Genomic DNA, 112,181 nt, shown 5'->3' on the forward strand with positions numbered 1-112,181 from the left:
AGGGCGGCAGCGACCGCCTGGTGGACGCGGTGTTCGCGCTCGGCGACGAGAAGGCCGTCGTCCGCAAGACGGAGGAGTTCTTCGCGGCCGGCGCCGACCATGTCGCGCTCCAGGCCGTCACCGAGGACCCGCTCGCCGGACTGCCGCGGGCGGAGTGGCGCCGCCTGGCGGGCGCGCTGCTCGGCTGAGTCCCGGACCGGGCCGCCCTCGAAGGGGTGCGCCACCCGCCGGGTCCGGCCCGTGAGCCCCGGCCCCGTGGTCAGCGGGCGGCAGGGGCCCGCGTGGGGTGGTCCGGGTCGGCGGAGAAGGCCGTGTCCCCCACCACCGCGACGAGCGCGTCCTTCACCGTGAGCACGCTCGGCACCGTGTTCCCGGCCGGGGTGCCGAGACCGGGCAGCTTGTCCGTGGTCCAGCGGACGTCGCCGGTCTCGCGGTCCAGGGCGACCAGGCGGCCGTGGCGGCCTGCGAGGTAGAGCGCGTCGGGCCCCGCCGACCGGGCGGGGACCGACAGGTCCTCGACCTCGGTGTCGCGCTGCCAAAGGCGCGGTCCGTTGGCCGAGTAGGCGGTGACCGTGCCGTCGGGGCGCACGAAGTACACGATGCCGTTGAGGAGGGTGGGCGTACCGCGCGGGATGTCGGGGAGACGGACGCGGATGAGGGCGCCGCTGATCGGGTCGATCCGGATCAGGCCCTCGTACTCCTCGTCCCGCCCGCCCTCCGGCCCGGCGTCCAGGTGCTTGCGCAGCGCGAACAGGGGCTGTGCGCTGACGGCACCGAGCGGCACCGCCCGCTGCGAGAGGTGGGTCAGTTCCCGCGCGGTGCCGTCGGCCGGGTTCAGGTGCAGCAGGGCCGCCGGCCCCTTGGCGGGATGCTGGGCGTCGGTGCAGAGGGCGTAGGGGGCGCCGCCCGGCGCCAGGGGGCCGCACTCGGTGCCGACGGAGGACTTCCCCGCGGTGCGCCACCGCTGCTCGCCCGTCTTCGGGTCCAGGGCGACCAGGTCCGAGGAGTTGTGCGCCACCGCGAGCACGCCGCCGTTGAACAGGGCGGCGGGGTGGCTCGCGTCGATCTCGCGGCTCCAGACCCGCTTGCCGGTGGCGGCGTCGAGGGCGAGCAGTCTCCGGGGCGCGTGGACCGCGGTTCCGTGGGGCTGTTCGTAGGTGTACACGATGCCGCCGCGTACGCCGAGGGGGCGTTCGGCGGCCTCGGTGTTTCCTCCGTACCACCAGCCGACGCGGCCCGAGGCGGCGTCGACGCGGGCGACCGTGAAGCCGGTGCCCGCGCAGTACAGCGCGGTGCCGTCGGAGACGCAGCCGGCGTTCACGGCGTCCACGTCGTGGGAGGTGGGCTCGTGTGCCACGCGGCGGCTGAGCCCGGTCCGCCAGGGCTGGAAGCCGGTGGGCAGCACGGCGGGCCGGTGGCTCGCGGAGGCGAGGGGCGTCCGGTCGCCCTCCCCCGAACGGGACGACAGCGCGTACGCGGCCGTACCCGCCACGGCGATCACCAGGGCGGCGCCGAGCACGGCGAGACGGCGCACCCGGCGGCGCGGTCCACCAGGGCCGGCCGCGGACGGCGCCCCGCCCGGGGCGCCGGGGGGCTCGGGGGTGTCCGGCAGTGACCGGAACAGCTCGTGCAGTTCCGCGAGCGTGGGCCGGGAGGCCGGGTCCTTGGCCAGGCAGCGCTCGGCGAGGGTCCGCAGCGGCTCGGCCACCCCTTCGAGGTCGGGCTGCTCGTGCATGACCTGATAGCCCGTCGGGTACGGGCTGTCGGCGTCGAAGGGCCCCCTGCCCGTGGCCGCGTACACCAGCAGCGAGCCCAGCGAGAACACGTCCGAGGCGGCGGTCACCTCGCGGGGCGAGGCGAACTGCTCCGGAGACATGAACGGCGGGGCGCCGATGAGCCGTCCGGTCACGGTGAGGGCCCGGTCGTCGGCGGCGCGGGAGATGCCGAAGTCGATGACGCGCGGCCCGTCCTCGGCCATGAGCACGTTGCCGGGCTTGAGGTTCCGGTGCACCACACCGGCCCGGTGGATGTCCCGCAGTGCCTCGACGAGCCCCGTCGCCAGGTTCCGCAGCGCCCGCCCACCGAGGGGGCCGTCCTCGGACACGAGCTCGGCGAGGGTGGGTCCCGGCACGTACAGCGTGGCCATCCACGGCTGCGCGGCCTCGGGATCGGCGTCCACCACGGGCGCGGTGAAGGCCCCGCTCACCCGGCGGACGGCCGCGACCTCCTGCCGGAACCGGGCCCGGAACTCCTCGTCCTCCGCGTACGGGGCGTGCACGACCTTGACGGCGACGAGCCGCCCCGAGGCCGAGCGTCCCAGGTGCACGACACCCGTGCCGCCGCTGCCGAGCCGCTCGACGAGCTCATAGCCGCCGAGTGACTCGACGGACTCCGATTCCCCGGTGCTCGACGGCATCGCCGTTCGCCTCTCCCCTTGCGCTGTCGCCGCATGTGCCACAGGCGCACCACGCGTCTGTGCGGCGGCATCAGACTAGTGCCTGCCCGCGGGCGCCCGCGGCCGTGGCCGGTCCCCGCGCGCGGAACCCGGCCACCGCGTGCGCGGGCCCTCGGCAAGTGGTGTGCGTGAGGCGGGTGTTGCCTGCTCATAGGGTGGGCGCCATGGAACGCGTACTGGTGGTGGGGAGCACGGGCGCGGGCAAGTCGACGCTCGCCCGTGCGGTGGGCCGGCGTCTGGACGTGCCGTACCACGAGATGGACGCGCTGTACTACACCGGCCCCGGCTGGGCGGTGAACGGGAAACTGGTCGAAGAGGTGTCCGCGCTGACCGCGGGACCGCGCTGGATCATCGACTCGATCGGCTCCGCGGAGGTCCGCGACCTGCTCTGGGAGCGGGCCGACACGGTGCTGTGGCTCGACTACTCCCGGCGGGTCGTCATGCCGCGCGTGCTGCGCCGGTCCCTGCGCCGCACTCTCACCCGCGAGCCGGTCTTCGGCGGCAACCGGGAGACCCTGGCGGGCTGGTTCAGCCACGAGCACCCCGCCTGGTGGGCGTGGGCGCAGCACGCGGGCCGCCGGCAGGAGATCGAACGGCGCACCGGCGACCCGCGCTTCTCCCCCCTGCGCACGCACCGCTTCACCCGGCCCGCGAGGGCGGCGGAGTGGCTGCGCACGCTGTGACGCGCGGCCCGGTCCGCACACCCGGGCCGGACCGTAGGCCACCGGCCATGCGCAGACGGCTGGTGACGCGCGAGTCGCGAGGCGGGCGGGGCGTGGTGGCCGGGCCAAGGTGGGCGGGGCGCCTCAGCCGCGGCGGGGCCGGCCGCCGCGCTTGCCTCCGCCGGTCCGGCCGGTGCGAGCACCCCCGCCGGACTTCCCCCTTCCGCCGCCCGCCTTGGCACCGCCGGTCCTCGCCCCGCCCGCTTTCCCGGCGCCGCCGGACGTGGTCGCGCCCGCGGCGGGCTTGCCTCGTGCGGTCCGCTTCGCCCCGGCCCCGCGCTGCTCCTCCGCCTGCGCGCGGGGACGGCCCCGGGTGCTGTTGACGGTGCGGCCGCGGACGATGCCGATCAGGTCCTCGACGAGGTCGTGGGCGGACTCCTCGGGCCAGCACAGGGCTACCTCGGAGCGCGGGGCGTCGACGACCGTGCGGTAGGTGAGGTCCCGGCGGTGGTACAGCCGGGCCAGGGACTGCGGGACGACGAGGACGCCCACGTTGGCCGCCACCAGTTCGACGGCGTCCTCGGTGGTGGCGGGGCGCTCGAAGGCGGGCTCGCCCGGCGGCCGTTCCCAGCCGAGGACGTCGTCGAGCGGATGGAGGACGACCTCGTCGGCGAGGTCCTCCAGGGTCACCTCCTCGGCAGCCGTGACGAGGTGGTCCTTGGGGACGACCACGACCGTCGTCTCCGGGTAGAGGGGGATCGCGCTGAACACCTCGCGGTCCACCGGGAGCCGCACGAAGCCCGCTTCGGCGGCGCCCTCGCGCAGCAGGCCCGGGGCTTCGGCCGCGGGCACCTGGAGGAGGGTGAGCGGGGTGCCGGGCAGTCGCTCGGCCCAGATCCGCGCCCACTTCGCGGGGGTCACCCCCGGAACGTAGGCGAGGCGGAACGCGGGAGGTACTTCTTCCGAGCCTGTCACGCCCGCCAGGTTACCCACCGTGGTCGGGAGCCCGGTGGGGGGCCGATAGTCTGGAGGGCATGAAGTCGCACCAGTCCACCCAGACGATGAAGCCCGCCACCGCGGCGAAGAAGCTGGGTGTGTACCTCCCCGCCACCCCCGCGGAGTTCCAGGAGGGCCTCGTCACGCGCGCCGAGCTCGACGCGCTCCAGGCCGACCCGCCCGAGTGGCTGCGGACGCTGCGGACCGAGGGCCCGCACCCGCGCCCCGTGGTGGCCTCCAAGCTGGGCGTCTCCATCGCGGGTCTGGCGCGGGGCGGCGTCACGGAGGCCCTCACGACCGAGCGGATCGAGGCGCTGAAGGCCGAGCGGCCCGAGTGGCTGGAGAAGGAGCGGGCGACCCAGGCGGAGGTCCGCCGCGAGGCGGCCCGCCTCAAGGCCCGCGCCGAGGAGCGCGGGGAGCGCACGTCCGACTCCTGATCGCGGCGCCGGGCCGGTGAACGGCGCGCGTCCGTCACACCCCGGGTGGGCCCACACGGCTCCCGGGGCCGGGTCGCCCCGGCCCCGCCCGGCCCCCGGACCGTGCCGGCTAGGCGGACGCGGCCGGCCAGGCCGTGCCCAGCGGCTTCGTCCGCTGCCTGCTGAGCCGCGGTCCCCCGGCGCCCTCCCGCGCCACCGCCACGATGTGTTCCCGCAGCCCCTCGGCGTAGCGCCGCATGTTCTTGCGCGCGATGTCGGTGTCCGGGTAGCGCGCGGCGAACTGCAGGCCGTCGTGGAAACGGGAGATCCAGGCGCACACCTGGTCGCCGTAGGAGACGCGGATCAGGCCGTGGGCGCGCATCTCCCGCCAGCGCTCGGAGCCGGGGAAGCCGCGGGTGTCGACGAAGGAGACGATCGAGTACCGGTCCGGTGACGTGGGCCGGAAGTCGTCGCCCAGCAGCTGCAGGACGCGGGCCAATGGCATCCACGACAGGGCGCGATTCTTGCGCAGCTCGGCCCGGACCATCGCCAGCACGCTGTCGAAGTCCGGTGCCCGCGCGACCGGCACCTCGATCGGCGCGCCGCCCACGTACCAGCCGACCGAGTCCCGCCACTGCGACTTCGCCCGGGTGTGGAAGGGCACGACCGTGCGGTACACCGGACTCCCGCCGATCTCGTGGACGAGGAGGGCGGTGGCGGCGAGGAGGCCCACGAGGCTCCCGCCGTAGGGCCGGCAGTACGCCTCGAAACCGGCCGCGTCCGCGTCGTCGACGAGTATGTCGCGCATCAGCCGCTGCTCGGGCAGCGGTCCGCCGGGTTCGAGGCCGAGGTCGACGGGGAAGTTGGGCAGCCGGCCCTCGCACTGGGCGACGAACTCCCGCCAGCGGGAGACGATCGCGTGGGTGTCGTCGATGCGGTCGGCGTTGCTGCGTTCCAGGGCGCAGAAGTCGACGTAGCTGGAGACGGGCGGCTCCGGGACGGTGGTGCCCGCGCGGTCCGCCGCGTACAGCTCGTGGATCTCGGCGGGGATGCGGTAGATCGAGTACGCGTCGACGTTGCTGTGGTCGAACGCCAGGTAGAGGCTCGCGCCGTCCGGCCGGAGCACCGCCGCGTACAGGAAGTTGGGCCAGACGAGCGCGTCCGCCGCCGCGTCGAAACGGCTCTCCAGGTGCCGGGTGAGCACGGCGGCGTCGGGGAAGTCGCCGGTGTCCTCGCGGCGCAGGCGTACGGCGTCCGCCTCGAGGGTGAACCGCCGCATCTCGTCGCCGATCCAGCGGAAGCCGCTGCGCAGGGTCTCGTGGCGCTGGGTCCAGGCCCGCAGTGCCCGCTGCAACGCGTCGAGGTCGACCGGGCCGGGCAGGTCGAAGGCGGTGCCCGTCCAGGTCGGTACGAACAGGCCGTCCTCGCGCACCGCACGCGCCGTCCGTACGTGCGACTCCTGGACGTAGGCCGGCGGACGGGCGTCCTCCGGAAGGGCTGCGGCGGCTTCGACGGTCTCCGGGTGCAGCGCCCACTCCACGAGCCGTCCGGGACGGATCTCGCAATGCTGGATGTCGGTCATGCGCAAGGGGCTCTCCGTTCACGCCACAGGGTGGTCACCTCAGCCCAACGAGTGATTGACCCGCGCGGTTGCGGGCCCGGCCCCGCTAGCGTGAGCGCCCGCATCGGGGGCGGAGGAGCGCATGGGCGAGGCACGGAACCTGTCGCCGGAGGGGCCGGCGGGGGACGCGGGCGGCGTGTCGGGGGATGCCGCGGGGGACGGCGGCGCCGGGGAGGGGCCACCCGAGCGGGAGGATCCCGGCGAGGGGTTCGGGGCGGCACTGCGGCGGGCGCGGGGCGAGCGCGGGCTGTCGCTCGCGGCGCTGGCGCGGCTCGTGCACTACAGCAAGGGCTATCTCAGCAAGATCGAGAACGGGGGCAAGCCGCCCACCGCCGATCTCGCCCGACGCTGTGACGAGGCGCTGCGGGCGGGCGGGGCGCTGTCCCGGCTGGTCCCGGGGGTGCCGCGGGCGCGGGCCCCCGAACAGGTGTCTGACGTATGCCCCTACCGGGGCCTCGCCGCCTTCGGTCCCGAGGACGCCGACTGGTTCTTCGGGCGGGAGCGGGCCACCGCCGCCCTCGTCCAGCGGCTCGCCCGGCAGTCGGGCAGGGGCCCGCTCGCGGTGGTGGCGCCCTCGGGGGCGGGCAAGTCCTCCCTGCTGCGGGCCGGTCTGGTGCCGGCGCTCGCGCGTGAGGGCACGGCGGAGGCGCCCGCACCCCGCGTCCTGGTGTGCACCCCCACCGCGCACCCCCTCGCGCATCTGCGCGCCCTGCTGGGCACGGAGGAGCCGGAACCGGGCCCTCCCCTCCGCTCCGGCCCTCCCGTCCGCTCCGGCCCTCCCGTCCGCTCCGGCGCCGACGACGACTCCGCCGAGCGCGTCCGCCCCGGCGGCTCCGTCCGCTCCGTTCTGGTGGTGGACCAGTTCGAGGAACTCTTCACCCTGTGCCGCGACGAGGCCGAGCGCCGGGCCTACCTCCGCGAACTGACCGCGCTGTGCGCCGGCCCCGAGGCGCCGGCCCTGGTGGTGCTGGGGCTGCGGGCGGACTTCAGCGGACACTGCCTGGCCCGGCCCGAGCTGGCCGGGGTGTTCACCGGCGGGCTCTTCGTCCTGGGCCCGATGACCTCGGCCGAACTGCGTGCCGCCGTCACCCGTCCGGCGGAGCGCGCCGGACTGCTCCTGGAGCCGGGCCTGCTGGAGCTGCTGCTCCGGGACGCGGGCGCCGAGGACGGCGCCGAGGACGGGACGGCGACGGTCTCCGCCGGGTCGCTGCCGCTGCTCTCCCACGCCCTGCTGGCCACCTGGGATCAGCGCTCCGGCCGCACCCTCACGGTCGCCGGGTACACGGCGACCGGCGGGCTGCACGGCGCGGTGGCCCGTACCGCCGAGGAGGTCTTCACCGGCCTGGACCGGGCGGGACGGGAGGCGGCCCGCCGGGTGCTGCTGCGCCTGGTGCACGTCCGCGAGGGCGAGGCGGCCACCCGCAGGGCCCTCGCCCCGGACCGGCTGCTCGCCGGGATGAACGAGCGGTCCGCGGCGACGGCCGCGCTGGACGCCCTGGTCCGCGCCCGGCTGGTGACGGCCGGGGAGTCCGCGGTGCGGATCACCCACGAGGTGCTGCTGCGCGCCTGGCCCCGGCTGCGGGAGTGGATCGACGCCGACCGCGCCGGGCTGCTGCTGCGCCAGCAACTCGCGGACGCCGCCTCGGCCTGGGCGCACGCCGGGAGGGACCCGGAGCTGCTCTACCGGGGCAACCGGCTCGCGGCGGCCGCGGAGTGGGCGGACGCCCGGGGCGAGCACGATCCGCCGGGGCCGGTGGAGGAGGAGTTCCTGGCGGCGTGCCGCGGGGCGGAGCAGGGCAGGCGGCTGACCTCGCTGCGCCGGGCCCGCGTCCAGCGGCGGCTGCTGGCGACGCTCGCGGTGCTGCTGGCCCTCGCGGTGGGCGCGGGCGTGCTCGCCTTCCACCAGCGCGCGGCGGCGCTGCGGGAACGGCGGGTGGCGCAGTCGCAGGCGCTCGCGGTCCGCTCGCTCGCCATGGCGGCCGGGCGTCCGGAGGCCTCGATGCTGATGGCGGCCCGGGCATACCGGACCGCGCCGACGGTGCAGGCGCGCGGCGCCCTGCTCAGTACCCAGTCGGGGGCCTTCGCGGGGCGGCTGTCCGGGCACACCGGGGCGGTGAACGGGGTGGCGTTCTCCCCGGGCGGACGGCTCCTCGCGACCGCGGGCGCCGACTCGACCGTACGGCTCTGGGGCGGCCCGGGGCTGCGCTCCCCGGTGGCGACGCTCACCGGATACGGCGCTCCGCTGCTGTCCGTGGCCTTCGCGCCCGACGGCAGGACGCTGGCGGCGGCCGGCGGCGACGGCACGGTCCGGCTGTGGCGGCTGCCGGAGCGCCGGGCGGCGGGGGTGCTGTACGGGCACGCCGGAGCGGTGCGCTCCGTGGCCTTCTCCCCGGACGGCGGCACGCTGGTCTCGGGGGGCGCGGACGGGACGGTACGGCTGTGGGACGTGCGGGCGCGGAAGCAGCGGGCGGTGCTGCGGGGGCACCGGGACGCCGTGCACGCGGTGGCCTTCGGCCCCGAAGGGCGGCGGGTGGTGTCCGGTTCGGCCGACCGCACCGTACGGCTGTGGCGGGTGCGGGGCGGCCGGTCCACCGTGCTGCGCGGCCACGCCGACGCGGTGCTCGGGGTGGCGTTCGCGCCGGACGGGCGGAGCGTGGCCTCGGGCGGCGCCGACCGGACGGTGCGGATCTGGGACGTCGGCGGCCGGGCGGCCCAGGGCGAGAAGGAGACCGGCAGGGTGGGTTCCCGTGGGGAGACGGTGCTGCGGGGGCACAGCGACGACGTGAACGCGGTCGCCTACACCCGGGACGGCACCGCCGTGGTGAGCGTCAGCGGCGACGGCACGGCGAAGGTGTGGGACACCGCGGGCCACCGCGTCACCGAGACCCTCTCGGGCCACACCGACTACGTGCTCGCGGTGGCGGTCGGACCGGGGAACCGCCTGGCCACCGGCAGCTTCGACCGCTCGGCGGTGCTGTGGGACCCGGGGCGCGGGGCGTGGACCTCGCGGCCGTTCACCGAACTGTGGGCCTCGGCCTTCGCACCGGACGGCCGGCTGCTGGCGGCGGCGGGCGCGGACGGCACGGTGCGGCTGTGGCACCGGCGCGGCCACCGGCCCGCCGGGGTGCTGCGGGGGCACCGGGGCGCGGTGTTCACGGTGGCGTTCTCGCCCGACGGCCGGCTGCTCGCCTCCGCGGGGGCGGACCGCCGGGTACGGCTGTGGGACCCGGCCGGGCGCCGTCCGCTCGCCACCCTGCGCGGGCACGGCGGCTCGGTGTTCGGCGTGGCCTTCTCCCCCGACGGGCGCGTCCTGGCCTCGGCGAGCGCGGACCGGACGGTGCGGCTGTGGGACGTGCGCCGGCACCGTGAGCTGGGCACGCTCGCCGCGCACCAGGACTTCGTCAACGCGGTGGCGTTCAGCCCGGACGGGCGGACGCTCGCCTCCGGCAGCGACGATCTGACCGTACGGCTGTGGGACGTCGCCTCGCGGGCGCCGCTCGGTGTGCTGCGCGGGCACCACGGGGCCGTCCGGAGCGTGTCCTTCGCGCCGGGCGGGCGGCGCCTGGCGAGCAGCGGCAACGACGGCACGGTCCGGGTGTGGGACACCTCCTCCGGCCACTCCCTGGCGACCCTCACCGGACACACCGGTGCCGTGCGCGCGGTGGCCTTCTCCCCGGACGGGGACACCCTGGCCTCCGGCGGGATCGACGGCACGCTGCGGCTGTGGGACGCCGTCCGCCACCGGCCGGGTCCGGTACTCACGGGACGGGGCGGCGCCGTGTGGGGGGTGACCTTCGCCCCGGGCGGGACACGGCCGGTGAGCTGCGGCACCGACGGCACCGTCCGCCGCTGGTCCCTCGGCCCGGCGGCCCGCGCGGCGGCGATCCGGGCCCTCGTCGGCGCCCCGGCACCCGCGGGTTTCCCGGGGGTTTCCCGTTTCCCTTCGCGGTGGGCGACCCGGGATCCCTCGACAGCGGACCCCGCGGCACCCCAGTCTCGAGATGCCGCCGGACGGGTCGCCGCAGGTCCGTCACCGATACGCCACCGGTGACGAGTGACCCTGGCGGACCGGGCCCGGCCACGGAAGGCCGGCCGGCGCACGAAGAACAGTGCTGACACCCACGACGCTCACGTCCATCCGTGAGTGCGGGAAACGGGGAACGAGAATGACCACACGCGAGGTACTCGCGGCGGTGCGGGGGAAACTGCCACCCGCGTCGCCGCCACGCGGAGCGGCCGTCGTACTGGCGGCGCTGCTCGCTCTCGGGGGAGCCGCCCTGACGGCACCGGCGGCCGGGGCGGCCGCCGCGACTCCGGCGCGGGCGGCGGCCGGCTGTGCCGTGCTGTCCCCCGGCGCCTCCGCCGCCGCGCAGGCCGCCGTGCGGGCCGCCTGCGAGCAGATCGGCGTCTGGTACACGTGGGGCGGGGGCCACGGGGCGCAGCCCGGACCGACGTACGGCCAGGTCGACCCGAGCGACCCGGCCAGCGCCCACGACCCCGAGCGGCGGGGCTTCGACTGCTCGGGGCTGGTCCGGTACGCCTACGCCCGCGCCCTCGGCGGTGACCCGCTGAACGGCAACTCGTACCACCAGTTCCACTCGCCCCGGGTGACGCAGCGGTTCACCGCCGGGCAGGGCACGGCACCGCTGCTCCCGGGCGACCTGCTCGCCTGGGGCTCGGGCGGCTCGATCCACCACATCGCGCTCTACCTGGGCGCCGGGAAGATGGTCGAGGCCCGGCAGTCCGGCACCCGCGTCATGGTCAGCGACGTGCGGCTGGGCGGGGACTACGCCGGGGCCGTCCGCATCGGCACGGGGTCGGCGCCCTCGGGCACCTTCAGCACCTGGGGCACGGGGGTGTGGACCCACACCGAGCCGTCCACGACCAGTGCGCGGGTGCACCGGTTCGACGGTCCGACCCTCGTGCGCGTGGAGTGCCAGAAGCACGCCCAGACCGTGACGGCCGAGGGCTACACCAACGACGCCTGGTCCTATCTGCCCGAGTACCGGGCGTGGATCACCAACATCTACCTCAAGGGCCCCGCCTGGCTGGACGGCGTGCCCACCTGCCGCTGACGGGACCGGACCGGCACGGCCGCCGCCCGGCGGCCCGCCCCCGCCCGCCTCTCCGCTCCACCGTTCCACTCCCACCCTTGTCCGGCTCCACGGGAGCCACGTTCCAGGAGGAACCATGTCCGCTTACCGGAAGATCGCCCTGTCCCTCGCCGGCGCCGCCCTGTGCGGGGGCCTGACCGTCGCCGCGCCCGCCCAGGCCACCCCGGCCCGCCACACGGCTGCCGCCGCGCCCGCCGCGGCGGCAGCCGAGTGCGGGGTGCGCGCCGACGCCAGGCTGTGGTGCGGCAACCGGGTCGGTGCCAAGGGGTATGTGCACCGCTCGTACGGCAGTGGCGTGCGGGGCACGCTCACCACGGGCTTCAGCTGGTTCCAGTGCTGGGGGCGCGGTGACACCCACCTCGGCGGCAACAACGTCTGGTACTGGACGAAGCTGGACAACGGCCAGTGGGGCAACGTCCCGGCGGCCGACGTCCACACCCGGGTCGACCCGGCGCCCGGTCTGCGCGAGTGCTGAACCGGCCCGGGCCAGCCGATGACGTCGAGCAGGCCGTGCCGCACCCCGCTCCGCGCGGGGTGCGGCACGGCCGTTCCGGGTTCCCGGCCGGGATCAGCGGCGCAGGTACCGGGTCAGCCGCTCCAGCAGCTGGGCGGCCTCCTGCAGGCTCTGCGCGGTCCCCGAGAAGTCTCCGACGAGCAGTTCCTCCTCCTCGCCGGTGTCGCCCTCCGCCGTCGCCGCGATCCCCTCGGCGGGCGCGGGGACGCTCGTGCCGCGGTAGCCGACGGGTTCCGCGCCGGGGGCCTGCCGGTAGCCGATGAAGGCGAGGGTGTCGGACGCCGGGGCCGCCTCGCCGGCGTCGAAGAACCGTACGGCGCTCAGCTGGGTCAGGTGGTCGCCGCAGTTGTCGCCGATGTTCAGCCGGTAGTGCGAGAAGGCCCCGGTGGTGGCGAGGACGTACTCCTTGGTCTCGAACCGCCGCCGGAAGTGCTGGTCCTGGCGGATGTCCAGGGTCATCCAGGTCCGCCCGTCGTGGGAGCCCTCCAGGGTCCAGTCCGCCGGGTCGCGCTCGGTGAAGTCGTTGGCGGAGGTCAGGCTGTAGGCGGTGACCGTGAGGGGGCTGTCGAAGGTGAAGGTCACCTCCGGGTCCCTCTCCTGGGCGAGCCACTTGGTGCGCGCGGTGCGCAGCAGGTTGGGGGCGACCTCGCCGGCCGCCGTGAACTCGTCGCTGGCCTGCACCTCGCGCACGCGGTCGGTGATGTCGCGGCGCTCGCCGCCGGCCGGTCCCGCGCCGCGGGTGGTGTCGGTGACCAGGGAGAGGGAGGTGGCCGTGCCGCCGCGGCCGCTCCAGGTCACCCGCTCCAGCGGGGCGCCGTCGTCGAGCAGCAGGCCCAGCCGGCCGGCCGGGCGCCACACGCCGTCGTGCTCCTCCTCGGTGACGAAGTGCCGCACCCGGGCCGCGAGCGGTCCCTCCGGGCGGGGCCGCGTGCCGGTCAGCGCGCCGCGCACCTCGCCGAGGGACCCCTCGGGGCCGCGCACGTGACCGTGGAACCCGGACAGGTCGGTGCGGAACGCCACGGAGGACTCGGTGCCGTCGGTGCCGCGCCACGCGAGCCGGGCGGGAGGCTCCTGCCCGGCCGGGCCGGCGGGCGTCCCGCCCTGGTCGAGGTGGACGGTGAGGGTCGGGCCCGGCTGCCAGACGGGGGCGCCGAGCGGGCGGCGTTCGGTGGCGTAGGTCCGCACGGAGGGGCCTCCGTCCCGGGCGGCGCGGGCCCGCCGTGCGCGCTCGGCGGCCTCGACGGGGTCCAGCGCGAGGGTGCGCAGCCGCAGCACGGCCCCGTCCCCGTCGGCGTTGCGGAGCTGCAGCACGTTGACGCCGGGCAGCAGGGCCGTGCCGGGGACGTTCAGCACGTATTCCCGCGGGGCGTCGGGGGTGTCCGCCTCGGGCAGCCGGAACTCCTTGGCCACCGTCTCGCCGTTCAGCACGACGTCCATCGGCGCGGTGGTGCCGAGCGTCTCCAGCCGCAGGACCGCCTCGGCGGTGTTCAGCTGGTCCGGCACCACGAAGTCGACCTTGAGGTGGCCGCCCGCCGTCACCACGACGTACGTGGAGGCCACCGCGCAGCGGTGGTGGCGGACGACCGCGTTCGTCAGTGCTGCGGGACGGGAGCCGAAGTCGGCGAATACGGCGAAGGAGGGGTCCATCTGTGGTTCCTCACGCGTGTCGGGGGGCATCGTCCGGCCGTGTCGCCGCACGGTGCCCTCGGTGGTTCCAGTTGCCGGGACACTAGCGGCCGGGTCTGACAACGGGGGCCGCGCGCGGCCGAGTTGAGGACGCAGGAGAGGGACCGGAGGGTGGTCCGCGGGCCGGTGCGGGGCGGCTTCCGGGATGCGCCCCGCGCGCGGCGCGCGTTTACTGGCGGCACGGCCGGTCCCGGCCGCCGAGGGACCCGGCGGCGGACGGGGGTAACCGGAGGGTGGCGAGGTACTCGCAGTCCCGCGGTACCCCGGCGGCCGGCGCACCCGGTGCGTTCCGGCAGGAAGGAAGGCGTGGACGTGTTCACCGTCACCGACATCCGCGAATGGCGAGGGCGCGACGTCCTCGACGCATCCGACAAAAAGCTCGGCACGCTGGAGGCGATCTACGTGGACACCACCACGGACGAGCCGGCCTTCGCCACCGTGCGCGTGGGGATGCCCACCCGGCACCGGCTGGCCTTCGTCCCGCTCGACGGGGCGCAGGTCGGGCCCGAGTACCTGCGGGTGGCCTGGGACAAGAGGCAGATCAAGGGCGCGCCCAGCATCGACACCGACGGCGAGCTGCTCGCCACCGAGGAGCCCGCCGTGTTCGCCCACTACGAGTTCGCCTACCGGCCCGGGGCCACCGGGGAGCGTCGGCTGGCCCGGCGCTGACCACGCCCACCGACACGCACCAGAAAGGCACGGCCATGGCCGTCATCCTCCTCCTCGTTCTGATCGCCGTGGCCCTCGGTCTGATCGGCGCGCTCGCCAAGGGTCTGCTCTACCTGCTGGTCATCGGCATCGTCGTGTTCATCGTCGCCCTGTTCCTGAGCGGCCTGCGCGCCGGGCGCCGCTCGGGGCGCCGCATGCCCCGCTGAGGCACCACCACCTCACCGAAGCACCGGAACTCCACGGGGCTCCGGCAACCCGGGACGGCGAAGACTGCCCGGTCCCGGCAATGATCGCGAGTCGCCCGCCGGCGCATGATGCCCTCGTGACAGGACGCGCGGAGGGGGCGACGGGGATGACGGGGACACCGGCCGGGACGACGAGGGACACGGGCTCCGGCCGCGGGCGGGCGGTGGGGGTCGTGTGCGGCGTCCTGCTGCTCGCGCTGTCCACCGTGATGTTCGGGCTGGTCCCCGGCAGGCTCGCCGAGAAGGACGCCTACCGGTCGGCGCCGGTCTGCCCGGCCGGCACGCGACCCGGCGGTTCCTGCCGCCTCGCGGTCGAGGCGACCGTCCGGGACAGGCTGGAGGTGCACGAGAAGCGCTCCCCCGACTACGACCTCGTGGTGCTCGTCCGCGGTTCCGGCGCCCACCACCGCCTGCGCATGGCCGGGCACTCGCCGGTGTACGACGCGGTCCGCCCCGGTGACGAGGTGACGCTCACCTCCTGGCGCGGCGCGATCCGGTCCGTGCGCTTCGGCGAGGCCGTGCAGGACACCCGCCTCTCCCCCGTCGACGACTGGCGGATTCCCCTGGGCGTCGGCCTCGCGGTGCTCCCCCTCGGCCTGCTGGCCCTGTGGTCCGCGTGGGCGCTTCCCCGCCACCGCGCGGCGGTACGGCGGGACTGGCCGTGGTGGCCTGCCGGGATGTGGGTGGCCGGGACGATTCTGTCCGTGGTGGGGATTCTCGCCGGACTGGGCGGCGCGAACGTCCCGTACGCGCTGCTGATCACGGCGGTGGGTGTGCTTCCCTCGGCGGGTGTCGGCGCCCTGTTCGTGTGGGTGCTGCGCAGGCGGATGCGGCGGGCGGCCGACGTGCGGGACGTCGTCGCCGTCCGGCCCGCGCGCAGGCGGTGCGTACGGGCGAGTGTCCACGGGGACGTGCCCTACAGCGTGTTCGGCTTCGGGTACCTGGTGGTGGGCGACGGGCCTCCGGCCGCGACCCCCGACCCGGCCGGGCGCGCCGCGTTGCGTCCGCTGCCGTCCTCGCTCCGCGTCGTGGGCGTGCGGTCGCTGCGGCCCGACGATCCCGAGGGGTGGCCGGGGATCTACAAGTACGACGGAGTCGTCGTGGAGTGCCGGGACGGTGAGGTGCCGGTGCTCGTGGGCACTTCGCGGCGTGAGGCCTCCCTCGTCCTGGGCGCGCTGACCGCGGCGCCCACCGCCGCCTGAGGACGCCCGCCGCCGGCCGGGGCCGTGACCCCGGCCGGCGGCGGGATGTCACTCGCCCAGGGCCTGGTTGACGACCGACTGGGCCTCCTCCTGCACCTGCCGCAGGTGGTCGGGGCCGCGGAAGGACTCCGCGTAGACCTTGTAGACGTCCTCCGTGCCCGAGGGCCGGGCCGCGAACCAGGCGTTCTCGGTGACGACCTTGATGCCGCCGAGCGCGGCCCCGTTGCCGGGGGCCTCGGTGAGGATGTCGGTGACCGGTTCCCCGGCGAGGGTGTCGGCGCCGACCTGGGCCGGGGACAGCTTGCCCAGCCGTGCCTTCTGCTCCCGGGTGGCGGGGGCGTCGATGCGGGCGTAGGCGGGCTCGCCGAAGCGGGCGGTGAGGGCGGCGTGCTGCTCCGAGGGGGTGCGCCCGGTGACGGCGGTGATCTCGGAGGCGAGCAGGGCCAGGAGGATGCCGTCCTTGTCGGTGGTCCACACGGAGCCGTCCCGGCGCAGGAAGGAGGCCCCGGCGGACTCCTCGCCGCCGAAGCCGAGCGAGCCGCCGGCCAGTCCGTCCACGAACCACTTGAAGCCGACGGGGACCTCGACCAGCCGGCGGCCGAGGTCGGCGGCGACCCGGTCGATCATGCTGGAGGACACGAGGGTCTTGCCCACGCCCGCGTCGCCCGGCCAGTCGGGGCGGTGGGCGTAGAGGTAGGAGATCGCGGTGGCCAGGTAGTGGTTGGGGTTCATCAGTCCGGCGTCCGGGGTGACGATGCCGTGCCGGTCGGCGTCGGCGTCGTTGCCGGTGGCGAGGTCGAAGCGGTCGCGCGCGGCGATGAGGGAGGCCATGGCGTGCGGCGAGGAGCAGTCCATGCGGATCTTGCCGTCCCAGTCCAGCGTCATGAACCGCCAGGTGGGGTCGGCGAGCGGGTTGACCACGGTGAGGTCGATCCGGTGCTCCTCGGCGATGCGGCCCCAGTAGGCGACGGAGGCCCCGCCGAGCGGGTCGGCGCCGATGCGTACGCCGGCCGTGCGGATCGCGTCGAGGTCGAGGACGCTCGGCAGGTCGGCGACGTAGGCGGAGAGGAAGTCGTGGCGGCCGGTGCCGGGGGCGGCGAGCGCGCGCGTGTAGGGGATGCGCCGCACGTCCTTCAGTCCGCCCGCGATGATCTCGTTGGCGCGGTCCTGGATCCAGGAGGTGGCCTCCGAACCGGCCGGGCCGCCGCTGGGCGGGTTGTACTTGAAGCCGCCGTCGGCGGGCGGGTTGTGGCTGGGGGTGACGACGACGCCGTCGGCGAGGTGGGCGGTGCGGCCCCGGTTGTGGGTGAGGATGGCGTGCGAGACGGCGGGGGTGGGGGTGTAGCCGTCGGCACTGTCGACGAGGACGGTGACGTCGTTGGCCGCGAACACCTCCAGCGCGGTGACCCGGGCAGGCTCGGACAGGGCGTGGGTGTCGGCGCCGAGGAACAGCGGGCCGTCGGTGCCCTGTGCGGTGCGGTACTCGCAGATGGCCTGGCTGGTGGCGGCGATGTGGTCCTCGTTGAAGGCCGTGGCCAGGGAGGATCCACGGTGTCCGGACGTGCCGAAGGCGACGCGCTGTCCCGGTTCGGCCGGGTCGGGGTGCAGCGCGTAGTACGCGGTCACCAGCCGGGCGACGTCGATCAGGTCCTCGGGCTCGGCCGGCTCGCCGGCTCGTTCGTGCAGCATGCCCCACTCCTCCGCATCGGTCGTGCGTTCGCTCGCGCTCCCATCTTCCCCCGCCGGTGCGATGTGCACGTCTGCGATGTGCGCGTGTGTGACCGGCGGTGCGGGGCGGAGGTGGGGGCCGGCGTCGGCGGGCACGGCCCGCCGACGGCCGGGCAGGGGCCCTCGGGGAGTCCCTCAGAAGCGACCGCCGGTGAGCCGGGTGAGGGGCCCGTGGCTGTGCCGAGCCGCGCGGCGGCCCACCGCGTAGGAGGCGGCGCTGAGCGCGGTCAGTCCGGCACCGACTCCGGCGGCGACGGCCTTGCGCTGGGCGAGGACCGTCCAGGCCGTCCGTGCGGTGGCCGCGACCTGGCCGGTGGTGGCGACGACGGCCTGCCGGCCGGCCTCGACGCCCTTGACCGCGGTCTGGGCCACCTGCGCCGTCGCGGTGGCCGCGCGCTCGGTACCGTTGCGGGCCGCCGACGCGGCGTCACCCGCCTTGCCCGCGACGGCCTTCGCGGCCCCGGAGGCGGGTGCGGTGGCCTTGTCCGCGGCCCCCTGGGCCTTGGAACGGGTGGCCTCGGCGGTCTTGGACTTCGCCTGCGTGCTGTTGCTGGGTTTGGAGTTCGATTCAGTCATGCACTCCGCTTTGCCGCTGACTCCGACCGCAAACAGCCTCGTATTCTCGGGGGTTGACGACCGTGACGCGGCGGACTGGTGCTGTGCGGCGGCCGGTGGCCGCCTCAGCCGAGCGCCGGATCGGCGAGGGTCTCGGTGACCTGCGCGCGGACCGCCTCCCAGGCCGTGGGGGGAAGGGCGCCGAGGGGTGTGCGGCGCAGGGCGTCGAGAACCTCCGGCGCGCCGGCACCGTGGGACGCGCTCTCGGCGATCACCTCGTAGCCGTCCCGGACGGCGACGCGCAGCAGGTGTCCGCCCTCGGCGTCGGCGTGCACGGCGGTGGCGACCACGAAGGGCGGCGGGCCGCCCGCGTCGCCGGGCAGCTTGCGGTAGCCGCTGGTGAGCGGGGCGTGCCAGCGCAGGGAGAGCAACAGGTGGCGTTTGGCGACGAGTTCGGCGAGGTCGGTCTCGTAGGTCCCCTCGCCCCCGAGGACCCGGGCGCGGGCGTCCAGGACGAGGGCGGCGGGCAGCAGACAGCGCAGCGTGCTGCCGACGAGGTTGCCGCCGACCGTGGCCGCGCGGCGCACGGCACCGGTGCCGACCGAGCCGGCCGCGCGGCGCAGCACCTCGGGCACCCGGTCGTCGACCTGGTGGAGCAGGACGCCCGCGCCGAGTTCCTCGCGTCCGAGGACGGTGGCCTCGGGCACCTCGCGCAGTGACACGGCCTGTTCGGGGAAGCCCTCGCGCTGCCAGGTGGCCCAGACGAGGGTCGCGCCGCCGACGGGCACCGCCCCCTGGGCGAGGCATTCCCGGAGGGCGGACACGGTGGTGGGCAGAGACAACAGCACGGCAGCCGACCTGCTTTCCTGCGAAGGGGGTGACGCCCTGCGGCGGAGGGACGGGCGGCACCCGGGCCACGTGATCGCCGACATGGCGCATTCTGCCGAGGCCCGCGGGGGCGCGTACAGGTCTCATCCTTCGATTCCGTGCGCCCCTCGTGCCGGGCACGCTTCCTGCCGAGCCGCGTCCGGGCGGGTCGTGCGGGGTGCGGGTGGGTGCCCCCTCGATCGAGTGGACCATTCGTGCGGTTAGCATATGAGCGCCTGCTAGCTCGACTGAGAGATAGTTCTGTGACTGACAACGACGGTTCGTTCACCCACTGGAAGCACCGCGAGGAGATCGCGGAGTCGATGATCCCGATGATCGGGAAGCTGCACCGGGAGCGGGACGTCACCGTTCTCCTGCACAGCCGCTCCCTGGTGAACAAGTCGGTGGTGAGCATCCTCAAGACCCACCGGTTCGCCCGGCAGATCGCCGGCGCGGAGCTGTCGGTCACCGAGACGCTGCCCTTCCTCCAGGCGCTGACCACCCTCGACCTCGGCCCCTCCCAGATCGACCTGGGCATGCTCGCCGCGACCTACAAGGAGGACGACCGCGGCCTGTCCGTGAGGGAGTTCACCGCCGAGGCCGTCGCGGGCGCGACCGGCGCCGACAAGATCGAGCGACGCGAGCCGCGCGATGTCGTGCTCTACGGCTTCGGCCGCATCGGCCGCCTCGTCGCCCGGCTGCTCATCGAGAAGTCCGGCTCCGGCAACGGGCTGCGGCTGCGCGCGATCGTCGTGCGCGGCGGCGGCCGGGTGGGCGAGGACCTCGTCAAGCGGGCCTCGCTGCTGCGCCGCGACTCCGTGCACGGCCAGTTCCAGGGCACGATCACCGTCGACGAGGCCAACGGCACCATCACCGCCAACGGCAACACCATCAAGGTCATCCACGCCGACGACCCGTCCCAGGTGGACTACACGGCCCACGGCATCAAGGACGCCATCCTCATCGACAACACCGGCAAGTGGCGCGACCGCGAGGGGCTGTCGCAGCACCTGCGGCCCGGCATCGACAAGGTGGTGCTCACCGCGCCGGGCAAGGGCGACGTCCCCAACATCGTCCACGGCGTCAACCACGACACCATCAAGCCGGACGAGCGCGTCCTGTCCTGCGCCTCCTGCACCACCAACGCCATCGTGCCGCCGCTGAAGGCGATGGACGACGAGTTCGGGGTGGAGCGCGGACACGTGGAGACGGTCCACTCGTTCACCAACGACCAGAACCTGCTGGACAATTACCACAAGTCGGAGCGGCGCGGACGCTCGGCGCCGCTCAACATGGTGCTCACCGAGACGGGGGCGGCCTCCGCGGTCGCCAAGGCGCTGCCCGACCTCAAGGCGCGGATCACCGGCAGCTCGATCCGGGTGCCGGTGCCGGACGTCTCGATCGCCATCCTCAATCTCCAGCTCGCGCGGGAGACCAGCCGGGAGGAGGTCCTCGACCACCTGCGGGAGGTGTCGCTGACCTCGCCGCTGAAGCGGCAGATCGACTTCACCACCGCGCCGGACGCGGTCTCCAGCGACTTCGTCGGCTCCCGGCACGCCTCGATCGTGGACGCGGGCGCGACCAAGGTCGAGGGCGACAACGCGATCCTGTACCTCTGGTACGACAACGAGTTCGGGTACTCCTGCCAGGTCGTGCGGGTGGTGCAGTACGTGTCCGGCGTCGAGTACCCGACGTACCCGGCACCGGCCGCCTGACCGGAACCGGCCTCAGTCCGGCAGCTCCAGCCGGCGCACCTCCCCCGGCCGGACCCGGAATGCCCGGCCGGCGAGGTGGATGTCGAGAGGTGCCTCCTCCGAGGGCGGCACCTCGATCTCCACGCACCGGTGTTCCAGCCGCAGCCGTACGCCCCAGTGGCCGTCGTGGCGCACGGTGAAGCCGTAGGAGGACAGTCTCGGCAGCGGGACCGGGTCCAGCCACAGCGCGCCCTCGCGGGTCTCCAGGCCGGGCAGCCCGCGCTGGACGAGGTCGAGGGTGCCGGCCATGGCGCCGAGGTGGATGCCCTCGCCCGTGGTACCGCCCTGCACATCGGCCACGTCGCTGAGCAGCGCCTCCTGGACGTGGTCCCACGCCTCCGTGCGGCGGCAGCGGGCCAGGACCCAGCCGTGGACCAGCCCGCTGAGGGTGGAGCCGTGGCTGGTGCGGGCCAGGTAGTGGTCGACGGTGCGGCGCCAGAGGTCGTCGTCGAAGCGGTGGCCGAGCCGGGCGAAGAGGGCGACGAGTTCGTGCGGCGGGAGGAGGTGGCCGAGCATGAGGACGTCGGCCTGCTTGGAGGCCCTGTAGTGGTTGACGCTGTCCCCCTCGGCCTCCAGGATCCGGTCCAGCCGGCGGATGTCGCCGTAGCGGGCGCGGTAGGCCTCCCAGTCGAGTTCGTCCAGGTCGCCGTAGCCCTCGAACTGACTGATGACGCCCTCGTGGAAGGGGATGCGCAGGGTGCGGGAGACCTCCTCCCAGCGCCGCAGTTCCTCGTCCGTCAGCTCCAGGTCCTCGGTGAGTTCGCGGCGCCGGGGCTCGGGGAGGGAGCCGAGCAGGTCCAGGGTGCGGGTGAGCACCCAGGCGGCGGTGACGTTCGTGTAGGCGTTGTCGTCGAGGCCGGGCCGGTCGGCGCCGGGATAGGCGTCGTGGTACTCGTCGGGGCCCATGACGCCGAGGATGCGGTGACTGCGCAGGGCAGGGTCCCAGGTGGCCGAGTCCGCCCAGAAGCGGGCGATCTCGAGCAGCATCTCGGCGCCGGCGGTGTGCAGGAACTCGGTGTCGCCGCTCGCCTCGCAGTACTGCCACACGTTGTGCGCGATCGCCGACCCGACGTGCCGCTGGAGGTGGGAGTGGTCGGGCAGCCAGCGCCCGGAGCGGGGGTTGAGGTGCAGCCGCTGGGTCTCCTCCCGCCCGTCGCTGCCGCTCTGCCACGGGTACATGGCGCCGCGTCTGCCGAGGGCGCGGGCGGCCGCGCGGGCGGGTTCCAGACGCCGGTGGCGGTAGCCGAGCAGGGCCCGGGACACCTCGGGCAGGTGCAGGTTGAGGTACGGCAGCACGAACAGCTCGTCCCAGAAGACATGGCCGCGGTAGGCCTCGCCGTGCAGCCCTCGCGCGGGCACGCCGACGTCGAGGTCGGCGGTGTGCGGGGACAGGGTCTGCAGGACGTGGAAGAGGTGGAGCCGCAGGATCTGGCCGGGCTCCCCGGGGACCTCCAGACGCGCCCGGCGCCACAGCCGCTCCCAGGCGGCCCGGTGGTCCTCCCGCAGTTGCTCGAAGCCGGGCGCCGCACCGGCCCGTTCGACGGCGGCGTGCCGCGGGTCGCCGATGGCGGGGTCGCGGGAGGTGTGCAGGGCGACGGTCTTGTCGACGCGGGCCGTCCGGCCGGGTTCCAGCCGCAGGCGTGCGGTGTGCAGGGCGCGCGGGTGCGCGTGGCGGACGGTGACGGGGGCGTCCGCGGTGACCCGGGCGGCCATGCCGATGCGGACGTCGGAGCCGCGGGTGCGGCAGCGCAGCCAGGCGGTGCCGGGCGCGGTGGCGGCCGTGCCGGTGTGGATGTGGGTGAGGTGCCGGCCGTCGAGTTCGCGGTAGCGGGCGACCCCGGCGTTGGTGACACCTCCGTCGAGCGCCGCCTCGACCTCGAGGTCGAGGGCCGCCCCCTCGCAGGTGAACTCGGTGCGGAGCGCGGCGAGATGGGGGTCGGCCATGGAGACGAGCCGCTGCTGGCGCACGTCGAGGATCCGCTGCTCGTCGAGGGCGTAGCGGGTGTGCCGGGTCAGGGTGCCGCCGTCCAGGTGGAGGGTGAGGTGGTGCTCCAGGACGGTCGTGGTGTCGGGGGTGAGCCAGTCGCCGCCGGCGGGGCGGAACCGCAGCGGCAGCCAGTTCGGGAGGTTGACCATGTCCTCGTTCTCGACCTGGCGACCGGCGACCTCGGAGGTGAGGCGGTCGTAGCAGCCGGCCACGTAGGTGCCGGGGTAGTGGACGTCGTCCGCCGTGCACTCGGGCAGTGCGCCGCGGGTGGCGAAGCGGCCGTTGCCCAGGGTGCACAGTGCCTCCCGCAGACGTTCGGCGGCCGGGTCGTAGCCCTCGTACGCCCAGGTGCCGGGGGCGGAGGTGCCGGCGGCGAGGGGGGCGTGGTGCGGGACCGGGGCGAGGGTCGCCGCCGTCGGGTGCCGGGCGGTCACAGGGCGGCCGCGGGTGCGGCGGTGGGGCGGGGGTGCGCGCCGCCCGGCCGGGGGGAGGTCTCCGGCCGGGCGGAGTGCGGGTGGCGGTGAGTGGCGCAAGGCTTCATGCCCGTCCTCGGCTTCCTCTCGTGAGGCTCTCTCTCGTGCACCGGCCCGCTCCCCTCCCCCACGGGCCCTTCCCCTCCAGTCTGTGGGGCGGGCCGGGATCCCGCCCGCCGCGCGGCCCCGCGGCCGGGCGGTGGATCAGCGCGCGGCCGGCGGGACGAGCGTGTTGGCGCCGGTGCGGCCGGCCAGATGGTCCGCGACGTTCCCGGCCGTGGCCTCGGCGATCTGCCCGACGGCGTCCCGGGTGAAGTACGCCTGGTGGGAGGTGACCAGCACGTTGGAGAAGGTCATCAGGCGGGCGAGACGCTCGTCGGTCATGACCTCCAGGGACTTGTCGAGGAAGAACACCCCGGCCTCCTCCTCGTAGACGTCCAGGCCGACGCCGCTGAGCCGCCCCGCTCGCAGGGTCTCCAGCAGGGCGTCGGTGTCCACCAGGCCGCCGCGGCTGGAGTTGACCAGCAGGGCGTCGTCCTTCATGAGGGCCAGCGTGCGGGCGTCCACCAGGTGGTGGGTCTCCGGCAGCAGCGGTACGTGCAGGCTGACGAGGTCCGCCTCGGCGAACAGCCGGTCGCGATCGGCGTACTCCATGCCGAGGGCGAGGCACTCGGGGTTCTCGGCGACGTCCCAGCCGAGAAGCCGCATGCCGAAGCCGTGCGCGATGCGGGCGAAGGCGGCCCCGATCTTCCCGGTGCCGACCACCCCCGCGGTACGGCCGCGCAGGTCGCGGCCCATCAGCCCGTCGAGCCGGAAGTCGAACTCGCGGGTGCGGTGGGCGGCGCGGACGATGCGGCGGTCGACGGCGAGCGCCAGCGCCCAGGCGAACTCGGCGACGGAGTACGGCGAGTAGGCCGACACACGGGCGACGGTCAGACCGAGCTCCGCGGCGGTGTCCAGGTCGATGTTGTTGTAGCCGGTGGCACGCTGGGCGATCATCCGGGTGCCGCCCTCGGCGAGGGCGCGCAGGACCCCGGCGTCGAGGGTGTCGTTGACACTGCTGAGGACGACGTCGTGGCCGGTGGCGGTGGGGGCGGTGTCACGGTCGAGGAAGAGGCCGAGGCAGCGCATTGCGTGGCCGTCCCGGAGGAGGCCGGCGAAGGCGGCGCGCAGCAGGGGTTCCTCGTCCGCGAGGACGCCGTAGGCGACGATCTGCAAAGGGTTCACTCCTCTCACGCTACGGCTCCGGGGGCGCCCCGCACCTGGGCCGAACGGCCCGGGTGCCACCGCGGTGGACATGGCTCGGGGCCCACCGTGCGGTGGGCCCCGGGGCGGCCGTCGCGGTGCCGCTCAGACGCCACCGGTGCGCAGTGCCGGGAGCGGGGCCGGGGTCAGCGGCCGCGGTTCGTCGTCGGGTCCGGCGTGAACACGGGCACGTCGCGTCCGGCCGGCACGACCGGCTCGACCTCGCCGTCGCGCCGCTCGGCCCTCGCCAGCAGCCGGTGCCCGCTCGCGAGCACCGGGATGGCGAGGACGAAGGTGCCGGCCCCCAGGTAGAAGGGGACGCTCAGGTCGGTGGCGTCGGCGAGCTTCCCGGCGACGTAGGGCGCGAGCCCGCCGCCGATGAACCGCAGGAAGCCGTAGGCCGAGGAGGCCACCGGGCGCTCGACGGGCGAGACCAGCATGACGGCCTGGGTGGTGAGCGTGTTGTTGATGCCGATGAAGGCGCCGCTGAGGACGACCGCGACGATGACGACGGCCGGAGTGTCGACGCCCGCCGCGATGACCGCCATGACGATGCCGAGGCCGAGCAGGTTGGCGTAGAGGACGGGCGCGGTGCCGTAGCGGCCCTGCAGGCGCGGGGCGAAGAACACGCTGAACGCGGCGACCAGCAGTCCCCAGCCGGTGAAGACGAGCCCGAGCTGGTGGGCGCCCAGCTCCATCGGGTACGGGGCGTAGCCGAGCATGGTGAAGAAGCCCCAGTTGTAGAGCAGCGCCATGATGCCCATGGTGAGCAGGCCGCGGTGGCGCAGCGCCCTGAGCGGGGCGAGGGGCGAGGTGGGGCGCTCCGGTCTGGGCAGCGAGGGCACGAAGGCCACGGTGGCGACGAGGGCGACGGCCATGAGGACGGCGACACCGAAGAAGGGGCCGCGCCAGCTGATGGCGCCCAGTTCTCCGCCGAGCAGTGGTCCGACGGCGATGCCGAGGCCGAGCGCGGTCTCGTAGAGGATGATCGCGCCGCCGAAACCGCCGCTCGCGGAGGCCACGATGACGGCGAGGGAGGTGGCGATGAACAGGGCGTTGCCCAGTCCCCAGCCGGCCCGGAAGCCGACGATGCCGTTGATGGAGTCGGTGGTTCCGGCGAGGGCCGCGAAGACGACGATGACGGCGAGGCCGGTCACCAGGGTGCGTTTGGCACCGATGCGGCTGGAGACCCAGCCGACGATCAGCATGGCGACCGCGGTGACGATCAGATAGCTGCTGAACAGCAGGGAGACCTGGCTGGGTGTGGCGTGCAGGCTGTCGGCCAGGGCGGGCAGGATCGGGTCGACGAGACCGATGCCCATGAACGAGATCACGCAGGCGAACGCGACGGCCCAGACGGCCTTGGGCTGCCGGAAGGGACTGGCGGCCTTTCCGTGCGGTGCACTCATGTGCGGTTCTCTTCCGAACGAGGGCGGGCGGGACGGGCTGGGGTTGCGCGGCACGGGCCGGCGGCCCTCGCGGGGTCTCGCGCGGGTCGGGGCTCCGTCCGTACGGAGCCGGCGCCGCGCACGGATCCCGTCTCACCCGCGTTCCGGTTGCTGCCGCTCGCGGATCACCCGGGCCAGGGCGGAGAGCGCGAGCTCGGTCGCCCGGCGCTCGGGTTCGCTCAGCTCGGCCATGAGTTCACCCAGCGCCCGCGCGCGCTCGGCACGGCGCCGGGCGAACACGTCCAGACCGGTCTCGGTGACCGTCACGAGCACGCCGCGCCCGTCGCTGCGGTCGGCGGTGCGCCGCACCAGCCCCGCCCGTTCCATGCGGGTGACGAGCTGGGTCGCGTTGGGCTGCGAGATCCCCTCGGCGCGGGCCAGTTCGGTCAGCCGCAGGGGTCCTTCGCGGCTGAGCCGCCCGAGCAGGGCGGACGCGGCGATGCCCAGCCCACCGGCGGTGGCGCTCTGCCGTACGTGCCGCAGCACCTGCTCCACGGCGACGACGAGGTCCTCCGTCGCGCCGTGGGACTTTTCGGAATGCGCGGTGGACATGTCCATCACTGCATTATGCATTTACGTGTACGGTGAAACAAGATGTCCGGGCGCCAGAAAACACCCGTGCGGCACGGTGGTCAGGACCGTGCCGCACGGGCGGTCGGAGGGGCGCACCGTGACGGTCAGAGGGGACGCACCGGCTTGCCCGCCGTCTCACGCGCGGACTCCCGGCCGGGCTCCGGGTCGGGGCTCCGGTCGGCGCGGGGACGCAGCGCACCGGCGCTGAACGCGGCGACCAGGCAGAGGGCGGCCGGTAGCAGGAAGGCGTGGTTGAGTGCGACGACGTGGGTCATCCAGCCGATGAGCGCGGGTCCGGCGAGCATGCCCAGGTAGCCGAGGCCGGCCACGCGGGAGACGTTGGCGCCGGCCGCGGCCGGGTCGGCGTGCCCGGCGGCACTGAACAGCTGAGGCACGGTCCCGGAGAGCCCGAGGCCGAACAGGGCCCAGCCCGCCAGAGCGAGGGGGATCCAGGGCGACACCGCGACGATGCCGATGCCGGCGGCGGCCAGGGCCGAGCCGTACCGGAGTACGGCGACGGAGCCGAACCGGGCGGAGAACCGGTCGGCGAGGAGCCGGCCGAGGGTCATCGTCGCCGCGTACGTGCCGTAGGCGAAGGCGGCGGAGCTCTCGGAGGCGCCGAGGACCGTCCGCAGGTGCAGGGCGCTCCAGTCGTTGGCGACGCCCTCGCTCAGCATGACCATGAGGGCGAGCGCGGCGAGGAACCAGATGCGGGCGGGGGCGGCCCGCCGCCCGGTGCCCTTCGACCCGGCCTCACCCGCCGGGGGCTCGCCCCCGGCCTCCGGGGCGGGCGCGGCGGACAGCAGGCCCCGGGCCGTCACCACGGCGACCAGGACGCCGGCCACCGCGACGGCCGTCAGCGTCCTCGCGGGGCTCCAGCCGAGGCCGCCGGCGCCGGCGCCGAGGAGTGCGGCGAGTACGCCGCCGACGGAGAAGGTGGCGTGGAAGGCCGACATGACGGGGCGACCGTAGGCCTTCTCCACCTGCACGGCGTGGGCGTTCATGCTCACGTCCAGGCATCCGTTGAAGAAGCCGAGGACCAGGAGCGCGCCACCGAGCGTCCAGGTGTCGTGCGCGAGTCCGGGCAGTACGAGGGCGGCGGCGCACAGGGCACCCGCCGCGGGCACCACGGCCCTGGGGCCGAACCGGTCCGACAGCGGACCGGCCAGTTGCATGCCGGCGAAGGCGCCCGCGCCGAGGACCACGAGGAGTCCCCCGAGCACGGCGTGGCCGATGCCGACCTTCGTCTCGATCGCCGGGATCTGCACCACCCAGACGCCCAGCAGGGTGCCGTTCAGCACGAAGTACACGAAGGTCGCCACTCGGGCGGCGCGGAGCGCTCTGTCCACCATGCGCCGACCATATCGAACAATCTGCGTGTTCGAAAGTTCGTAGTTCGAACATCTTGAGTGTGAGTTCTGTCCTGGGGTTCAATCGGGGTATGCAGAACGCGGATCGACATCGAGTGATCGCCGAAGCCGTCGCCTCCTCGGGCTCGGCCACCGTCGCCGAACTGGCCTCCCTGACCGGCGCCTCGGAGATGACCATCCGGCGCGACCTGGACACGCTCTCCGCCCACGGCGTGCTCGAACGCGTCCGCGGCGGCGCCCGCGCGCTCCTCCTCCGGGGCGAGGAACCGCCCTTCGCCCTGCGCGCGCACGAGGGCACGGAGGTCAAGCGCCGCATCGGGGAGCGGGTGGCGGCGCTCATCGCCGACGGGGAGACCGTGGTCCTCGACAGCGGGACGACCTGCCTGGAGGTCGCGCGGCTGCTGAAGGGGCGCCCCGTCACCGTGATGCCGCTCTCGCTCCAGGCCCTCCAGGTCCTCGCCGACGCCCCCGCGCCCACGCGGCTGATCGTGCCGGGCGGACAGCCGCGGGCCGCCGAGGGCGCCCTCATCGGCCCCCTCACCCTCGCCTCGCTGGCCGCCCTGCGCTTCGACACCGCCGTCCTCGGCTGCTGCGGACTGAGCGCCGCCGACGGCCTGACCGCGTACGACCTCGAGGACGCGGCGGTCAAGAAGGCGGCTCTCGCCTCCTCGCGCCGCATCCTGGCGGCGACCGACGGAAGCAAGATCGGCCACACCGCCCACGCCCACGTCGTCCCCGCCGGGCGCCTGCACACCCTCGTCACCGATGCCGGCGCCCCCGAGGACGAGATCACCGCGATCGCCGAGGGCGGGACCGTCCTGGAGGTCGTGGCCTGAAGGGGGCGCGGCGCCGCCGCCCCGCCGTTCCATGGGCCGCGTCCGCCCCCCGCCCTCACGCGAAGGCCGCGCCGATGGCGTCCCCTGTCTCGTTCAGCACGTCACGCGCGACCCGGACGTCGCGGGTGAAGGACAGGAAGGCGTGAGGCACCCCCTCGACCGCCCGGTGCGTCACCGGCACTCCGGCTGCGCGGAGCGCCTCCACGTACCGGACACCCTGGTCGCGCAGGGGGTCCAGCCCGGCGGTGACGACGAACGCGGCCGGGAGGCCCGTGAGATCGTCCGCGCGCAGCGTGGAGACACGCGGGTCGGCGCCCTCGTCGGGGGTGTTCAGGTAGGCACCCCAGAACCACTCGAGCCAGGGGCGGGTCAGCAGGGGGCCGGCGGCGTTGTCGTACATCGACGCGCCGTCGTCGAAACGGTCGGTCGCGGGGTAGGCGAGGGCCTGGAAGGCGACAGCCGGTCCCCCGCGTCGCTTCGCCTCCTGCGCGGTGACCGCGGCGAGGTTGCCTCCGGCGCTCTCCCCGAACAGGGCGATCCGCCCCGGATCGACGCCGAGGGCGCGGGCGTCGCGCTCGACCCACCGCAGTGCCGCGTAGGCGTCCTCGACGGCTCCCGGGAACCGGTGCTCCGGCGCCAGCCGGTAGTCGACGGAGACGACGACGGTCCTCGACCGTGTCGCGACGACCCTGGCGTAGTGGTCCTGGCTGTCGAGGTCGCCGAACACCCAGCCGCCGCCGTGGAGGAACACCGTCACCGGAGCGGGCGCGCCCGCCGCGAGCGTCAGGGGCGTGTAGACGCGGACCGGGACGTCGTGGTCGCCGTTGCGGAACCTCGTGTCGCGCACCTTGCGAACCGGCACGACGTCACCGGCGAACGAGGCGAACGCGCGGCCGGCGGCGCGGTTCTCGGCAACGGTGAGGGTGTTGGGCGCGAGGGCGGGGGTCGCGGCCAGGTCCTCCAGCACGGCCTGGATCTGGGGGTCGAGTGGCGTGGGCGTGGAGTCGGGCATGGCGCTGCACCTTTCGGGGATCGGACGCCGAGCGTGCGCCGGGGCATGGCCCCGGGAGCGACTCCCGGAGTGATCTTGGAATCAACACTCCAAAAGTAGAAGGCGCCTCATTGGAAAGGCAATTCCAATGAGGGGGTAGGCTGGACCCCATGCAGACGCGAAGCGAGAGGACCCGGGGGAAGGCCGCGAGCACCGAAGGCGGCCGTCGCACGCGGGATCGGATCCTGCACGCGGCCGCCGAGCTGATGTTCCAGCAGGGTGTCGCCGGCACGAGCATCCCCGACGTGCAGCGGCGCGCCCGGGCGAGCGCCTCGCAGATCTACCACTACTTCGGGGACAAGAAGGGCCTCACGGCGGCGGTGATCGAGTACCAGAGCACCGTGAAGCTCGAACAGCAGCGCCCCCTGCTCGACCACCTCGACAGCATCGACGCGCTGCGCGCATGGTGCGAGGGCGCGGCGGTCCGCCTGGACGCGGTGCACTGCGCGGGAGGCTGCGAGATCGGCTCGCTGGCGAGCGAACTGTCGGACATCGACCCCTCCGCACGGCTCGGCCTGGCCACGGGCTTCGCCGCCTGGCAGAACGCGATCGAATCCGGGCTCGCCCGGATGCGCGAGCGCGGTGACCTCGAGGCCGACGAGGACGTGTCGGCGCTCGCGGTCACGCTGCTGGCCGCGATCCAGGGCGGCATGCTGCTGTCGCAGGTCAACCGGGACGCCACCCCGTACCGCCGTGCGGTCAACGTGGTCATCGACCACATCGCGGACCGCGTGGAGGCGGCTCGGGGCGCGCGGCTCGCCAATCCCTGAAGCGACGCGGCCGGAGCCCCGCCGCCGCCCTGTGCCGCCGCCGTATGCCGCCGCGGCGGACACGGCACGGATGGTCACCGGAGTGCGGAACCCTGTGGAAAACAGTGGCGACGACGGTGCGGTGGGGGAAGCCTCGTGGCCATGACCCTACTGACCCATTGGCCACTTGCCGGCCTGTGCCTGACCACCCCGCGCCTGGAGCTGCGGTTGCCGGACCTGGACGATCTCGCCGCCCTGGCCTCACTCGCCGCCGAGGGTGTGCACGACCCGGCGGTGCAGCCGTTCACCGCGGCGTGGACCGACGCGCCTCCCGAGGAGCGCGCGCGCAACGTCCTGCAGTACCACTGGCGTTGCTGGGGCGAGTGGCAGCCGGACGACTGGGAGCTGGGCCTGGTGGCGGTGCGGGACGGGCTCGTCGTGGGCGCGCAGGGCATCGGCGCCCGGGGGTTCGCCGTCCTGCGCGAGGTGACCACCGGCTCGTGGGTGGGCAGCGCCCATCACGGCCAGGGGCTGGGAACGGAGATGCGCGCGGCCGTCCTCCATCTGGCCTTCGCCGGACTCGGCGCACAGCACGCCGTCTCCGGCGCCTTCTCCGACAACGCGGCCTCACAGGCCGTCTCGCGCAAGTTCGGCTACCGCGAGGACGGCGTCGAACGGCACGTCGTACGCGGCGCGCCGGCCGCGCTGCGCCGGCTCCGCCTCACCGCCGAACAGTGGCGGTCGCACCAGCCGGTCCCCGTGACGTGCGAAGGACTGCGGGCCTGCCTGCCGTGGTTCGGCCTCCAGTGACGAGTGGTACCTGTCGGCGGTGACACGCGTCGGCGGAACCGCTGCCGTCCTGGCGCCCGTCGCACCACCCACGGGGTGAGTGCCTCACCTGCTCACTCCCCGCGGGCGGTGCAGGGGCGCGCTCAGGCGTCGCCCATGACGAGGCCCTCGATGGTGTGCAGCTGGGTCACCGGCGTCAGTTCGTCCACGATCGCGCAGTCGAGGTGCCGGCGGACCCGCTCCGGGAGCGTCTCCCAGTAGGCGCGGGTGACGGCCGCGTCGTGCCGTTCGCCGTTGTTCGCCTCCGGTCCGTCGACGCCCAGGACCAGCACCGGCCGGGACTTGGCGGACTGGTTGGCGGTCCCCCGGTGGATCGTCAGCGCGGTCCGCGCGGAGATGTCGCCGCGCCGGGGGTACTTGCGCACCGCCCGCCGCAGATAGCGGTCGTAGTCGGCCTTGGGCGGGAACATGCCGTGCTCGAAGTCCTCGCTGTCGTCCCACTGGGTGCCGGGGGCGATCTCGAAGGGGCCCATGTCCTCCTCGGTGTCCACCGTGGTCACGTTGAAGGCGAGCGAGGTGAGACGACGCTCACGGCGGGTCTCCTCGGGCATGGGGAAGTCACGGTGCCAGGGCTGGTTGACCGCACCCTCCAGCGGCACGTCGAAGCCGAGTTCCACGATGCGGTAGTCGGGCCCCAGCGTCGCCGTGCACAGGGAGCGCACCCACGGGTGGTCCACCAGTTCGACGAAACCCCTGATCTGCTCCGGGTGGATCTCCACGTAGTACCGGTTCGGTCCGCGCCCCACGGCGCCGCCGGGCCGCGAGCGGGCCTCCTCGAACGCCTTTGCCACGTCCTCGCCCAGCCGGTCCGCCCACTCGGGCGTGAAGGCGCCCTTGCGTGCCGTGATGCCGTCCGAGTACAGGGCCGCCACCTCAGCGGACACGTCGATGTCCAGAGCGGCGGCATCGACGCCCGGGAAGACCGGGGAACCGAGGGAACGGCGGGAACCTCGGGAATCCGCAGAATCGGGAGAAACGGACACGTTCATGCTGCGCCTCCTCGCGCTGTGCTTGCCTCTCCCATCGTGCGACGTTGATTGCGACGTTGCAATAGTCGAGCGGGAGATCTTTTCGGAGCCACCGCCGCGTGCGAGGATGGCGGTCGTGAGCAGTCGCCTGAAGGATGTCGCCGCCCTCGCGGGGGTGTCGACGCGTACGGTCTCCAATGTCGTCAGCGGGTCGGCCGCCGTGGCCGAGGAGACGCGCGCACGCGTTCAGGCCGCACTCGACGAACTGGGCTACCGGCCGAACGTCGCCGCCCGCAATCTGCGCGCCGGCCGCACCGGGCTGATCGGCCTCGCGATCCCCGAGCTGCACTCCCCGTACTTCGGTGAACTCGCCGGCCTGATCGTCCGGGCCGCCCAGCAGCGCGCGTGGACCGTCGTCATCGACCAGACCTTCGGGGATCCGGAGGCGGAACGCAGACTGCTCGACGGCGGCGACGGCCGTCTGGTGGACGGCCTCATCATCAGCCCCTGGGCACTCGGACCGGAGGAGGTGACCGGCCGCTCCCGCAACGTGCCCGTCGTCCTCCTCGGCGAACGCCGGCCGCACGGCCTCGCCGACCGTGTCGCCGCGGACAACGTGCTCGCGGCCGAGGAGGCCACGACCCATCTCCTGGAAGCGGGACACCGGCGCATCGCGGCCCTCGGCCCACAGCCGCACCTGCACAACGAGACGGCGAGGCAGCGTCTGGAGGGGTACCGCGAGGCGTTCCGCCGTGCCGGACTCACCCCGGATCCCGCGCTGGAACAGCCCGTGAGGACGCTGCACCGCGAGGACGGGGCACGGGCGATGGCCGCCCTGCTGGACGCCGGCGCCCGGCCCGACGCGGTCTTCGCGTTCACCGACGAACTCGCCCTGGGCGCCCTGCACGTGGCTCACGAACGCGGCCTGCGCGTGCCGGACGACGTGGCCTTCGTGGGCTTCGACGACATCGAGGACGGCCGCTACGCCAACCCACCGCTCACGACAGTGGCCCCGGACAAGCAGCAGATCGCCGAGCGGGCCCTGCAGTGCCTCGCGGACCGCATCTACAGCCCCGCCTCCGCGGTGCCGCCCCTGGACGTGGTGATTCCGCACCGCCTCGTGGTGCGCGCGAGCAGTACGCGCACTTCCTGACAACGGCGCAACTCCCCCACCGCCTGCCCACCTTCACCGCTTCGTCCCTTCGTCCCTTCGTCCCTTCGCCCGGAAGGCACTCACCGGACGGCGCGGGGGGCCGACACGCGAATGCCCTGGGAGCGCAGCCTGCTCCCAGGGCACTCGATCGACATCGGCCGGCCGGTCAGTCCTCCACGCCCGCGCCGGTGAAGTCGGGCACGGCGGCGAGCGTGGCCGCGACCTCGGGGTTGTCGGCATTGCGACGCCGGTGCAGCTCCTGGATCTTGGCGTTCAGCTCGGGGTCGTCGTCGTCGCTGACGTCGAAGATCTCCAGTCGATCCGCCAGGTGCAGGCCGAGCTCGTCGGTCCGGTACGTGGTCGGGTGCGTGAGATACGCGTAGAGGCCGTCGAGGTCCTCCACCACGAACACCGCGCCGTACGTGTAGTCGGCGCCGTGCTCGCGTCCGACGACGAAGGACTTGACCGCCGGGTTGGAGCGGCCCTGCTCACGCCAGCTCTCCAGCACCGCCTCGACCTGCTCGGGGGTCGCACTGTCCTTCACCGTGGCGCGGTTGATGTGGTAGATCACGTCGCAACTCCTAACGTTGTTAGACTTCCTAACGTCGTTAACCTAAGGGCACGGTGCCGATGCCGTCAAGCGCGGCGGATACTGTGCGAGGACACCGAGGGAGCGAAGAACCAGGACATGCCGCACACCACACGACGAGCCCGTGAACGGGCGGAGACCCGCGAGCGAATCGTCGAGGCCGCCCTGCACGTACTGGAGACCGAGGGCCTTTCGGCGCTCACGGTCCGGCGTATCGCGAACGACGTGGAGTACTCCGCGCCCGTCGTCTATCAGCACTTCGCCAACAAGGGCGCCCTCATGGCGGAGTTGGTGGCTCACGGCCACCGCCTGATGCTGGCCGGGTTCGCGCACGTCGCCGAGGAACCGGACGTCGAGCGGCGGTTGACGCGGACAGCCTCGGAGTACGTCAGGTTCGCGGGCGACCATCCGCACCTCTACGCCCTCATGAACGGCACGGCGGTCGACGCCGAGGCACGCCGCCACGCCGCGGAAGCGGCCATCGCCCTGCTGAGGGAACTGCTCACCGCCTGGTCCGCGACCCATGCCGTGCCCCTGCCCGACCTCGACGAGGCGTGCGAGATCATCTGGGGCACGCTGTACGGCATCGCCTCACTCGGCCAACTCGACACCGTCGGCAACGAACGCGCCCGCCGACTCGCCCAACAGGCGATCCAGGCGCTCCTCTTGGGCTGGCGGGCCGAGGCCGGCACCTAGGGTCTCCCGGTTCGGGGCATCCCGGCGTCGCGGGACCCGGCACGCACCTCCGCGGCGTTGCCGTCGGTCGCCGGGGCTCCGCTCTGAGATCCTCAGACCGACGCCGAGGCCGAAGCCGTGCGGTCACGTCGAACGCGCCACCGGTTCGCTGCCGCAGAGGACCAAAAGCCCCGTCAGCGTCCCCCCGCCCGCACCGGGGCGGATGCCGCGGTATCCCGGCCGTCGTCGGCCCGCCCAGCCGCGGACGCGGGGATGGCGTTGTCGATGAGGACGGCGGCGATGGCGGCGGCGGTGGAGAAGGATTCGCTGTTGGTCACTCGGGTGCGGGCGGAGGCGCCGTCGATGAGCAGCGCCAGTTGCTCGCCGAGTTGTTCGGGGTCGGTGGCACCGGCCTCGCGGGCGGTTTCGGCCAGCCGCGCGGCGATGGCGATCTTGTATTCGCGTGCGTACCGGGATGCCGGGTGCTGGGGGTCGTGGAGTTCGACGGCCGCCGCGATGTAGGGGCACAGGGGCATGGACGCGGGCATGTCGAAGGCGGCGAGGAGCCGTTCGCGCGGCGTGAGGTCGGTGCGGTCGAACACCCCCGGCATGACGTCGGGATCGAATCGGCGCAGGTATTCGGCGACGAGTTCGTCCTTGCCGGTGAAGTGCTGGTAGGCCGTGCGCTTGGACACCTGTGCCGCGGCGCAGAGTTGATCCATGCCGGTGCGGTTGATGCCCTGTTCACGGAACAACTGCTGTGACGCACCGAGAATGCGCTCGCGCGCGCCCCTGCCGCGGCGCCGGCCCAGCGGGCCCTTCTCCAACTCCGTCATGAGCCCACTGTAAACCGTTCGGTACAGATCAGTCTACTTAGCGCGCACCCACCCCCGGACCTCCGCAGCGCCGACCGGTACCCATCGGTGTACTTAACTTGCGCCCCGACCGGTCGCCACGTACGTTAAGTACACAGCTCGGTATCCATAACGTCCGAGCTGTTCCGATATCCCTCGACGCAGCGGAGTGATCATGGGCAAGCTCGACGGCAAGGTGGCGGTGATCACCGGCGGTTCCACCGGTATGGCACTGGCCGGTGCCAAACTGTTCGTGGAGGAAGGAGCACACGTCTTCATCCAGGCCCGACGGCAGGAAGCACTGGACGACGCCGTCCAGTTGATCGGCCGCAACGTCACCGCCGTACAGGGCGACGCGTCCGAACTGGACGACCTCGACCGCCTGTACGACACCGTCAAGCGGGAGAAGGGCTCGATCGACGTGTTGTGGGCCAGCGCCGGAATGGGCGAGCCCGCCGCCCTCGGTGAGATCACCGAGGAGCAGTTCCACCGCACCTTCTGGCTCAACGCTCGCGGCACCCTGTTCACCGTGCAGAAGGCACTGCCGCTCCTCAATGACAACGGCTCGATCCTGATGACCGGATCCAACGCCTCCCTCGGCGCGTTTCCCGGCTGGAGTCTCTACGCGGGAAGCAAGGCCGTTCAGCAGGCATGGGCCCGCGTCTGGCTCAACGAACTGCGCGACCGCAAGATCCGCGTCAACGTCCTCACACCCGGCCAGGTCGCCACCGCCAAGCAGGAAGAACTGTTCGACGAGGAGACCAGGACCGCGTTCGAGTCCCTCATCCCCCGCGGGAAGATGGGCCGCCCCGAAGAGATCGCGACGGTCGCCCTGTTCCTCGCCTCCGACGACTCCAGCTACGTGAACGGCCTGGAATTGGTCAGCGACGGTGGCACCACCGCCATCTGAGCCACACCCCGGGAAGGCCGAGACGTGGGGCCGACCGGCGCTCACCGCGGTGGCGGCGCGCGGCGGGCGAAGCGACGCTCGCCCCGGAGACACAGCGGCACCTCCAGAACAGGAAGAGAGCACCTCATGAGCAGCATCACTCTCATCGGCACGGGGAACATGGCCCGTACCATCGGCACGCTCGCAGTGGCGGGCGGCAACACCGTGGAGGTCATGGGACGCGATCGGTCCAAGGCCGACAGCCTGGTCGCCACTCTGGGCCACGGCGTGACGAAGGGCGAGTGGGGCGCCGTCCCCGCAGGGGACATCGTCATCACGGCCGTGTTGTACGACGGTGTCCTCCCAGTGGTCACCGAGTACGGAGACGCTCTCGCCGGCAAGGTCATCGTCGACATCAGCAACCCGTTCAACGCCGCGTTCGACGGACTGGCCCACGACAAGGAGACCTCGATCGCGCAGGAAGTCGCCGAGGTGGCCCCGGCCGGCACCGGCGTGGTGAAGGCCTTCAACACCATCTTCAGCGGCGTACTGGAGAAGGGCCGCCCCGACGTCTTCCTCGCCGGCGACGACGCCCGGGCCAAGGCGGACGTGGCCACGTTCGTCGAGAGCCTGGGGCTGCGCCCGTTGGACGTCGGCGCCCTCCGCATGGCGCACTGGCTGGAGGGGATGGGCCTCGTCACGGTCAGCCTCGCCGGCAACGGCGTCGGCCACTGGGACTTCGCCCTCGGCGTCCACGAGTTCACCGACTGAAGTCGCCGTCCCGTGTGCCGCGGTCTCTCGCTCGGGGACGTACCGGCTTCCGGGCGCGGCGCGGGAACGCCCGGAGTCAGCGGCCCGGTCGGCGCTGCCGGTCGAACCGAGGCAACACCTGGGTCATCCGCCACACTCCGGCCGTCGCATGAAAACATTGCGGCTGCCGGAGCGGCCGTCCGCGTAGGACGGGCTCCGCGATCTGTCGTTCAGGCGAGGGCTGGGAGACCGCGGGTGTTGTGGGGGACCAAGAAGGAGGGCGGGCTGCCGAGGATCCCGCGGAGCGTGGATCCGCGGCGAGCCCGCGCACTGCCGGTCCCGGCCGAGGCGCAGGCTGACGCGCGCATGTTCATGCTGGGTGGCGACACCTTCCGGGCGCTCAGGGTGATCGTGGACGCGACGGGCTACGACCTGCGCCAGGCCCGGGACATCGTGTACGCGCTGGTCTACGACATCGAGGTGCCGAGCGGGAACTGAACGGCGTCCGGAACGGCAATTCCGATCGATCGCCCTCTTTCCCGCTGCCCGCGTGCGTGTGTCAGGCCCGCGCGAACGCGAGGAGGTCGGCGTTGAAGCGCTCGGCGAACTTCGGGACCATGGCCAGGCCGTGCGGTGCGCCCTCGTAGACCTTGTAGTCCACGTTCTCGACCAGCTTGGAACTCTTGTCCCCGGAGGCCACGATGGGGACGATCTGGTCGGCGTCACCGTGCACGATGAGGGTGGGTACGTCGATCTTCTTGAGATCCTCGGTGAGATCGGTCTCGGAGAACGCCTTGACGCAGTCGTAGGCGCCCTTGAGGCCCACCGTCATGCCCCAGAGCCAGAACTGGTCGCGGGTGCCCTGGGTGACCGTCGAGTCGTCACGGTTCGCGCCGTAGAACGGGCCGCTGAGGTCCCGGTAGAACTGGGACCGGTCCGAGGCGACACCGGCGCGGATTCCGTCGAAGACGTCGAGCGGCAGGCCTTCGGGATTGGCCTCCGTCCTGAGCATCAGGGGCGGTATCGCGCCGACCAGGACCGCCTTGGCCACTCGCCCCGTGCCGTGCCGGCCGATGTAGCGGGTGACCTCGCCGCCGCCGGTGGAGTGGCCGACCAGAATGGCGTCCCGCAGGTCGAGGGATTCGATGACTGCCGCGAGATCGTCGGCGTAGTGGTCGAGGTCGTTCCCCTCCCAGGGCTGGCCGGAACGTCCGCCTCCGCGCCGGTCGTGGGCGATGGCGCGGAAACCGTTGTCCGCCATCACCTTCATCTGACCGTCCCAGGCATCGGCGGTCAGGGGCCAGCCGTGGGAGAAGACCACCGGGCGGCCCGATCCCCAGTCCTTGTAGAAGATCTGCGTGTTGTCGTTGGCAGTGACGAAGGGCATGGCGCCGCCTCTCGTGGTAGGTGAACCTCGTGGCGCGTGCACTGCGACCGTTTTGACCGGAAAGTCATGCTCTGCACGTCACTCTACTGGAGCAAGGCGCTTCCTTCTCGTCGCTCGAACGGGAGGAAGGCAGGTGTGCGCGGCATCAGCGTGGCCGGCGTGCGGCGAGCACCACGGCGAGCTGAAGCAGCAGGACCGCCGCGAGGACTCCTCCCACGCCGACGTGGGCGTGCAGCAGACCTCCCGTGACGGCCCCCGCGGCGAGTGCCGTGACCGACAGCGCGCGGCGCCTGGTCGCCGGTGCCGAACGGTCCGCGGCGAGGCCGGTGAGGGTGCGGGTCATCACCGTGGTGGTCAGGTCGGGCACTCCCAGGCGGCGCACGACCGCGTTCTGCAGGCCCGTTCCGCACGCCAGGGACGCCAGGACCGCGTAGCGCCCCCAGCCGGACACCTGGGCGGCGAGGGCGAGCGCGACCAGCAGCGTCTGGATCGCGACCAGCGGCGTGAGCAGCCGGCCCGGCTCGGTGTCCCGGCGCCACACGCCACCCGTGACCGCGCCGGCCAGGAACGCCGCCAGTGACATGAGCGAGGTCAGGGCCGTCATCTGGGCGGTCCCGGACAGGGCGAACCCGAGGAAGACCAGGTTGCCGGTCATGTTGGCCACGAAGACCCGGCCCAGGCCGAGGAAGCTCGCCGCGTCGATCAGCCCGCTGATGACGGTGAGGACGAGCAACGACGGGGCCGCCCACGCGTAGCGGTGGCCCTCGGGGAACATCCACCGGGCGACCGTTCGCCTCCCCGTCATCGCGGGACGGCGGTGCCCGGCGCCCCGACCGGCCGCGCCGGCCGCGCGGCACCGAGGAGAGCCGCGGTGAAGCCCACCCCCCGCCTGCCCGTGGCCCGCACCGTCCGCTCCATGCCTGCAGTGGAACAGAGCCCCCGAGCGCCCGCCAGCACCTCACGGCCGTTCGGGGGCACGTGCGCCCGAGGCCCCGCCGACCGGGGACGGGGAGTGCGCGGGGCGGTACGACCAGGGGGCTACGGCCGTGACGGCTGCGGCCCCACCCGCACGGGCAGGCTGACGAGGCCGCGCGAGCGCATGGACGGACGCCGCCGCAGTTCCTGCGGAGGGCAGGCCGGTGTCAGGTCCGGGAACCGCTCGAAGAGCGCGGTGAGCGCGATCTCGGTCTCCATCCGGGCGAGCGGCGCGCCGAGGCAGTAGTGGATGCCGTGGCCCAGGGCGAGGTGCCCGGTGGCGTCACGGGTGAGGTCGAGCCGGTCGGGCTCGGGGAAACGGCGCGGATCGCGGTGGGCGGCGGCCAGGGACAGCAGCACGGTCTCCCCCGCCGGGACGGTGACGCCGCCGAGGGTGACGTCCTCCACGGGGAAGCGCCGGATGGCCAGCGGCACCGGGCCGTCGTAGCGGGCCAGTTCCTCCACCGCCCCGCCCAGCAGGTGCGGCTCGGCCCGCAGAGCGGCCAGCTGGGCGGGATGGGCGAGCAGGGCGGCGACGGCGTTGCCGATCAGATGGACGGTGTTCTCGTATCCGGCGACGAGGATGAGGAAGGCCAGGGACATCAACTCGTCCTCGCTGAGGCGGTCCTCCTCGTCGCGTACGGCGACGAGCGCGGACAACAGGTCATCGCCTGGTTGCCGTCGCCTGTCCGCCAGGAGCCCGGTGAAGAAGGCCAGCAGACGGCCGACCGCCTCGCGGGCCCGGTCCGGCCGTGCGGGGTCGGGTGCCACCAGGGCGTCGGTCCAGGCACGGAAGTCGGGACGGCTTTCCCCGGGGACGCCCAGGAGGTCGCAGATGACGCCGATGGGCAGCGGGGCGGCGTAGGCGGCGATCAGGTCGAACTCCTCCTCGGCGGCGCAGGCGTCGAGGAGGAGTTCGGCGGTGCGCCGGACGGGCGTGCGCAGCTTCTCGACGTGCCGGGGAGTGAACGCCCGGGAGACCAGCTTGCGGATGCGCGTGTGGTCCGGCGGGTCCATGTTCAGCAGGTTGGCGTCCAGGGCGGGCGGCAGTGCCATTCCGCGGTAGCCGCCGGGCGTGGCGTGGCGCTTGTCCAGGGCCAGGCGGCGGTCGGCGAGGGCCTGCCGTACGTCCTCGTAGCGGGTGACCAGCCAGGCGGGGAGGCCGTCCGTGCCGGTGATGCGGTGCACCGGCCCCTCCTCGCGGAGGCGCCCGTACACGGCGTAGGGATCGCCGAACAGTTCCGCGGGGTCAATACCGCCCACGGGACGGGAAGTTGTCTCGCTCATGGCGCCAGCCAACCAGATCGTGACCGGCCGGGCACGCAGGGCACCCGGCCGTGCGCGGCAACCGGGTTCGCTCGCCGAGGAGACTGGCGGCCTCCGCCGAGGCGGCTCGGCTCGAGTGTCTGCGAGCCACCGGCATCGCGCCCCGGGACGGGGCGGCGGGCGGATCGTGATCGCGTGACCACCCATGTCCGTACGCGACTCCGCCGGGTGCGGGGTGCGGCCGGCCGGAGCAGCGATTAGGTTGTTGTGTATCTCGTCGGGTGCCTCCGCATGAACGCACGTTCTCAAACGATTGAGAGGCGCATTCGCATGGCGACGATACTTTTCGTGGTGTCCGGAGCGACGTACTGGGTGCTCAAGGACGGCACGAGGTACGCGACCGGTTACTGGGCCGAGGAATTCGCGCTCCCGTACAAGAAGGTCACCGAAGCGGGACACGACGTCGTGGTCGCCACACCGAACGGTGTGACGCCCAACGTCGACATGATGAGCCTGCGCCCCTCCATGGCCGGGGGCGAGGAGGGGGCCCTGGAACTCGAGGCCATCATCCGCTCGGCCGAAGTGATGCGCCGTCCGCTGAAGTTGTCGGACGTCCGCCTCGAGGACTACGACGCGGTCTATCTGCCCGGTGGTCACGGACCGATGTCCGATCTGCGGCAGGACGCGGACGCCGGACGGATCCTCACCGCACAGCTCGCCTCGGGCAGACCGCTGGCGATCGTGTGCCACGCTCCGGCCGCGCTGCTCTCCACGAGGATTCACGGGGAGTCGCCGTTCAAGGGCTACCGGTGCACGGGATTCACCAATGACGAGGAAGAGGCCGTGGGGCTGGCGTCCAGAGCGACGTGGCTGCTGGAGGACGAGCTGAAGGACAAGATCGGAGTCGACTACAGCCGGGGCGCCATGTGGGAGCCGTACAAGGTCGAGGACCGCAATCTGATCACGGGGCAGAACCCGCACTCGGCCGCGGTCCTGGCCGACCGGCTTCTTGAACTCGTCTCCTGATCACCCATCGCGCGCGCGCCACGGCCGGCGGACGGGAGCCCCTCGCCGGCCGAGGCGCGGCCGCGGTTCGTCGCGGCGCCTTCACCGGGACGGGGAATCGGTGGCGTCGTGACGCTGCCGGGCCGCCTCCAGTTCGGCCGTGTTCGCGCCGAACCAGCCCAGCAGCGCGCACAGTTGCTCCGCCAGGCTCCGTCCGAGCGGCGTCAGGCGGTAGGTGACCTGCGGCGGGACGGTCGGCTCCACCAAACGTTCGACCAGTCCGTAGCGCACCAGTGACTTGAGGTACTGCGACAGCATCTTCTGGCTGATGCCGCCGATCTGCCGGTGAAGTCCCGAAAAACGCACCGGCCCGGGAACCAGCGCAGCGATGATCAACGCGCCCCAGCGGCCGGTCACTTGGGCCATCAGTGGCCTCGTCGGGCAGTCCTTGTCGAAAGAGCCCGCCGGAAGCCGGGCGAAGACGTCCTCGGACTGCTCACTCACTCTCATGACAGCAGCTTACAAAAAGGTACCTTCTTACGAAAGGTGGTCACCCGCCCTAGAGTCGGCTCACGGAATCGGCGATCGAACCGGACGAACGGATTCACAGTGAGCGGTATGCGTGTGTCCCCGGCCTTCCTCGGCTGGGATCTCGGAGGCATGGTCGTGCGCCGGGTGGACGAGATCGACATGTCAGCGGCGACCAGTCGGTGGCTGCTCCCCGAGGCCACCTCGGAACACCTGCAACACCCGTGGTTGCGGCCCGACTTCACCGACGGCGCGAACTTCGCGATGCATGTGCACCTCTTCGCGATCGAGGTGAACGACAGACGCATCCTGGTCGACACCGGCGTCGGCAACGACAAGCCCCGGCGGATACCCGATGCCGACGGACTGCGGACCCCGCTGCTGCACCGGCTGACCGCCGCGGGCTTCGCGCCGGACACCGTGGACCTCGTCATCACCACACACATGCACGTCGACCACGTCGGCTGGAACACCCACCTGACCGACAGCCGCTGGACACCGACCTTCCCGAACGCCCGCTACCTCGCCGACCGCCGGGAATGGGGCTACTGGGCGTCCGTCGCCGAAAGCGACGAGGAGGTCGCCCAGGTGTACCGCGACTCCCTGCGACCCGTCCGCGACGAAGGGCTGTACGACCTGCTCGACGTCCCCGCCCAGGGTCTGGAAGTGGCCGACGGCGTCCGCGTGGTACCGACCCGCGGCCACACACCCGGCCATCTGTCGGTCGGACTGACGGGCACCCGTCGCAACGCCCTGATCGGCGGGGACAGCCTGCACCATCCCGTCCAACTGGCGTACCCCGACATCGGCAGCGTCGGCGACGTCGATCCCGTGGAGGCACGCGTCACGCGTCACCGTCTGCTCGCCGAACTGGCCGGCACCGACGACCTGCTGCTGGGCACCCATTTCACGCACCCCACCGGCGGACGGGTCCGACGGGCGGACCGCCAGTTCCGGTTGCTGGCCGAGCCCCCCGCCCTCCTGCCGTCCCCTCTCCCGGACGAGCAGTGCCGATGTGTTCAGTGATCGAACGTGGTGAGCGACCGCAGGACCGGGGCGCGGTTCCTGTGGGAGGGCGCGATGCCGCGAGAGGTCGCGACGACCGCGTATCCGAGCGCACGGTAGGCATCCACCAGGGCGGCACCGATGCTCCGGGAGGCGCCGGTGATGACGGCGGCCTTCTGATCGGTCGTGCGCATGCTCGCTCTCCGGGTATCCGGACCGGCCCCGCACCGCGCCGGAACGCAGCCCCGACTCCCACGGTAGGCCTCCGGCGATTCGGCGGCACGGCGAGGGACGAGGCCCCCTCGGCGGGCGGCACCCGCCGTCCCCGAACCCTCAGTGATCTCCCGCACCGCGCCGAGCGCCGCGTGCACAGCGGGCCGTACAGGCGTCGACCGCCTAGGCTCGTCCATGAGGCACCGCCGCTTGCTCCGCTCCCTCCACGAGGAAGAGGCACCGTGATGGATCTGAGGCTCGAAGTCGTGGTTCTGCCCGTCTCCGACGTCGACCGGGCGAAAGCCTTCTACGAGAAGGTGGGCTTCCGTCTCGACGTCGACCACACCGCCGACGAGAGCTACCGAGTGGTGCACCTGACACCACCCGGCTCCCCCTGCTCCATCCTCTTCGGCACGGGCGTCACCACCGCCGCGCCCGGTTCGCAACAGGGTCTTCACCTCGTCGTCTCCGACATCGAGGCGGCGCACGCCGAACTCGTGGACCGCGGCATCGAGGTGAGTGAGATCTTCCACGACGCGGGCGGCGTGTTCCACCGCGGCACCGAGGAGGGGCGGGTGAGCGGCCCGGCCCCCGAGCGCGCCAGTTACGGCTCCTTCGCGACCTTCCGGGACCCCGACGGCAACGGGTGGGCCCTACAGGAGATCACCACCCGGCTGCCCGGACGGTGACGGCCCGTCTCAGTAGCCTCGCCAGACGTTGTCGAAGGCGTCCTGCTCGATCGACCTGCGTTGTCTCTCACCCGCCAGGCGCGTGACGGCCTGGTGCACTTCGGCCAGGACGACGGTCTCGTCGGCGCCCAGACCGGTGAGGGCCTCGTCCGGCGGTGCGGCGCGCACACCGGCCGAGGCGGCGAGCCCGGCGAGCATCGGGTCACCGGTCTCCAGCCGCTGGGTCGCCTCACCGAGGACGCGCGGATCGACAGATACGGGGCGAGCCCGCCGGAAGGGGTTCCGGGACGAATGCGCGGGCGCCGCGGAACCGCCGGCTCCCGGAGCGGCTCGGTATCGTGCCGCCAGCCCATTGCCGCGGCGCCACAGCCAACTCTCCACGGTCTCGTGGGAATCGTCCTGGACGACCTCCGATGCGGCCTCGACCAGCATGGAGTCCTCGGTCCGTGCCGGGGCGACGGGCAGGATGCGTGCGCCCGCGAGACGGACGGCCCCCAGGCCGAGGAGGTCGATGAGTTCGGCTCCCGCCAACGCGAGGGACAGGTCGCCCTGCTCGATCGCCGGATCGGCGCCGGGAGCGAATGCGAGCGCCGACAGGGCTTGGGCTGTTGCCATGTGCGACTCCAGGTCGGGCGGGAAATCACGGGAAACCGGTTTCAGGGGCGCGCCACAAGGCACACGCAGAACTGGCGATGTCGTTCCTCGACGAGGGTCTCCACCGCAAGCGAGAGGACACCGCGGCCGGTTCGCCGATCGATTCCCACCGTACCTCGCACCGTGGGCGGGACGAAGGCCCCGGGTGGTGACGGTGGCCCCCTGCGAAATGCTTTTCAGGCACACACCCGGAGGCTCTCATGAGCCAGCAACAGAGAAGCCGCGGTCTTGCCGACCAGGTGGTCGTGGTGATCGGCGCCAGCTCGGGAATGGGATTCGAGACCGCTCGCCGCGTACGCGCCGAAGGCGGCCAGGTGGTCATGGTCGGACGGAACGAGGAACGCCTGGAGAGGGCAGCGGCACAACTGAAGCCGTTGAGCTCCGCCGCGTTCGACGCCACGGACACCGACCGGGTCCGGGCGTTCTTCCGCGATCTGCCGCACCCGGTGGACCACGTCCTCTCGACCGCCGGAGCTCCGTCCTACGCACCACTGGCCGAGATGGACGTCGACCGCACCGGTCGACATTTCGGTGAACGTCTCGCGATGACGCTCTCGATCGCCAAGTACGGCCGGGACAAGGTCCGGCCCGGAGGGACCCTTCTGTTCATCGGTGGCACGGGTGGCCGACGCCCGGGCGTCGGGCTGACCGCCATCGCCGCGCTCACCGCGGCACTGCCCGCCCTGACCGCCAATCTGGCCCTCGAGCTGGCTCCCGTCCGCGTCAACCTCATCGCGGCCGGATTCGTCGACACCCCGCTCTCGGCCACACTGCTCGGCAGCCACCTCGACGAACGGCGGGAGGAACTGCGCGCGACCCTGCCGATCCGTCGTGTGGTGGGCCCCGGGGACGTCGCCGAGCTCGCCCTGCACCTCATGCGCAATGAGGCCCTCACCGGCGCCACGTACGACATAGACGGCGGTCAGCAACTGCTGTGACCGCGCGGGCGGGCTGGTGAACCACCGTCCGCCTCCTGCCGCTGAAAGGCGGCACCCGACGGGGTAGCCTGAGGGGAAAATGTCGCCAATTGCCTGCAAGTCCCACTCTTGTCCTTCCGAACCATGAGGAAGAGGGCACACGATGAGCGTTCGCGTCGCAGTGATCTACTACAGCGCCACGGGCAATGTGCACGCGCTGGCCGACTCGGTGGCCGAGGGGGCGCGCAGCCGCGGCGCCGAGGTCCGCCTTCGGCGCGTCCCCGAGCTGGCGCCCGATTCCGCCGTCGACGCCAACCCCGCGTGGCGGGCGCACGTCGACGCCACGAAGAACGCGGTGCAGGAGGCGACGCTGGAGGACCTCGAGTGGGCGACCGCGTACGCGTTCGGCACGCCCACGCGGTTCGGCAACGTCACCTCGCAGCTGAAGCAGTTCATCGACCAGACCGGCGGGCTGTGGCAGGCGGGGGTCTTCCACGACAAGCCCGCGACCAGTTTCACCTCCGCGCTCAACCGGCACGGCGGCCAGGAATCCACCATCCTGTCGCTGAACAACGTGTTCTACCACTGGGGCTGCCTCATCGTCCCCGTCGGTTACACGGATCCGCTGCTGTTCGCCTCCGGGGGCAACCCCTACGGCACCTCGTGGGCGAGCGGTGGCGCCGACCGCCCGGACCAGGCGGCCCTGGACGCCGCCCACTACCAGGGCCGTCATCTCGCGGACATCGCCGGGCGACTCGCGGGGTGACCCCCGTGGGGCTCGTCGTCCGACACCGGCAGGGGGCGTGCGCATGGCCACACTGATCGCGGTCAACGTGGGCATGCCGCAAGACGTGCCGTGGAGGGGCCGGACCACGCACACCGGCATCTGGAAGTGGCCCGTCGCCGGGCCCCGGATGGTGCGGCGCCTGAACATCGACGGGGACGGCCAGGGAGACCTGAGGGGGCACGGGGGACCGCACAGGGCCGTCCTCGTCTACCAGTCGGACTCCTACCGGTACTGGCGGGAACACCTCGGGCGTGACGACTTCGTCCACGGTCAGTTCGGTGAGAACTTCACCGTGGAGGGCCTTGCGGACGACGAGGTGTGCATCGGGGACCGGTACCGCATCGGTGAAGCACTGTTCGAGGTGACCCAGCCCCGTGTCACGTGTTACCGGGTGGGGCTGCGGATGGACGAGCCTCGGATGCCCGCCCTTCTGGTGGCGCACGGACGCCCCGGTTTCTACCTCAAGGTCCTCACCGAGGGTGTGGTGGAGGCCGGCGACGAGATCGTCAGGACACGCACGGGGCCGGAAGCCATCACCGTGCGGGAGATCGACGCCCTCCTCTACACGTCCGCACACCCGCGTCCCCAGCTCGAACGCGCGCTTCGCATCCCCGCGCTCAGCCCCGGCTGGAAGCAGTCCATGCGGTCCCTCCTCGACGACCGCGACACCGGTGTGAGCGCCGGGAACAGCGGTCTGACGGGGGTGTCGGCCGCCCCGCCGCCCGCCTGGCAGGGGTTCCGCACCCTCGAGGTCACGCGCATCACCGCGGAGAGCGCCGACGTCTTCTCGCTCGTCCTCCGGGCGCGGGACGGCAGCCCCCTCCCCCCGGCGCTCCCGGGCCAGTTCGTGACCGTCCGCATGTGGCCCGACCCGCGGGGAGCCCCGGTCGTGCGCAGTTACTCCCTGTCCGGCCCGCCCGGGGACGGGACCTACCGGATCAGCGTCAAGCAGGAACGGCACGGCGTCGGCAGCGGCCACCTCCACCGGCACGTGGCCCTCCACGACACGCTCGAAGTGGCGGCGCCCCGGGGCGACTTCGTCCTCAGGGACACCCCCCGCCCCGTGGTGCTCCTCTCGGCCGGCGTGGGGGCGACCCCCGTACTCGCCATGCTCCACCACCTGGCGGCCACGAGGGACACGCGACCCGTGTGGTGGATCCACGGAGCACGCGACGGCGGCGAACACCCCTTCCGGCAAGAGGTCCGCGCCCTGCTGGCCGAGCTGCCGGCCGGCCACTGCCACATCGCCTACAGCAGGCCGCGGGAGGCCGACACGGAGGGAAGCGACTACCAGAGCGCGGGCAGGGTCACACCCGAGCTGCTGCGGTCGCTGGACCTGCCGGCCGAGGCGGAGACCTACCTCTGCGGGCCGCTCGCCTTCATGGACGGTCTCACCTCCGCGCTGGCCGAGGACGGCGTCGACCCTTCGAGGATCCACACGGAGATCTTCGGCTCCGCGAGTGCGATCACCCCCGGCATCGTGCCCACGGACCGTCCCGCTCCGCACCTGCCCACCGCTCCTCCCGGGCCCTCCACCGGACCCTCGGTCACCTTCGCCCGCAGCAACCTCACGGTGCCGTGGCACGCGGGCTACGGCACGCTCCTCGAACTGGCGGAAGCCTGCGACGTACCCGTCCGGTGGTCCTGCCGCACCGGCGTCTGCCACACCTGCGAGACGGCCCTCGTGGCGGGCCGGGTCGCCTACCGGCTCGACCCCATCGACCCCCCGCCCAAAGGCGACGTCCTCATCTGCTGCTCGGAGCCGACGGGTGACGTCCTCCTCGACCTGTGACGGGGACGGTTCGGTGCGGGGCGGCCGGGTGGCGGCATCGCCGCGGAATACGGGTGCGTCCCCGCCGGCCGACGCAGCGGACTCGGCGCCATGACGACGGCACTCCCCCGCTGAGGACGAGATCACCCCGACCGGGTCCTCAGACGGGCCGGAGCACCGCCTCGATGAGGTGGGGGCCGGGCGTGGCCAGGGCGGCGGCGAACTGGGCGGCCAGTTCCGCCGTGGTGCGGGCGCGGGTGGCGGGGACGCCCATGCCGGCGGCGAGGGCGGTGAAGTCGATGTCGGGCCGGCCGAGGTCGAGGAGCGCGGTGGCGGCCGGACCGATGGGGCCCTTGCCCGTCCGTTCCAGTTCGGCTCGCAGGATGGCGTAGGAACGGTTGTTGAGGATGACGGTCGTGATGTCGAGGTTCTCGCGGGCGTGGCTCCACAGCGCGGAGATCGTGTAGAGGGCGCTGCCGTCGGCCTGCAGGCACACGACCGGCCGGTCGGGGCAGGCGAGTGCGGCGCCGAGGGCCACCGGGAGGCCCTGGCCGATGGCCAGGCCCGCCAGACCGAGCACGTCGTGCGCGGGGGCGTCCGCGGTGGCCGGTGCGAGGGTGTCCATGCCTTCGGTGATGGACTCGTCGACCACGACGGCCTCCTGCGGGAGCAAAGCCCCTATCACCTGTGCCCAGTTGCCGGTGTGCAGCTCCTCGTCCGTGGGAGGTACGGGGGCGGCGCGGACGGGCGCGGGGGCGGGCACACCCGGCGCCACGGCCTCGGCCAGTTCGGTGAGGGCCGCGAGGACGTCGACGCCCGTGTCCGGGGCGAGTTGGTGCACGGTCGTTCCCCGCGGGGTGAGGACGCCCGGCCGCCCGGGGTAGGCGAACGAGGCCACCGGCTCCCGTGCGCCGACCAGGACGAGGTGCCGTACGCCCGAGAGCTGGGAGGCGACGGCTTCGGCGCGGTAGCCCAGTGGCTGAATGTGCGGCACACCGGCACCGCGCCGGAGCCGGGCGGGCCAGGTCGGGCAGAAGGAGGGCGTGCCGGTGGCCTTCTGGATGCGTGCCGCGGCGTGCAGCCCGCTCTCGGTGAGGCCGGCCCCGTCGATGAGCAGGGCCGCGGGTTCCGGTCCGGTGAGCAGTTCGACGGCGCGGGCCATGTCGCTCGCGTCGGCTGCTCGCGGGGGCCGTGGGGCGCGTCGCGGTGCCGGCGGGGTGCCCGGGGACCAGGACAGGTCCGCCGGCACGACGAGCGTCGAGATCGCGCCGGAGGTGCCCGTCCGCGAAGGGTCGGAGGCGTCCGTGGGGTCGGGGACGCCGGCGCTGAGCGCGGTGGCCACCGCGTCGGCGGCGCCGGGGCCGATGTCGGCGACGGCGCCGAGCCGGCGCACCCAGCTGGAGACGGTGCCGGCGGCGGCCTCGATGTCGGATTCGAGGGGCGAGTCGAGTGCCTTGTGCGACAGGGCGTGGTCGCCGACGACGTTGACCAGTGGGGTGCGGGCCCGGCGGGCGTTGTGCAGATTGGCCAGGCCGTTGGCCAGGCCCGGCCCCAGGTGCAGCAGCGTCGCCGCCGGCCGGCCGGTCATCCGCGCGTAGCCGTCGGCGGCTCCGGTCGCCACCCCTTCGAAGAGGCAGAGCACACCGCGCATCTCCGGATGCCGGTCGAGTGCCGCCACGAACTGCATCTCCGACGTGCCGGGGTTGGCGAAGCACACGTTCACGTCGTTGTTGAGCAGGGTCCGCAGAAACGTCTCGGCGCCGTTCATGGATGTTGCCGCCCCTCCGTTGTTTTCCGGTCCGGTCACGAGCCCCGGTTCACCAGGACGAAGGCCCAAGTGCCACCGTGGTAACCAGTCCCGCAGAACGACGTTTCCTTCTCGTGGCGCCCCTTCAGCATCGCACAGGCGTCCGCAGACACCGGCCGACCGCCTTGTGGGGAGGGGGAGTTGGCGCTCCGCAGGCGCCCGGGGGCGCGAAGTCGCCCGGTGCCGAGGGCGCCCCGGGCGGTGTCCGTGGGCGGGCCGGACGGCATCGGCGCCGCTGACACGGCGTCGGCCGGTGTGCGAAGCTGCCGCCCACGAGGGAGGGATGTGGCGGTGGGGCGCGAGCGTACGGGGGGTGGGCGAGCACGCTCGATCGGCACCGCGCGGGCCGCGCTGACCGTGCTGGTGGTGGGCGGAACTGCCCTAGGAGCACTCCTCCTGCGCCCCGACACGGACCTCCTGGCGAAGGGCCGCGGGCCGCTGGGCGGCAACTCCCTCCTCGTGATCGGTCTCGCCCTGCTGGCGCTCCTCGGCGGTCTGGCACTGCGCGACGGGTACCAGGGACGAATGGGCACCGCGCGGAGACTGAACCCGGTGGAGCGGCGGGCGGCCGAGGGCGTGAGCCGCGTCCTGCCCATCGCGGCACTGGCCGTCCCGCTGCTCATCCTCGTCCTGCACCGGTTCGGCTCCTCCGGCGGCGGCCACGGCGACGAGGAGCCCTCGCCCCTTCCCAGCCGACGGGACGACACGGTGCGCGGCCTTCACCCCGCACGGCATCCCGGGCACGCCGAGCACAGCACGCACTTCGGACTGACGCGCATCCTCCTCGGGCTGGGCATCGCCCTGCTTCTCGTGGTCCTCGTGGTCGCCGGGCTGCGTCTGTGGCGGCATCTGACCCGGCCGTCGGCGCTCGGGACCGCTGCGACGTACACGACGCTCGAGGACGAGGAGAAACGTCTTGCCCAGGCCGTGGACTCCGGCCGCCGCGCCCTGCGGGACGGGACCGACGCCCGAGCGGCCGTCATCGCCGCCTACGCCGCCATGGAGGAATCGCTCGCCGACTCGGGCGTGACCCGCCGCGCCGCGGACAGCCCGCAGGACCTGCTGCGGCGGGCCGTCGCCGGCGGTCTGCCCGCCGGGGCGGCCGCCGCCACGCTCACCGCGCTCTTCCGCGAGGCCCGCTACTCCACGCATCCGATGCACGCCGGCCATCGCGAGCGGGCCGCGGCAGCGCTCGCCGAGATCGCCGAAGGCCTGCGCTCGCGGAAGCCGGGGCACGAAGCCGCGACGGATGCCTCGTGAAGGCACCCGCCCGGATACGGGCCCTCCTCGACGCCGCGCTCGGAACGCCCGGCTCACTGCGTCACTCGTTCGCCGTCCTGGGTACCGTCGCGGTCGCGACCGAAGTGCTGCTCGCCCTGGCCGACGGTGTCCCGGCCGCCGCCACCGGCCTCGCCCTCATCACCGCGGGCGCACTGGTCCTGGCGCGCTACGTGGCGGGCGGCGCCGCCCAGGACAGCGGCCATCGCGAGCCGGTGCGTCTGCTGAACAGCCGTGCCCCGGCGCTCGGCGGCTGGCGGCGCATCGTCGCCGACACCCTCGCGGACGAGGACGGCGCGCACTTCGCCACCGTCGTGCGGCCCCGGTTGCAGCGGCTGTTCGCCGCCCGGCTGGCCGAACGGCACGGCGTGGCGATGTACCGGAACCCGCGGCGGGCCCGGTCACTGGTCGGGGCCGAGTTGTGGCCGTGGATCGACCCCGAGGCGCCCCCTCCGCTGCCCGCTCTCCCCGAACCCGTCCTGCGTTCCCTGCTCGACCGCCTGGAAGCCCTGTGACCGCCGACTCCGCGGCCGGTTCCGCGGCCCCCACGCCCCTGCCCCCGCTCCCTGAGGACCCGATCGTGACCAGCCCGCACTCCTCGCCCGCACACGCCGCCCTGACTCCCCGGCAGGCGGGTGAACGGGCCGCGGCCGTGCTCGAGGAGATCCGCACGGCCGTGGTCGGCTCGCCGGACCCGCCGCACCTGGTGATGCTCGGCATCCTCGCCGGCGGCCATGTCCTCATCGAGGATCTGCCGGGGCTCGGGAAGACGCTGCTGGCACGCTCCTTCGCCACCACGCTCGGCCTGGACTTCCGGCGCATCCAGTTCACCCCCGACCTGCTGCCCTCCGACGTCACCGGGGCCCCGTTCTACGACCAGCGCACCGCCGACATGGTCTTCCGGCCGGGACCGGTCTTCAGCCAGCTGCTGCTCGCCGACGAGATCAACCGCACCCCGCCGAAGACCCAGGCGGCACTGCTGGAGGCGATGGCCGAGTCCCAGGTGACCATCGACGGAAGCACCCGGTCGCTGCCCTCACCGTTCGTGGTCGTCGCCACCGCCAACCCCATCGAGTACGAGGGCACGTACACCCTGCCCGAGGCCCAGCTCGACCGGTTCCTGCTGCGCGTGCGCATGGGCTACCTGGCGGCGTCCGAGGAGAAGGACATGCTGCGTGCGCGGGTCGACCGTGCGCGGCCCGAGGCCGTGCTGCGCGCCCTCAGCAGCCCGGGCGAGGTCCTGGCCATGCGGGCCGCCGTCGAACGCGTCGAGGTGGACGAGGACCTGCTGGAGTACGTCGTCGCGCTGGTCCGCGCCACCCGCGAACACCCTCACGTCCAGGTCGGTGCCTCTCCGCGCGGCGGCCTGGCCCTGGTGCAGCTCGCCCGCGCCCGTGCCGTCCTCGACCTGCGGGACTACGTCACCCCGGAGGACGTCAAGTCCGTGGCGGTGCCGGCCCTCGCGCACCGCGTCACCCTGAAGCCGGAGTTGTGGGTGCGGCAGATCGACGGTGACGACGTGGTGCGCGAGATCGCGCAGTCCGTGCCCGCCCCGCAGACCGTGCCCCGCACGCCGGTCGCGTCATGACGGAGCGTGTGCCGGACCGCGGAGCGGCCGCCGTCGAGCGGGCCCTGAACGGCCGCCACGACGTGTCCTCCCAGCCTCCGCCACCGCCTCCGTCCGGTCCGCGCGCGGGTGAACGCGCCCTCCGACTGGGCACGTTGGCCGTTCTCGGATGCGCCGCCGCACTCATCACCGGGCATTCCTGGGTACTCGCTCTCGCCACCCCTCCCTTGGTGCTCCTCGCCCTCGCTCTGCCGAACGGGCCACGCCCGGGGACGGTGACGGCCCGGGCCGCGGTGGAGCCGCGCAGGTGCTTCGAGGGCGAGCGGGTGGCGGTGCGCATCGAGGTGTCCTACGACGGCGGGACCGGCCGCGTGGACCCCGGAGTCGCCCTCGGTCACGGCATCCGGCTCGACCGCCTCGCGGTCGGCCCGCACCGCGTCGAACTCGTCATGACCGCGCAACGCTGGGGCCGCTGGGCCCTCGGCACCGTCGATGTCGACGTCTACGACCTCGGCGGGCTGGCCCGGCGCACCGTTCGGGTCGACCTCGGCGAGATCGCCGTCTTCCCGCTGCCCGGGCACGCCGGCCTCACGCCCGTCCCGGTCCGGCTGCCGCAGCGCCTCGGTGAGCACACCGCCGCGCAGCGCGGCGAGGGCGTCGAGGTCACCGGCGTGCACCCCTACGTGCGCGGCGAACGGCAGCGGCGGATCCACTGGCCCGCCACCACCCGTCGCGGCACCCTTCAGGTCCACCAGTTCGCCGCGGAACGCGCCGCCGACACCGTGGTGCTGCTGGACGTGCTCGCCGACGTGGTCGACCCGGTCACCGGGGCGTCCTCGCTCGACGAGACCCTCCGCGCCGCCGCCGGACTGGTCCGCGCCTACCTGCGCACCCACGACCGGGTCGGCGTAATGTCGGTCGGCGGCGCGACCCGCTGGCTCCAACCGGGCAGCGGCCAGGGGTACTTCTACCGCATCGTCGAAAGCGTGCTGGAGGTCCGCAAGGACCGCGCGTACCGCTCGGAGGGACTCGACCGGCTGCCGCCGCCCGCACTGCCCCGGGGAGCGCTGGTGTACGTCCTCACGCCGCTGGCCGACCAGCGGATCCTCGGCATCCTGCATCAGGTGCGCGGGCGGGCCAACCCGATGGTCGTGGTCGAGATCCCGGCCGGCGAGCCGGTCCCGGAACCCGGCGACACCGAGGACGAACTCGCGCTGCGGCTCTGGCGGGCCGACCGCGACGCCATGCGTTTCGCTCTGGTGGAGCACGGCATCGCGGTCGTCGCCCACCGGCCCGGCCGGACCCTCGACCTCGCCCTCGCGCCGCTGCTCCGCACCCGCGTCCACGGGGGCACCCGATGACCGCCGCCCCTGCCCCGATCACCCCGTCCGGCCCACGCCGCGCCGACGGCCGTGCCGCCCGGCTCCGTGCACGGCTCACCTCACGCCTCACCGACCGGTTGCTGGGCACGGCCCTTGCCGTCGCCGCCTGCGACCCGCCGGCCGTCCCGCACGCATCCGTGCCGGCCAAGGTGCTGTGCGCGGGGGCGGTGGCGGCCGCGTGGTGGGCCGCGCCGATGGTCGACGCCCGCCCCGTCCGGCCGTCCGGGCGCCGGCGGGCCCTGGTGGCCCGGCACCGGACGACCGTGCTGCCCGCCGCGGCGATCGTGGCCGCCGCCGCCACCGATCCCCCGTTCTGGCTGGTGGTCTGCGTCGCCGCCCTGCTGGGTGCCTATCTGCTCGTCACCGATGCGTGGACGGTCGGTGTCACCGCGCCGCGCGAGCGCCCGCGGGCGGCGACCGCGGCGGCGGTGGCCGCCGCGACCGCGGTGGTACTGCTCGCGGCCGAGGCCCCGATCGCGGGCACCTCATGGGCACGTCTGCCCGCCTCACTGGCCGTCGTCGCGACCGGGGCCTGCCTGGTACTGGCACTGCGTGTCCGTCACCACCCGCACCAGGACTGACCGCGCTCCTCGGCATCCCGCTCGGGCGGGATCGGTCAGGCGGGATCGGCCAGGTCCTCCGCGTCCGCGAACACCTGCGACGGGGGCTGCGGTCCCCCGTACCGCCGGCAGTCGCACCGCCCCGCCTCGTACCGCGGCGGCCCCCTCGTGGGGCGCGGGCCCACAACCCCGGGGGCGGTGTCGGCTGTCTGCGGGGCGCCGGAAGAATGAGCCTTCGGTGGGTTCCACGGGAAGAGGGGAAATCAGGTGGGGAAGCAGGTCTGGAAGGCCGTTACGGCCGGTGGGGCCGCGGCGGCGTTCGTCGCTCTGGCGGCGGTGCCGGCCGGGGCGGCCGAGGGCGGGGTCTCGTTCACCCGTGTGCGGGTGAACGGCGGCAAGCCGATCGTGATCGGGGTGTCGAAGGAGGTCGCCGTGCCCACGTCCTTCCGGATGACTACCTCGCACAGGTGGAAGTGGCCGGCGGTGTTCCTGTTCCGCCGCACCGCGGACGACCGGCTGTGGCACGCCATCGAGACGAGCGACTGCGTCAGGGTGAGCACGGTCGCCTGCGACTTCCAGGAGACGATGTACTTCGACCCGAGCGTGTGGGACATGCGCAACAGCGAGGCCGGAGCATGGACCGTCGGGGCCGAGGTGTCCTTCGACGGCGGCGGCGGTGACGTCGACGACAAGGGCCTGACGGCCTACGTCAAGCGCAACTCCCGCCTGACCGTCAACGCCTCGCCCGAGCCGGTGTCCAGGGGCAGGACCCTCACCGTGACCGGAAAGGTCACGCGGGCCGACTGGCAGAGCAGGAAGTACGTGTCCTACGGGGACCGCCGGGTGAGCCTGCAGTTCAAGCCCGCCGGCTCCTCCTCCTATACCACGGTGAAGAAGGTGAACGCCAACGGCTCGGGCGCCCTCAGAACGACTGTGACCGCCTCCACGACGGGTAGCTGGCGCTGGGTGTACTACGGCAACACCACCACCGGCCGGTCGGCCTCGTCCGGGGACAAGGTCGTGGTGAACTGACGTCCGGTGCCGCCCACGGGTGGGCGGCGACCGGTCGTGCGGCGAAAGTGGCGACGGCGGAGGTGCCGGGCCCGGCACCCCTCGTCGTGGTCAGACGGCCCGGAGTTCCATGCCGAAGTGGCCGCCGCCGACGGGATACGTCCTGCCCCGGCTCCAGCCGGCCGCGGTGAAGAGGGCGTCGAACTCGTCCAGGTCGCGTTCGACGCCGCCCGTGACGCAGAGCATGGCCATGTCGGAGATGGTGGCGAAGTCGGACGTGCCGACCTCCTTGAGGACCATCTCCACGACCAGCGCACGCCCTCCTTCACCCGCCGCGGCACGGCAGTTGCGCAGGATGCGGAGGGCACGGTCGTCGTCCCAGTCGTGCAGTACCGTCTTGAGCACATGCAGGTCCGCGGTGGGAACCTCGGCGAAGAAGTCGCCGGCTGCGCCGGAGAACCGGTCGGACAGACCGCGCCGCGCGGCCTCCTCCACCGCGCCCTCGACGGCGTGCGGCAGGTCGAGCACCTGACCGCGCAGCTCGGGACGGGCCTCCATGAGGGCCAGCACCAGGTGCCCGTCGGCGCCGCCCACGTCGATCACGGTGGAGACGCCTTCGAGGTCCGCCCCGGCCACGACGCCCTGGGTCACCATGGCGGACATGCCGCCCATCGCCTCGGAGAAGATCCGCGCGGTCTCCGCGTTCTCCGGCCGTGCGAAGTAGTCGAAGATGTCCGCGCCCAGCGCCTTCCCGGCCTGGCTCTCGCCCTTGCGCACCGCCTCGGGGAACAGGCCCCAGGGCTGCCAGTGCGAGGGCGCGGCCTGTACCAGCGCCATGGGGCGCAGGGAGACCGGCGTGTCGCTGCGCAGGAGCCCGCCCATGCCGGTCAGGCCGAAGCGGCCCTCCCCCTCGTAGCTGAGCAGCCCCAGCGAGGCGGCGGCCCGCATCAGACGGAAGGTGGTCCGTTCGTTGCTGCCTTCACGCGCGGCCACCTCCTTGGCCGTGCGCGGCTCCCCGGCGAGGTGGTCGGCGATGTTGAGCGCGGCCACGGCGTGCACGATCTGGGTCATCGCGCCACCGGCGATCAGGTTCAGCAGGCTCGCGGCATCCGCGGCCGGGTCGGTCGCCTGCGTCACGGTCGTCCCTGTCATGGGAGTGGTACCTCGTTCACTTCGATAACAACGGCTGGTGAGGTCTGTAGTTTTGATCCCGCGGGAGCGGTGGCGCATGTATCCGAGTGCCACGTCGACCGGACTTCCGCGTCGCCGGCGGCAGGCGGGAACGGGGACGACGATGAGTGCACGGCAGCCGGGCGGGGCGTTCACCGCGGACGTCACGGGGCCCGAACACGGGGAGAACGGCTTCGCCGTCTTCCGGCGGGCATGGGACACGCAGACGGGCGAGGCCCTGCCCCTGCCCTCACTGGACACCGGCGAACGGGGCGCCTTCCGGATCGGTGTCAGGGCCGCGAGAGCCCATGACGCGGTGATCGCGGACGTCCGTTTCGCACACTTTCGGGGACGCACCTCGGGTCCGGGCGAGGGTGGCGACCGGGTGCTCGTCCACCTGATGCGGCAGGGGTCCTGGCGTTTCACCGGGCTCGGTGGAGGCGAGGCGGACGTCACGGTGCCGGACGGGTCCTTCCTCGCCCGCCGCAACGGCCCGCCCACCTCGTTCGACGTGAGGCCGGGATCGCGGGCGACGGTGTTGATCCTGCCCCCCTCGGTGCTGCGGGGGGGTCTCCGGCGGACGGCCCGTCCTGGGCTCGAACCGGTCGAGTGAGATGCGTGTCCTGATGGCCCATGCGCGCATGGTCCGCGAGACGGTGAGGGACCTCGGCCCGGCGGGACTGCTCGGCGCGCGGGACGCCCTGCTCGAACTCACCAGGGGAGCCCTGCGACGGGAGTTCGACGCCCTCGAGCCCCGGCTCGCTCCCGCACTCGCCCGCGCCGCGATGGAACTCGCGGACGAGTACCTGGCCGAGCCCGACCTCTCCCCCTCCTTACTGGCCCGGCTCAATGTCTCCGTCCGCACCCTGCATCGCGCGTTCGCCACCGCCGAGGAGCCGGTCGCGGCCTATGTGCGCCGCAGGCGGCTGGAACAGGCGCGGCGGGAACTGCTCACCCCGTGGGACAGGCCGAGCATCGCGGAGGCCGCGGCACGCTGGCACTTCGCGGACAGCAGTCACTTCGCCCGGGCCTTCAAGAAGCAGTACGGGGAGGCTCCTTCCCGGATGATCGCCGCCGCCGAGGAGGAGCGGAGGCAGCGGCAGGCCGACTCCCACCGACCTTCCGCCTGGGAGGGCCCGTCGGGCTCCGAACGACCCGGGCGCCGGACCGGGAATGACTTCCCGCTCCTCGGGAACGCGAACTGAGGCACCATCAGGGCGAGTCGGACGCAGGAGGCAGGCATGAGGGATCACCCGTGGCGGATCGTCCCGGCGAGCCGGGGCATGAGCGTGCTCTATCTTCTCGCCGGCGTCCTGATGGCGGTCAACGCCGTCTGGCAACTGCGCACCGGCGTGGCCGTGTTGCCCGTCGTCTCCGGCCTCGCCGCTCTGGCTCTCGTGGTCACCGCTGTCGTCGGGCTGGCCCGTCCCGACTCGCGTACGCACACCCACTGACGACCGCCCGGCCGCGCGGGCGTGGTGGCAGCCCTGTGCGGGACCGGGCGGTCGCACCGCCGTGGTGGCTACCCGTGGCCGTCACCCGGAGGGTCCGCGCGGCGGGGTCGGCGGGGTCGGCGGCGTCGGGGACGAACATGCCGGCGGCCACACCACTGGTCGGGTGGCCGACGACCTCCCCGGTGATGGCCTCCCCCGGAGCGACGACGGGGGCGCCCGGCGGACAGGGGCTGTCGGAGCGGGTGATCTGCGCGCTGATCCGGCAGGTGTCGGCGGAGCCGATGGCGACGTGGCAGCGGGCGCGCGGCCACTCGGCTGCCTCTGACAGTCTGTACGCGTGTCGTGCCGTCCGAGGACCGCTCGGCACTCCGCAACCGCCGCACTCCGAAGGACACCGATGACCGACACCACCTGCCACATGTCGATCTCGCTCGACGGCTTCGTCGCCGGCCCCGAGCAGAGCCGGGACGATCCGCTGGGCCTGCGCGGCCCGGAGCTGCACGGATGGCACATCGGTGACCCACGCGCCACCGAGGCCGACAGCACGGCGAACGGGTGGCTGATGCGCCCCCGTGGCGCCTACGTCATGGGCCGGAACATGTTCGGGCCCGTCCGGGGCGAGTGGAACGAGACGTGGGAGGGGTGGTGGGGCCCCGAGCCGCCCTACCACGCCCCGGTCTTCGTCCTCACCCACTACGCCCACGCACCGATCACGATGAAGGGCGGGACCACCTTCCACTTCGTGACGGAAGGCTTCGACGCCGCCTACGCGCAGGCTCTCGAAGCCGCCGAGGGGAACGGCGTGGACATCGCCGGCGGCGCCTCGACGGTGCGCCAGGCACTCAACGCCGGGGTGATCGACGAACTCACCCTCGACATCGCCCCCGTCCTGCTCGGCAGCGGCGAACGTCTCTTCGACGGCGTCGAGACCTTCGGCTTCGAGCCCGTCGAGGTACTCCACTCGCCCCTGGCCACCCACGTCCGCTACCGCAGGAACGCCGAGGGCTGAGCGTCGGGCCTTCGGCGATGACGAACGCCGACTCGAGTTCCGCCGCGGCTGCACGCTGAGGGACGTCGATCACCACGACGTCGCGCTCCTGGGGTGGACTCGACGTGCCGGGCAGCCGCGGTCGCTGAGGATCGTCGGGGCGGCCTATCCGGAAGGCGCCGGCGGGAGGGCGTCGGTGTACGCGTTCACCGGTTTGGCGACCTTCCGCACGGAACGGGCCTCGAGCGCGACCGGCGCGGAAGCCGTCCCCAGCGTTCCGCCGGGGCGCCAGGTGCCGGTGACGGTCACCCACGTGTCGGCTGCCGGTGTGTGAGGGCTGCGGACCCGCACCTTCACCGTTCGAGCGTCCGCCGCACAGCAGGAGATGATGATCCGGTTCAGCGACCAGTCGCCGTCCCGGCCGCCCGGGGTGACGAAACCCGTCAACCGTACGACCCGTCCCCTGATGGCCTGTGTGTCGTCCTGCCGCACGCGGCGGGTGAAGTCGGAGAGGGTGAGGGGCAGGGGGGAGGTGGCGGGCAGCGGGTCGAAATCGCTTGCGCGTGTGACGGGTTGGGCGGGCTGACGGGCGGCGGTGTACGCGCCCAGGGCAGGCGGTGCCCACAGCAGCAGGCTGAGAGCGGGCGGAAGCAACAGCCATGCGGCCCGGGGTGTCCCGGAGGCATGGTGGCCGTGGCCATGCTCCTGCTCCTCGTCGTCCCCGTGGCCGTCGTCCTCGCGGCGGCGCGCGCCGGACACCGCTTCCGCCGCCGCCAGCAGGACCAGCAGTGCTCCGGAGGCGATGAGCAGCGGGCGCATCCCCTGCTTGACGTACCGCAGATACAGGTCGGTGAACAGGGCGACGCGCAGCAGGCCGGCACCGACGAGGAGGAGCAGTGTCATCCGAAGCGCACGTCTCACAGCAGTACTCCTCCGATCAGCACGCTGGACAGCACGGCGACGACCACGGTGGCGGCGGAGAACCGGAACGCGAAGGCCCGGCCGAAGGTGCCCGCCTGCAGAGCGATCAGCTTCAGGTCGACCATCGGGCCGACCACCATGAACGCCAACCGCGCGACCGGCGAGAATCCGCTCAACGAGGCCGCCACGAACGCGTCCGCCTCGGAACACACCGCCAGCACGATCGCCAGCACGACCAGGAACCCCACCGAGAGCCACGGCGTTCCGGAGAACGTGTCCAGCACCGAACGGGGCACCGTCACATTGAAGGTGGCGGCCGCCACCGCGCCCACCACGAGGAAACCGCCCGCCTGCAGGAAGTCGTGCTGGAAGCCGACCCTGAACTCCCGCAGGCGATGACGGCCCGTCCGGTGGCCGCTCGTCCGCACCACCGGCCGCAGCCACTCGGGCCGTCCCAGCCAGAGCCAGAGCCAGCCCATCACCGAGGCAGTGCCCAGGGAGGCCAGCAAGCGGGCGAGGACCATGGCCGGATCGCCGGGGAAGGCCACCGCGGTGGCCGTCAGCACCACCGGGTTGATCGCGGGCGCCGACAACAGGAACGTGAAGGCGGCCGCGGGTGTGACGCCCCGCTTGATCAGGCTGTTCGCCACAGGCACCGAGGCGCATTCGCAGCCCGGAAGTATCACCCCTGCCGCACCGGCGACCGGTACGGCGTACACCGGACGGCGGGGCAGCACACGCTGGAACACGCGCGCGGGGACGAAGGCGTTGATGGCACCGGACAGGAGCGTTCCCAACAGCAGGAAGGGGAGCGCCTGCACGACCACGGCGAGACAGACAGTGCGCCACGCCTGCATCGCCGGTGTCTCCATCCACCGGTTCCCGAGGTGGAGCACCCAGAGCAGCCCGCCCGGCACGACGGCCGCTCCCAGCAGGAGGAGCGGCCAGTACCGGGGCCAACCGGGCTCGTCCTCCTCGCTCGCCGCCGGATCACCTTCGACGGGTACGACCGTCCCGATCCCCCCTGTCACCCGCATGCCACCTCCGCTCGCCCGCCCTGGGCCAACATAGCGGTACCGGAGGTTCCCACCGGCGGCGCGTCACCGTGGGTGCCGGTGCGAGCGGCGCCGCACCGTGAAGACGCAGGCGAGGACGCCGAGGGCCCAGGCGATCAGGAGGGCGCCCCACAGGGGCATGGTGACCATGGGCACGAGGAGGCGGATCTCCACGTGCGAGCGGTTCTCGAAAATGAAGACCAGGGCGATCGCGGTGATCACGGCGAACGGAGCCATGCGGCGGAGCGCGGGGTGGGAGGAGTGCGGTCCGTCCGCGTACGCCCTGTCAGTACCGGCCCTGGTCATGAGCTTCCTCTCCCTCTCCTCGGCCCCCCGTGTGCGGTGCGCTCACCCCGTCACCTCGTGCCGCCACCGGTCGGCCCTCCTCCCGTGCCCGCTCCCCCGCGGTCGCCGTCACGCCGCACCACGCACAGGGCCCAGACGATGAAGCCCGAGACGGTGATCATGACGACGGACCACACCGGGTAGTACGGCAGGGAGAGGAAGTTGGCGATGATCACGAGTGCGGCGATGGCGACGCCGGCGATCCGCGCCCACATCTTCGGTCTGATCAGTCCGGCGCTGACGATCATGGCGACCACGCCCAGGGCGAGATGGATCCAGCCCCAGCCGGTGAGGTCGAACTGGAAGACGTAGTTGGGTGTGGTGACGAAGACGTCGTCCTCGGCGATGGCCATGATGCCCCTGAAGAGGGTGAGCAGTCCGGCGAGGAACAGCATCACGGCCGCGAAGGCGGTCAGACCGGTCGCCCAGTCCTGCCTGGTGGTACGCGCCGGGTGCGTGTGTGCGGCGGTCATCTCGGGCCTCGTTTCGTGGGAGGGGATGCGGGTGTGTCAGTGGGCGGAGGGGCCCGTGCCCGTCGTACCCGGGCGTTCCGCCGGGCCGTGACCGGACAGGACCAGGTCCTTCGCCCTGCGGAACTCCTCGTCCGTGAGGGCGCCCCGGCTGCGGATCTCGGAGAGCCGGGCCAGTTCGTCCACGCTGCTGGACCCGCCGGCGGCGGTCATCCGGATGTAGCTGTCGAAGTCCTCCCGCTGCGCGCGGACCCGCTTCGCCTCCCGCTGTCCCATGTTCTTGCCGCGGGCGACGACGTAGACGAACACGCCCAGGAAGGGCAGGACGACGCAGAACACCAGCCAGCCGGTCTTCCCCCAGCCGCTGAGGTCGTCGTCCCGGAAGATGTCGGCGACCACGCGGAACAGCAGGGCGAACCACATGATCCACAGGAAGATGACCAGCATGGTCCAGAAGGCCCCCAGCAAGGGGTAGTCGTACGCGAGGTAGGTCTGTGCTGTCATGTCCGGCCTCCGTTCCGGGCCTCGCCCGGGGTCGTCGGTTCCCTACGGCATCAGACTGCTCACGGATGCGCCGCGCGGCCTCACCCGGGACGGGTGAACGGAGCGCCGTCCTCACGGGCGGGCGCCCCGAGCGGCCTTCATTCCGGGAGTTGCCGCATCTCCATGACGCGCAACCCCAGCGACTGGCAGCGCACGAGCAACCCGTAGAGGTGGGCCTCGTCGATCACGGTGCCGAACAGGACGGTCTGCCCCGACATCACGACGTGCTCCATCTCCGGGAACGCGTTCGTGAGCGTCTCCGACACATGTCCCTCGACGCGGATCTCGTAGCGCACGCGCGGACCTTCCGCCGGTCGGGCTGCCCCCCGCTTCGGCGCGGGCGGTGTCTTGTCTGCGTCGATCGTGCGTCCTTCCGCCCTCCCTCGGCCTCACCCGCCGGAGGTGACTCCACGGTCTCGGGCACGTCAGCGCCCTCCGAGCCCTTCCACGCGGTCCCGGTACGCCGGCCCGGTCCCAGTGCGTCGCCACGGTCTCGACGCGCCGGGACGGCCTCAGGGCGTCAGGGCGATCTTGAGGACGACGATCACCGTCCCGAGCAGGACGTTGACCACCGCGGTCGTGGCCACCAGCCGCCGTGCGGCGCCCGCGCCGCGTGCCGCGGCCACGGACCACCCGACCTGACCGGCCAGGGCGAGGGACAGCGCCAGCCACAGGCCGCCCTGGACATCCAGCCCCAGCAGCGGACCGACCGCCACGGCCACGGCCGGTGGCACGGCCGCCTCCACGATCGGCCATTCCTCCCGGCACACGCGCAGGACCACCCGACGGGTCGGAGGCTGCCGGGCGAGCCGTGCCCCGAACAACTCGGCGTGGACGTGCGCGATCCAGAACACCAGGCCGGTCGACAGCAGCAGAAGGATCAGTTCGGCACGCGGGAAGGAACCGAGGGAACCGGCGCCGACGACGACGGAGGCGGCCAGCATGGAGCCGTAGACACCGCCCGTGGAATCCGCGTGGGCCCCGTGCCCGGCCGACTGCTCCGCAGCCCGGCTCGCCCCGCCGGTACCTACGCCTCTGGACACGAGGTCCTCCCTCCGCCCGGTGCCCATGACCAGGCCGTCACCGAGTCGTACGTCTCCGCCCGGCTCGACGGGCCGGAAGCGGACGAGCCGCAAGGGCTCCCCCGGTGCGACCGGAGCGCCCGGTGCGACCGGAGCGCCCGGCGCCGCGGCGTCCCTCACAGCTGGCCGAGTTCCCGTGCCCGGTTGACCGCGTCACCGCGCCGGTTCACCGCCAGCTTCCGGTACGCGCTCTTGAGGTGGGTCTTGACCGTGTTCACGGACACGTACAGGTCGGCCGCGATCTCCTCCGTCGTCCTCATGCGCGCCAGCCGCCGCAGGACGTCCCGCTCGCGTCCACTCAGCTCCACCGGCACCAGGGGCACGGTCTCGGACACGGCCCGCGGCTGCCCGCCGTGCCCCGGTGGCGGGCCGTGTCCCGGTGGCGGGCCCGGCAGGAGCCAGCCCTCGGCGAGTTCGCGCAGCGGGCTCGTGGCCAGCAGGGGTTCGATCCACTCCCCCGCACGGCGGAAGGGGCGCCGCAGGCGCTCGCGCCGGGCGTCGAGGAGGGCGCGCGCGAGGAGTCTGCGGGCAAGGTCCGTCTCTCCCGCGTCCCGCGCCGCCCGGGCCCGCACCAGCGCCGCCCCCACGCGCACCGCGGGCCCGGCGCGTCCCTCGGCGCGGACGGCGCCGAGCAGGTCGTCCGCCGCGCGGGGTCGTCCCGCGGCGACCTGGATCGCCGCCGCCTCCACGGCGCACACCGGCTGTTCGCCGGAGACGACGTGGAGGAGCCGGAGCGCCTCGTCCGGCCGTCCGGCGGCGAGACACGCGGCGGAGCGGACGACGGCGGCGTGCCCCTGCGCCCAGGGGGAGGCGACGGTCGTGGGCACGGCCGTCTCCGCCGCCTCCGCGGCGGCGTCCGTCTCGTCCTCGTCGAGGAGGAGGCGGGACGCGGCAAGGGCCCGCAGCGCCGTCGGCACCGGATCGTGCTCCCGCGCCGGCGACCCCGCCGTCTCGTCGAGCAGGCTCCGGGCCCGGCCGAGTTCCTGACGGTCCACCGCGACGGCGGCGAGGACCATGCGTCCGAGGCCGGCGCCGGGCGGTCCGGGCAGCCCGGCGAGTTCGCCCTCGGACACCGCGGCCCGGGCCCTGCGTTCCGCCCGGCCGGGCCAGCCGTTCAGGTAGTCGGCCAGCGCCAGGTGTCCCATCGCCTCCGTGCGGGGCAGCACGGTGGCGGACCCTCCGGGGGCGTCGGCGCCGCGGAGCAGCGCGGTACGCGCCTCCTCGTAGCGTCCCTCCCACAGGCGGACCGAACCCAGGTGCGTCATCAGCAGGGCGGTCAGCTCCTGGTGCTCGTCCAGCAGACGGTCCGGCAGGTCCCGGAGGAGTTGCCCGGCCGCGGCGGCGGCCCGCTCCGCCCTCGGCGGGCATCCGGTCAGCCGGGCCGCGAGCGCCTGCAGCAGCGTGCAGCTCAGCCGGGCCGCCGCCAGGTCCGGACGGTCCTCGGCGTCGAAGAGCCGTTGCTCGGCCCGCCGCAGCCCTCGCAGACCGTGGTCGAGGTCGCGGCGGGCGAGGGCACCGGCGGCCCGGACGAGGTCGCTCGCCTCGCTCGAGGCCTCCGGTCCCATGCCGGCGAAGAGCTGGAGGAGACCGTCCGAGCGCAGTCCGGTGAAGAGTTCGCCGATCGCCAGGTCGTCGACCAGCACACCGGCCGCGAGGTCGAAGTCCCCGCCCGCGGCGCCCTGGGTGAGTGCCTCCGCGACGAATCCGGAGCGGCGCAGCCATCGCGCGGCCCGCAGGTGCAGTTCCGGCTCCAGTCCCGGCAGCCGTTCGCGCAGGTGGGCCCGGAGTATTTCCCGGAAGAGCGGGTGCAGCCGGTACCAGGAGTGTGCGAGCCGCTCGATGAACGCGTTCTCCCGGTGCAGCTCGGCGAGGAGGGGTTCGGCGTCCTTGCGCAGGGTGAGGGCGTCGGCCAGGTCCGGGCAGAAGCGGTCCAGGACGCTGACCCGCAGCAGCAGGTCCTGCGCCTGCGGCGTCCTGCCCTTGAGGACCTCGGCGAGCAGGAAGTCCGCGACCGTGCTGTGCCCCGCCTCGAACTCCTTCAGATACCGCTCGGGATCGGAACTCCCCTGGGCCGCCAGGGCCGACAGCCGCAGTCCGGCCGCCCAGCCCCGGGTGCGCTCCACCAGCGCGGACGTGGCGTGCGAGGGGAGGCGCAGTCCGTGCAGCCGCAGCAGCGCGTCGGCCTCCTGCGGGGTGAGTGACAGTTCGGCGCCGCGTATCTCGGTCAGTTCGCCCGCGGCCCGGTAGCGGTGCAGGGGGAGCTGTGGTTCGGTGCGGGTGACGAGAACGAGGCGCAGCCCCTGTCCGGCGTGGCGCAGGACGAATTCGAGCTGTTCCGCGACCTCGGGTGCGGTGACGCGGTCGTACTCGTCGAGCACGAGGACGGCGGGCCGGTCGCGGGCGTTCAGCTCGGCGGCGAGTGCGGCCAGCAGACCGTGCCCCACGCCCCCCGGATTCGCGGGGGCCCCGGCGGCCTCGGCCGCCCGCGCCCCGCAGGTGCGCAGGGCCTCGAAGACGTAGGCCCAGAACACCCCCGGCCGCTGGTCCCCCGCCTCGACGGTCAGCCAGGCCACCGGTGACGGCAGCCCCGCGGCCCAGTCGGCCACGAGGAGCGTCTTGCCCGCCCCCGCCGGGCCGTTGACCAGGGTCAGCGGTGTGCGCAGCGCCTGGTCCAGACGGTCGAGGAGACGCCGCCGCCGCAGGAAGGTGGTGGGCCGCGAGGGGAGGGTGAACCGTGTGCGCAGGTACGGGTCGCCCACCGGGTCGGTGCCGGTGGCGGCCGGGTCCGGGGCCGTGCGGTCGGTGGCGCTCATCCCGCTCGGCCCCGGCTCCCCCGGCTCCTGGCCCACGCGGGCCGCTGCGGGAGTTCCGGCACACGCGGAGCCGGGTCGGGCAGGTCGGGTGCGTCCGAGTGGATGGTCCAGCGGCACATGGTCCGCCCCTTCCGACGACGACGGGTCCTCGCCCCGGCGGCGGCCGCGGGGGTCTGCGCGAGAGCCTGCGCGGGGCCGGTCGCGTCTTGCGGCTTCCTTCAGTGTCGCGCCCGGTGGCCGTCCGGGCACTCCGGAGCGGGAGGTCCCGCAGTGGTTCCCTCCCTTGCCCCACGCATAACGGAGCGCGGTAGGGAGACGGACGGGCGAGGGGCCCGTCCGTCAGGTGCCCGGCGGATCGGTGCGCCTCCCTTGCGACGTGTCACGCGGGTTGCGGGACGACGGCCACCGGGCAGGCGGCGTGGTGCAGCAGTGTGTGGCCGACCCGGCCGAGCTGGAGCCCGAAGCGGGTCCCCGCCGCCTTCTCTCTCGCTGTATGACGTGCAGGAGGGGTCCCCTTCCACGGTCGCGCCGTCGGCAGGTGTCGGGCATGGGCGTCCCGGCCCCCCCCGTGCGGGATCTTCGGCCCTGGCGGCCTCGGTGCTCCCGTGGCGTGCGCCCCGTGGGTGACGTCATGACCCACACCGCCGTGACCGTGGGCCGGTACGCCCCGTTCAAGGGCATCGTCACGCTCATGCGGGACCGGAAGGCCGGGGCCCTGCCCGTCCTGGAGGGCGAGGGCCGCGTCGTCGGCGTCGCCTCCGAGGCGGATCTGCGCCTCGAGGAGGGGTTCCGCGACAGCGACCCGGACCGGCTCGCACCCCCGGCCCGGTGCCGTACGACCGGCGATGACGTGCTGCCGGCCGTGCCGTACGGCCGGCCGGCCGTGACGCGCTACCGCCCGGGCCTCGCTACGGGACGATGCCCGTCCCGTCGGCGGCCTTCTCCGCGTCCGCTCCGACGGCGACGACCTCGCGTCGCGGGCCGCCCAGCACGACCTTGAGGGCACCGGTCTCGGCCGCCCGGGAGAAGACGTCGTAGGCCTCCTCCATCCGGTCGAGCGGGAAGGTGTGGGTCACCAGGTCCCCCAGGGGCAACCGGCCGGCGGAGGCCATGCGCAGCAGCGTCGGCGTGGAGTAGGTGTCGACGAGGCCCGTGGTCAGCGTCAGGTTCTTGATCCACAGATCCTCCAGGTGCAGGGTGGCCGGTCTGCCGTGGACGCCGACGTTGGCGACGTGGCCCCCGGCGCGCACCATCCGCGTGCACATCTCGAAGGTCTCCGGCAGGCCCACCGCCTCGACGACCACGTCCGCGCCGAGTCCGCCCGTGAGGTCGGCGACCAGCTGGGCGGGATCCTCGCGCGCGTCGGCGACCGCGTCGGCGCCCATGCCCCGTGCGGCCTCCAGACGCGCCGCGGCGACGTCGACGGCGATGACGCGCTCGGGCGAGAAGAGCCGGGCCGTGGCGACCGCCGCCAGTCCCACGGGGCCGGCCCCCACCACGACCACCGTGTCCCCGGGGCGGACGCCTCCGTTGAGGACGCCCACCTCGTAGGCCGTGGGAAGGATGTCGGCCAGCAGTACGGCGTCCTGGTCGGGGAACGTTCCGGGCAGTGGGTGCACGGAGAGATCGGCGTACGGGACCCGGACGTACTCGGCCTGCGTCCCGTCGATCAGATGCCCGAGGATCCAGCCGCCACCGCCGAGGCACTGCCCGTAGGCGCCTTCCCTGCAGTAGCGGCACCGGCCGCAGGCGGTGATGCAGGACACCAGGACCCGGTCCCCCGGGCGCACGGTACGCACATCGCCGCCGACCTCCACGACCTCGCCCACCGCCTCATGACCGAGCACGGTGCCCGGACCCACCTCGGGCACATCGCCCTTGAGGATGTGCAGGTCCGTGCCGCAGATCGTGACGGCGTCCACCCGCACCACCGCGTCCGTGGGCTCCTTCACGTCCGGGTCCGGAACGTCCTCCCACGCGGATCGTCCGGGCCCGTGGAACACGTAGCCCTTCATGTCGCATCCCATCCTTCGGTGTCTGGTGCGGAGTCGTACAGGGGCGGACGGCGGCGAACGGACGCGCCCGGCCCGCCGCGGCAGCGGGAAGTCCGGGCCACGCGCGTCCGTGCGCCGGCCGACCCCACCTCTCCAGTCTTCACCCGTATGCCGAAACCCGCTCGGGCCGACCGGCCCCCGCACACCGCCCCTCCGGCCCGAGCGCCGGAGCGGGCCCCGCTGTCATCGATGTGCGACGACGGCGACGGGGGCGGTGGCGTGGTGCATGACCGCGTGGGTGACGGCCCCGATGTGCACGCCGAACGGGCCCCGGCGGACGCGGCGGCCGACGACGACGAGCGAGGCGTCGTGGGAGGCGTCGATCAGGTGGCTCGCGGGACTGCCGAGGCGGGACAGCTCGTCCACCTCGACGTCCGGGTACTTCTTCCGCCAGGGCAGCAGCACCTCGGTGAGCGCGCCCGCCTGCGCGCGGGCCAGGTCCTCGCGGGGGTCGTAGCCGCCGGCCATGGTGTACGCGTAGGAGGCCGGCAGGTTCCAGCCCTGCACGACGGTCAGCCTGGCCGCACGCCGCTGTGCCTCCTCGAAGGCGAAGGCGAGCACCTCCTCGGCGGGACTGCCGGTGTCCAGGCCCAGCACGACGGGCCGGAAGGCGGTGGCCGCGGACGGGATACCGACCGGGTCCTTCAGATGCTCGTCGACCGCCTGTTCACCGGCCCGGACGACCACCACGGGCACCTCGGTACGGGCGACCACTGCCTGGCCCACAGACCCGACCAGGTAGCCGCCGATGCCGCTCAGCGCCCGGGAACCGAGCACGAGCAGCTCCGCCTCCCCGGCCACCTCCGCGAGGACCTCCGCCGGACGGCCCCCGCGCTGCTCGGTGCTCACCTCGACACCGGGATGCGACAGCGCCAGCCCCTCGGCGGCCTCACGGGGGATCCGCTCGGTCCAGTGCTGCTGCGTCTCGGCGCCCACGAGGGGCGCCTGCGCCATCGGCTCCGGCACCGGCTGCCACACATGGACCAGCTTCACCACCGCCCCCCGCAACGCCGCCTCACGGGCGGCCCACCGGGCCGCGGCACGGCTCTCGGGCGATCCGTCGAGACCCACGGCGATCGTCCTGGGCATCGAGCCCACCTCCTGCGTACTGGTCGTCTGCGTGCTGTGTGCTGTGTGCGCGCTGTGCTTCGCTGCTCCTCCAGCATGCCGGGCGGCGACCGCCCGGGCAGGGGCCGATGGTCCCGGCCGGGGATCCGGTGGGCCCGTTCGGCGGGCCCACCGCATCGACGGGGGTTCAGCGCAGCCACGCGTGGTCGCGGACGATGGGGAGCCCCGCCCACAGCCGTCCCAGACCCAGGGTGTCGCCGGCGGAGACCGCCGCGAGGGCGATGAGGACCACCGCGTAGACCAGGTGATAGTCGGCGAAGGGATTCGTCGACATGCTCGGCGTGCCGTCCGACAGATGCTGGGCGGGTGGCCACTCGGCCATCCACATCAACGCCATCATCACCGTGCCCGCCAGCGCCGTCAGGCGCAGAGCCACCCCGGCGATCAGAGCGAGACCGATACCGAGCAGGCCGAGCATGAACAACCAGTCCGCCCAGCCGGCCCCGGCCCAGGCATGGAAGGTGGACTCCATCGGTCCCACGGCGACCGAGCCGAGGAAGCCCTCGGTGGGCGAGCCACCGTCGATCCAGCCCTTGCCGGACGGGGTGGCGTAGCCCAGGCCGAAAGTCTTGTCGAGAAAGGCCCACAGGAACACGAAGCCCATCAGCACGCGGGCCGAGGCGAACGCGTAGGCACGGACGGTGCGCGTGCCCGTATGCGTCTCCGTATGCACCGAGGCGGCGGACTCGGGGGCGGAGGAGGTCCGGTTCCTGCGCAGGAACGGCAGGTGCAAGCCGGCCTTCGGGTTCGAGTGCTGATGGACGGCCATGGTGGTCACTCCTTGGTGACGTCGGTGACGCCGGTGACGTTCCAGTCGTTCCTGACACCACTCACTCTCCCGGCGCCCGCCGGCCCACGCAGGGTGCCGATGGTCCGCGGCGTTGGGCCGAACGTCCCTACGCGAGCGGGTCGTTCGGCGTCCGGCTCACGGGGGGGGCGCGCGCCGCCGTGAGCCGGAGGGGACTACCGCTCGCCCCCGTCAGTGCGTCCACCGCGGGTGTCGTCGACCGTGTCCCCGCCCGGACCCGACGCCTGCGTCGAGGGGCCGGTCGCGGGCTTGTCGAGCGGGACCGCGCCGGCCACGTCGAGTCCGTCCTCGATCAGCGTCTGCGCCGTGTCCTCGTTGGCGGTCCGCAGCGGTATCTCCTTGAGGAAGAGGATGGCGAGGAGCGCAACGAGTGCGATCGGGGCCGCGATGAGGAAGATGACGCCGGTGGCGCGGCCGTAGGAGTCCTCGACGACCGCCGCGATCGGCGCGGGCAGCGTGCTGATGTCGGGCAGCGAACCGCTGCCCGAGCCCTCGACGCCCAGTTCGGCCAGGCCGTCGGCCATGTAGGTGCTGACCCGGGAGGCGAGGACGGCGCCCAGCACGGACACGCCGATGGCGCCGCCGAGGGTGCGGAAGAAGGCGACCGTGGAGCTGGCCGCGCCGAGTTCGTGCAGGGGCACGGTGTTCTGCACGGCGAGCACGAGGTTCTGCATCGTCATGCCGACGCCGCAGCCGATCAGGAACATGTAGACGGCGAGCAGTCCGTAGGCCGTGTCGGCGCGGGCGGAGCCCATGAGGGCCAGACCGACGATGAGCAGGACGCCGCCGAGGACCAGGTAGCGCTTCCACTTGCCGTAGGCGGTGATGAGCCGTCCGACGACGGTGGACGAGCCGACGAGGCCGATGATCATCGGCAGCGTCATCACGCCCGCCTTGGTGGGCGAGTCGCCGCGGGCGATCTGGAAGTACTGGCTGAGGAAGACCGTCGCTCCGAACATCGCGGTGCCCACCGCGAGGCTCGCGACGACCGAGAGGGTCAGGGTGGGGTTGCGGAAGAGCCGCATCGGGATGATCGGCTCGGCGGCCCGCTGCTCGACCAGTACGAAGGCCGCCGCGAGGACCAGGGCGCCGAGCACCATGGCCACGGTCTGCCAGGACCACCAGTCGAAGGTGTCACCGGCCAGGGAGACCCAGATCAGCAGCAGGGAGACCGAGGCGGCGACGAGGGCGGCGCCCAGGTAGTCGACCTTGACGGCCCGGGTGACCAGCGGCAGTCGCAGGGTGCGCTGGAGGATGACCAGGGCGGCCAGCGCGAAGGGCACACCGACGTAGAAGCACCAGCGCCAGCCCAGCCACGAGGTGTCGACGATGACCCCGCCCAGCAGCGGGCCGCCGATGGTGCCGAGTGCCATCACCGCGCCGAGGTAGCCGTTGTACCGGCCTCGTTCGCGCGGCGGGATGATGGTGGCGAGGATGACCTGGGCGAGGGCGGTCAGCCCGCCGGCGCCGAGGCCCTGGATCACGCGGAACGTGATCAGTGTGCCGGGATTCTGCGACAGGCCGGCCGCCGCCGAGCCCAGGATGAAGACCAGCAGGGAGAGCTGCACGAGGAGCTTCTTGCTGGTCAGGTCGGCCAGCTTGCCCCAGATCGGGGTGGAGACGGTGGTCGCCAGCAGGGTGCTGGTCACCACCCAGGTGTAGGCGGACTGGCTGCCGTCGAGGTCGGAGATGATGCGCGGCAGGGCGTTGGACACCACGGTGCTCGACAGGATGGCGACGAACAGGCCGAGCAGGAGGCCGGACAGGGCCTCCATGATCTGTCTGTGCGTCATCGGAGCGCCCGCGACGGGAGCTTGCGGGGCGCCCGCGCCGTCCTGTCGCTCCGCCTGTTGGTGCTGGCTCACGTGTGTGTTTCTCCTTGCTGTGGTCGAGCTGATCGTCCCGCGCCGTCGCGGGAGGGGAATGCCGGCGGAGGTCGTCGACCGCTTACCGGCCGGCCGGGTCAGTCACGCTCCCCTTCGGGGCGGGAGGCGGGAACGCACCGGGTGCTGGGGGTGTGTGCGAGCGGACGGGCAGGCAGTCGAGAGGCTGCGCACGGCGCGCACGACGGGAGAGGCCGTCCTTCAGGCGCTCCAACAAGCCGGTGAGGGTGGCGAGTTCCTCGGGTGTCCAGTCCGCGGTGGCTTCGTCCATCAGGTCGGTGTGCACCTGGACGAGGGCGTCGAAGAGCCCCCGGCCCTGCGGGGTGATGCTGACGAGGCTGGAGCGGCGGTCGTCGGGATTGGCGCGGCGTTCCACCGCCCCCTGCTGCTCCAGGTGCGCCACCTGCCGGCTGACCACGGACAGGTCGCAGTCCAGGTGATGGGCCAGTTCACGCAGCCGCGTCTCCCCGTGCTGGGCGAGCGCGGCCAGCACCATGGAGCCGTTTCCCGCCCCTTGGGGCAGCTCGCGCACGAGTCGCCGTCGGATGACGGCGATCGCCGCGAGCTGTCGCACGACATCGCCGAGAGTTTCCTGATGCGTGCCGTCACTCATCGTTTCCCCGCCCGAGTCCGACCGCTTTCGCCGTCGAGACCCTTGACCCCGCCCATTTTTGATTGCCTCAAGCAACTTTATGATCGTTCTGGCCGCGGCGCAAGCGGGAACCGCACCGACCTCCCCGCACCACGGTCAGTCGCGCGGGGCCTCGATCCACTCCTCGGGCGGATCCGCCTCGGATCGGCTCGCGGAACCCTCCGCGCGCTCCAGCGTCGCCGAGATCGCCGCGGCCACTTCACCGGGATGCGACAGTGGCGAGAGGTGGCTGCTGGGGAGCTCTGTGACGACGGCTCCGGCACGTGCGGCGAACCACCGCTGCAGTCGGGGATCGAGGATCCGGTCCTCGGCCGAGAGGACGTAGCCGCAGGGCAGTTCGTGCCAGGCGCCCCGGGGGGCCGGGGCCGTCAGGCAGGCCGCATGAGTCGGCTTCTGCGCGGCGGCGAGGCTCCTGGCGAGTCGGGGCGGCAGGTCGTGGGCGAGTGCGTCACCGAACAGCGCCGGGTCCACATGGGACCAGCCGTCCGCGGCGAACCGCAGGGCGGCGCGGCCCGGCATCTCGGCCCCCCTGTCGCTCAGCGTGCCGACGGTCTCCCCCTCCTCGGGCACATAGGCGGCCACGAAGACCAGGGAGTCGGCCTGTGGACGATCGAGTGCCGCGCCGGAGATGACGGTGCCGCCGTAGGAGTGCCCGACGAGGGTGAGGGGTCCTTCCATCGCGTCGATGTGCCGACGGGTCCAGGCGATGTCGTCGGCGAGGGAGGTCATCGGCAACTGCACGGACAGCGCCTGGTGGCCCTGTTGATGCAGGTGGCCCACGACCTCCTGCCAGACCGATCCGTCGCTCCAGGCGCCGTGGACCAGCACTGCGTTTCCCATGTCGCACTTCCTTCCGTCGTGAACGTCCCGAGGCAAATGTCGACGGCGGACACGCGATCTCACGACTCGCACGACGGATCTTGCGCGCTTTCCCCGAAACTGTTGCCGTGACGACGTATCTCGACAGCCCGGACCCCGTGCGGCATCACCTCACCGAGGACGACCTGGCCCTGGCGCACGCCCTCCAGCTCAACGGCCGCGCCTCCTTCACCGAGATCGCTGCCGCCCTCGGCGTCTCCGACCAGACCGCGGCCCGCCGCTACACCCGGCTGCGCACCACCGGGAAGCTGCGCGTGCTGGGTCTGACCGATCCGTTCCGGCTGGGGGACCTGTCGTGGTTCGTGCGCGTGCGGAGCACTCCGGACGCGTCCGCCTCCATCGCTGCGGCGCTGGCCCGGCGCACGGACACCACCTGGGTCAGCCTCACCTCGGGCGGAACGGAGACGATGGCTTCGGTCCGTTCCCGGGGGCCCGGCCTGGAGGAACCCTTCCTGGTGCGGAAGTTGCCCCGCATCCCCCGAGTGGTCGACGTCTCCGCGCACTGCGTCCTGCACGTCTTCTTCGGCAGGGACCTCGGCTTCATCAACAAGTCCGGGCCACTCACCGACGCCCAGGTCGCCGCCCTGTCCCCGCGGACGGCGGGCCGAAGCCGGACAACAGCGCCGGGACCCGTCGTGCTGGACGCTCCCGACCGGCTGCTGCTCGACCTGCTGGCCCGCGACGGAAGGGCCCCGGTGGGCGAACTGGCCGCGGCCACCGGGCTGTCGGAGTCCACCGTGCGCCGCCGCATCAACGACCTACGCGGCGAAGGCGTGCTGTACTTCGACGTGGACTACCACCCCGACGTCCTGCACCGGAAGGTGAGAATCGCCCTCTGGCTGGAGTTCGACCCCGCGCGGCTGGCCGAGGCGGGCGAGTCCCTGGCGGCGCACCCCGCGGTGACCTTCGCCGCCGCGGTGACCGGCGCGACGAACCTGTACGCGAACATCCAGGTGGACTCGCCGCAGCTCCTGTACAGCTACCTGACCCACACGGTGTCCGGACTGCCCGGACTGCGGCACACGGTGACCGCACCGATCCACCGAACCCTCAAGGGCCCGGGCCCCTACTCCCCGTCGAGGGACGGGACGGGGGGCGGCTGACGGCTGGCGGGTACAAGGACGTCCAGGTCGCCGTGAAGACCAAGGGCGGCCAGGGCGCCACCGAGCCCGGCCAGGGCGTGCGGGCCCGGCCGCTCGCACCCCGCTCTGTCCCACGGCTCGTCCGATGAGGTACGCCCCTGTCGACGTCCTGGCCCGTTCGGCACCCGTCCGCCGATCGGTGCCGGTTTTGGTGCGTGTCGGCGAGGACGGTCGACGCCGGGCCGGCCGACGCTCTCCGACGGCTGCCGGGCCGGCCGACGCTCTCCGACGGCTGCCGGGCTCGCCCCGGCGACGTGGAGCGGGACCTCCGGGCCGTGGCGGGGCCGAAAGTCGGGGCCCGGCGCGACGAACGGGGGTCCGGACGTGTCACCATGGGGGACACGAGACCGATCGGCGCTCCGGCAGTGTGGCGTCGGCCATCGGGTTGCTGGACAGTACCCGCCCATCCCGGGCCTCCAGTTCCCGCCACCGTCAGCCCGCCTTCTCCCGGGGTTCGCCGCTGGACTCACCACCCCCGAAGGGGGTACGACCCGTATGTACGTCAGCACTGCCGTCGAGGGGACCACCGTCCGGATCGCTCCGACCGGGCCCGTCGACCACGACACCCTGCCCGCCCTGCGGGAAGCTCTGAGGTCCCTGCCTCCGGATGTGGACGCGGTGGTCTGGGACCTCCGGTCCGCCACCTTCATGGACGTCGCGGGACTGCATCTCCTGTTCGGTCGAGCCCCGGAGGACGGGCCGTTCCCCCGCACCGTGGGGGTGGAGAGGCTGAGGCCCCAGCACCGTCGTCTCCTGCTCCTGGCCGCACGCGTCTTCCCCGGGCTCGACGTCGCGGGGATCATCCGCGACGGCTCTCTCGAGGAGGCGGCCTGAGCAGGTCGGGTCCCTCGGTGGGCCGGCGTACGGAGGGTCCCGGTCAGGCGAGGGCGACGACGGCGACGACGCGTTTCCCCGTCGCGGCCGTCTCGACGCTGACGCTGCGGGCGAGTGCCGTCACCATCTCGAGACCGTGCTGTCCTACGCGTGCCGGATCGGGCACCCGTGCCGCCGGCGCGACCGGGCTGCTGTCGCTCACCTCTATCCGCAGTGCCCCGTCCGAGATGCTCAGGCCGAGCAGCGCGGGACCGGGTGCATGCCTCAGGGCGTTGGTGACCAGCTCGCTCACTATCAACTGGACCGCCTCGACCGTCTCGACGCGGACCAGGACCCCGGCCGCGCCGCGGGCGGTCGTCAGGAACGACGCAGCGAAACGACGGACCTGCGCGAGACGAGTGCTGTCGCCCGACAGGGCGAGGGACGCTTCCGTCCGCGACGGCTCGCCCGTCGAGCGCTCTCCGGTCGTCTCCCGCGGCGCTTCACTCGTCACTTGCTTGCCCCCCATGCGTGCCCCGCCCCTCCCACCCGGCCTGCCACGGGCACGTTACCCCGGAGCATGCGGTGCTCCCCGTGGCGGCGGGCAGCCCGGGGGCGCGGTGACGCCCTCTCGTGCCCGGACGTCCCGCAGGTCTCGTAGGATTCCAAAGGTCAACATATGAACATATCGAACGAACGAATGCAGGGGAGCATCCCGTATGTCGGAGCAAGCGGACGCAGTCGATCTGGTGGATCTCCTTTCGGTCGAGGGCGAGGACCTGGCTGCGGCATGGGTGCGGGAGGTGTCGGGCTCCCTGGGCCGGCGCGTGAGCGCGGCCGAACTCGAACGGGAGCTGCGGGAGCTGTACGAGGCCCTGGTGGAGGCGCTGCGCCAGGATGCGGTCGACGTGCACTCCGAGCAGATGTCCGAGGTACGGGCGCTGCTGACGGAGCTCTCCCGGAGCAGGGCGCGCAAGGGCTTCTCGCCGACGGAGACCGCCATCAGCGTCTTCGCTCTGAAGCGTGTCCTCGAGCCGGTGCTGCGGAAGGGCTCCTCCGAGTCCGTCCATGCCTATCTCCAGCTCAGCCGACTCCTCGACGAGCTGGGTCTTTTCACCATCGAGACGTACACGCAGACGCGTGACGCGCTGATCACGGCGCAGGCGGAGCAGCTCCTGGAGCTCTCCACCCCCGTCGTGCGGCTGTGGGACGGCGTGATCGCCGTACCGCTGGTCGGCACGCTGGACTCGGCGCGCACCCAGGTCGTCATGGAGAAGCTGCTGCAGGCCCTGGTCGACACGGGCTCGGAGCAGGCGATCATCGACATCACGGGTGTCCCCGCGGTGGACACGCAGGTGGCTCAGCATCTCCTCAAGACGATCGTCGCCGCCCGACTGATGGGTGCCGAGTGCACGGTGTCCGGCATCAGCCCGCAGATCGCTCAGACGATCGTGGCGCTGGGCATCGAGTTCGAGGGCATCGCGACCAAGGCGAGCCTCGCCGACGCGCTCAAGCTGGCGCTGCGCCGTTCCGGCGTGGACCTGGTCGCGCACCGGGACGGGCTGCGATGAGCGAGCGCATTCCGATCCTGCGGATCGGTGAGAATCTCGTGGTGTCGGTCCAGTTCGACCTGGAGGACCAGACGGTCCTCAACCTCCAGGAGGACCTCGCCGATCAGATCGTGGCGCACTCGGCCCGCGGCGTGGTCATCGACATCAGTGCCCTGGAGATCGTCGACTCGTTCGTCGGGCGGATGCTGGCGACGGTGGCGTCCATCTCGCGTGTCCTCGACGCCCGGACGGTCGTGGTGGGCATGCGTCCTGCCGTCGCCATCACGCTCGTCGAGCTGGGACTGTCGCTGGGCGGTGTCAGCACGGCTCTGGACCTGGAGAAGGGACTCGCCAAGCTGCGCGCGTCCTCCGATGCGGCACAGCGGTGACAGCGCCCTGGAGCAATGAAGCAGAGGTACAGATGCATCCTGTCGAGCGGAACGGCGATGTCGTCCACATACGTCAGGCCATCCGCGCACTCGCCCAGGAGGGGGGCCTGTCCCTGGTCGATCAGACGAAGATGATCACCGCCGCGAGCGAGCTCGCCCGGAACACGCTCATCTACGGTGGCGGAGGCGTGGTCCGGGCCGGCGCGGTCGCCAAGGACGACAGGCGCGGTGTCGGAGCGGTGTTCGAGGACTCGGGTCCGGGGATCGCCGACGTCGCGCAAGCGATGACGGACGGCTGGACGTCGGGTACCGGCATGGGACTGGGGCTCAGCGGGTCCCGCCGCCTCGTCGACGAGTTCGACCTCCGTACCACTCCCGGCGAGGGCACCACGGTGACCATCATCAAGTGGGCACGGTGAACACCCTCACCCCGCTGGACAGTGAGGACGTCGCCTGGTTCAGGGACGACCCGTCGCTGCCCGTCGCGGCCCGCGGAGCCGCGGCCACGCTCGCCCGCCGTCTCGGTCTGGGCAGCCACCGGTCCGCCGAGGTCGCCCTCGCCGTCACCGAGGCCGCCACGAACCTGCGGCGCCACGCGGAGGACGGCGCTCTCCTGCTGCGGACCGTCCGCACCGAGGACACGGCCGGGGTCGAGTTCCTCACCATCGACTCGGGCCCCGGCATGGCCGACGTGCCGGCGGCGATGGCGGACGGGAACTCCACCGGCGGCACCCTCGGCATCGGGCTCGGTGCCGTCGCGCGGCTCGCGGACGGCTTCGACGTGCATTCGATACCGGGCCGGGGCACGGTCATGAGCGCGCGCTTCTGGGGCCGCGGCCGGGACGGCCGCCCGGTCGTCCCACCCGCCGACGAAACGGTTCTGGCGGGAGTGACACGGCCCATCAGCGGCGAATCCGTGTGCGGAGACGCCTGGGCGGCCCGTGCGGACGGCGACCGGGGGGCGAGCGACCACGCCCTCGTCGTCATGCTCTGCGACGGCCTCGGTCACGGCCCCCTCGCCGCCCGGGCCGGTGAGGCCGCCGTGCGGGCGTTCCACGAGACGCGGGACCTCAGCCCGGAGGGCGTGCTCAACTCCGTCCACCTCGCCCTGCGCGGTACGCGCGGCGGCGCGGTGTCCGTCATGCGGATCGAGCCCCACGCCCACCGGGTCCTCTTCTGCGGGATCGGCAACGTCAGCGGTTACCTCGTGCACGACGGCTCCCGCCGTGCTCTGCTGTCGGCCCCCGGCATCGTGGGATCGCACATGCGTCGGTTGCGCACGTTCCAGGAGCCCCTGCCCGAGCACAGTGCCCTGGTGATGCACTCGGACGGACTCACCGACCGTTGGGACCACACGACGATGCCGGGACTGTTCAGCCGGTCGCCTCTCGTCGTGTCCGGTCATCTGCTCCGCGAGGCCGGGATACGACGCGACGACGCCGGCGTCGTCGTGGTGAAGGGTGCCTGGTGATCGCCGGATGAGCGGGATGACGGAGGAGACGGCGAGCTTCCGCCTCTCCTCGGCACAGGAGGTGTTCGGCCTGCGCCGCGTCGCCCAGCAGGCGGCGGCGGCTCTCGCCTTCGACCAGCAGGACCAGGTCCGCCTCGCGACCGCCCTGAGCGAACTGGGACGGGACCGGCTCGGCAGCCCCGACCTGGAGGTCACCTTCGGCCTGGACACGACGGCGCAGCCCAACGCGCTCGTCGTCGCCTTCTCCTGGCGTGGCGGCACCCCGCCGCGCCAGGAGACGCTCGACCTGGTCGCGAGACTCGTCCGTGTCGAGCACCGGGCCGGCACCCCCCAGAGTCGCCTCCTCCTCACCCACCCCCTCCCCCGCGACGGCGCGTGGCCGGACGACCCCGGAGAGCGGCTGGCCGGCGCGCTCGACACCGCGGCCCCCTCCACCGAAGCGGACGATCTGCGGGCACAGACCCGCGACCTGATCGCGGCCCTGGACGAGACCAGAGCGCAGCGGGAGGAACTCCGCAGGCTCAACGAGGAGTTGGAGGAGACCAATCAGGGGGTGCTCGCCCTGTACTCGGAGTTGACCCGGGAGCTGGAAACCACCAACAGCGGTGTGCTGGCGCTCCATTCCGAGCTGGAGGACAAGCGCCGGCAACTGCAGGAGGCCAGCGAGGCGAAGACCCGGTTCTGGACGAACATCAGCCACGAGCTGCGCACACCGGTCAATGCCGTCGTCGGCCTCTCCCGTCTCCTGCTCACCCCCGGCCCCTCCCCGCTGAGCCCGGAACAGCAGGAACAGGTCGAACTCATCGCCGCCTCCGGCCACACCATGCTCGCTCTCGTCAGTGATCTCCTGGACGTCGCGAAGGCGGAGGCCGGCCATCTGGAGATCCACGCCGAACCCGTCGACATACGTCTGGTCGTCACACATCTGGGCGGCCTGCTCCGCAGTCACGCCGAGGGCGGGGTCCGTCTCGTCCTGCCACCACTGGACGACGCACCCGCCCTGGTCACCGACGAGACGTTGCTCGTCCGCATCCTGCGCAACCTGCTGTCCAACGCCATGAAGTTCACCGAACGGGGCGAGGTGCGTCTGGATGTCACCGCGGATCCTGATGTCCACGACCGCGCGGTGATCTTCACCGTCACCGATACGGGAGTGGGTATCCCGGAGGAGGAGATCGACCGGGTCTTCGAGGCCTTCTACCAGGTCCGTGGCCCGCATCAGCGGGGCAGGCCCGGCACCGGCCTGGGACTGCCGTACGCCAGGACCCTCGCCGAGCTTCTGGGCGGATCACTCAGCCTCACCAGTACGGTCGGCGAGGGAACCCGTGTCCGGGTCCGGGTGCCGGACCTGGACCGTCCGGGCGCACACGCATGCGCGGAGCAGGAAGAGAGACCGTGACCGCCAGCACGAGCGACGTCCAGCCGGCGACGGTCCTGGTCGTCGACGACAACGAGACGAACCGGTACGTCCTCGCCACCTGGCTCCGTCGTGCGGGACACACCGTCGTCGGTGTCGGCACCGGAGAGGAGGGACTCGCGTACCTGCGCGGCTCGGAGCCGGCCCCGGACATCGCCATCGTCGATGTCCGGTTGCCGGACATGAGCGGGTTCGACGTCAGCGAGCGCATCAAGCAGGACACGGCCACGGGGCATCTGCCGGTCATCCAGATCTCGGCCGCCGCCATCAGCCCCGAGGACCACATCGAGGGCCTGAGCCGTGGCGCGGACGCCTATCTGGACCAGCCTCTCGATCCGGGCGAACTCGTCGCCACCGTGACCGCGACCCTCCGCTACGCCCGGGCCCGGCAGAGAGCCGAGAGGCTGGCGCGACGACTCATCACCCTCAACCAGGTGACGCTGCAGGTCTACAGTGCCACCGAGTTCCCGTCCTTCGCCTCACGTGTCACCAGCGGTGCCGCCGAGGTGCTGTCCGGCCCCGCCTCCGCCGTCTTCCTCTCGCCCCTGGCGGAGGCGGTGCAGGCGACGGTCGACGGACCGCGGGGAGTCGTCGGTCTCCATCCCGTGCGTCCCGCGCTCCTGGAGGAGCTGAGCGCCCTCAGCGGCCTCGGCCAGGCGGCGGGGGTCCGCCTGCTGCGCGTGCCCGCGGAACGGTGGCGCTCCCTGTCGCCGGCACATGATCCGAGAGGTGAGGTGGCGCTCGCCCTCTCCCGCACCAAGCGCGGCCGCCCTCCGGTCGCCGTCGTCGTGCCGGCGACGGCCGTGCGGAGCGCCGACGACGAACGGCTCCTGCAGCAGTTGGCGAACACCGGGGCGCTGGCGCTGGAGGCGCTGCGCACCTACAGCGAGGAACACGCCCTCGGTCTCGCCCTCCAGCGCTCCTTCCTCCCCAAGGAACTGCCCTCGGTCCCCGGTGTCGACCTCGCTGTCCGCTATCAGCCCGCCTCGGAGCACGCCGAGATCGGGGGTGACTTCTACGAGGCGGTGGAGACGGCGGACGGGCTCCTCCTCGCCATCGGGGACGTCGTCGGTCACTCGGTCACCGCCGCCACCGTGATGGGGGAGGTCCGCCACGCCCTGCGGGCCTATGCCATCGAAGGGCACCCCCCGCAGCGGATCCTGGAGGCACTGGAGAGGCTGCTGGGACAGTCCCAGCCCGGTATCACCGTGACTCTCTGTCTCGTTCTCGTGGACTCCGGGGGACGCCGCCTTCTCGTCGCCAACGCCGGCCACATCCCCCCGGTGGTGGCGGAGCCGCGGGTCGCTCCCCGCTTCCACGAGCCGCACGGCCCCCTCCTGGGCCTCGGTCTGCCCCAGCCGGCTCCCACCACGGTGCCGTTGCCGCACGGGGGCCGTCTCGTGATGGTCACCGACGGACTCGTGGAGGTGCGGACGGCACCCCTGGACGTCACGCTGGCCGCGTTCCGGGAAACCGTCGCGGGCGGTCCCGAGGACATCGAGGAGCTGTGCGACCTGCTCCTGGACCGCTTCGGGCAGAACAAGGACGACGACATCGCCGTGATCGCGGCCTCGTTCAGCCGCGATACGACGGTCCGGCAGCCGAGGTAGTGCGAGCCCGGCGGGCAGTCATTCGGACGGGCCGGCGCCGTCGGCGGTGACCTCCGTGGTGAGGGCGGCCAGCGCCTCGTCGACCGTGTCGTACATGGGGATCAGCTGGGAGACACCGGTGATGGTGACCATGCGCACGAGGCGTTCGGGGATGCGCGCGACCCGGAGCGAACCGCCTGCCGCCTGCGCGGCCTGCAGCAGGACGATGAGCGTGGTGAGGCCGGTCGAGTCGACGAAGTCCACCTGCTCCATGTCCAGGACGAGGTGCGGAGCGCCCTGGTCCACCACGGCCTGTGCCCGGGTACGCAGCTCGGACGCGGTGTGCAGATCGACATCTCCGACGACGGCGACGACGGCCGTACGGTCGCCGGTGAGGCGGATCGAGGGATCGAGGGCATCGGTCACGTGTGACACTCCTGGCAGGGCTGCTCTGGGGCGGCGTGGCGCGTACGGTGAGGGGCGCCACCGCCGCTCGGACGACGGAAGGGGACGGGCGGAAAGACGCGGCTACCCGCGGTGGGCCGGATCATTGCCGTGACCCGGCCTCCCCGCCGAGGCCGTGAACGGTGACCAGATCGGCGAGGCCCGACACGGTGAGGACGGGTTCGAGCAGCGGCGGGACGATGAGTTCGAGCCGCTCCGCGTGGGCGAACAGAACGCTCAACCCCGCGCTGTCGAGGTATTCCACCCCGGTCAGGTCCACGACGAGGGGGCCCGAGCCACTGTCCAGGGCCTCGGCCAGATCACCGGCGTTGCTCATGTCGATCTCACCGCTGACGGCGAGACGGCCGGTGCCGTCGGGACCGCGGCCCGGTGTGAGAGTGAGCGGGGTCGTCATCAGGCGATCCTCATCTGCATGTCGACGGTGGTCCCGGACGGTCCGGGAGCGACGGTGACCTCCTGCATCAGGGCGTGCATCAGCGAGATGCCCCGGCCGCGGTGCGTGTTCCTCCCGCGCTGCGGGACCCTCCACCGGCCGCTGTCGGCGACCGTCACGCGCAGGGTGTCCACCAGCGCCTCGGCGCGCAGCCTCACGTCCTCACCCGGGGTGTGGCGGTGTCCGTGCTCGATCGCGTTGGCGCAGGCCTCGCCGGCGGCGACGAGTACGTTCTGCACCGTGGTGGGCGGCAGGTCGCACTGGTCCAGCCAGCCGCGCAGCGCCCTGCGGACGGGCGCGAGCTGGGAGGACTCGGCCGGGAAGATCATCTCCAGCGGCGCCGGATGACGGTACAGCAGCAGCGCCACGTCGTCGTCGTACCCGCCGGCCGGTGCGAGCCTGGACATCACCGCGGTGGCGAGATCCTCGACGGGCATCTCACGGCCTTCCTTCACGGCCTCGCCCGCCTGCTCCATGCCCGCGCTGAGCGGACGCCGACGGCGCTCGACCAGGCCGTCGGTGTACAGCAGCAGCGTCGCGCGGGCCGGAAGGGAACACGTCGCCTCGGGGCGGGCCCTGCCCGGTCGTACCGCCAGCGGCAGCGCACGCCCGTCCTCCAGCAGCCTGCTGCTGCCGTCGGGATGTACGAGGATGCCCGGCGGGTGACCGGCGCTCGAATAGGTGAGCTCTCCGCTGCCGGGCTCGAGGACCCCGCAGAAGACGGTCGTGCAGATCGCACCGGCCACACCGGCCGCGAACTGGTCCAGGGCCGTCAGCGTGCGGGCCGGGCTGGGGTCCTGGAGCAGCAGTGCGCGGCAGGCGCTGCGCAGCTGCCCCATGACGCTGGCCGCCTCCAGGCCCCGTCCGACACAGTCGCCCACGACGATGCCGATCCGTCCGTCCGGCAGGGTGACGGTGTCGTACCAGTCGCCTCCCACTTCCAGCGGGCGGGTGGCGGGTTCGTACCGCACGGCGAAGCCCTCGGGAAGCCGGGCGGGACCGAGGATGGCCCGCTGGAGCGCGATCGCGGTCTCCCGCTGCTGGTCGATCTGGTGCGCCCGCCCCAGTCCCTGCGCGAGATGACCGGCCAGCAGGGACAGCAACAGCTGGTCCTCGGAACCGAACGGCCGGTGACCCTCCAGATCGACCCACACGACCATCGGGCTCTCGGGGTGCTCCAGCAGAACGCCCGCCCCACTGTCCTCGGCCACCACCGTGAGCGAGGGCCGGTCGCGCAGGGCCGTGAGCGCTTCCCTGCGCGCGGCGGGCAGGTCCTCCCACCGCAGAGTCGCGTCGGTGGCCGTGAGTGCCGGAGTGTCGCCGCCGCCGAAGACGGCGGCCACCACGACGCGCGCGTGCCACAGCGACCGCAGCACGTGCAGGCCGGCGGACAGTGCCTCGGGAAGGTCGGCGGCACGGGACAGCGAGGTGCTCAGCGCAGCGAGGGCCGTCTCCCGCTGGACGGCGTAGTGCTCGGCGGTGACGTCGCGGAAGGTGCCGACCGTGACCCCTCGCCCGGTGTTCGGGTCCTCGGCCTTGTTGAAGTTCACGGCGACCCACAGGCGGTGACCGTCACGATGGGTGACCGGGACGGTGTACGAGCCCCGGGGGCTCTGCAGCAGGCGGGCGAAGGCGTCGCCGACCTGCTCGTAGGCACCCGGATCGGCGGGCGCGTGCGGCCACCACGGGTGGACCGGGGCGTACGGGAGGCCCTCGGGGCCGTAACCGAGGATGTCGGTGAAGGCGGCGTTGATCTCCACGACGGTTCCCGACTCGTCGCAGACGAAGAACGCCTCCTGGAGGGAGTCGATGAGCGCCGTCCGCCAGCGCAGGTGGTGGTCGCGCAGCCGGGCCAGCTCGACGTTGGCGCGGACCCGGGCCAGGAGTTCGGCGGCGGCGAAGGGCTTCACCAGGTAGTCGTCGGCGCCGGCCCGCAGCCCCTCGATCGACGCCTCCTGCCCGGCCCTGGCCGACAGCAGCAGTACCGGCACGGAGGCCGTGCGGGGGTCGGCGCGCAGCCGCGACACCAGCTCCAGCCCGTCCAGCCGGGGCATCATCACATCGCTGACGACGAGGTCGGGGGTGCGTCGGCGGGCGGCGGCGAGTGCCTCGACGCCGTCGGTCACCTCGGTGACCCGGTACCCCGCGGCGGCCAGGAGCCGGGCGAGGTACTCCCGCATGTCGGCGTTGTCGTCGGCCACCAGGACCCGTGCGCTGTACGCGGGCCCGGCACCGGGGACGACCGCGGCTGCTCCCACCTCCCGCGGACCGCCGTCGTCCGCCGGGGCCGGTTCACTCGTCGGAAGCCAGCGGAATGCCTCGTGGACGTATGGGTCCGCGGTGGCCCCGGCCGCGCCGCCGTCCGGCTCCGAGACCACGGAGTCCGCCGGCAGATGGGCGGTACCGAAGGGAATCCGCAGGGTGAAGGTGGTGCCGACCCCCTCGGTGCTCTCGGCGTCGATGGTGCCGCCGTGCAGACCGACGAGTTCCCGCACCAGGGCCAGCCCGATGCCGCTTCCCTCGTGGGACCGGGCACGGGCGTTCTCGATGCGGTGGAAGCGCTCGAACAGCCGGGGCATCTCGGTCTCCGGCACGCCGGTACCGGTGTCGGCCACGACGACCACGGCGTCCGGGCCGGACCGGCGCACACGCACGCGCACCGCTCCCTCGAAGGTGAACTTGAGGGCGTTGCTGAGCAGGTTCAGGACCACCTTCTCCCACATGGCACGGTCCACGTACACCGGTTCGTCCAGGGCGGGGCAGTCCACGTCGAGGGTGAGCCCGGCCCGCTCCACCGCCGAACGGAAGACGCTGGCCAACTCCGCGGTGACCGCGGCCAGTTCGACAGGCTCGTAGCGGGCCTGCATCCGCCCGGCCTCGAGCCTGGAGAAGTCCAGCAGCGTGTTGACCAGCTTGCCCAGCCGCAACCCGTTGCGGTGGATGACGTCGAGTTCCGCGTGCACCTCCTCGCCCGCGCCGCTGAGCCGGGTGCGCAGTTCCTCGACCGGCCCCATGATCAGCGTCAGCGGGGTGCGCAGCTCATGGCTGATGTTCGAGAAGAAGGTGGTCTTCGCCCGGTCCAGCTCCGCCAGTTCCTCCGCGCGCCGCTGCTGTGCCTGGTAACTCCGGGCGCTGCCGATTCCCGAGGCGATGTGTCCTGCCGTCAGCTCGACGAACCCCCGGTAGTGGTCGTCCAGGTCGCGATAGCGGTTCAGGGCCGCCACCAGGAAGCCGTAGGGTGCGCCGCCCTGCCGCAGCAGGGGCACCACGAGCGCCTGCAGGGGTGATTCGGGCCAGTCGCCCACCGGCAGGGGGCCGAACGAGGCCTCGGCCAACGGGATGACGCGCGTCTCCCCCTCGGCCAGTTCCCAGACGGGCCACACGCCCCCGGGACCGCCGACGGGAAGGGAGCGCGGTGCGACGGGCGTACCGGGGGTGACGCCGGTCGTACCCGCCAGCCGTGCTTCGTCGCCGTCGAACAGGTAGGTGAGGGTGAAGGGCAGGTCCTTGAGGTTGCGGGAGAGCTGCCGGTGGACGAAGGCCAGCACCTCCTGCTCGGTGCGGATCACGCTCGGGTCCGAGCCCAGGTCCCGCAGGGTGGCCATGCGCCGCTCGCCGATCACCCGCTCGGTGTCCTCGTTGACCACGCACAGCATGCCGACGACCTCACCGGCGTCGTCCCTGAGCGGGCTGTAGGAGAACGTGTGGTACGTCTCCTCGGTGTACCCGGAGCGTTCGAGGAAGAGGAGCAGGGCCTCGTCCCACGTGGCCCGGCCCGTGCCGAGGACGGCCTCGATGCGGGGGCCGATGTCCCCCCAGATCTCCGACCACACCTCACTCGCGGGCCGGCCGAGCGCCCACGGGTACTTGCGGCCGAGGGTGTCGCGCCGGTAGGCAGCGTTGCAGAAGAACGTCAGCTCCTCGCCCCACGCCATCCACATCGGGAACCGCGAGGACAGCAGGATGCTGACGGCCGTCTGCAGGCTCTGCGGCCACTCCCGCGGCGGCCCGAGCGGTGTCGCCGCCCAGTCGACCTCGGCGAGGTCCCCGCCCACCTCCTGGCAGGCGGCGAACACCCCGCCGTCGCCCACGGCTCGCGGCCTGCTCACCGACCGGCCCGAACGCTCCACACGAGACCCTTTCCCTCATGTCCCTCAAACAGGCCGACGCCTTCGGCCACGTGCCTGTCCTCCTGGAGCGGTGTGCCCTTTTCCCACTCATATGAACGCACGCATCGGGCACCGGCGGTCGCGGTCCCCAGGATAGTGGGACGCGTCGCGGGCACCCGCACCGGAAGGCGCCACCGGGACGCGCGGCGGCCCCGGCGCTCGGCCCCCTCGTCGGCCGGAGCGGTATGCGGGAACGCCCTCTTCATCCGCCGCACCCTGTGGAAAAGATGTGAAGAATCACCTCCGTGAGGCCGTCCACTCACTTCTCCTCTTCACCTTCCGGATATGCGGGTGATCATTTTTCGCCATACATCATGCCCCTGTGGATCTCCGCGGATTCAGCATGCATGCTCGCTGGAGCGGAAAGGTCCGTATTCATTGGACAGGACCTTTCCATTCGGCGGGACATCGTTGTCCGAGGCGCACGCCACCGTCCTTCGGGCTTCCTGCCGAAAGCTCCAGCGCTACAGGAGGTTCGGTGGAGACAGGAAAGTCCGTCGCCCGTACCCGCATTGACTCCGAACACCCGTTACCGCCGTCCACGCACCCGGGGAAGGAACTCCGTTTCCATCTGCTCGGGCCCGTTCACGTACGCGTCGACGGCGCCGTACGGGACATCGGTTCCCCGCAGGCGCAGGCCTTCCTCGCCGTCCTGCTGCTCCAGCCCGGACGGACCGCGACGCTGGCCGAACTGGTCCACGGCATCTGGGGCGACGAGCCGCCGGACACCGCGGTGGCCGCCGTCCGTACCCACGCCTGGAAGTGGCGGCGTTTCCTCGAGACCTCCGGTGTGGGCCGGGACGCCCTGCTGTCCAGGGGGGACGGCTACCGGCTGACGCTCACCGGGCCCCTGACCGACGTGGAGGAGGTCGAGGGGCTCTCCGCCTCGGCCGCCGAGGCCCGTACGCGCGGGCACCTCGAAGAGGCCGACACCCTGCTGAAGGTGGCGCTCGGCCGCTGGTACGGCGAGCCGCTCAACCGCGTGCCCGGGGACTTCGCCGCCCGCCAGCGGGCCCGGCTCACCGAACTGTCCACGGTTCTGAGCGAGGAACGCTGCGACATCCGGCTGGCACTCGGCCGGGCCTCGTTCGCCGTCCCGGACCTCATGGTGCTGGCGGCGGCGCATCCGCTGCGGCAGCGGGCGCACCGCCTGCTGATGCAGGCCCTGCACGACACGGGACGACAGCACGAGGCACTCGCGGTCTTCGACCGGATCCGCCGGGGGCTGGCCGAGGAGCACGGCATCGATCCCGAGCCCGAACTGGTCCGCATGCACCAGCGGATACTGGCGGGGGAAGGCCTGGCCGAAGCTCCCTCCCGGGGCACCACAGCGGAAGCGGCGCCCTGGCCGCCCCGAGCCCAGCCCGGTTGGCCGGTGCCGCATCAACTGCCCCACCCCGTTGAGAACTTCGTCGGCAACGAACAGGCGTTCTCCTCGGTCGTCGAGGCCCTGCTCCCACCTCGCCGCACGGGCCCGGCGATCGTCGCGGTGACCGGTGTGCCGGGCAGTGGGAAGTCCTCGCTCGCGGTACGGGCCGCCCATCAGGTCCAGCCCGCCTTCCCCGGCGGGGTGCTCCACGCCGATCTCACGGACGAGGGGGAACGGACGGCGCCCTCGGCCGTGCTGCGCGGCTTCCTCGTCTCACTCGGTCTGCCGCGGGCCGCCCTGCCCGAGGGGTTGAGCGACCTGTCCGCGCTGTTCCGTTCGATGACCGACGGATGCCGACTGCTCATCGTGCTCGACGACGCGCACGACGCGGCGCAGGTGCGGCCGTTGCTGCCCGGGAGCCCGCGGTGCGCCGTCCTGGTGACCGGCACCCGCCTGTTTCCGGGACTGCCGGCGACCAGGCGGGTCCGCCTCGGGCCGGTCTCGGTGGAGGAATCGCTCGAGATCCTCGCCTCCGTCATGGGGCGGGAACGCGTGTGCGAGGAACGGGCCGCCGCCTCGGAGCTGGCGCGGATGTGCGAAGGGCTGCCACTCGCGGTGCACGCGGTGGGCGACTGGCTCGCGATCCGTCCGGAGCTGTCCTTGGAGACACTCGTGCGCCGGATCCACGACGACCCGGGTCATCTGCTCTCGCACTGCGAGACGGTGCGCACCTGCTTCGAGAAGAACGTCCGGCAGCTCGACCCCGAACTGGCCCGGGCCTGGACCCGGTTGTCCTGGTCCCCCGGGTGCCTCACGGCGGCCTCGGCCTCCCGGGCCCTCGGGGTGCCGCACGCCCATGCCGAGGTGCTGCTCGAACGGCTCGCGGACGCCTCGATGCTGGAGCGGCGAGCCCACCGCGGTTACGTCTTCTCGGCCCTGCTGCGGCAGTTCGCCCACCTCGAGTACCCCCTTCCGGTGACCGCGCCGCTCCCTCCCCTGGTCGCCTGAACCCCCGCCCCACGGCGCGCCGGACCCCGCGCCGGACCGCTCGGACCCACGGCCCGAGCGGTCCCCGCCTCTGCCCGTTCACACCCTGCGACGGCCCGATTATCGACCGCTTATCACCACAGGCGCACCGTGCGTACCGTAGACGGGGCAGCGGACGTCCCGCTTCCGAATACCGCGACCCCGTCCCGCGGTCCGTACGGTCCCCCGGGGCGGAGCACCACCCCTCCCGTCCTCTCCTTCTCCCCTGTCCGCGCTCGAAGCCCATTCCCACAGCGTCGTCGGTCGTGCGGCCGGGTCGTGCCCGACGGAAAGGACGGCAGAAGCGCCAGGGGCGCGAGGTGCCGCGGCCCGCACCCGCAGAACGGGCCTCCACAGAACGGGCCTGCGCAGAACGGGCTCCGACGCAACAGACGTAATCCCTCACTTCATTCACCGTGAACGAGAAGTAGTCGAGGTGTGTTTCCTCATGTTTGCTTCCGCCGAAGTGGTTCCCGGCCGGTACGGCGATCAATTCCGGTCGCCCGGGCTTTCGTTTCTCGATGCCGTGACGAATCACGCGCGCACCGCTCCCGGGCACACCGCCGTGATCGACGGCGAGCGGTCCCTGAGTTACGGCGAACTCCTCGCCGCGGCGGGCGCGTTGTCGCAGACCCTCAAGGAGACCTGCGGCGGCCGCCCGGTGGCGGTCCGGCTCCGCCGCGGCGCGGACCTGGTGACCGCGCTGCTGGCGGTGGCCGCGACCGGAGTGCCCTTCCTCGCCGTCGACCCCGAGGCGCCGGCGGAGCACACCCGTTCCGCGCTGACCGGAGCGGGCGTGCGCGCCCTGGTGACCGAAGGGCCCGTTCCGGCGGAACTCGCGGGCTTCGCCACGGTCCCGCCCGACTCCGGCTCCGGGCCCGGGCCCGCCTCCGGCCGGGACACCGGCCCCGTGGCGGCCGCTCCCGCTTCCGGTGACACGGGACCGGCCGGCTATCTGGTGCGGACCTCCGGTTCCACCGGCGCGCCCAAGCTCGTCGAGGTGTCCGGCTCCGCCCTGGAACGGCATGCCCGGACGATGGGCGAGGTCTACGGGCTCGAACCGCGGGACCGGGTACTGCAGTTCGCGAACCCGGCGTTCGACGTCGTCGTCGAGGAGGTGTTCCCCACCCTGGCCGCCGGCGCGACCGTCGTGGCCGCGCCCCATCCGGTGCCGGCGCCCTCGGAGCTGACGGACTTCCTCGCCCACCACGGGGTCACCGTGCTCAACCTGCCGACGCCCTACTGGCGCGAGTGGGTGGCGGAACTGGACTGCGGCGGCCGGCGGGTTCCCGACACGGTGCGGCTCCTCGTCATCGGCAGCGACATGGGTGACGGGGACACCGCGCGCCGTTGGCGCGGGCACAGCGGGGCCCGGCTGGTGAACGCCTACGGCGCCTCGGAGACGACGGTCACCTGCGCGGTGTGGGAGGACACCCGGGAGGAGGAGCCTGCCGGGGCGCTGCCCGTCGGCCGTCCCCTGCCCGGTGTGGAGGCGTTCGTGCTGGCCGAGGACGGCTCGGAGGTCACGGCGCCCGGCACCGGTGAGCTGTACATCGGCGGCTGGTGCCTCGCCGAGGGGTACCTCGGTGACGCCGAGCGCACCGGCGCGGCCTTCGTCCCGCACCCCTCGGACCCCTCGCTGCGGCTCTACCGGACCCGGGACCGGGCGCGCCGTGAGGCCGACGGTGTGATCACCGTGCTCGGCAGGATCGACGGCGAGGTCAACATCCGCGGCCACCGGGTCAACCCGTCCGAGGTCAGTGCGGCGCTGCTGAGGCTGGACAGTGTGACCGCCGCCCACACCCTCGTACGCCGCGACGGCCGCGGGGAGGTCCGGCTGACGGCCTACGCCGTCACGGCCACGCGCCAGGACGGTCCGGCGCTGCGCGAGCGGCTGGGAGGGCTGCTGCCCGGCCATCTCCTCCCGGCCGAGGTGGTGGTGCTGGACGTGCTGCCCGTCACCGCCAACGGCAAGGTCGACGAAACGTTACTCCCCCCGCCCCGGGAGGTACCGCCGACGCCCGCCGACGCTTCGGCCGCCTCGGCGGAGGTGAGCGCGCTCCAGACCGCGGAGGGGCTCGCCGGCCACCTCGCGGGGCTGTGGTCGGCCGAGCTGGACCGGGCCGTGGGCGTGGACGACAACGTGTTCGACCTCGGCGCCCACTCGCTGATGCTCGCCGGGGTCAGGCGCCGGCTCAGCGCCGACCTGGGGCGCGAGGTCCCGAGCATCGCGCTCTTCACCCACACCACACCGCGGGCGCTCGCCCGCTTCCTGCACGAGGGCGAGGCCGCCGCCGACCCGCACGTCTCACGGCCCACGGCCCCCAACCGGCTGCGTGCCCGCCGCGCCTCGGGAGGCACGCGATGACCGGCCCCGGACCGGACGCCGTCGCCGTCGTCGGGCTGGCGGGACGCTTCCCCGGCGCCGCGAACGTGGACGAGCTGTGGCGCAACCTGCTGGCCGGAACCGACGGCATCACCCGGGACGGGCGCGGGGCCTTCGGCATGCTCGACTCCCCCGCCCGCTTCGACGCCGCGTTCTTCGGCTACTCCCCCGCCGAGGCGATCACCCTCGACCCCCAGCACCGCGTCCTGCTGGAGTGCGCCTGGCACGCGCTGGAGAACGCCGGCCACGACCCCCGCGCGGTGCCGGGCCGGGTCGGTGTCTACGCGGGCACGGGCCAGACCGACTATCCGGAGAAACTGATCGCCCACCGCGACAGCGCCCCGGCACGACTCGAGCTGGGCAGCGACTACGTGATCCGGCTCGGCTCCGCGGTCGACTTCGCGACCAGCCGCATCAGTCACCGGCTGCGGCTGACGGGTCCCGCCGTCACCGTCCAGACGGCCTGCTCGACCTCGCTCGTCGCCGTCCACACCGCGATCCAGGGCCTGCTCGCCGGGGACTGCGACCTCGCGCTGGCGGGCGGCGCCACCGTACGGATCGACCCCGAGCTGAGCGGCCAGGACGAGGCCGGCCTGGTCGCCCCCTCCGGGCAGTGCCGCCCCTTCGACGCGAAGGCCGAGGGGACGGTGCCCGGAAACGGCGCCGGGTTCGTCGTCCTGCGGATGCTCGACGACGCGCTCGCCGCCGGGGACTTCGTGCACGCGGTCCTCACGGGCTCCGCCACCGGCAACGACGGCGGCGACAGAATCGGCTTCACGGCACCGAGCGTGCAGGGACAGGAACGGACGATACGGGCCGCGTTCGACGCCTCGGGGCTGCGGCCGCGGGACATCGGCTACGTCCAGGCGCACGGCACCGCGACACCTCTGGGCGATCCCATCGAGGTCGCCGCGCTCAACCGCGTGTACGCCGGTGACGCGCCCCGCGAGGAACCCTGCCTGCTCGGCTCGGTGAAGAGCGTGATCGGCCACACCGACGCCGCCGCGGGCGTGGCGGGACTGCTCACCGCGATCCTCGCGGTCCGGGAGGGCGTGATCCCGCCCACGGCTCACTTCAGCGACCCGAACCCCGAACTCGACCTCACCGCCGTGCCCTTCGAGGTCAACGCCGAGACCGTGCCGTGGCCCGCCGGGCACGGACCCCGGCGCGCCGCGGTCAACTCGCTGGGACTGGGCGGCACCAACGCGCACGTCATCGTCGAGCAGCACCTCGCCGGGGAACCGCCCGAACCCCCTGCCGCGGAACCCGAGGTGCTCGTGCTCTCCGCGGCCACCGACGGCGCCGTGCGCACCGCCGCGTCCCGACTGGCCGAGCACCTGCGACGGGACACCGGAGGACGGCTCGCCGACATCGCCTTCACGCTGCAGACGGGCCGTGCCCGCCTGCCCCACCGCCGCGCCGCCGCCGCCCCGACCGCGGAAGCGGCCGCGGCCGCCCTCACCCGGCAGGCGGCCGGGGCCGCGCCGCCGCCCGCGTCCTCCGTGGCGTTCGTCTTCCCCGGCCAGGGGTGCCAGCACCCCGGGATGGGCGCGGACCTGGACCACGGCCGGCCCGCCTACGCGGCCGCGCTCGACGAGTGCGCGGCGGCACTGCGCCGCCGTCTCCCGGACGCCGATCTGCGGCGGATGATCTCCTCGCCCGGGCTGTCCTCGGACATGGTCGCCAGTCAGATCGGCCTCTTCGCGGTCGAGTGGGCCACCGCCTCCCTGTGGCGGTCGCTGGGCGTGGAACCGGACCTCGTCCTCGGGCACAGCCTCGGCGCCGTCACCGCCGCCTGCGTGGCGGGCAACCTGTCCCTGGAGGAGGGCATGGGGTACGTGGTGGACCGGGCACGTCTGCTCGCCTCCCTGCCCGCCGGCACCATGCTCGCCGTGGCCGCAGGCGACGAGGAGATCGCCGCGGCCGTCCCCGCCGCGACCCTCGGCGAACTGGACCTCGCGGTGGTCAACTCGCCGCGCAACCGCGTGCTCTCCGGTCCGGCCCACCACGTCGAGGCTGCGGCGGCGGCGCTGACCGGGGCCGGGATCGACGTCAGGACCCTGCGCGTGGCCGCCCCCGCCCACTCCCGCCAGATCGACACCGTGGCCGGGGAACTCGCCACCGCCGTCGCACACGTGAACCCACGTCCGCCGGCCACCCGCTGGATCTCCGACCACACGGGGTCCGAGCTGTCCGCGGCGCAGGCGGCGGACCCGCACTACTGGGTGGCGCACGCCCGCGGCACCGTCCGCTTCGCCGACGCCGTGGGCACGCTGCTGGCCTCGCCCGACACCCTGGTGCTGGAGGTGGGTCCCGGCCACACCGCGAGCGCGCTCGTCCGGCAGCACCCGGACTACGACGGGCGCGCCGTGCTCACGAGCCTCCCGCACCCCGCGGACGACAAGTCGTCCCACCTGCACTTCGCCGAGGCCGCCGCCGCCCTGTGGAGCACCGGCATCGAGGTGGACTGGACCGCCTGGCACTCCTCGCCCCGGCGGCGCGTTCCGCTTCCCGGCTACCCCTTCGAGGGCAGGGAGTTCGGGCCCTCGGCACCCGCGGTCCCCCGCCGTGCCGCAGCCGCCCCGAAGGCTCCCGGGAAACGCCGGGACGACGTCGAGGCGGTCGTCGCGGAGGCGTTCTCGCGCGTGCTGGGCATCGACGGCCTCACGGCCGAGGACGACTTCTTCGAGCTGGGGGGCGATTCACTCATCGCGACCCGGGCGGTCGCCCTGCTCACCGAGCAACTCGGTCCCCGCGCGGAACTCACCGTGCGCACCCTCTTCGGCACGCGCACCGTCGGCGCGCTCGCCGCGCGGCTGCGCGAGACGGCGGGGACGTCCGCATGACGGCTCCCTCCGCCGTGCTGCCCCTCAGACGGAACAAGGACTTCCGGCTGCTGTGGTCGGCCTACACCGTCACCACGGTCGGCTCCCAGGTCAGTGTCCTCGCCCTCCCGCTCACGGCGGTCCTGGTGCTCCACGCCGGAGCCCTCGAACTGGGTCTGCTGATGTCGGTGCAGTACCTGCCGTTCCTGCTGATCGGGCTGCCCGCCGGCGTCTGGGTCGACCGCTACCGCCGGCGCGACGTCATGGTGTTCACCGACATGGCGCGGGCGGTCGTCCTCGGCCTGGTCCCGCTCCTCATGTGGCTCCGCCCCCACCTGGCGATCCTGCTCCTGCTCGCCTTCGCCCTCGGGGCGCTGACGGTGCTCGGCGACGTCGCCCACCAGTCCGTCCTGCCCGAGCTGCTGCCGGTCTCGCAGCTCACCGAGGGCAACTCCACCCTCACGGCCTCGGCGAGCGCCTCACAGTTCGCCGGGCCGTCCCTGGGCGGGCTGCTCGTGCAGGTGTTGAGCGCTCCGCTCGCCCTGCTCGCCGACTGCGTGTCGTTCCTCGTCTCGGCGGTCCTGGTGCGCCGTCTGCCCGCTGCCGAGCCGGAACCCGCCGCCCTGGGCGGCCGGTCGACGTGGAGCGCCGGCCTGGAGGGGCTGCGCCACGTGTGGAACCACCCGCTGCTGCGGCCCATCGTGCTGTGCACCGCGATCGCCAACTTCTTCGACCTGTTCGGCATGATCCAGGCCGTCCTGGTGCTGTTCGCCGTGCGCGAGCTCGGACTGTCGCCCGGCACCTTCGGCCTGGTGGTCGGCTCGGCGAGCCTGGCGATGGTGACGGGAGCGGTCCTCACCCCACGGCTGGTGCGCCGCCTGGGCTTCGGGCCCTCCCTGCTGCTCGCCGCCGTCCTGCCGGGAGCGGCGCTGCTGCTGCTCCCGTCGGCCACGCCGTCCGACGCCGTGCCCCTGCTGGTGCTGAGTCTGGCGATCTCCGGATTCGCCGTGGCGGTGTACAACATCAGCCAGGTCAGCCTGCGCCAGCGCGTCACCACCCTGGCGATGCAGGGCCGGATGAACGCGTCCATCCGCTTCCTCGTGTGGGGCACCATCCCCGCCGGCACCCTCGTCGGCGGTGTGCTCGGGGAGACCCTCGGCCTGCGCCCGACGCTGCTGCTCGCAGCCCTGGGCAGTGTGCTCTCCGCCCTGCCCATCGCCCTGTCCCCCGTACGGAAACTGCGCTCGGTGGACGACGTGGCCGCCGCCGTCGAGCCGGAGGAGGCACGAGATGAGTGACGACACCCCGATCCCCTGGTTCACCGGACGCACGGGCGGGGACCACCCGTGCACCCTGTACTGCTTCCCCCACAGCGGCAGTTCCGCCGGTGAGTACATCCGTCTGTTCCATCCGCTGCGCTCGCGCTTCGCCGTGCGCGTGCTCCAGCTCCCGGGCCGGGGGGTGCGGCTGGAGGAGCCGGAACTCCTCGACATGAAGACCCTGGCCGCCGCCGTGGCGGACGCTCACGACTTCGCCGCGCCGTACGTCTTCCTCGGGCACAGCCTGGGGGCGCTGACCGCCCACGAGGTGACCGGCCTGCTCCTCGACCGGGGCGCGCCCGCGCCCCTCCACCTCATCGCCTCCGGCTCCCCCGCCCCCCACCTGCCCCCTCTCAAGGAGCCCGCCCGGCACCTGCCCGACCGCGAACTGGCGGCCCTGCTCGGCCGGCAGCACAGCCCGCTCCCGGCGGAGATCCTCGCCGACCCGGAGGTACTGCGCCTGTCCCTGCGGGCGTTCCGCGCCGATCTCACCGTCCTGGAGACACGGGAGCCCTCCCCCGTCCCGGACACACCGTGGCCGGTGCCCGTCACCACCCTGCGCGGCCGGGACGACTACGTACCCGAGGAGCACGCCCGCCAGTGGGCCGCCCACACCGCCCGCTTCGCCCACCGGCGGGTGCCCGGCGGCCACTTCCCCTTCCGTGACGACGCCGAGGCCTACCGCGCGGCCGTCGACGCCCTGGTGACCGAAGCAGTGCACGACTACCAAGAGGAACGGAACCGATGACCGACGTGCACCACGCGAGCAGTCTGCTGGAGGAACTGAACCGCGGCAGGCCGGCCTGGCCCCTGCTCGCGGACTTCCCCGAACAGGACGAGGAGGACGCCGCGAAGGGCACCGCCGCCGTCCACGAGGCCACGGAGGTGCTGCGCGGCCTGGTGGACGTACCGGAGGTCGAGCGGACGCGCTCCCTGCCCCCCGACTGGGTCAAACCCCTGCGGGACGCCGGACTCTACGCGCTCACCACGCCCGAGAGCCGCGGCGGCCGCGGTCTGTCCCCGTACAACGCCTACCGGGTCATCAGCGCGCTGGCCCGGCACAGCGTCCCGCCCGCTGTGTCGGTCGCCGTGCACACGGGCTTCGGTTCCTCCGCGTACCTTCCCCTCCTGCCGGACGGGCCGCTCAAGGACACCGTCGCCGCGGCGGACGCGGCACAGGTGATCTCCGGTGACGCCGACACCGAACCCACCGGGGCGGCGAACCGGCGGCGCGCCACGACCGCGCGGCTGGACGAACAGGGCACGCACTACGTCCTGGACGGGCAGAAGGTCTACATCCAGAACGCCCCCGTGGCGGGACTGCTGCGGGTCTCCGCGACCATCCTGGGCGGCGAGGACGACGGACGCGTCGGCCTCTTCTTCGTGCCCACCGACCTGCCGGGCATCACCGTCGGGGAGCCGCACTCCTTCGTGGGCCTGCGGGGCGTGCCCAACGCCCCGCTGTCCCTGACCGGGGTGCGGGTGCCCCGCGCGTTCCGCTTCGTGGTCGACCCCGCCCTGAGCACCGAGCAGGAATGGCGGCTGCAGAACCAGCTCAACGACGTCAGCGTGCGTGCCCGGATGTACGCCATCGCGGCTCCCGCCGCCGCGCTGACCGCGCTGTGCCAGGACATCGCACGCGACTTCCTGCGCGGCCGCCGCGTCGACGGACTCGACCTCGCCGCCTACGGCGAGGTCCGGAACATCGTGGCCCGCAACGCCGCGGACATGATGGCGCAGGAGGCCGTCGCCCGCTGGTGCCTGCTCACCCCGGGCGATCCGGCGCGGGTGCGCCGTGAGCAGATGGCGGCCAAGAACATCACCTCCGTCACCTGCTGGCGTGTCGTCGAACGCACTCTGTCGCTGCTGGCCGCGCGGGGACTGGAGACGGACGAGGGTCTCGTCGCACGCGGCCGGGAGCCGCACGGGCTGGAACGGGTGTGGCGGGACGCGCGCATGCTGCGCGTCTCCGGAGGGGTGGACTTCTTCGTCGACCACTTCTACGCCGTGAGCAACGTGTTCGGCCCCTGGTACGAGGACCCCGCCCCCGCCGCCCCCGCGCTCCCGTCCGCGGCGGCGTCCCCACAGGGCCTGTCCCCGGTCAACGAGCGGCACTGGGCGGACATCGGCGCGCGCTCCGCGTGGTTCGCCGAACGCTGCCGCGTCCTGGTGGCCGCCCACCCCCGGCGCGCCGACCTGGAGAAGCGGCAGGACCTCACCATCGCCGCCGGCCGGTTCTCCTGCGAACTCCTCACCGCCGCCCTCGTCCTCGGCCGGGCGGCGAAGTCCGGCACCGAACGGGACCAGTTGGCCGCGGACGTGTACTGCACGGCGGCGGAGGCCAGGCTGGCCGGCCTGGCGCACCGACTCGATCACCCGCGCGACGCCGGGGCGGACGCGGCACTCGGCCGCCTCGCGCTCGCCGGCGAGCAGGAGGAGTAACCGATGAGCCTCTCGTCCCCCTCGACCACCGACCACCCGCTGACCCCCTCGCAGCAGATCGTGTGGCTGCACGAGGACCTGTTCCCCGACAGCCGTGCCTACACCTTCACCGCCGCGCTCGACCTGTACGGCCCCCTCGACCACGAGGCACTGCGCTCCGCCATGCGACACGTGATCGCCGGGCACGACGGTCTCCGTCTGCACCTCGTCTCCGGGAGTTTCCCGCCCCGGCAGCGGGTCGGCGCGCCGGAGGATCCCGACGTCGAGGTCGTCGACCTCAGCGGGGAGCCGGAACCGGAGGCCGCGCTGGAGAACCTCCGGGACGCCCTGCACAACAGGCCCTTCGAACTGACCCGGGGGCCGCTGATCCGATGGCTCCTCGTCGTGCTCGGCCCCGGACGGCACCGGCTGCTGCAGACGGAGCACCATCTGGTGCACGACGGCATGTCCTTCGCGCTCACCCTGCGCGACCTCTTCGGCGCCTACGCCGAGCTCGTACGCGGGAACCCGCCGAGGCCCCTCACCTCCCGCTCCTACGTGGACTACCTCGGGCACCCCTCCCACACCGACGAGGACGCCTACGCCAGGGCGCTCGGCCACTTCCGCTCAGTGCTCGACGGAGCCGACTTCGCCGGTCCCTTCGGCGCACCCTCCACCTCGGAGGGCATCGCCGGCGGGCAACTGCGCACCTCGGTGCCCGCCGACCTGGCCGCCGCGCTGCGCGAGCGGGCGAAGCGGGACGGCCACACCCCGTTCACCGTGCTGCTCGCCCTGTTCGGGGAGGCCGTCAGGCGGTGGACCGGCCGGCCGGACTTCACGGTCGGCACCGCGGTCGGCAACCGCCCGGAGGGGTTCACCGACTGTGTCGGCATGTTCGTCAACACCCTGCCGCTCCGGCTCGATCTGCGGCTTCCCGGGCCCGCGCGGGACCTGCTCGACGCCCTGACCGAACAGCTCATGGAGAGCCTCGCGCACCATCAGGCACCGATCCAGCGGCTCACCCGCGACCTCGGCCGCAGGTCCGCCTCCGGGCTGGACAACCCCTTGTTCAGCCTGATGTTCAGCGCGCACGACGCCTCACTGCCCGCACTCGACCTGGGCGGACTCCGCGTCGATCTCGTCGAGGGCATGCCGAACGGCACGTCACGGTTCGCGCTGGACGCCGTCCTCATGCCCGACCACCGCCGGAGCCTGACCCACCGCGATCAGGCACCGGGGATGCTGATCATGTGGGACTACCAGCTCGCCTTCTTCGACCACGACGACGTCGAGACGTTCGCGAAGGAGCATCTCGCGCTTCTCGCCTCGTACCTGCGTCACCCCGGCGCCCCGCTCGCCCAGTTGTAACTGACGACGGAGGAGACTCCCATGCTTCTCAGCCACCTTCCCGCGCCCGCCACCCCGCGGCCTCCGGCACCGGGCGGGACCGTACTCGACTGGTTCTCCCACTGGGCGCGTGTCCGCCCGCACGCACCCGCCGTGCTCACACCGGAGGCCTGCTGGGACTACGCCGCAGTCGACGGCCTGTCCTCGGAACTGGCGGCCCGACTGCGCGAGCATCTGGCCCCCGGCGACGTCGTCGGGGTCCTCCTGCCGCGCTCGGTCACCCTCGTCGTCACGGCACTCGCCCTCGCGAAGGTGGGAGCGACCTACCTTCCACTCGGCGAGAACCCCCCGAAAGAGCGCCGCGAGAGCATCGTCGAGACCGCCGCGGCCCGCCATCTCCTCGCCTCCGCCGACCACCCCGACGTCGGCGGCGACCCCGTCGTCCGGCACGCCGTCGCCGGCACGAAGGTGGCCCTGACCGGGACCGGCCGCACCGCCGGGATGGCCGGGGCCGCCGGGCCGGCGCCGTACGCCATCGCCACCTCCGGGTCGACCGGCCGTCCCAAGGTCGTGCTCGGCAGCCAGGAATCGCTGACCACCCTCATCAGCTGGCTGGCGACCCGGCTGGCCATCACGGAGGAGGACCGGGTCGCCATGACGGCGAGCCCCGGCTTCGACGCACACCTCCTCGACCTCTGGCTCGCCCTCGGCACCGGAGCCGCACTGGTCGTGCCCCCCGAGGAGGCTCTCAGCTCCGCCGAGGGCCTTCTCGAATGGTGTGCCGACCAGCGGATCGACTCCATGTTCCTGCCCACCCCTCTCGGTGAGCTGGTGATGGGGGCGGCCCGGCCCGCACACCTGGCGCTGCGCCGGCTCCTGGTCGGCGGCGACCGTCTGAGGGCCGTGCCCGCCGAGGACTTCCCGGCCGAGGTCCTCAACGTGTACGGCCCCACCGAGGCCGGAGTCCTCACCACCACCCATGTCGTCGGGGCCCACGAGGACCCCCTGGCCATCCCCATCGGTGTGCCGCTGAGCGGACGGACGGTGACGGTGACGGACGAGGCGGGCGAGGTGGTGCCCCGGGGGACGCTCGGCGAGCTGCGGGTCACCGGCGCCGGGGTCGCTCTCGGCTACGCGGGCGGCCACTTCGGGGGCTTCGTCCCGGCCGCCGAGGGCGAGGAGCGCACCTACCGGACGGGCGACCGCGTCCTGATGAGGCCCGAGGGAGTACTCGAGTTCCACGGGCGTCTCGACGACCAGTTCAAGATCGACGGCGTCCGTCTGGAACCCGCCGAGATCGAGGCGGCGCTGCTGTCCTTCCCCGGCGTGACGAGTGCGGCGGCCTTCCCCTTCACCACCGGCGGGGGCATCCGCCAGGTCGGCGCGGCGCTCACCACCTCCCCCGGAGCCACCCGCTCCGAGCAGGCCCTGCTGGCCCACGCCGCGGCCCGCCTGCCCGGCCCCGCCGTCCCCCGGGCCGCCCTCTTCCTCGACGACCTGCCGACCAACGACAACGGCAAGATCGACCGGGCCGCCCTGGCCGAACTGCTGCGGAACCGGCTCGGCGGCGAGGAGGAGGACCGCTCACCCGCCACCGTGCTCCTGAGGATGGTCCGCGACCTCGTGGGGCAGGACCTGGGGCTGGAGGACTCCCTGGCCGACGCCGGCGTGAACTCCCTCACCACGGCACGGCTGCTCAGCCGGATGCGCGAGGAGTTCGGCCTCCGGGTGCGCGCGGTCGACGTCATCAGGGCGGAGACGGTGGCCGACATCCTGCCCGCCCTGCGCTGAGGCCGCGCTGCCGCCCGGCACCGCGCCCCGGCCGGACCCCGCCCCGGCGAGGCACCCCCGGCGGGGCGTCAACTCCCCGGCTTCGGCCCGGGCCGGTCGGAAGGGGCGTATCTGGCCAGCATGGTCCGGACGGCCTCTTCGACGGCCGTGTCGATGTCGGAGGCCGCCGGATTCCAGTCGGTCAGCAGCATGCGCGGCCACAGGACGTAGTTGGCGATCATGCCGAGGAACTGGTTCGCGGCGCTCACGGCGTCCGGGACCTCGGCGTTGCCCGCCTCGTGCTCGGATTCCAGGTAATCCTGGACGGAGGTGAAGTAGGGCAGCTTGCCGAGCTGGAACTGCATCCGCCCCAGCTCGGGGAAGCGGGGCAGCTCGGCGATGACGATCCGGAACAGGGCCGCCATGCCGGGCCGGCCGACCAGGTCGGCGTAGCGGCGGCCGATGGCCGTCAGTCCCGCGCGCAGATCTCCCGGCCGTGGCCGCGCGGCGCCGTCACCGGCGTCGCGTTGCCAGGACTCGGTGACGATGGCCTCGAAGAGTGCTGCCTTGGTGGGGAACTGCTTGAACAGGGTGGACTTCGAGACCCCGGCCGCCTCGGCGATACGGGCCAGTGAGGTGCCGTCGTAGCCGCGGTCCAGGAACAGTTCGGTGGCCGCGGTGGTGATCGCCTCGCGTTTCTTCTGCGCGAGCCTGCGGTGGTGGGCCGAGAGTTCTGCTGCCATGCGGACAGTATGCCGGAGCACCGAGGCGAGTCACTTGACTCGCCTCTATTGCCGTGCCTACGGTACGAACCTGAGGGGAGTCGAGTGACTCGCCTCGCTGTTCAAGGTGCTCGGCCCCTTCCGGTGGCCTCGCTCCGGTGGTTCGCGATGGAGGAGACAGCTCATGACGACCGACAGGATCGCTCTGGTGACCGGTGCGAATCGCGGCCTCGGTCGCAGCGCGGCCGTCGCCCTGGCCGCGCGCGGGATGCGGGTCCTCGTCACCCACCGCGGCGATACCGCCGGCGCCGGGAAGACGGTGGAACAGGTGCGGGCGGCGGGCGGGACCGCCGCTGTTCTCCGGCTGGATCTCAGCGACGTGTCCTCCTTCCCGGCCTTCACCTCGGCGCTGCGCGAGTGGCTGGAACGCTGGGGTGCCTCGCGGCTCGACGTCCTGGTCAACAACGCGGGAGTGGGAATCTTCGGACCGCTGGAGGACGTCACGACCGAGGACTTCGACACGGTGATGGGCGCACCAATGTGCGGGGCACGTTCTTCCTCGTCCAGGCCCTCGTGCCGCTGCTGGCGCAGGGCGGCCACGTCATCAACGTCTCGACGTCGCTGACCCGCCACACCAGCCCCGCCACCTCTGTCTACTCCGCCTCGAAGGCCGCCGTGGAGGCCCTGAGCCGCACCCTCGCCGCGGAACTCGGGCCGCACGGCATCCGGGTCAACTCCCTCGCCCCGGGACCGACCGCCACCGACTTCAACGGTGGGGCGATGCGGGACGACGCCGGGATGCGCCGGGCCCTGGCCGGACAGACGGCGCTCGGCCGCGTCGGCGAACCCGAGGAGATCGGCGACGCCATCGCCACGCTGGCCTCCGAGGGCCTGCGCTGGGTCACCGCCCAGCGCATCGAGGTCTCCGGCGGCGCCCTCCTCTGAGCCCGCGGGCGCGTGCCCGTCGAGCTCCTCGATTTGACAGTGACAGTGAGCAGCCATGCACCGGCGTAGGGGCACAGCCGAGTCTCCGCCCTCTGTAGTGTGCGGAAATGACGAGAAGCGAGCGACTCGCGGACCAGTTGGACTGGTACTGGACCAAGAACCTGCGGCCACGGCTGGAGGGTCTTACCGACGAGGAGTACTTCTGGGAGCCGGTACGCGACTGCTGGAGCATCCGCCCCCGTGGCACGACGTCCGCACCGATGCCGGACGGGGCGGGGGAATGGACGATGGACTCCGCGTCCCCTGCCCCCGTGCCCGCGCCGGTGACCACGATCGCCTGGCGGCTGGCGCACCTCATCGTCTCCTGCCTGGGCCATCGGGTCGGATGGTACTTCGGCGGCCAGGACCTCGATTCCCGGCCGTTCGCCTATGCGGGTACCGCCGACGAGGCGCTGCGACAGCTCGATGAGATGTACGGGAGATGGAACGCGGGAGTCCGCGAGCTCTCGGACGCCGACCTGGACGGTCCGCCCACGGCGGGTCCCGAACGGTGGCCCATGGAGAACCGAGTCCTGCACGTCAACAGGGAGTTGATCCATCACGGCGCCGAGATCGCCCTGCTGCGCGACCTCTATCGCCGGCGGGAGCCGTACGGCGCCGAATGACCGGGAGATGCCGAGCCGATGCCGGCCCCGGAAACGGCCGCTCCACGAGAGCGGGACGGCTCGCTTCGGACGAGACGGTGGTCGACGGCTTCGAGCACATCGTGGACGCGTTCCTGGGCATGCTGCACGGCGAGAACACCGGCAAGATCATCGTTGCGGCACCCCTCTCCGCGATGTCCGCATGGGTGAAGCGCGGCGGCGGCGTGCGGCACAGGACTGGATCCCGAAGGCGACCGTCGAGGCCGAGGACGACGGGGCGGTGCTCTCCCTGGTGAGCGAAGGTCATGGAGTGGCGAGGCCGCGTGCGGGAGCGCCGATCCGCACGCCCTTTCGCCGTCGGCCGGGCGGACCGTAGGATCGCCAGGTCATCGCCGCGACGGGAGACAGGAAGCCGGTGCGAATCCGGCACGGTCCCGCCACTGTGACCGGGGAGCGCCCCTCCGACATGCCACTGCGCGCCGCGCGGGAAGGCGGAGGAAGCGCCGATCCGGGAGTCAGGACACTGGTCCGTCGCGGGCCCGATCCGAGGAGCGCGGACTCCAGGAGGCTTTACGTGTCCCAGTCGATCACCCCTGCCCGCACACGCGGGTTCCTTCGCGCCGCGGCCGCCGCCGTGGCGCTCTCGTCCGTACTGCTGACCACCGGCTGCGGTGCGTCCGACGAGGGCGGCGCGGACGCGGAGGCCACCGCGGCCGTGCCCGCGGGCTTCCCGGTCACCATCGACAACTGCGGCGTCAGGACGACGTACGACAGGCCGCCGTCCCGGGCGGTCACCATCCACCAGCACCCGGCGGAACTCATGCTCGCCCTCGGCCTGAAGAACCGCATGGTCGGCACGGCCTTCCCCGACTCCCCCGTCCTGCCCGAACTGCGGAAGGCGTACGAGGCGATACCCGAACTGGCGAAGAGGGAGCCGTCGTTCGAGAGGATCCTGGACGCCGAACCCGACTTCGTCTACGGCGGCTACGGCAGTGCCTTCGCGAAGAACGAGGGCCGCTCCCGCACGGCGTTCGCCGACGCCGGCATCGACACCTACCTCAACCGCGAGTACTGCGGCAGGAAGCGGGTGACGATGAAGGACACCTACGAGGAGATCCGCACCATCGGCAGGATCTTCGGTGTCCCGGACCGGGCCGGCAAATTGGTCGAGGATCTGCGGGACCGCGTCGGCAAAGCCGCCGCCGAGGTCGAGGGTGCACACGAGGTGCCCGTCTTCGTCTACGACAGCGGCGACAGGAGCGCCTTCACCGCGGGCGGCAGGAGCCTGGGCACGGAACTGATCCGGCTGGCCGGTGGCAGGAACGTCTTCGCCGACCTGGACGACGTCTTCGGTGACGTCTCCTGGGAGCAGGTCGTCGAGCGCCGGCCGGAGGTCATCGCCCTCTACGACTACGCCGGTGCCGGAAGCGTCGAGGAGAAGAAGGAGTTCCTCCTCTCCCGGCCCGCGCTCGCCGACGTACCCGCCATCAGGAACAAGCGGTTCGTCGTCCTGCCCCTGACCGCCACCCTGGTCGGCGTCCGCTCCGCCTACGCGGTCGACGACCTGGCCCGAGGACTGCACCCGGAGAGCTTCCGGTGACCCGGGCAGCCACCGGCACGCCCGTCGAACGGACGGTACGGCGGCGGACCACCGGGCCGGGCGCGGGCCGCCGTACGCGTCCGGCCGTCACGTCGCTGGTGCTCACCGCCCTGCTCCTCGTCTCCGTCACGGCGGGCCTCGCGATCGGCTCCGTGCACGTACCGCCGGGCCAGGTGTGGGGCATCGTGACGCACTCGCTGGGCGCCGACTGGCGGGAGCCGGACTGGTCCCGGGCGCGGGAGACCATCGTGCTGGACGTGCGGGCGCCGCGGGTGCTGCTCGGCGCGGTCACCGGCGCGGGCCTCGCGGTGATCGGCACCGCTCTGCAGGCGCTGGTGCGCAATCCGCTCGCCGAGCCGTACCTGCTCGGCGTCTCCTCCGGGGCGTCGCTCGGCGCGGTCTCGGTACTCGTGTTCGGGTTCACCCTCTTCGGAGCCGCCTCCCTGCCGATGGCCGCCTTCGGGGGCGCCCTGGGCGCGCTCCTGCTCGTGTACGCCACCGCCCGCACCGGCGGACGCATCACCTCCTCGCGGCTGGTGCTGTCCGGGGTGGCGATCGCGGCGATGCTCACCGCGGTCCTCGATCTGCTGCTCCTCACCACCGACCGGGGCAACGAGACCCGCGCGGTCCTCGCCTGGACCCTCGGCGGACTCGGCGGGGTCGGCTGGGGCACGCTGTGGCTGCCGAGCACCGCCCTGCTGCTCGGCATCGGCGTCCTCATGGCGCAGGCCCGCAACCTGAACCTCCTGCTGGCCGGCGAGGAGGCCGCCACCACGCTGGGACTGGACGTGGCCCGCTTCCGCGCCCATCTGTTCGTCCTGCTCTCCCTCGTCACGGGCGTCCTTGTCGCGGCGGCCGGTCCGATCGGGTTCGTCGGCCTGATGACGCCCCACATCGTGCGCCTGTTCGTCGGCGGCGACCACCGCCGGGTCCTGCCGACGGCGGCACTCGCCGGAGCGGTCTTCCTCGTCTGGGCCGACATCGCCGCACGGACGATCGCCGCACCGATGGAGATACCCGTCGGCGTGCTCACGGCCCTGTGCGGTGGCCCCTTCTTCCTGTGGCTGATGCGCCGGGACGCCCGGCGCGGCACCGACCGAGGAGTGGCATGACCGCGACCGACCTGAGCGTCGACGGCGTCACGCTCACCGCCGGAGCACACCACCTGGTGCGCGACGTCTCCCTGACCGCCCGCCCGGGCGAGACCATCGGTCTCGTCGGCCCCAACGGCAGCGGCAAGTCCAGCCTCCTGCGCACCGTCTACCGCGTCCTGCGCCCCGACACCGGCCAGGTCCGGGTCGACGGAGGCGACGCCTGGGCGCTGCCGGTACGGCAACTGGCCCGCACCGTGGCGGCGGTGGTCCAGGACTCCGCGGCCGACTTCGATCTCGCCGTCCGTGAGGTCGTCGCCATGGGCCGCACCCCGCACAAGCGACTCCTCGCCGGTGACACTCCCGAGGACGCCGGTCTCATCGAGTCCGCACTCCTCGCGGTCGACGCCGCCCACCTGGCCGACCGCCCCTTCGACCGGCTCTCCGGCGGCGAGCGTCAACGCGTGCTCATCGCGCGTGCCCTCGCCCAGCGGCCCACCCTCCTGGTCCTGGACGAGCCCACCAACCACCTCGACATCCGCCATCAGCTGTCCGTGCTGGGCACCCTGCGCCGCCTCCCCACGACCGTCCTGCTGGCCCTGCACGACCTCAACCTGGCCGCCCACTACTGCGACCGCCTCTACGTCCTGCACGACGGTGAGGTCACCGCCTCCGGCCCACCCTCCGAGATCCTCACCCCCGGGCTCCTGGCCGAGGTCTACGGCGTGGCGGCGGACGTCGCCACCCATCCGCGCACCGGCGCCCCGCACGTGACGTTCCTCCCCGAGGAGCCACCTGCCTGACGAGTGAGCCGGAACCGCCGTGCTCGGATCGAGCCGCGTGACGCCGATGCCGGTGCCGGTGCCGGTCCCGGTGCCGGTGCCGGTGCCCAAATCCTCAGGGCGGGGCCGAGGGCTGCCCCCCCAAGACGTCGCTTCTGTTGGTGGAGGGGAGCCGGGCATCATGGGCGTCGGCGGGAGTCGATGGCGACAGGACGGGTACGGCACGTGTCTGAGAGCGTACGAAGGGCTTTGACCGAGCTGTGGCAGCAGCACTGGCCCGACTGCCCTCCGGTCGGGTACAAGCTCCGCGACCCGTACGCGCATCTCTGGGTGCGTTTCCACAGCCTGCCGGAGTCGAAGCGGTACGCGGAGGACGAGAGCGAGTACGCCATCGTCCTGGAGCGGTACAACACCGTCCTTGATGAGCTGTTCGCCGGAGGGGACGTCTACGTCATCACTCCGACTTGGGCGACCGAACCCGAGGTTCCGTCGTTCCGGCCGGACGACGGCTACTGGCAGACACTGCTGGTGGAGGACGATCCAGACCCGCGGTTCCGTACCCACTGTCACCTCACGGTCGCCCGCCGGCCCTGGCGACACGGCTGCCTCGACGAACTGCTCCGTGACATCGCCGACTACAAGGTGGGAGGAGTCCTCATCACCGACACCCGGTTGCGATACATCTACGACCCCTACGACGGCGGTGCCGACGTCTTCCTCCCCACGCCCGGGGAGCGGGACCGGATGCGCGACCGGCACGCCGACTGGCTTTCCAGCCACCCCTCGGGTCTCTGACGGGACGGGCTCGGCTCACGACCCCCGCCCGCGTTCGCCGGACCCCCGCGCTGAACTCGCCCGCGGCGACGGCGGCCACGGACGCCGGGGCCCGCGTCGAACGCGGCCAACTCGTCGAACGGCCGCAGACGACCGCGGCAGGAACAGGGTGGCAGACCTGCCTCGAAGTTCGAAATCATCCGACCATGTCGAACAGCGCACCAGGACAGGACCTTCCGGTCGGCTTCGGGTTCCAGCCGTATAGCGGCGACGAAGACCACGGCCCCATGGCCGCGGTGCGGCTGGGTTGTGCCGAACGGGACCAGGTCGACGCCCATTCGGTTGTGGAAGGGCTTCCGACAGCGGCCGAGATCGCCGAAGCCTCTGCCAGGCTGGAGGAGCCGTCCAAGAACCAGGTCCTGGTGGTGCACGACGGGAGCGTCGTCGGCTACTCGACGATCCGATGGTGGCAAGAGCGGGACGACACGTGGCTGTACCTGCACCGCGGCTACCTCTTGCCCGAGCATCGCTGCCAGGGCATCGGCTCAGCCATGCTGAGCTGGGCCGAAGAACGGGTCCGCCAGCTCCTCAAACAGCATGGAACGGCGCGGACGGCAGTGATCGGTGCGAACGCCATGGCCTCCGAGCAGGACGCCACGGCGCTTCTGCTCGCAGCCGGCTACCGACGTGTCTTCAGCCTGGTCGAGCTGGAGCTGGGCGATCTGCAGCAGTTGCCCGAGCGGGCCAGCAAACTGCCACCCGGGGTACGGACGGGACCGATCGCGTCAAGCCACTACCGCGCAGCCTGGAGGACGGTCGTCGATTCGTACGCGGACACCGGCTTCACGCAGCAATGGCCATTCCAGGACTTCGTCGACACCGCCGACCCGGCATGCTGGAGGGCTGCATGGAACGGGCAGGACATGGTCGGCGTCGCCCTCTGCCGCATCCGCCGTCACGACCACACCGTAGGCGAGGTCGAAGAGCTGAGTGTCCGGACGGACCAGCAACGCCTCGGAATCGGCCGGGCCCTGCTGCTGGACGGGCTGCGGAGCCTTCGCGGACAGGGTGCAACGACCGCTCGGCTGTTCACAGGCACGTCAAACCCGCACCGGTCCTACGATCTTTACGAGAGTGTGGGGTTCCGGCGGCAGAACGAGTACGTCCGTTACCGCAAGCCGCTTGCTTGACCGACCGGTCATTGGGCGGTCCGACCAGTCCACGGGATTCGACAATATCCCCCTTCCGGGCCTCCAGGGCTGTCCGGAGCTGCGGGTCCTGGCCGCGGGTCTCGTCGCCGGTCACCACGGATGATGAGTCCCGCCGGTCGCCGTCGTAGGTGTGCGAGCGACCGGCGCTCGCCGTCAGCCCTCGATGTCCTCCAGCTTCTGGGCGATGCGTTCGACGGCTCTGAGATCCTCGGGCGAGAGCCGGTCGATGAAGTGGCGTCGCACCGAGGCGACATGCGCCGGGGCGACGCTCTCGAGCGTGTCCAGGCCGTGGTCGGTGAGAACGAGGAAACATCCTCTGCCATCCGCCGGGTCGGGTGCACGTCGCAGGAGGCCACGCGCTTCCATCCTGGTGGCGTGCCGGGAGAGCCGGCTGCGGGACCATCGCATCTTGGTGGCCTGTTCCCGCAGGGTGCTGGTGTGGTCGGGCCGCTCCGACAACGTGCTGAGCACTTCGTAGTCGGGCTCGGAGAGCCCGACCGCGGCCAGGTCACGCGCCGTGGCGGCCTGCACGGCGACCACCATGCGCCGGTAGGCCCGCCACGCCCGTTCTTCGTCCGGGTTCAGCCAGCGCACGTTCTCAGCCGAGGGCTTCGTTGACATGTAATCAATATACCGGCTACTTTCATTTCCATGTCAACGAAAACGGCACGTGTCCTCGTTCTGGTGTGCAGCACCCGGCCCGGCGCCCTCGGCCCGGCGGTCGGCAGGTGGTTGCTCGAGACGATCACGCCTCGCGCCGGGGAACTCGACGTCGAACTCGTGCCCATGGCCCTCGGCGACCTCGACCTGCCCTTCCTGGACGAAGAGGAGCATCCGTCCTCGGGTCTCTACGCGCACGAACACACCAGACGTTGGAGCGCGCTCGTGAACGCCGCGGACGGCTTCATGGTGGTGACGCCGGAGTACAACTACGGAATGCCGGCGACTCTGAAAAACGCGCTCGACCACCTCGGTCGCGAGTGGGCCTGGAAACCGATCGGCTTCATCAGCTACGGGAACACCTCCGCGGGCACGCGCTCGGTCCAGCACGCCAAGCAGGTGGTGACCACACTGCGCCTGGTGCCGTTGGGACGCACGGTCGCGATACGCATCGGTGACGCGGTCGACGACGGACAGATCCGCCCGAGCGCCACCCTTGCCGCGGCGGCCGTCGGCGTCCTGGACGAATTGGTCCGGGTCGCCCACGCCCTACGTCCGATGCGCGAAGGGGCACGCCCCGGCCTGCGGCCCGGCCCGCTGCCGGGTTCCTACCTGAGGCGGCTGACCCCTGATGACGCTCCCGAGGTCACGGTGGTGCAGCGGTGCTGCTGGGTGGACGAGGCCCTCGCCAACGACACCCTGGCCATCCCGGCCCTGCACGAGTCACCGGAGCAGACAGGCGAGTGGCTGGCGACCTGGCACGCCATGGGATTGTGGCGGGATGGCCGGCTGCTGGGCATGGTGCGGGCCCGACGTGTCGACACCGACTGGCACGTGGGTCGGCTCGGCGTCGTGCCCGACCTGCGGGGCCAGGGACTGGGCCGCCGGCTGTTGCGCACCGCCGAAGCCGCGGCCGAGCCGAGCTGCCGCCGCATCGTGCTGCACACCGGCGTCCACAGCCGGCAGAACATCGCCCTCTACCAGAGCGAGGGATACCGGTCGGCGCCACTCAGCGGCGATGACGGGACTGTCCGCCTCACCAAGGACATGACCCCGTAGAAACGTGCCTAGCGGTCTGGTGTCGCGAGCCGATCGCGGGCCGGTTCGGTCGAGTTGAGCCCCGGTCCGGTGTCCGCGCCCACCTGACCGGGCTGCTGTCGAACGTCGAGCGCAAGAACTGCCGGTGGCCGGCCGAACAGGCCGGCCACGCCCGTCCCGGGCCGATGCGGCGGCTGCTGCGGTACGCGCGCTGGGACGCCGACGCCGTCCGCGACGACTGAACGCCGTCACGCTGCCCGGACACGGACACCCGGCGACGTGCACTTCGCGACCAAGCTCCGCCTGGCCCGGGAGATGATCGCCGCCGCGATGGACGCCGGGGTGGAGGCGCCGTGGGCGACCGGCGACGATGCGGCCATCGCCGCGGGTCAGGCCCTCGACCGGGCAGCCCGGCGCAGCCATTACCGGCGAAGATCCGCCGACAGAGCTGCTGCGCTTCCGCCCTACCTACGACGCCGGCGCGTCACTTCCCGGACACCTTCATTCGGAACAGCTTTTCCGCGTTTCGGTAGGCGATTTTCTCCTTGGCCTTGCGCGGCAATTCGACTCCCCGGAACCAGTCGGTCTGGGTCTTCATGTTCGCGAACGGGTAGTCGGTTGCGAACATCACTCGATCCACGCTTATGAAGTCCAGCAGGAGATCGAGCAGTTCAGTCTGGGGGAATGCACTGGTCGTGAACCAGAAATTGTCATGGAAATACTGCTCGAACGGCTTGTCCAGACTCTTCTCCGTCACTTCGCCCATCTTCTCGACGACGCGCCTGTAGAAGAACGGAAGGCCCTCCCCCATGTGGCCGATGAT

100 protein-coding genes, 7 pseudogenes and 1 riboswitch (2 of these 108 running past the window's edge) are annotated in these 112,181 nt (G+C 72.8%); of the genes and pseudogenes, 62 read left to right on the forward strand and 45 right to left on the reverse strand.

Features of this window, described 5'->3' with window-relative positions; all coding sequences use genetic code 11:
* Positions 1 to 188 carry the end of an LLM class F420-dependent oxidoreductase gene (locus tag OHB09_RS01250; RefSeq protein ID WP_191854218.1) on the forward strand. 694 nt of this gene lie to the left of the window's left edge, so the window shows 188 of its 882 coding nt (coding positions 695–882); its start codon lies off the left edge, out of view; the stop codon is at positions 186 to 188.
* Positions 189 to 259: 71 nt separating this feature from the next.
* Here the strand turns inward: OHB09_RS01250 and OHB09_RS01255 are convergent, their stop codons facing one another.
* Entirely contained in the window at positions 260 to 2,416 is a 2,157-nt protein-coding gene (locus OHB09_RS01255) for a protein kinase domain-containing protein (protein WP_328921462.1), read from the reverse strand.
* Positions 2,417 to 2,619: 203 nt separating this feature from the next.
* On the opposite strand from OHB09_RS01255, the gene OHB09_RS01260 reads away from it, so the two are divergent.
* Positions 2,620 to 3,138: a P-loop NTPase family protein gene (locus OHB09_RS01260; RefSeq protein ID WP_191854216.1), complete on the forward strand. Its 519-nt coding sequence runs from the start codon at positions 2,620 to 2,622 to the stop codon at positions 3,136 to 3,138.
* A gap of 123 nt (positions 3,139 to 3,261) precedes the next feature.
* Here OHB09_RS01260 and OHB09_RS01265 read toward each other — a convergent pair whose 3' ends face one another.
* On the reverse strand, positions 3,262 to 4,092 hold the full coding sequence (locus OHB09_RS01265; protein ID WP_328921463.1) for a LysR family transcriptional regulator substrate-binding protein: 831 nt from the start codon (positions 4,090 to 4,092) through the stop codon (positions 3,262 to 3,264).
* A gap of 59 nt (positions 4,093 to 4,151) precedes the next feature.
* On the opposite strand from OHB09_RS01265, the gene OHB09_RS01270 reads away from it, so the two are divergent.
* Entirely contained in the window at positions 4,152 to 4,550 is a 399-nt protein-coding gene (locus OHB09_RS01270) for a DUF5997 family protein (protein ID WP_167794620.1), read from the forward strand.
* 109 nt (positions 4,551 to 4,659) lie between these two features.
* On the opposite strand, the gene OHB09_RS01275 is transcribed toward OHB09_RS01270, so the two are convergent.
* A complete protein-coding gene (locus OHB09_RS01275) occupies positions 4,660 to 6,111 on the reverse strand; it encodes a condensation domain-containing protein (protein WP_006137064.1) in 1,452 nt (483 codons plus the stop codon).
* Between the two features lie 121 nt (positions 6,112 to 6,232).
* On the opposite strand from OHB09_RS01275, the gene OHB09_RS01280 reads away from it, so the two are divergent.
* The 3 genes from OHB09_RS01280 (at position 6,233) to OHB09_RS01290 (ending at position 11,739) form a co-directional block, all read left to right on the forward strand.
* Entirely contained in the window at positions 6,233 to 10,201 is a 3,969-nt protein-coding gene (locus OHB09_RS01280) for an nSTAND1 domain-containing NTPase (protein WP_328921464.1), read from the forward strand.
* Between the two features lie 115 nt (positions 10,202 to 10,316).
* Positions 10,317 to 11,225 carry a C40 family peptidase gene (locus tag OHB09_RS01285; protein ID WP_328921465.1) on the forward strand — a complete coding sequence of 303 codons (909 nt, stop codon included), beginning with the start codon at positions 10,317 to 10,319 and terminating at the stop codon, positions 11,223 to 11,225.
* A 115-nt stretch (positions 11,226 to 11,340) separates the two neighbouring features.
* Positions 11,341 to 11,739: a hypothetical protein gene (locus OHB09_RS01290; protein WP_191890542.1), complete on the forward strand. Its 399-nt coding sequence runs from the start codon at positions 11,341 to 11,343 to the stop codon at positions 11,737 to 11,739.
* A 93-nt stretch (positions 11,740 to 11,832) separates the two neighbouring features.
* Here the strand turns inward: OHB09_RS01290 and OHB09_RS01295 are convergent, their stop codons facing one another.
* Entirely contained in the window at positions 11,833 to 13,425 is a 1,593-nt protein-coding gene (locus tag OHB09_RS01295) for a hypothetical protein (RefSeq protein ID WP_006137055.1), read from the reverse strand.
* 351 nt (positions 13,426 to 13,776) lie between these two features.
* On the opposite strand from OHB09_RS01295, the gene OHB09_RS01300 reads away from it, so the two are divergent.
* The 3 genes from OHB09_RS01300 to OHB09_RS01310 all read left to right on the forward strand — a co-directional run bounded on the left by OHB09_RS01300 (position 13,777) and on the right by OHB09_RS01310 (position 15,580).
* Positions 13,777 to 14,133 carry a PRC-barrel domain-containing protein gene (locus OHB09_RS01300; RefSeq protein ID WP_040893335.1) on the forward strand — a complete coding sequence of 119 codons (357 nt, stop codon included), beginning with the start codon at positions 13,777 to 13,779 and terminating at the stop codon, positions 14,131 to 14,133.
* A gap of 35 nt (positions 14,134 to 14,168) precedes the next feature.
* Positions 14,169 to 14,339 carry a hypothetical protein gene (locus OHB09_RS01305; RefSeq protein ID WP_191854209.1) on the forward strand — a complete coding sequence of 57 codons (171 nt, stop codon included), beginning with the start codon at positions 14,169 to 14,171 and terminating at the stop codon, positions 14,337 to 14,339.
* Between the two features lie 116 nt (positions 14,340 to 14,455).
* Positions 14,456 to 15,580, forward strand: a complete 1,125-nt coding sequence (locus OHB09_RS01310; RefSeq protein ID WP_245766057.1) for a hypothetical protein — start codon at positions 14,456 to 14,458, stop codon at positions 15,578 to 15,580.
* Between the two features lie 48 nt (positions 15,581 to 15,628).
* Here OHB09_RS01310 and pgm read toward each other — a convergent pair whose 3' ends face one another.
* The 3 genes from pgm to OHB09_RS01325 all read right to left on the reverse strand — a co-directional run bounded on the left by pgm (position 15,629) and on the right by OHB09_RS01325 (position 18,711).
* Complete coding sequence (gene pgm / locus OHB09_RS01315; RefSeq protein ID WP_328921466.1) at positions 15,629 to 17,269, reverse strand: phosphoglucomutase (alpha-D-glucose-1,6-bisphosphate-dependent); 1,641 nt, start codon at positions 17,267 to 17,269, stop codon at positions 15,629 to 15,631.
* 174 nt (positions 17,270 to 17,443) lie between these two features.
* Positions 17,444 to 17,884 (reverse strand): hypothetical protein, encoded by a 441-nt coding sequence (locus tag OHB09_RS01320; protein ID WP_191890540.1) that lies wholly within the window; start codon positions 17,882 to 17,884, stop codon positions 17,444 to 17,446.
* Positions 17,885 to 17,988: 104 nt separating this feature from the next.
* Positions 17,989 to 18,711 carry an FAD binding domain-containing protein gene (locus OHB09_RS01325; protein ID WP_328921467.1) on the reverse strand — a complete coding sequence of 241 codons (723 nt, stop codon included), beginning with the start codon at positions 18,709 to 18,711 and terminating at the stop codon, positions 17,989 to 17,991.
* A 282-nt stretch (positions 18,712 to 18,993) separates the two neighbouring features.
* Between OHB09_RS01325 and OHB09_RS01330 the strand changes: the two genes are divergently transcribed.
* The gene (locus tag OHB09_RS01330; protein ID WP_191854207.1) at positions 18,994 to 20,445 is read left to right on the forward strand and encodes a glyceraldehyde-3-phosphate dehydrogenase; all 1,452 of its coding nucleotides are present in this window, start codon (positions 18,994 to 18,996) and stop codon (positions 20,443 to 20,445) included.
* 12 nt (positions 20,446 to 20,457) lie between these two features.
* Here OHB09_RS01330 and OHB09_RS01335 read toward each other — a convergent pair whose 3' ends face one another.
* The 5 genes and pseudogenes from OHB09_RS01335 to OHB09_RS01355 all read right to left on the reverse strand — a co-directional run bounded on the left by OHB09_RS01335 (position 20,458) and on the right by OHB09_RS01355 (position 27,562).
* On the reverse strand, positions 20,458 to 22,905 hold the full coding sequence (locus OHB09_RS01335) for a glycoside hydrolase family 65 protein (protein WP_328921468.1): 2,448 nt from the start codon (positions 22,903 to 22,905) through the stop codon (positions 20,458 to 20,460).
* Positions 22,906 to 23,148: 243 nt separating this feature from the next.
* Positions 23,149 to 24,162: a 2-hydroxyacid dehydrogenase gene (locus OHB09_RS01340; protein ID WP_328922976.1), complete on the reverse strand. Its 1,014-nt coding sequence runs from the start codon at positions 24,160 to 24,162 to the stop codon at positions 23,149 to 23,151.
* Between the two features lie 212 nt (positions 24,163 to 24,374).
* Positions 24,375 to 25,598, reverse strand: a pseudogene (locus tag OHB09_RS01345) (MFS transporter); the annotation flags it as partial.
* Between the two features lie 132 nt (positions 25,599 to 25,730).
* Entirely contained in the window at positions 25,731 to 26,189 is a 459-nt protein-coding gene (locus OHB09_RS01350; RefSeq protein WP_191854412.1) for a MarR family winged helix-turn-helix transcriptional regulator, read from the reverse strand.
* Positions 26,190 to 26,314: 125 nt separating this feature from the next.
* A complete protein-coding gene (locus tag OHB09_RS01355) occupies positions 26,315 to 27,562 on the reverse strand; it encodes an MFS transporter (RefSeq protein ID WP_328921469.1) in 1,248 nt (415 codons plus the stop codon).
* Between the two features lie 89 nt (positions 27,563 to 27,651).
* Between OHB09_RS01355 and OHB09_RS01360 the strand changes: the two genes are divergently transcribed.
* A complete protein-coding gene (locus OHB09_RS01360; protein WP_093596153.1) occupies positions 27,652 to 28,416 on the forward strand; it encodes a DeoR/GlpR family DNA-binding transcription regulator in 765 nt (254 codons plus the stop codon).
* A gap of 55 nt (positions 28,417 to 28,471) precedes the next feature.
* On the opposite strand, the gene OHB09_RS01365 is transcribed toward OHB09_RS01360, so the two are convergent.
* Entirely contained in the window at positions 28,472 to 29,428 is a 957-nt protein-coding gene (locus tag OHB09_RS01365; protein WP_328921470.1) for an alpha/beta hydrolase, read from the reverse strand.
* Positions 29,429 to 29,577: 149 nt separating this feature from the next.
* Between OHB09_RS01365 and OHB09_RS01370 the strand changes: the two genes are divergently transcribed.
* The gene (locus OHB09_RS01370) at positions 29,578 to 30,237 is read left to right on the forward strand and encodes a TetR/AcrR family transcriptional regulator (RefSeq protein ID WP_191890532.1); all 660 of its coding nucleotides are present in this window, start codon (positions 29,578 to 29,580) and stop codon (positions 30,235 to 30,237) included.
* A 141-nt stretch (positions 30,238 to 30,378) separates the two neighbouring features.
* On the forward strand, positions 30,379 to 31,026 hold the full coding sequence (locus OHB09_RS01375; protein ID WP_328921471.1) for a GNAT family N-acetyltransferase: 648 nt from the start codon (positions 30,379 to 30,381) through the stop codon (positions 31,024 to 31,026).
* 122 nt (positions 31,027 to 31,148) lie between these two features.
* Here OHB09_RS01375 and OHB09_RS01380 read toward each other — a convergent pair whose 3' ends face one another.
* Positions 31,149 to 32,054 carry a phytanoyl-CoA dioxygenase family protein gene (locus OHB09_RS01380; protein ID WP_328921472.1) on the reverse strand — a complete coding sequence of 302 codons (906 nt, stop codon included), beginning with the start codon at positions 32,052 to 32,054 and terminating at the stop codon, positions 31,149 to 31,151.
* Between the two features lie 115 nt (positions 32,055 to 32,169).
* Here OHB09_RS01380 and OHB09_RS01385 point away from each other — a divergent pair, with 115 nt between their 5' ends.
* Positions 32,170 to 33,186: a LacI family DNA-binding transcriptional regulator gene (locus OHB09_RS01385; RefSeq protein ID WP_006137027.1), complete on the forward strand. Its 1,017-nt coding sequence runs from the start codon at positions 32,170 to 32,172 to the stop codon at positions 33,184 to 33,186.
* A 166-nt stretch (positions 33,187 to 33,352) separates the two neighbouring features.
* Here OHB09_RS01385 and OHB09_RS01390 read toward each other — a convergent pair whose 3' ends face one another.
* Positions 33,353 to 33,757 carry a Dabb family protein gene (locus OHB09_RS01390; RefSeq protein WP_006137026.1) on the reverse strand — a complete coding sequence of 135 codons (405 nt, stop codon included), beginning with the start codon at positions 33,755 to 33,757 and terminating at the stop codon, positions 33,353 to 33,355.
* A gap of 117 nt (positions 33,758 to 33,874) precedes the next feature.
* Between OHB09_RS01390 and OHB09_RS01395 the strand changes: the two genes are divergently transcribed.
* On the forward strand, positions 33,875 to 34,471 hold the full coding sequence (locus OHB09_RS01395) for a TetR/AcrR family transcriptional regulator (RefSeq protein WP_328921473.1): 597 nt from the start codon (positions 33,875 to 33,877) through the stop codon (positions 34,469 to 34,471).
* A 173-nt stretch (positions 34,472 to 34,644) separates the two neighbouring features.
* Here OHB09_RS01395 and OHB09_RS01400 read toward each other — a convergent pair whose 3' ends face one another.
* Complete coding sequence (locus OHB09_RS01400) at positions 34,645 to 35,286, reverse strand: TetR/AcrR family transcriptional regulator (protein WP_093596141.1); 642 nt, start codon at positions 35,284 to 35,286, stop codon at positions 34,645 to 34,647.
* Between the two features lie 193 nt (positions 35,287 to 35,479).
* On the opposite strand from OHB09_RS01400, the gene OHB09_RS01405 reads away from it, so the two are divergent.
* The 3 genes from OHB09_RS01405 to OHB09_RS01415 all read left to right on the forward strand — a co-directional run bounded on the left by OHB09_RS01405 (position 35,480) and on the right by OHB09_RS01415 (position 37,441).
* Positions 35,480 to 36,214, forward strand: a complete 735-nt coding sequence (locus OHB09_RS01405; protein ID WP_328921474.1) for an SDR family NAD(P)-dependent oxidoreductase — start codon at positions 35,480 to 35,482, stop codon at positions 36,212 to 36,214.
* A gap of 126 nt (positions 36,215 to 36,340) precedes the next feature.
* On the forward strand, positions 36,341 to 36,964 hold the full coding sequence (locus tag OHB09_RS01410) for an NADPH-dependent F420 reductase (RefSeq protein ID WP_191890529.1): 624 nt from the start codon (positions 36,341 to 36,343) through the stop codon (positions 36,962 to 36,964).
* Between the two features lie 285 nt (positions 36,965 to 37,249).
* Entirely contained in the window at positions 37,250 to 37,441 is a 192-nt protein-coding gene (locus OHB09_RS01415) for a hypothetical protein (RefSeq protein ID WP_191854198.1), read from the forward strand.
* 61 nt (positions 37,442 to 37,502) lie between these two features.
* Here the strand turns inward: OHB09_RS01415 and OHB09_RS01420 are convergent, their stop codons facing one another.
* The 3 genes from OHB09_RS01420 to OHB09_RS01430 form a co-directional block, all read right to left on the reverse strand.
* Positions 37,503 to 38,330, reverse strand: coding sequence for an alpha/beta fold hydrolase (locus OHB09_RS01420; RefSeq protein WP_093596138.1), 828 nt, complete (start codon positions 38,328 to 38,330; stop codon positions 37,503 to 37,505).
* A gap of 145 nt (positions 38,331 to 38,475) precedes the next feature.
* Positions 38,476 to 39,135: a YoaK family protein gene (locus OHB09_RS01425; RefSeq protein ID WP_191890528.1), complete on the reverse strand. Its 660-nt coding sequence runs from the start codon at positions 39,133 to 39,135 to the stop codon at positions 38,476 to 38,478.
* Between the two features lie 233 nt (positions 39,136 to 39,368).
* The gene (locus OHB09_RS01430) at positions 39,369 to 40,592 is read right to left on the reverse strand and encodes a cytochrome P450 family protein (protein WP_191890527.1); all 1,224 of its coding nucleotides are present in this window, start codon (positions 40,590 to 40,592) and stop codon (positions 39,369 to 39,371) included.
* A 309-nt stretch (positions 40,593 to 40,901) separates the two neighbouring features.
* On the opposite strand from OHB09_RS01430, the gene OHB09_RS01435 reads away from it, so the two are divergent.
* Positions 40,902 to 41,597, forward strand: a complete 696-nt coding sequence (locus OHB09_RS01435; RefSeq protein WP_191854195.1) for a type 1 glutamine amidotransferase domain-containing protein — start codon at positions 40,902 to 40,904, stop codon at positions 41,595 to 41,597.
* 81 nt (positions 41,598 to 41,678) lie between these two features.
* Here the strand turns inward: OHB09_RS01435 and OHB09_RS01440 are convergent, their stop codons facing one another.
* Positions 41,679 to 42,086 (reverse strand): winged helix-turn-helix transcriptional regulator, encoded by a 408-nt coding sequence (locus OHB09_RS01440; protein WP_063822131.1) that lies wholly within the window; start codon positions 42,084 to 42,086, stop codon positions 41,679 to 41,681.
* 108 nt (positions 42,087 to 42,194) lie between these two features.
* Here OHB09_RS01440 and OHB09_RS01445 point away from each other — a divergent pair, with 108 nt between their 5' ends.
* Positions 42,195 to 43,130, forward strand: a complete 936-nt coding sequence (locus OHB09_RS01445) for an MBL fold metallo-hydrolase (protein WP_191890525.1) — start codon at positions 42,195 to 42,197, stop codon at positions 43,128 to 43,130.
* Between the two features lie 44 nt (positions 43,131 to 43,174).
* On the opposite strand, the pseudogene OHB09_RS01450 reads toward OHB09_RS01445, so the two are convergent.
* Positions 43,175 to 43,303 (reverse strand): annotated as a pseudogene (locus OHB09_RS01450) (3-oxoacyl-ACP reductase); the annotation flags it as partial.
* Between the two features lie 264 nt (positions 43,304 to 43,567).
* Here OHB09_RS01450 and OHB09_RS01455 point away from each other — a divergent pair.
* Positions 43,568 to 44,011 carry a VOC family protein gene (locus OHB09_RS01455; protein WP_040893241.1) on the forward strand — a complete coding sequence of 148 codons (444 nt, stop codon included), beginning with the start codon at positions 43,568 to 43,570 and terminating at the stop codon, positions 44,009 to 44,011.
* Positions 44,012 to 44,020: 9 nt separating this feature from the next.
* On the opposite strand, the gene OHB09_RS01460 is transcribed toward OHB09_RS01455, so the two are convergent.
* Positions 44,021 to 44,626 carry a GPP34 family phosphoprotein gene (locus OHB09_RS01460; RefSeq protein WP_328921475.1) on the reverse strand — a complete coding sequence of 202 codons (606 nt, stop codon included), beginning with the start codon at positions 44,624 to 44,626 and terminating at the stop codon, positions 44,021 to 44,023.
* A 239-nt stretch (positions 44,627 to 44,865) separates the two neighbouring features.
* On the opposite strand from OHB09_RS01460, the gene OHB09_RS01465 reads away from it, so the two are divergent.
* The 3 genes from OHB09_RS01465 to OHB09_RS01475 all read left to right on the forward strand — a co-directional run bounded on the left by OHB09_RS01465 (position 44,866) and on the right by OHB09_RS01475 (position 48,161).
* On the forward strand, positions 44,866 to 45,603 hold the full coding sequence (locus tag OHB09_RS01465; RefSeq protein ID WP_191854192.1) for an SDR family oxidoreductase: 738 nt from the start codon (positions 44,866 to 44,868) through the stop codon (positions 45,601 to 45,603).
* A 142-nt stretch (positions 45,604 to 45,745) separates the two neighbouring features.
* Positions 45,746 to 46,348, forward strand: coding sequence for an NAD(P)H:quinone oxidoreductase (wrbA, locus tag OHB09_RS01470; protein ID WP_006137008.1), 603 nt, complete (start codon positions 45,746 to 45,748; stop codon positions 46,346 to 46,348).
* A 43-nt stretch (positions 46,349 to 46,391) separates the two neighbouring features.
* A complete protein-coding gene (locus OHB09_RS01475) occupies positions 46,392 to 48,161 on the forward strand; it encodes an MOSC and FAD-binding oxidoreductase domain-containing protein (RefSeq protein ID WP_328921476.1) in 1,770 nt (589 codons plus the stop codon).
* 139 nt (positions 48,162 to 48,300) lie between these two features.
* On the opposite strand, the gene OHB09_RS01480 is transcribed toward OHB09_RS01475, so the two are convergent.
* Positions 48,301 to 49,908, reverse strand: coding sequence for an acetolactate synthase large subunit (locus OHB09_RS01480; RefSeq protein ID WP_328921477.1), 1,608 nt, complete (start codon positions 49,906 to 49,908; stop codon positions 48,301 to 48,303).
* Between the two features lie 330 nt (positions 49,909 to 50,238).
* Between OHB09_RS01480 and OHB09_RS01485 the strand changes: the two genes are divergently transcribed.
* The 6 genes from OHB09_RS01485 (at position 50,239) to OHB09_RS01510 (ending at position 55,766) form a co-directional block, all read left to right on the forward strand.
* Complete coding sequence (locus tag OHB09_RS01485; protein ID WP_245766054.1) at positions 50,239 to 51,207, forward strand: DUF4129 domain-containing protein; 969 nt, start codon at positions 50,239 to 50,241, stop codon at positions 51,205 to 51,207.
* Positions 51,204 to 51,740 (forward strand): hypothetical protein, encoded by a 537-nt coding sequence (locus OHB09_RS01490; RefSeq protein ID WP_191890520.1) that lies wholly within the window; start codon positions 51,204 to 51,206, stop codon positions 51,738 to 51,740. The genes OHB09_RS01485 and OHB09_RS01490 overlap by 4 nt, the downstream gene beginning before the upstream one ends.
* A 65-nt stretch (positions 51,741 to 51,805) precedes the next feature.
* Positions 51,806 to 52,813 carry an AAA family ATPase gene (locus OHB09_RS01495; RefSeq protein WP_328921478.1) on the forward strand — a complete coding sequence of 336 codons (1,008 nt, stop codon included), beginning with the start codon at positions 51,806 to 51,808 and terminating at the stop codon, positions 52,811 to 52,813.
* Positions 52,810 to 54,153, forward strand: coding sequence for a DUF58 domain-containing protein (locus OHB09_RS01500; protein ID WP_328921479.1), 1,344 nt, complete (start codon positions 52,810 to 52,812; stop codon positions 54,151 to 54,153). Before OHB09_RS01495 ends, OHB09_RS01500 begins: the two co-directional genes overlap by 4 nt.
* Positions 54,150 to 54,755: a hypothetical protein gene (locus OHB09_RS01505; RefSeq protein WP_319350264.1), complete on the forward strand. Its 606-nt coding sequence runs from the start codon at positions 54,150 to 54,152 to the stop codon at positions 54,753 to 54,755. The genes OHB09_RS01500 and OHB09_RS01505 overlap by 4 nt, the downstream gene beginning before the upstream one ends.
* A gap of 246 nt (positions 54,756 to 55,001) precedes the next feature.
* Positions 55,002 to 55,766 (forward strand): hypothetical protein, encoded by a 765-nt coding sequence (locus OHB09_RS01510; RefSeq protein ID WP_328921480.1) that lies wholly within the window; start codon positions 55,002 to 55,004, stop codon positions 55,764 to 55,766.
* Positions 55,767 to 55,856: 90 nt separating this feature from the next.
* Here OHB09_RS01510 and OHB09_RS01515 read toward each other — a convergent pair whose 3' ends face one another.
* On the reverse strand, positions 55,857 to 56,897 hold the full coding sequence (locus OHB09_RS01515) for a methyltransferase (protein WP_328919383.1): 1,041 nt from the start codon (positions 56,895 to 56,897) through the stop codon (positions 55,857 to 55,859).
* Between the two features lie 142 nt (positions 56,898 to 57,039).
* Between OHB09_RS01515 and OHB09_RS01520 the strand changes: the two genes are divergently transcribed.
* From OHB09_RS01520 to OHB09_RS01535, 4 genes are all read left to right on the forward strand, one after another.
* Positions 57,040 to 57,528: a hypothetical protein gene (locus OHB09_RS01520; protein WP_328921481.1), complete on the forward strand. Its 489-nt coding sequence runs from the start codon at positions 57,040 to 57,042 to the stop codon at positions 57,526 to 57,528.
* Between the two features lie 13 nt (positions 57,529 to 57,541).
* Entirely contained in the window at positions 57,542 to 58,120 is a 579-nt protein-coding gene (locus OHB09_RS01525; protein ID WP_328921482.1) for a helix-turn-helix domain-containing protein, read from the forward strand.
* A gap of 36 nt (positions 58,121 to 58,156) precedes the next feature.
* Positions 58,157 to 58,369, forward strand: coding sequence for a hypothetical protein (locus OHB09_RS01530; RefSeq protein WP_006136996.1), 213 nt, complete (start codon positions 58,157 to 58,159; stop codon positions 58,367 to 58,369).
* Positions 58,370 to 58,766: 397 nt separating this feature from the next.
* Positions 58,767 to 59,378 (forward strand): dihydrofolate reductase family protein, encoded by a 612-nt coding sequence (locus OHB09_RS01535; RefSeq protein ID WP_006136995.1) that lies wholly within the window; start codon positions 58,767 to 58,769, stop codon positions 59,376 to 59,378.
* Positions 59,379 to 59,522: 144 nt separating this feature from the next.
* Here OHB09_RS01535 and OHB09_RS01540 read toward each other — a convergent pair whose 3' ends face one another.
* From OHB09_RS01540 to OHB09_RS01575, 8 genes are all read right to left on the reverse strand, one after another.
* Entirely contained in the window at positions 59,523 to 60,278 is a 756-nt protein-coding gene (locus tag OHB09_RS01540; RefSeq protein ID WP_328921483.1) for a TIGR03943 family putative permease subunit, read from the reverse strand.
* The gene (locus tag OHB09_RS01545; protein ID WP_407077302.1) at positions 60,275 to 61,309 is read right to left on the reverse strand and encodes a permease; all 1,035 of its coding nucleotides are present in this window, start codon (positions 61,307 to 61,309) and stop codon (positions 60,275 to 60,277) included. Before OHB09_RS01545 ends, OHB09_RS01540 begins: the two co-directional genes overlap by 4 nt.
* Before the next feature lie 69 nt (positions 61,310 to 61,378).
* Positions 61,379 to 61,639, reverse strand: a complete 261-nt coding sequence (locus OHB09_RS01550; protein WP_006136992.1) for a LapA family protein — start codon at positions 61,637 to 61,639, stop codon at positions 61,379 to 61,381.
* A gap of 50 nt (positions 61,640 to 61,689) precedes the next feature.
* Positions 61,690 to 62,151: a DUF7144 family membrane protein gene (locus OHB09_RS01555; protein WP_006136991.1), complete on the reverse strand. Its 462-nt coding sequence runs from the start codon at positions 62,149 to 62,151 to the stop codon at positions 61,690 to 61,692.
* A gap of 36 nt (positions 62,152 to 62,187) precedes the next feature.
* Positions 62,188 to 62,652, reverse strand: a complete 465-nt coding sequence (locus OHB09_RS01560) for an SHOCT domain-containing protein (RefSeq protein WP_006136990.1) — start codon at positions 62,650 to 62,652, stop codon at positions 62,188 to 62,190.
* Between the two features lie 137 nt (positions 62,653 to 62,789).
* Positions 62,790 to 62,987 carry a hypothetical protein gene (locus OHB09_RS01565; protein ID WP_006136989.1) on the reverse strand — a complete coding sequence of 66 codons (198 nt, stop codon included), beginning with the start codon at positions 62,985 to 62,987 and terminating at the stop codon, positions 62,790 to 62,792.
* 216 nt (positions 62,988 to 63,203) lie between these two features.
* A complete protein-coding gene (locus tag OHB09_RS01570) occupies positions 63,204 to 63,734 on the reverse strand; it encodes a hypothetical protein (protein WP_328921484.1) in 531 nt (176 codons plus the stop codon).
* A gap of 155 nt (positions 63,735 to 63,889) precedes the next feature.
* Positions 63,890 to 66,586 carry a LuxR C-terminal-related transcriptional regulator gene (locus OHB09_RS01575; RefSeq protein ID WP_328921485.1) on the reverse strand — a complete coding sequence of 899 codons (2,697 nt, stop codon included), beginning with the start codon at positions 66,584 to 66,586 and terminating at the stop codon, positions 63,890 to 63,892.
* Between the two features lie 631 nt (positions 66,587 to 67,217).
* Here OHB09_RS01575 and OHB09_RS01580 point away from each other — a divergent pair.
* Positions 67,218 to 67,397: pseudogene (locus OHB09_RS01580) on the forward strand (CBS domain-containing protein); the annotation flags it as partial.
* Positions 67,398 to 67,494: 97 nt separating this feature from the next.
* On the opposite strand, the gene OHB09_RS01585 reads toward OHB09_RS01580, so the two are convergent.
* The 6 genes from OHB09_RS01585 to OHB09_RS01610 form a co-directional block, all read right to left on the reverse strand.
* Positions 67,495 to 68,601: a zinc-dependent alcohol dehydrogenase family protein gene (locus OHB09_RS01585; RefSeq protein ID WP_191890510.1), complete on the reverse strand. Its 1,107-nt coding sequence runs from the start codon at positions 68,599 to 68,601 to the stop codon at positions 67,495 to 67,497.
* 222 nt (positions 68,602 to 68,823) lie between these two features.
* Positions 68,824 to 69,729 carry a universal stress protein gene (locus OHB09_RS01590; protein WP_328921486.1) on the reverse strand — a complete coding sequence of 302 codons (906 nt, stop codon included), beginning with the start codon at positions 69,727 to 69,729 and terminating at the stop codon, positions 68,824 to 68,826.
* 166 nt (positions 69,730 to 69,895) lie between these two features.
* The gene (locus OHB09_RS01595; protein WP_328921487.1) at positions 69,896 to 70,537 is read right to left on the reverse strand and encodes a hypothetical protein; all 642 of its coding nucleotides are present in this window, start codon (positions 70,535 to 70,537) and stop codon (positions 69,896 to 69,898) included.
* A 194-nt stretch (positions 70,538 to 70,731) separates the two neighbouring features.
* On the reverse strand, positions 70,732 to 72,369 hold the full coding sequence (locus OHB09_RS01600; RefSeq protein WP_234525778.1) for an MDR family MFS transporter: 1,638 nt from the start codon (positions 72,367 to 72,369) through the stop codon (positions 70,732 to 70,734).
* Positions 72,370 to 72,523: 154 nt separating this feature from the next.
* Positions 72,524 to 73,072, reverse strand: coding sequence for a MarR family winged helix-turn-helix transcriptional regulator (locus OHB09_RS01605; RefSeq protein WP_328921488.1), 549 nt, complete (start codon positions 73,070 to 73,072; stop codon positions 72,524 to 72,526).
* A gap of 135 nt (positions 73,073 to 73,207) precedes the next feature.
* The gene (locus OHB09_RS01610; protein WP_328919377.1) at positions 73,208 to 73,951 is read right to left on the reverse strand and encodes an alpha/beta fold hydrolase; all 744 of its coding nucleotides are present in this window, start codon (positions 73,949 to 73,951) and stop codon (positions 73,208 to 73,210) included.
* A gap of 107 nt (positions 73,952 to 74,058) precedes the next feature.
* On the opposite strand from OHB09_RS01610, the gene OHB09_RS01615 reads away from it, so the two are divergent.
* Entirely contained in the window at positions 74,059 to 75,093 is a 1,035-nt protein-coding gene (locus OHB09_RS01615) for an Lrp/AsnC family transcriptional regulator (protein ID WP_328921489.1), read from the forward strand.
* 534 nt (positions 75,094 to 75,627) lie between these two features.
* Positions 75,628 to 75,966, forward strand: a complete 339-nt coding sequence (locus tag OHB09_RS01620) for an STAS domain-containing protein (RefSeq protein WP_191890727.1) — start codon at positions 75,628 to 75,630, stop codon at positions 75,964 to 75,966.
* 43 nt (positions 75,967 to 76,009) lie between these two features.
* Here the strand turns inward: OHB09_RS01620 and OHB09_RS01625 are convergent, their stop codons facing one another.
* Positions 76,010 to 76,474, reverse strand: a complete 465-nt coding sequence (locus tag OHB09_RS01625; RefSeq protein ID WP_093599308.1) for an ATP-binding protein — start codon at positions 76,472 to 76,474, stop codon at positions 76,010 to 76,012.
* A 190-nt stretch (positions 76,475 to 76,664) separates the two neighbouring features.
* Between OHB09_RS01625 and OHB09_RS01630 the strand changes: the two genes are divergently transcribed.
* The 6 genes from OHB09_RS01630 to OHB09_RS01655 are packed head-to-tail and all read left to right on the forward strand — an operon-like array spanning position 76,665 to position 82,382.
* Entirely contained in the window at positions 76,665 to 77,516 is an 852-nt protein-coding gene (locus OHB09_RS01630) for an STAS domain-containing protein (RefSeq protein ID WP_167793892.1), read from the forward strand.
* Positions 77,513 to 77,884, forward strand: a complete 372-nt coding sequence (locus tag OHB09_RS01635) for an STAS domain-containing protein (protein WP_006136976.1) — start codon at positions 77,513 to 77,515, stop codon at positions 77,882 to 77,884. Before OHB09_RS01630 ends, OHB09_RS01635 begins: the two co-directional genes overlap by 4 nt.
* A gap of 32 nt (positions 77,885 to 77,916) precedes the next feature.
* Positions 77,917 to 78,303: an anti-sigma regulatory factor gene (locus OHB09_RS01640; protein WP_191890725.1), complete on the forward strand. Its 387-nt coding sequence runs from the start codon at positions 77,917 to 77,919 to the stop codon at positions 78,301 to 78,303.
* A complete protein-coding gene (locus tag OHB09_RS01645; protein WP_191890724.1) occupies positions 78,291 to 79,355 on the forward strand; it encodes an ATP-binding protein in 1,065 nt (354 codons plus the stop codon). The genes OHB09_RS01640 and OHB09_RS01645 overlap by 13 nt, the downstream gene beginning before the upstream one ends.
* A 16-nt stretch (positions 79,356 to 79,371) precedes the next feature.
* Complete coding sequence (locus OHB09_RS01650; protein ID WP_093599314.1) at positions 79,372 to 80,754, forward strand: sensor histidine kinase; 1,383 nt, start codon at positions 79,372 to 79,374, stop codon at positions 80,752 to 80,754.
* A complete protein-coding gene (locus tag OHB09_RS01655; RefSeq protein ID WP_234525703.1) occupies positions 80,727 to 82,382 on the forward strand; it encodes a SpoIIE family protein phosphatase in 1,656 nt (551 codons plus the stop codon). The genes OHB09_RS01650 and OHB09_RS01655 overlap by 28 nt, the downstream gene beginning before the upstream one ends.
* 18 nt (positions 82,383 to 82,400) lie before the next feature.
* On the opposite strand, the gene OHB09_RS01660 is transcribed toward OHB09_RS01655, so the two are convergent.
* The 3 genes from OHB09_RS01660 to OHB09_RS01670 all read right to left on the reverse strand — a co-directional run bounded on the left by OHB09_RS01660 (position 82,401) and on the right by OHB09_RS01670 (position 87,200).
* A complete protein-coding gene (locus OHB09_RS01660; protein ID WP_191854169.1) occupies positions 82,401 to 82,787 on the reverse strand; it encodes an STAS domain-containing protein in 387 nt (128 codons plus the stop codon).
* A 121-nt stretch (positions 82,788 to 82,908) separates the two neighbouring features.
* Positions 82,909 to 83,220, reverse strand: coding sequence for an STAS domain-containing protein (locus OHB09_RS01665; RefSeq protein WP_006136970.1), 312 nt, complete (start codon positions 83,218 to 83,220; stop codon positions 82,909 to 82,911).
* Positions 83,220 to 87,200, reverse strand: coding sequence for a SpoIIE family protein phosphatase (locus OHB09_RS01670; protein ID WP_318295214.1), 3,981 nt, complete (start codon positions 87,198 to 87,200; stop codon positions 83,220 to 83,222). The genes OHB09_RS01665 and OHB09_RS01670 overlap by 1 nt, the downstream gene beginning before the upstream one ends.
* A gap of 706 nt (positions 87,201 to 87,906) precedes the next feature.
* Between OHB09_RS01670 and OHB09_RS01675 the strand changes: the two genes are divergently transcribed.
* The 8 genes from OHB09_RS01675 to OHB09_RS01710 all read left to right on the forward strand — a co-directional run bounded on the left by OHB09_RS01675 (position 87,907) and on the right by OHB09_RS01710 (position 101,912).
* Positions 87,907 to 89,805 (forward strand): AfsR/SARP family transcriptional regulator, encoded by a 1,899-nt coding sequence (locus OHB09_RS01675; protein ID WP_191890721.1) that lies wholly within the window; start codon positions 87,907 to 87,909, stop codon positions 89,803 to 89,805.
* 544 nt (positions 89,806 to 90,349) lie between these two features.
* Positions 90,350 to 92,191 carry a non-ribosomal peptide synthetase gene (locus OHB09_RS01680; protein ID WP_328921490.1) on the forward strand — a complete coding sequence of 614 codons (1,842 nt, stop codon included), beginning with the start codon at positions 90,350 to 90,352 and terminating at the stop codon, positions 92,189 to 92,191.
* Entirely contained in the window at positions 92,188 to 95,055 is a 2,868-nt protein-coding gene (locus OHB09_RS01685) for a type I polyketide synthase (RefSeq protein WP_328921491.1), read from the forward strand. Before OHB09_RS01680 ends, OHB09_RS01685 begins: the two co-directional genes overlap by 4 nt.
* A complete protein-coding gene (locus tag OHB09_RS01690; protein ID WP_328921492.1) occupies positions 95,052 to 96,332 on the forward strand; it encodes an MFS transporter in 1,281 nt (426 codons plus the stop codon). Before OHB09_RS01685 ends, OHB09_RS01690 begins: the two co-directional genes overlap by 4 nt.
* Entirely contained in the window at positions 96,325 to 97,101 is a 777-nt protein-coding gene (locus tag OHB09_RS01695) for a thioesterase II family protein (protein WP_006136964.1), read from the forward strand. Before OHB09_RS01690 ends, OHB09_RS01695 begins: the two co-directional genes overlap by 8 nt.
* The gene (locus tag OHB09_RS01700) at positions 97,098 to 98,795 is read left to right on the forward strand and encodes an acyl-CoA dehydrogenase family protein (protein WP_328921493.1); all 1,698 of its coding nucleotides are present in this window, start codon (positions 97,098 to 97,100) and stop codon (positions 98,793 to 98,795) included. Before OHB09_RS01695 ends, OHB09_RS01700 begins: the two co-directional genes overlap by 4 nt.
* A gap of 3 nt (positions 98,796 to 98,798) precedes the next feature.
* Complete coding sequence (locus tag OHB09_RS01705; protein WP_191890717.1) at positions 98,799 to 100,142, forward strand: condensation domain-containing protein; 1,344 nt, start codon at positions 98,799 to 98,801, stop codon at positions 100,140 to 100,142.
* A gap of 21 nt (positions 100,143 to 100,163) precedes the next feature.
* Entirely contained in the window at positions 100,164 to 101,912 is a 1,749-nt protein-coding gene (locus OHB09_RS01710; protein WP_328921494.1) for a non-ribosomal peptide synthetase, read from the forward strand.
* A 68-nt stretch (positions 101,913 to 101,980) separates the two neighbouring features.
* On the opposite strand, the gene OHB09_RS01715 is transcribed toward OHB09_RS01710, so the two are convergent.
* Positions 101,981 to 102,634, reverse strand: coding sequence for a TetR/AcrR family transcriptional regulator (locus OHB09_RS01715; RefSeq protein WP_328921495.1), 654 nt, complete (start codon positions 102,632 to 102,634; stop codon positions 101,981 to 101,983).
* A gap of 163 nt (positions 102,635 to 102,797) precedes the next feature.
* Here OHB09_RS01715 and OHB09_RS01720 point away from each other — a divergent pair.
* The 9 genes and pseudogenes from OHB09_RS01720 (at position 102,798) to OHB09_RS01760 (ending at position 109,639) form a co-directional block, all read left to right on the forward strand.
* Positions 102,798 to 103,558 (forward strand): annotated as a pseudogene (locus OHB09_RS01720) (SDR family NAD(P)-dependent oxidoreductase).
* A gap of 107 nt (positions 103,559 to 103,665) precedes the next feature.
* A complete protein-coding gene (locus OHB09_RS01725; RefSeq protein ID WP_191854161.1) occupies positions 103,666 to 104,223 on the forward strand; it encodes a DinB family protein in 558 nt (185 codons plus the stop codon).
* A 47-nt stretch (positions 104,224 to 104,270) separates the two neighbouring features.
* A pseudogene (locus OHB09_RS01730) lies at positions 104,271 to 104,378 on the forward strand (NADP-dependent oxidoreductase); the annotation flags it as partial.
* 50 nt (positions 104,379 to 104,428) lie between these two features.
* Positions 104,429 to 104,518: pseudogene (locus OHB09_RS01735) on the forward strand (LysR family transcriptional regulator); the annotation flags it as partial.
* An 89-nt stretch (positions 104,519 to 104,607) separates the two neighbouring features.
* A riboswitch (cobalamin riboswitch) is annotated at positions 104,608 to 104,728 on the forward strand.
* 48 nt (positions 104,729 to 104,776) lie between these two features.
* The gene (locus tag OHB09_RS01740) at positions 104,777 to 105,802 is read left to right on the forward strand and encodes an ABC transporter substrate-binding protein (protein ID WP_191854160.1); all 1,026 of its coding nucleotides are present in this window, start codon (positions 104,777 to 104,779) and stop codon (positions 105,800 to 105,802) included.
* Positions 105,799 to 106,914 (forward strand): FecCD family ABC transporter permease, encoded by a 1,116-nt coding sequence (locus OHB09_RS01745; RefSeq protein WP_328921496.1) that lies wholly within the window; start codon positions 105,799 to 105,801, stop codon positions 106,912 to 106,914. The genes OHB09_RS01740 and OHB09_RS01745 overlap by 4 nt, the downstream gene beginning before the upstream one ends.
* Entirely contained in the window at positions 106,911 to 107,696 is a 786-nt protein-coding gene (locus OHB09_RS01750) for an ABC transporter ATP-binding protein (protein ID WP_006136954.1), read from the forward strand. The genes OHB09_RS01745 and OHB09_RS01750 overlap by 4 nt, the downstream gene beginning before the upstream one ends.
* 204 nt (positions 107,697 to 107,900) lie before the next feature.
* Positions 107,901 to 108,470, forward strand: coding sequence for a DUF3885 domain-containing protein (locus OHB09_RS01755; protein WP_309486440.1), 570 nt, complete (start codon positions 107,901 to 107,903; stop codon positions 108,468 to 108,470).
* 185 nt (positions 108,471 to 108,655) lie between these two features.
* Entirely contained in the window at positions 108,656 to 109,639 is a 984-nt protein-coding gene (locus tag OHB09_RS01760) for a GNAT family N-acetyltransferase (RefSeq protein WP_328921497.1), read from the forward strand.
* Between the two features lie 174 nt (positions 109,640 to 109,813).
* Here OHB09_RS01760 and OHB09_RS01765 read toward each other — a convergent pair whose 3' ends face one another.
* A complete protein-coding gene (locus OHB09_RS01765) occupies positions 109,814 to 110,281 on the reverse strand; it encodes a MarR family winged helix-turn-helix transcriptional regulator (protein ID WP_191890713.1) in 468 nt (155 codons plus the stop codon).
* Positions 110,282 to 110,311: 30 nt separating this feature from the next.
* Between OHB09_RS01765 and OHB09_RS01770 the strand changes: the two genes are divergently transcribed.
* Together OHB09_RS01770 and OHB09_RS33370 are read left to right on the forward strand one after the other, a co-directional pair.
* Complete coding sequence (locus tag OHB09_RS01770; RefSeq protein WP_328921498.1) at positions 110,312 to 111,379, forward strand: bifunctional NAD(P)H-dependent oxidoreductase/GNAT family N-acetyltransferase; 1,068 nt, start codon at positions 110,312 to 110,314, stop codon at positions 111,377 to 111,379.
* 32 nt (positions 111,380 to 111,411) lie between these two features.
* Positions 111,412 to 111,597 (forward strand): annotated as a pseudogene (locus tag OHB09_RS33370) (IS701 family transposase); the annotation flags it as partial.
* Positions 111,598 to 111,842: 245 nt separating this feature from the next.
* On the opposite strand, the gene OHB09_RS01775 reads toward OHB09_RS33370, so the two are convergent.
* Positions 111,843 to 112,181, reverse strand: the final stretch of a protein-coding gene (locus OHB09_RS01775) for an amidohydrolase family protein (protein WP_234525728.1). The gene runs 771 nt beyond the window's last position; only the last 339 of its 1,110 coding nucleotides appear in the window; its start codon lies off the right edge, out of view; the stop codon is at positions 111,843 to 111,845.

Source organism: Streptomyces griseoaurantiacus, assembly GCF_036189845.1.
GTDB classification, from domain to species: Bacteria; Actinomycetota; Actinomycetes; order Streptomycetales; family Streptomycetaceae; genus Streptomyces; species Streptomyces griseoaurantiacus.

Excerpts from the sequence above, each read along its gene's own strand:
- OHB09_RS01555 (WP_006136991.1), bottom strand. The coding sequence starts at position 62,151 with ATGACCGCCGCACACACGCACCCGGCGCGTACCACCAGGCAGGACTGG.
- OHB09_RS01530 (WP_006136996.1), top strand. The coding sequence starts at position 58,157 with ATGAGGGATCACCCGTGGCGGATCGTCCCGGCGAGCCGGGGCATGAGC.
- OHB09_RS01700 (WP_328921493.1), top strand. The coding sequence starts at position 97,098 with ATGACCGACGTGCACCACGCGAGCAGTCTGCTGGAGGAACTGAACCGC.
- OHB09_RS01610 (WP_328919377.1), bottom strand. The coding sequence starts at position 73,951 with ATGGGAAACGCAGTGCTGGTCCACGGCGCCTGGAGCGACGGATCGGTC.
- OHB09_RS01280 (WP_328921464.1), top strand. The coding sequence starts at position 6,233 with ATGGGCGAGGCACGGAACCTGTCGCCGGAGGGGCCGGCGGGGGACGCG.
- OHB09_RS01255 (WP_328921462.1), bottom strand. The coding sequence starts at position 2,416 with ATGCCGTCGAGCACCGGGGAATCGGAGTCCGTCGAGTCACTCGGCGGC.
- OHB09_RS01355 (WP_328921469.1), bottom strand. The coding sequence starts at position 27,562 with ATGGTGGACAGAGCGCTCCGCGCCGCCCGAGTGGCGACCTTCGTGTAC.
- OHB09_RS01605 (WP_328921488.1), bottom strand. The coding sequence starts at position 73,072 with ATGAGTGACGGCACGCATCAGGAAACTCTCGGCGATGTCGTGCGACAG.
- OHB09_RS01260 (WP_191854216.1), top strand. The coding sequence starts at position 2,620 with ATGGAACGCGTACTGGTGGTGGGGAGCACGGGCGCGGGCAAGTCGACG.
- OHB09_RS01665 (WP_006136970.1), bottom strand. The coding sequence starts at position 83,220 with ATGACGACCCCGCTCACTCTCACACCGGGCCGCGGTCCCGACGGCACC.
- OHB09_RS01600 (WP_234525778.1), bottom strand. The coding sequence starts at position 72,369 with ATGACGCACAGACAGATCATGGAGGCCCTGTCCGGCCTCCTGCTCGGC.
- OHB09_RS01595 (WP_328921487.1), bottom strand. The coding sequence starts at position 70,537 with ATGGCCGTCCATCAGCACTCGAACCCGAAGGCCGGCTTGCACCTGCCG.
- OHB09_RS01630 (WP_167793892.1), top strand. The coding sequence starts at position 76,665 with ATGTCGGAGCAAGCGGACGCAGTCGATCTGGTGGATCTCCTTTCGGTC.
- OHB09_RS01405 (WP_328921474.1), top strand. The coding sequence starts at position 35,480 with ATGGGCAAGCTCGACGGCAAGGTGGCGGTGATCACCGGCGGTTCCACC.
- OHB09_RS01695 (WP_006136964.1), top strand. The coding sequence starts at position 96,325 with ATGAGTGACGACACCCCGATCCCCTGGTTCACCGGACGCACGGGCGGG.
- OHB09_RS01760 (WP_328921497.1), top strand. The coding sequence starts at position 108,656 with ATGTCGAACAGCGCACCAGGACAGGACCTTCCGGTCGGCTTCGGGTTC.
- OHB09_RS01560 (WP_006136990.1), bottom strand. The coding sequence starts at position 62,652 with ATGACAGCACAGACCTACCTCGCGTACGACTACCCCTTGCTGGGGGCC.
- OHB09_RS01750 (WP_006136954.1), top strand. The coding sequence starts at position 106,911 with ATGACCGCGACCGACCTGAGCGTCGACGGCGTCACGCTCACCGCCGGA.
- wrbA (WP_006137008.1), top strand. The coding sequence starts at position 45,746 with ATGAGCGTTCGCGTCGCAGTGATCTACTACAGCGCCACGGGCAATGTG.
- OHB09_RS01625 (WP_093599308.1), bottom strand. The coding sequence starts at position 76,474 with ATGGGGGGCAAGCAAGTGACGAGTGAAGCGCCGCGGGAGACGACCGGA.
- OHB09_RS01395 (WP_328921473.1), top strand. The coding sequence starts at position 33,875 with ATGCCGCACACCACACGACGAGCCCGTGAACGGGCGGAGACCCGCGAG.
- OHB09_RS01410 (WP_191890529.1), top strand. The coding sequence starts at position 36,341 with ATGAGCAGCATCACTCTCATCGGCACGGGGAACATGGCCCGTACCATC.
- OHB09_RS01550 (WP_006136992.1), bottom strand. The coding sequence starts at position 61,639 with ATGACCAGGGCCGGTACTGACAGGGCGTACGCGGACGGACCGCACTCC.
- OHB09_RS01590 (WP_328921486.1), bottom strand. The coding sequence starts at position 69,729 with ATGCCCAGGACGATCGCCGTGGGTCTCGACGGATCGCCCGAGAGCCGT.
- OHB09_RS01620 (WP_191890727.1), top strand. The coding sequence starts at position 75,628 with ATGTACGTCAGCACTGCCGTCGAGGGGACCACCGTCCGGATCGCTCCG.
- OHB09_RS01535 (WP_006136995.1), top strand. The coding sequence starts at position 58,767 with ATGACCGACACCACCTGCCACATGTCGATCTCGCTCGACGGCTTCGTC.
- OHB09_RS01375 (WP_328921471.1), top strand. The coding sequence starts at position 30,379 with ATGACCCTACTGACCCATTGGCCACTTGCCGGCCTGTGCCTGACCACC.
- OHB09_RS01685 (WP_328921491.1), top strand. The coding sequence starts at position 92,188 with ATGACCGGCCCCGGACCGGACGCCGTCGCCGTCGTCGGGCTGGCGGGA.
- OHB09_RS01710 (WP_328921494.1), top strand. The coding sequence starts at position 100,164 with ATGCTTCTCAGCCACCTTCCCGCGCCCGCCACCCCGCGGCCTCCGGCA.
- OHB09_RS01370 (WP_191890532.1), top strand. The coding sequence starts at position 29,578 with ATGCAGACGCGAAGCGAGAGGACCCGGGGGAAGGCCGCGAGCACCGAA.
- OHB09_RS01435 (WP_191854195.1), top strand. The coding sequence starts at position 40,902 with ATGGCGACGATACTTTTCGTGGTGTCCGGAGCGACGTACTGGGTGCTC.
- OHB09_RS01505 (WP_319350264.1), top strand. The coding sequence starts at position 54,150 with ATGACCGCCGCCCCTGCCCCGATCACCCCGTCCGGCCCACGCCGCGCC.
- OHB09_RS01650 (WP_093599314.1), top strand. The coding sequence starts at position 79,372 with ATGACGGAGGAGACGGCGAGCTTCCGCCTCTCCTCGGCACAGGAGGTG.
- OHB09_RS01275 (WP_006137064.1), bottom strand. The coding sequence starts at position 6,111 with ATGACCGACATCCAGCATTGCGAGATCCGTCCCGGACGGCTCGTGGAG.
- OHB09_RS01360 (WP_093596153.1), top strand. The coding sequence starts at position 27,652 with ATGCAGAACGCGGATCGACATCGAGTGATCGCCGAAGCCGTCGCCTCC.
- OHB09_RS01770 (WP_328921498.1), top strand. The coding sequence starts at position 110,312 with ATGTCAACGAAAACGGCACGTGTCCTCGTTCTGGTGTGCAGCACCCGG.
- OHB09_RS01585 (WP_191890510.1), bottom strand. The coding sequence starts at position 68,601 with ATGAAGGGCTACGTGTTCCACGGGCCCGGACGATCCGCGTGGGAGGAC.
- OHB09_RS01445 (WP_191890525.1), top strand. The coding sequence starts at position 42,195 with ATGCGTGTGTCCCCGGCCTTCCTCGGCTGGGATCTCGGAGGCATGGTC.
- OHB09_RS01705 (WP_191890717.1), top strand. The coding sequence starts at position 98,799 with ATGAGCCTCTCGTCCCCCTCGACCACCGACCACCCGCTGACCCCCTCG.
- OHB09_RS01420 (WP_093596138.1), bottom strand. The coding sequence starts at position 38,330 with ATGCCCTTCGTCACTGCCAACGACAACACGCAGATCTTCTACAAGGAC.
- OHB09_RS01640 (WP_191890725.1), top strand. The coding sequence starts at position 77,917 with ATGCATCCTGTCGAGCGGAACGGCGATGTCGTCCACATACGTCAGGCC.
- OHB09_RS01500 (WP_328921479.1), top strand. The coding sequence starts at position 52,810 with ATGACGGAGCGTGTGCCGGACCGCGGAGCGGCCGCCGTCGAGCGGGCC.
- OHB09_RS01725 (WP_191854161.1), top strand. The coding sequence starts at position 103,666 with ATGACGAGAAGCGAGCGACTCGCGGACCAGTTGGACTGGTACTGGACC.
- OHB09_RS01480 (WP_328921477.1), bottom strand. The coding sequence starts at position 49,908 with ATGAACGGCGCCGAGACGTTTCTGCGGACCCTGCTCAACAACGACGTG.
- OHB09_RS01460 (WP_328921475.1), bottom strand. The coding sequence starts at position 44,626 with ATGGCAACAGCCCAAGCCCTGTCGGCGCTCGCATTCGCTCCCGGCGCC.
- OHB09_RS01465 (WP_191854192.1), top strand. The coding sequence starts at position 44,866 with ATGAGCCAGCAACAGAGAAGCCGCGGTCTTGCCGACCAGGTGGTCGTG.
- OHB09_RS01295 (WP_006137055.1), bottom strand. The coding sequence starts at position 13,425 with ATGGACCCCTCCTTCGCCGTATTCGCCGACTTCGGCTCCCGTCCCGCA.
- OHB09_RS01475 (WP_328921476.1), top strand. The coding sequence starts at position 46,392 with ATGGCCACACTGATCGCGGTCAACGTGGGCATGCCGCAAGACGTGCCG.
- OHB09_RS01430 (WP_191890527.1), bottom strand. The coding sequence starts at position 40,592 with ATGAGCGAGACAACTTCCCGTCCCGTGGGCGGTATTGACCCCGCGGAA.
- OHB09_RS01575 (WP_328921485.1), bottom strand. The coding sequence starts at position 66,586 with ATGAGCGCCACCGACCGCACGGCCCCGGACCCGGCCGCCACCGGCACC.
- OHB09_RS01525 (WP_328921482.1), top strand. The coding sequence starts at position 57,542 with ATGGCCCATGCGCGCATGGTCCGCGAGACGGTGAGGGACCTCGGCCCG.
- OHB09_RS01305 (WP_191854209.1), top strand. The coding sequence starts at position 14,169 with ATGGCCGTCATCCTCCTCCTCGTTCTGATCGCCGTGGCCCTCGGTCTG.
- OHB09_RS01350 (WP_191854412.1), bottom strand. The coding sequence starts at position 26,189 with ATGTCCACCGCGCATTCCGAAAAGTCCCACGGCGCGACGGAGGACCTC.
- pgm (WP_328921466.1), bottom strand. The coding sequence starts at position 17,269 with ATGCTGCACGAACGAGCCGGCGAGCCGGCCGAGCCCGAGGACCTGATC.
- OHB09_RS01520 (WP_328921481.1), top strand. The coding sequence starts at position 57,040 with ATGAGTGCACGGCAGCCGGGCGGGGCGTTCACCGCGGACGTCACGGGG.
- OHB09_RS01365 (WP_328921470.1), bottom strand. The coding sequence starts at position 29,428 with ATGCCCGACTCCACGCCCACGCCACTCGACCCCCAGATCCAGGCCGTG.
- OHB09_RS01515 (WP_328919383.1), bottom strand. The coding sequence starts at position 56,897 with ATGACAGGGACGACCGTGACGCAGGCGACCGACCCGGCCGCGGATGCC.
- OHB09_RS01290 (WP_191890542.1), top strand. The coding sequence starts at position 11,341 with ATGTCCGCTTACCGGAAGATCGCCCTGTCCCTCGCCGGCGCCGCCCTG.
- OHB09_RS01380 (WP_328921472.1), bottom strand. The coding sequence starts at position 32,054 with ATGAACGTGTCCGTTTCTCCCGATTCTGCGGATTCCCGAGGTTCCCGC.
- OHB09_RS01270 (WP_167794620.1), top strand. The coding sequence starts at position 4,152 with ATGAAGTCGCACCAGTCCACCCAGACGATGAAGCCCGCCACCGCGGCG.
- OHB09_RS01635 (WP_006136976.1), top strand. The coding sequence starts at position 77,513 with ATGAGCGAGCGCATTCCGATCCTGCGGATCGGTGAGAATCTCGTGGTG.
- OHB09_RS01285 (WP_328921465.1), top strand. The coding sequence starts at position 10,317 with ATGACCACACGCGAGGTACTCGCGGCGGTGCGGGGGAAACTGCCACCC.
- OHB09_RS01400 (WP_093596141.1), bottom strand. The coding sequence starts at position 35,286 with ATGACGGAGTTGGAGAAGGGCCCGCTGGGCCGGCGCCGCGGCAGGGGC.
- OHB09_RS01455 (WP_040893241.1), top strand. The coding sequence starts at position 43,568 with ATGGATCTGAGGCTCGAAGTCGTGGTTCTGCCCGTCTCCGACGTCGAC.
- OHB09_RS01715 (WP_328921495.1), bottom strand. The coding sequence starts at position 102,634 with ATGGCAGCAGAACTCTCGGCCCACCACCGCAGGCTCGCGCAGAAGAAA.
- OHB09_RS01670 (WP_318295214.1), bottom strand. The coding sequence starts at position 87,200 with ATGTGGATGGCGTGGGGCGAGGAGCTGACGTTCTTCTGCAACGCTGCC.
- OHB09_RS01425 (WP_191890528.1), bottom strand. The coding sequence starts at position 39,135 with ATGACGGGGAGGCGAACGGTCGCCCGGTGGATGTTCCCCGAGGGCCAC.
- OHB09_RS01320 (WP_191890540.1), bottom strand. The coding sequence starts at position 17,884 with ATGACTGAATCGAACTCCAAACCCAGCAACAGCACGCAGGCGAAGTCC.
- OHB09_RS01655 (WP_234525703.1), top strand. The coding sequence starts at position 80,727 with ATGCGCGGAGCAGGAAGAGAGACCGTGACCGCCAGCACGAGCGACGTC.
- OHB09_RS01440 (WP_063822131.1), bottom strand. The coding sequence starts at position 42,086 with ATGAGAGTGAGTGAGCAGTCCGAGGACGTCTTCGCCCGGCTTCCGGCG.
- OHB09_RS01765 (WP_191890713.1), bottom strand. The coding sequence starts at position 110,281 with ATGTCAACGAAGCCCTCGGCTGAGAACGTGCGCTGGCTGAACCCGGAC.
- OHB09_RS01690 (WP_328921492.1), top strand. The coding sequence starts at position 95,052 with ATGACGGCTCCCTCCGCCGTGCTGCCCCTCAGACGGAACAAGGACTTC.